This is a genomic window from Pseudoalteromonas sp. SIMBA_162 (assembly GCF_046535955.1).
In the GTDB taxonomy this organism is placed as follows: domain Bacteria; phylum Pseudomonadota; class Gammaproteobacteria; order Enterobacterales; family Alteromonadaceae; genus Pseudoalteromonas; species Pseudoalteromonas marina.
Genome location: NZ_JAWJBQ010000002.1, coordinates 173014 through 266718 on the forward strand (window position 1 = coordinate 173014; position 93705 = coordinate 266718).

84 protein-coding genes, 1 rRNA gene and 1 pseudogene (1 of these 86 only partly in view) are annotated in these 93705 nt (G+C 40.3%); 47 read left to right on the top strand and 39 right to left on the bottom strand.

Annotated elements, in window-relative coordinates; translation table 11 throughout:
- The 6 genes from R0J88_RS02410 to R0J88_RS02435 form a co-directional block, all read left to right on the top strand.
- Positions 1-1507, top strand: partial view of an ABC transporter permease gene (locus R0J88_RS02410; protein ID WP_410898958.1) — the 3' portion only. Its footprint begins 248 nt before the window's first position; 1507 of the gene's 1755 nt are visible here — the last part of the coding sequence; the start codon falls outside the window, past its left edge; its stop codon occupies positions 1505-1507.
- Positions 1508-1529: 22 nt separating this feature from the next.
- Positions 1530-2168 (top strand): ATP-binding cassette domain-containing protein, encoded by a 639-nt coding sequence (locus R0J88_RS02415; protein WP_410898959.1) that lies wholly within the window; start codon positions 1530-1532, stop codon positions 2166-2168.
- Between the two features lie 31 nt (positions 2169-2199).
- Complete coding sequence (locus R0J88_RS02420; RefSeq protein ID WP_410898960.1) at positions 2200-2844, top strand: CDP-alcohol phosphatidyltransferase family protein; 645 nt, start codon at positions 2200-2202, stop codon at positions 2842-2844.
- The gene (locus R0J88_RS02425; protein WP_410898961.1) at positions 2837-3628 is read left to right on the top strand and encodes a sterol desaturase family protein; all 792 of its coding nucleotides are present in this window, start codon (positions 2837-2839) and stop codon (positions 3626-3628) included. Before R0J88_RS02420 ends, R0J88_RS02425 begins: the two co-directional genes overlap by 8 nt.
- A gap of 262 nt (positions 3629-3890) precedes the next feature.
- Positions 3891-6554 (top strand): family 16 glycosylhydrolase, encoded by a 2664-nt coding sequence (locus R0J88_RS02430; RefSeq protein WP_410898962.1) that lies wholly within the window; start codon positions 3891-3893, stop codon positions 6552-6554.
- Positions 6555-6628: 74 nt separating this feature from the next.
- Entirely contained in the window at positions 6629-9622 is a 2994-nt protein-coding gene (locus R0J88_RS02435) for a TonB-dependent receptor (protein ID WP_276754835.1), read from the top strand.
- A gap of 92 nt (positions 9623-9714) precedes the next feature.
- Here the strand turns inward: R0J88_RS02435 and R0J88_RS02440 are convergent.
- Positions 9715-10176, bottom strand: a pseudogene (locus tag R0J88_RS02440) (peptidase); the annotation flags it as partial.
- Positions 10177-10229: 53 nt separating this feature from the next.
- On the bottom strand, positions 10230-10529 hold the full coding sequence (locus tag R0J88_RS02445) for a hypothetical protein (RefSeq protein ID WP_410898963.1): 300 nt from the start codon (positions 10527-10529) through the stop codon (positions 10230-10232).
- A 203-nt stretch (positions 10530-10732) separates the two neighbouring features.
- Between R0J88_RS02445 and R0J88_RS02450 the strand changes: the two genes are divergently transcribed.
- On the top strand, positions 10733-12394 hold the full coding sequence (locus R0J88_RS02450; RefSeq protein WP_410898964.1) for an asparagine synthase-related protein: 1662 nt from the start codon (positions 10733-10735) through the stop codon (positions 12392-12394).
- A gap of 54 nt (positions 12395-12448) precedes the next feature.
- Here R0J88_RS02450 and R0J88_RS02455 read toward each other — a convergent pair whose 3' ends face one another.
- Positions 12449-12775 (bottom strand): nuclear transport factor 2 family protein, encoded by a 327-nt coding sequence (locus R0J88_RS02455; RefSeq protein WP_410898965.1) that lies wholly within the window; start codon positions 12773-12775, stop codon positions 12449-12451.
- Positions 12776-13067: 292 nt separating this feature from the next.
- The gene (locus R0J88_RS02460) at positions 13068-13973 is read right to left on the bottom strand and encodes a tetratricopeptide repeat protein (RefSeq protein WP_058429898.1); all 906 of its coding nucleotides are present in this window, start codon (positions 13971-13973) and stop codon (positions 13068-13070) included.
- 393 nt (positions 13974-14366) lie between these two features.
- Between R0J88_RS02460 and R0J88_RS02465 the strand changes: the two genes are divergently transcribed.
- Positions 14367-15398 carry a LacI family DNA-binding transcriptional regulator gene (locus tag R0J88_RS02465; protein WP_006792638.1) on the top strand — a complete coding sequence of 344 codons (1032 nt, stop codon included), beginning with the start codon at positions 14367-14369 and terminating at the stop codon, positions 15396-15398.
- 51 nt (positions 15399-15449) lie between these two features.
- On the opposite strand, the gene gtfA is transcribed toward R0J88_RS02465, so the two are convergent.
- Positions 15450-16919 carry a sucrose phosphorylase gene (gtfA, locus tag R0J88_RS02470; RefSeq protein WP_410898966.1) on the bottom strand — a complete coding sequence of 490 codons (1470 nt, stop codon included), beginning with the start codon at positions 16917-16919 and terminating at the stop codon, positions 15450-15452.
- A 176-nt stretch (positions 16920-17095) separates the two neighbouring features.
- Between gtfA and R0J88_RS02475 the strand changes: the two genes are divergently transcribed.
- The 3 genes from R0J88_RS02475 (at position 17096) to R0J88_RS02485 (ending at position 21964) form a co-directional block, all read left to right on the top strand.
- Positions 17096-18325 (top strand): MFS transporter, encoded by a 1230-nt coding sequence (locus R0J88_RS02475; RefSeq protein WP_006792636.1) that lies wholly within the window; start codon positions 17096-17098, stop codon positions 18323-18325.
- A gap of 167 nt (positions 18326-18492) precedes the next feature.
- A complete protein-coding gene (locus R0J88_RS02480; protein ID WP_008127784.1) occupies positions 18493-20889 on the top strand; it encodes a TonB-dependent siderophore receptor in 2397 nt (798 codons plus the stop codon).
- A 127-nt stretch (positions 20890-21016) separates the two neighbouring features.
- A complete protein-coding gene (locus tag R0J88_RS02485) occupies positions 21017-21964 on the top strand; it encodes a carbohydrate kinase family protein (protein ID WP_410898967.1) in 948 nt (315 codons plus the stop codon).
- Between the two features lie 95 nt (positions 21965-22059).
- Here the strand turns inward: R0J88_RS02485 and R0J88_RS02490 are convergent, their stop codons facing one another.
- From R0J88_RS02490 to R0J88_RS02505, 4 genes are all read right to left on the bottom strand, one after another.
- A complete protein-coding gene (locus R0J88_RS02490) occupies positions 22060-22464 on the bottom strand; it encodes a hypothetical protein (RefSeq protein ID WP_006792633.1) in 405 nt (134 codons plus the stop codon).
- 170 nt (positions 22465-22634) lie between these two features.
- Positions 22635-23015 (bottom strand): STAS/SEC14 domain-containing protein, encoded by a 381-nt coding sequence (locus R0J88_RS02495; protein WP_410898968.1) that lies wholly within the window; start codon positions 23013-23015, stop codon positions 22635-22637.
- 103 nt (positions 23016-23118) lie between these two features.
- The gene (locus R0J88_RS02500) at positions 23119-23811 is read right to left on the bottom strand and encodes a cupin domain-containing protein (RefSeq protein ID WP_410898969.1); all 693 of its coding nucleotides are present in this window, start codon (positions 23809-23811) and stop codon (positions 23119-23121) included.
- Between the two features lie 77 nt (positions 23812-23888).
- Positions 23889-24512 (bottom strand): glutathione S-transferase family protein, encoded by a 624-nt coding sequence (locus R0J88_RS02505; RefSeq protein ID WP_410898970.1) that lies wholly within the window; start codon positions 24510-24512, stop codon positions 23889-23891.
- A gap of 204 nt (positions 24513-24716) precedes the next feature.
- Here R0J88_RS02505 and R0J88_RS02510 point away from each other — a divergent pair, with 204 nt between their 5' ends.
- Positions 24717-25244 (top strand): TetR/AcrR family transcriptional regulator, encoded by a 528-nt coding sequence (locus R0J88_RS02510; RefSeq protein WP_248518795.1) that lies wholly within the window; start codon positions 24717-24719, stop codon positions 25242-25244.
- 68 nt (positions 25245-25312) lie between these two features.
- Here R0J88_RS02510 and R0J88_RS02515 read toward each other — a convergent pair whose 3' ends face one another.
- From R0J88_RS02515 to R0J88_RS02535, 5 genes are all read right to left on the bottom strand, one after another.
- The gene (locus R0J88_RS02515) at positions 25313-26779 is read right to left on the bottom strand and encodes a carbon starvation protein A (RefSeq protein ID WP_305397979.1); all 1467 of its coding nucleotides are present in this window, start codon (positions 26777-26779) and stop codon (positions 25313-25315) included.
- Between the two features lie 301 nt (positions 26780-27080).
- Entirely contained in the window at positions 27081-27998 is a 918-nt protein-coding gene (locus tag R0J88_RS02520; RefSeq protein WP_010556846.1) for a carbohydrate kinase family protein, read from the bottom strand.
- A 2-nt stretch (positions 27999-28000) separates the two neighbouring features.
- Positions 28001-29521: a mannitol dehydrogenase family protein gene (locus R0J88_RS02525; RefSeq protein WP_410898971.1), complete on the bottom strand. Its 1521-nt coding sequence runs from the start codon at positions 29519-29521 to the stop codon at positions 28001-28003.
- A 40-nt stretch (positions 29522-29561) separates the two neighbouring features.
- Positions 29562-31283 carry a purine-cytosine permease family protein gene (locus R0J88_RS02530; protein ID WP_410898972.1) on the bottom strand — a complete coding sequence of 574 codons (1722 nt, stop codon included), beginning with the start codon at positions 31281-31283 and terminating at the stop codon, positions 29562-29564.
- 134 nt (positions 31284-31417) lie between these two features.
- On the bottom strand, positions 31418-32086 hold the full coding sequence (locus tag R0J88_RS02535) for an HAD family hydrolase (protein ID WP_010556849.1): 669 nt from the start codon (positions 32084-32086) through the stop codon (positions 31418-31420).
- Between the two features lie 364 nt (positions 32087-32450).
- On the opposite strand from R0J88_RS02535, the gene R0J88_RS02540 reads away from it, so the two are divergent.
- The 11 genes from R0J88_RS02540 to R0J88_RS02590 all read left to right on the top strand — a co-directional run bounded on the left by R0J88_RS02540 (position 32451) and on the right by R0J88_RS02590 (position 45915).
- Positions 32451-33983, top strand: a complete 1533-nt coding sequence (locus R0J88_RS02540) for a catalase (protein WP_410898973.1) — start codon at positions 32451-32453, stop codon at positions 33981-33983.
- A gap of 96 nt (positions 33984-34079) precedes the next feature.
- On the top strand, positions 34080-34541 hold the full coding sequence (locus R0J88_RS02545) for an ankyrin repeat domain-containing protein (protein ID WP_410899020.1): 462 nt from the start codon (positions 34080-34082) through the stop codon (positions 34539-34541).
- A gap of 119 nt (positions 34542-34660) precedes the next feature.
- Complete coding sequence (locus tag R0J88_RS02550; protein ID WP_410898974.1) at positions 34661-35530, top strand: alpha/beta fold hydrolase; 870 nt, start codon at positions 34661-34663, stop codon at positions 35528-35530.
- 171 nt (positions 35531-35701) lie between these two features.
- Positions 35702-36355, top strand: coding sequence for a TetR/AcrR family transcriptional regulator (locus tag R0J88_RS02555; RefSeq protein ID WP_039037529.1), 654 nt, complete (start codon positions 35702-35704; stop codon positions 36353-36355).
- Positions 36356-36358: 3 nt separating this feature from the next.
- Positions 36359-36841, top strand: a complete 483-nt coding sequence (locus tag R0J88_RS02560) for a putative 4-hydroxy-4-methyl-2-oxoglutarate aldolase (RefSeq protein ID WP_410898975.1) — start codon at positions 36359-36361, stop codon at positions 36839-36841.
- Between the two features lie 340 nt (positions 36842-37181).
- Positions 37182-38390 carry an amidase family protein gene (locus R0J88_RS02565; RefSeq protein WP_410898976.1) on the top strand — a complete coding sequence of 403 codons (1209 nt, stop codon included), beginning with the start codon at positions 37182-37184 and terminating at the stop codon, positions 38388-38390.
- The gene (locus tag R0J88_RS02570) at positions 38387-39952 is read left to right on the top strand and encodes a gamma-glutamyltransferase family protein (protein ID WP_410898977.1); all 1566 of its coding nucleotides are present in this window, start codon (positions 38387-38389) and stop codon (positions 39950-39952) included. The genes R0J88_RS02565 and R0J88_RS02570 overlap by 4 nt, the downstream gene beginning before the upstream one ends.
- Before the next feature lie 11 nt (positions 39953-39963).
- A complete protein-coding gene (locus R0J88_RS02575; protein ID WP_410898978.1) occupies positions 39964-40788 on the top strand; it encodes a sulfite exporter TauE/SafE family protein in 825 nt (274 codons plus the stop codon).
- Between the two features lie 3 nt (positions 40789-40791).
- Positions 40792-42021 carry a pyridoxal-phosphate-dependent aminotransferase family protein gene (locus tag R0J88_RS02580; protein WP_410898979.1) on the top strand — a complete coding sequence of 410 codons (1230 nt, stop codon included), beginning with the start codon at positions 40792-40794 and terminating at the stop codon, positions 42019-42021.
- A gap of 15 nt (positions 42022-42036) precedes the next feature.
- Entirely contained in the window at positions 42037-43323 is a 1287-nt protein-coding gene (locus R0J88_RS02585; RefSeq protein ID WP_410898980.1) for an allantoate amidohydrolase, read from the top strand.
- 1518 nt (positions 43324-44841) lie between these two features.
- Entirely contained in the window at positions 44842-45915 is a 1074-nt protein-coding gene (locus R0J88_RS02590; protein ID WP_410898981.1) for a hypothetical protein, read from the top strand.
- Positions 45916-46256: 341 nt separating this feature from the next.
- Here the strand turns inward: R0J88_RS02590 and R0J88_RS02595 are convergent, their stop codons facing one another.
- Both R0J88_RS02595 and R0J88_RS02600 read right to left on the bottom strand, forming a co-directional pair.
- Complete coding sequence (locus R0J88_RS02595; protein ID WP_410898982.1) at positions 46257-46502, bottom strand: Rho-binding antiterminator; 246 nt, start codon at positions 46500-46502, stop codon at positions 46257-46259.
- Between the two features lie 15 nt (positions 46503-46517).
- Positions 46518-47357, bottom strand: coding sequence for a DUF417 family protein (locus R0J88_RS02600; RefSeq protein WP_410898983.1), 840 nt, complete (start codon positions 47355-47357; stop codon positions 46518-46520).
- Between the two features lie 473 nt (positions 47358-47830).
- On the opposite strand from R0J88_RS02600, the gene xdhA reads away from it, so the two are divergent.
- Genes xdhA through puuE form a run of 8 tightly spaced genes read left to right on the top strand, consistent with a single transcriptional unit; the run spans position 47831 to position 56923 of the window.
- A complete protein-coding gene (gene xdhA / locus R0J88_RS02605) occupies positions 47831-49336 on the top strand; it encodes a xanthine dehydrogenase small subunit (protein WP_410898984.1) in 1506 nt (501 codons plus the stop codon).
- Positions 49323-51662, top strand: a complete 2340-nt coding sequence (gene xdhB, locus R0J88_RS02610; RefSeq protein ID WP_410898985.1) for a xanthine dehydrogenase molybdopterin binding subunit — start codon at positions 49323-49325, stop codon at positions 51660-51662. The genes xdhA and xdhB overlap by 14 nt, the downstream gene beginning before the upstream one ends.
- Positions 51655-52545, top strand: coding sequence for a xanthine dehydrogenase accessory protein XdhC (gene xdhC, locus R0J88_RS02615; RefSeq protein ID WP_410898986.1), 891 nt, complete (start codon positions 51655-51657; stop codon positions 52543-52545). The genes xdhB and xdhC overlap by 8 nt, the downstream gene beginning before the upstream one ends.
- On the top strand, positions 52542-53042 hold the full coding sequence (gene uraD / locus R0J88_RS02620; RefSeq protein ID WP_410898987.1) for a 2-oxo-4-hydroxy-4-carboxy-5-ureidoimidazoline decarboxylase: 501 nt from the start codon (positions 52542-52544) through the stop codon (positions 53040-53042). Before xdhC ends, uraD begins: the two co-directional genes overlap by 4 nt.
- Entirely contained in the window at positions 53039-53389 is a 351-nt protein-coding gene (gene uraH, locus R0J88_RS02625) for a hydroxyisourate hydrolase (protein WP_008128513.1), read from the top strand. The genes uraD and uraH overlap by 4 nt, the downstream gene beginning before the upstream one ends.
- A 2-nt stretch (positions 53390-53391) precedes the next feature.
- The gene (gene guaD, locus R0J88_RS02630; RefSeq protein WP_410898988.1) at positions 53392-54756 is read left to right on the top strand and encodes a guanine deaminase; all 1365 of its coding nucleotides are present in this window, start codon (positions 53392-53394) and stop codon (positions 54754-54756) included.
- A 3-nt stretch (positions 54757-54759) separates the two neighbouring features.
- A complete protein-coding gene (locus R0J88_RS02635; protein ID WP_410898989.1) occupies positions 54760-55971 on the top strand; it encodes a urate hydroxylase PuuD in 1212 nt (403 codons plus the stop codon).
- 1 nt (position 55972) lies between these two features.
- Positions 55973-56923, top strand: coding sequence for an allantoinase PuuE (puuE, locus tag R0J88_RS02640; protein ID WP_410898990.1), 951 nt, complete (start codon positions 55973-55975; stop codon positions 56921-56923).
- A gap of 45 nt (positions 56924-56968) precedes the next feature.
- On the opposite strand, the gene R0J88_RS02645 is transcribed toward puuE, so the two are convergent.
- The 6 genes from R0J88_RS02645 to R0J88_RS02670 all read right to left on the bottom strand — a co-directional run bounded on the left by R0J88_RS02645 (position 56969) and on the right by R0J88_RS02670 (position 61875).
- Positions 56969-57658, bottom strand: coding sequence for a response regulator transcription factor (locus tag R0J88_RS02645; protein ID WP_410898991.1), 690 nt, complete (start codon positions 57656-57658; stop codon positions 56969-56971).
- A gap of 274 nt (positions 57659-57932) precedes the next feature.
- Positions 57933-58451, bottom strand: a complete 519-nt coding sequence (locus R0J88_RS02650) for a hypothetical protein (RefSeq protein WP_410898992.1) — start codon at positions 58449-58451, stop codon at positions 57933-57935.
- Between the two features lie 67 nt (positions 58452-58518).
- Positions 58519-60075, bottom strand: a complete 1557-nt coding sequence (locus R0J88_RS02655) for an EAL domain-containing protein (RefSeq protein ID WP_410898993.1) — start codon at positions 60073-60075, stop codon at positions 58519-58521.
- Between the two features lie 130 nt (positions 60076-60205).
- The gene (locus R0J88_RS02660; RefSeq protein WP_410898994.1) at positions 60206-60826 is read right to left on the bottom strand and encodes an SGNH/GDSL hydrolase family protein; all 621 of its coding nucleotides are present in this window, start codon (positions 60824-60826) and stop codon (positions 60206-60208) included.
- Positions 60826-61335 (bottom strand): DsrE family protein, encoded by a 510-nt coding sequence (locus R0J88_RS02665; protein ID WP_410898995.1) that lies wholly within the window; start codon positions 61333-61335, stop codon positions 60826-60828. The genes R0J88_RS02660 and R0J88_RS02665 overlap by 1 nt, the downstream gene beginning before the upstream one ends.
- Before the next feature lie 66 nt (positions 61336-61401).
- Entirely contained in the window at positions 61402-61875 is a 474-nt protein-coding gene (locus R0J88_RS02670; RefSeq protein WP_039037509.1) for a flavodoxin family protein, read from the bottom strand.
- 78 nt (positions 61876-61953) lie between these two features.
- Here R0J88_RS02670 and soxR point away from each other — a divergent pair, with 78 nt between their 5' ends.
- From soxR to R0J88_RS02690, 4 genes are all read left to right on the top strand, one after another.
- Entirely contained in the window at positions 61954-62415 is a 462-nt protein-coding gene (soxR, locus tag R0J88_RS02675; protein WP_058429932.1) for a redox-sensitive transcriptional activator SoxR, read from the top strand.
- Between the two features lie 118 nt (positions 62416-62533).
- Positions 62534-63175, top strand: a complete 642-nt coding sequence (locus R0J88_RS02680; protein WP_039037507.1) for a hypothetical protein — start codon at positions 62534-62536, stop codon at positions 63173-63175.
- On the top strand, positions 63165-63356 hold the full coding sequence (locus tag R0J88_RS02685; protein WP_410898996.1) for a zf-TFIIB domain-containing protein: 192 nt from the start codon (positions 63165-63167) through the stop codon (positions 63354-63356). The genes R0J88_RS02680 and R0J88_RS02685 overlap by 11 nt, the downstream gene beginning before the upstream one ends.
- A gap of 38 nt (positions 63357-63394) precedes the next feature.
- Entirely contained in the window at positions 63395-64249 is an 855-nt protein-coding gene (locus R0J88_RS02690) for a rhomboid family intramembrane serine protease (RefSeq protein ID WP_410898997.1), read from the top strand.
- Positions 64250-64305: 56 nt separating this feature from the next.
- On the opposite strand, the gene R0J88_RS02695 is transcribed toward R0J88_RS02690, so the two are convergent.
- Positions 64306-64692: a DUF1294 domain-containing protein gene (locus R0J88_RS02695; protein ID WP_410898998.1), complete on the bottom strand. Its 387-nt coding sequence runs from the start codon at positions 64690-64692 to the stop codon at positions 64306-64308.
- A 52-nt stretch (positions 64693-64744) separates the two neighbouring features.
- Here R0J88_RS02695 and R0J88_RS02700 point away from each other — a divergent pair, with 52 nt between their 5' ends.
- Positions 64745-65275 carry a hypothetical protein gene (locus R0J88_RS02700; RefSeq protein WP_006794431.1) on the top strand — a complete coding sequence of 177 codons (531 nt, stop codon included), beginning with the start codon at positions 64745-64747 and terminating at the stop codon, positions 65273-65275.
- 63 nt (positions 65276-65338) lie between these two features.
- Here R0J88_RS02700 and R0J88_RS02705 read toward each other — a convergent pair whose 3' ends face one another.
- Positions 65339-65881, bottom strand: coding sequence for a carboxymuconolactone decarboxylase family protein (locus tag R0J88_RS02705; RefSeq protein WP_410898999.1), 543 nt, complete (start codon positions 65879-65881; stop codon positions 65339-65341).
- Positions 65882-65992: 111 nt separating this feature from the next.
- Here R0J88_RS02705 and R0J88_RS02710 point away from each other — a divergent pair, with 111 nt between their 5' ends.
- Positions 65993-66580: a TetR/AcrR family transcriptional regulator gene (locus tag R0J88_RS02710; protein ID WP_410899000.1), complete on the top strand. Its 588-nt coding sequence runs from the start codon at positions 65993-65995 to the stop codon at positions 66578-66580.
- Positions 66581-66659: 79 nt separating this feature from the next.
- On the opposite strand, the gene R0J88_RS02715 is transcribed toward R0J88_RS02710, so the two are convergent.
- The 5 genes from R0J88_RS02715 to R0J88_RS02735 all read right to left on the bottom strand — a co-directional run bounded on the left by R0J88_RS02715 (position 66660) and on the right by R0J88_RS02735 (position 72149).
- Positions 66660-68780, bottom strand: a complete 2121-nt coding sequence (locus R0J88_RS02715; RefSeq protein WP_410899001.1) for a methyl-accepting chemotaxis protein — start codon at positions 68778-68780, stop codon at positions 66660-66662.
- A 103-nt stretch (positions 68781-68883) separates the two neighbouring features.
- Entirely contained in the window at positions 68884-70101 is a 1218-nt protein-coding gene (arsJ, locus tag R0J88_RS02720; RefSeq protein WP_410899002.1) for an organoarsenical effux MFS transporter ArsJ, read from the bottom strand.
- Positions 70102-70130: 29 nt separating this feature from the next.
- On the bottom strand, positions 70131-71141 hold the full coding sequence (locus tag R0J88_RS02725; RefSeq protein ID WP_410899003.1) for an ArsJ-associated glyceraldehyde-3-phosphate dehydrogenase: 1011 nt from the start codon (positions 71139-71141) through the stop codon (positions 70131-70133).
- A 38-nt stretch (positions 71142-71179) separates the two neighbouring features.
- The gene (locus tag R0J88_RS02730) at positions 71180-71533 is read right to left on the bottom strand and encodes a metalloregulator ArsR/SmtB family transcription factor (RefSeq protein ID WP_006794425.1); all 354 of its coding nucleotides are present in this window, start codon (positions 71531-71533) and stop codon (positions 71180-71182) included.
- Between the two features lie 187 nt (positions 71534-71720).
- Positions 71721-72149 carry an organic hydroperoxide resistance protein gene (locus tag R0J88_RS02735; RefSeq protein ID WP_004587024.1) on the bottom strand — a complete coding sequence of 143 codons (429 nt, stop codon included), beginning with the start codon at positions 72147-72149 and terminating at the stop codon, positions 71721-71723.
- Positions 72150-72284: 135 nt separating this feature from the next.
- On the opposite strand from R0J88_RS02735, the gene R0J88_RS02740 reads away from it, so the two are divergent.
- Positions 72285-72743, top strand: coding sequence for a MarR family winged helix-turn-helix transcriptional regulator (locus R0J88_RS02740; protein ID WP_410899004.1), 459 nt, complete (start codon positions 72285-72287; stop codon positions 72741-72743).
- Here R0J88_RS02740 and R0J88_RS02745 read toward each other — a convergent pair.
- The gene (locus R0J88_RS02745) at positions 72732-73631 is read right to left on the bottom strand and encodes a LysR family transcriptional regulator (RefSeq protein WP_410899005.1); all 900 of its coding nucleotides are present in this window, start codon (positions 73629-73631) and stop codon (positions 72732-72734) included. The two genes, R0J88_RS02740 and R0J88_RS02745, sit on opposite strands and share 12 nt — an antisense overlap.
- Before the next feature lie 110 nt (positions 73632-73741).
- Between R0J88_RS02745 and R0J88_RS02750 the strand changes: the two genes are divergently transcribed.
- The 3 genes from R0J88_RS02750 to astB all read left to right on the top strand — a co-directional run bounded on the left by R0J88_RS02750 (position 73742) and on the right by astB (position 77617).
- Positions 73742-74758 (top strand): zinc-binding alcohol dehydrogenase family protein, encoded by a 1017-nt coding sequence (locus tag R0J88_RS02750; RefSeq protein WP_410899006.1) that lies wholly within the window; start codon positions 73742-73744, stop codon positions 74756-74758.
- Positions 74755-75858: an L-dopachrome tautomerase-related protein gene (locus R0J88_RS02755; protein ID WP_410899007.1), complete on the top strand. Its 1104-nt coding sequence runs from the start codon at positions 74755-74757 to the stop codon at positions 75856-75858. Before R0J88_RS02750 ends, R0J88_RS02755 begins: the two co-directional genes overlap by 4 nt.
- 412 nt (positions 75859-76270) lie before the next feature.
- Positions 76271-77617 carry an N-succinylarginine dihydrolase gene (gene astB, locus R0J88_RS02760; RefSeq protein WP_410899008.1) on the top strand — a complete coding sequence of 449 codons (1347 nt, stop codon included), beginning with the start codon at positions 76271-76273 and terminating at the stop codon, positions 77615-77617.
- Positions 77618-77694: 77 nt separating this feature from the next.
- Here the strand turns inward: astB and R0J88_RS02765 are convergent, their stop codons facing one another.
- Positions 77695-78549 carry a mechanosensitive ion channel family protein gene (locus R0J88_RS02765; RefSeq protein ID WP_006794419.1) on the bottom strand — a complete coding sequence of 285 codons (855 nt, stop codon included), beginning with the start codon at positions 78547-78549 and terminating at the stop codon, positions 77695-77697.
- Positions 78550-78894: 345 nt separating this feature from the next.
- On the opposite strand from R0J88_RS02765, the gene R0J88_RS02770 reads away from it, so the two are divergent.
- Both R0J88_RS02770 and R0J88_RS02775 read left to right on the top strand, forming a co-directional pair.
- Positions 78895-79893, top strand: a complete 999-nt coding sequence (locus R0J88_RS02770) for a DUF4382 domain-containing protein (protein WP_410899009.1) — start codon at positions 78895-78897, stop codon at positions 79891-79893.
- A 228-nt stretch (positions 79894-80121) separates the two neighbouring features.
- Positions 80122-80802, top strand: coding sequence for an SDR family oxidoreductase (locus tag R0J88_RS02775; protein ID WP_410899010.1), 681 nt, complete (start codon positions 80122-80124; stop codon positions 80800-80802).
- 125 nt (positions 80803-80927) lie between these two features.
- Here R0J88_RS02775 and R0J88_RS02780 read toward each other — a convergent pair whose 3' ends face one another.
- The 3 genes from R0J88_RS02780 to R0J88_RS02790 all read right to left on the bottom strand — a co-directional run bounded on the left by R0J88_RS02780 (position 80928) and on the right by R0J88_RS02790 (position 82437).
- Positions 80928-81308: a VOC family protein gene (locus R0J88_RS02780; RefSeq protein WP_248518755.1), complete on the bottom strand. Its 381-nt coding sequence runs from the start codon at positions 81306-81308 to the stop codon at positions 80928-80930.
- Positions 81309-81627: 319 nt separating this feature from the next.
- Positions 81628-81963, bottom strand: coding sequence for a hypothetical protein (locus R0J88_RS02785; RefSeq protein ID WP_410899011.1), 336 nt, complete (start codon positions 81961-81963; stop codon positions 81628-81630).
- A gap of 105 nt (positions 81964-82068) precedes the next feature.
- Complete coding sequence (locus R0J88_RS02790; protein WP_010556918.1) at positions 82069-82437, bottom strand: hypothetical protein; 369 nt, start codon at positions 82435-82437, stop codon at positions 82069-82071.
- 400 nt (positions 82438-82837) lie between these two features.
- Between R0J88_RS02790 and R0J88_RS02795 the strand changes: the two genes are divergently transcribed.
- Complete coding sequence (locus R0J88_RS02795; RefSeq protein ID WP_410899012.1) at positions 82838-84151, top strand: M20/M25/M40 family metallo-hydrolase; 1314 nt, start codon at positions 82838-82840, stop codon at positions 84149-84151.
- 65 nt (positions 84152-84216) lie between these two features.
- Here R0J88_RS02795 and R0J88_RS02800 read toward each other — a convergent pair whose 3' ends face one another.
- The 3 genes from R0J88_RS02800 to R0J88_RS02810 all read right to left on the bottom strand — a co-directional run bounded on the left by R0J88_RS02800 (position 84217) and on the right by R0J88_RS02810 (position 86876).
- Complete coding sequence (locus R0J88_RS02800) at positions 84217-85014, bottom strand: response regulator (protein WP_039037483.1); 798 nt, start codon at positions 85012-85014, stop codon at positions 84217-84219.
- A gap of 132 nt (positions 85015-85146) precedes the next feature.
- Positions 85147-85863: an SIR2 family NAD-dependent protein deacylase gene (locus tag R0J88_RS02805; RefSeq protein ID WP_410899013.1), complete on the bottom strand. Its 717-nt coding sequence runs from the start codon at positions 85861-85863 to the stop codon at positions 85147-85149.
- Positions 85863-86876 carry a Kelch repeat-containing protein gene (locus R0J88_RS02810; protein ID WP_410899014.1) on the bottom strand — a complete coding sequence of 338 codons (1014 nt, stop codon included), beginning with the start codon at positions 86874-86876 and terminating at the stop codon, positions 85863-85865. The genes R0J88_RS02805 and R0J88_RS02810 overlap by 1 nt, the downstream gene beginning before the upstream one ends.
- 481 nt (positions 86877-87357) lie before the next feature.
- On the opposite strand from R0J88_RS02810, the gene R0J88_RS02815 reads away from it, so the two are divergent.
- Genes R0J88_RS02815 through R0J88_RS02825 form a run of 3 tightly spaced genes read left to right on the top strand, consistent with a single transcriptional unit; the run spans position 87358 to position 91969 of the window.
- On the top strand, positions 87358-89418 hold the full coding sequence (locus R0J88_RS02815) for a TonB-dependent receptor plug domain-containing protein (protein WP_286889515.1): 2061 nt from the start codon (positions 87358-87360) through the stop codon (positions 89416-89418).
- Positions 89419-89427: 9 nt separating this feature from the next.
- Entirely contained in the window at positions 89428-89958 is a 531-nt protein-coding gene (locus R0J88_RS02820) for a YfiR family protein (protein WP_286889513.1), read from the top strand.
- A 1-nt stretch (position 89959) separates the two neighbouring features.
- Entirely contained in the window at positions 89960-91969 is a 2010-nt protein-coding gene (locus R0J88_RS02825; protein ID WP_410899015.1) for a putative bifunctional diguanylate cyclase/phosphodiesterase, read from the top strand.
- Positions 91970-91976: 7 nt separating this feature from the next.
- On the opposite strand, the gene R0J88_RS02830 is transcribed toward R0J88_RS02825, so the two are convergent.
- Both R0J88_RS02830 and rrf read right to left on the bottom strand, forming a co-directional pair.
- The gene (locus R0J88_RS02830) at positions 91977-92612 is read right to left on the bottom strand and encodes a methyltransferase family protein (protein WP_410899016.1); all 636 of its coding nucleotides are present in this window, start codon (positions 92610-92612) and stop codon (positions 91977-91979) included.
- Positions 92613-93387: 775 nt separating this feature from the next.
- Positions 93388-93502, bottom strand: a 5S ribosomal RNA gene (gene rrf / locus R0J88_RS02835).
- Between the last annotated feature and the right edge of the window lie 203 nt (positions 93503-93705).

A 93705-nucleotide genomic window follows, 5' to 3' on the forward strand; every position in this document is an offset into this window, starting at 1 on the left:
TATGCTAAGTGTTGGCACCGGATTAATAAGTACCTTGCTTGCCTTTATCATTACGTTAATGATTTTAGCGGCATTTTTTAATAGCCCGTGGCTTAACCGTATTCAGCGTTTACTGAGCCCAATACTGGTAATTCCCCACGCAGCAGCTGCTATTGCGGTTGGTTTTTTAATTGCTCCTTCGGGCATGATCTCGCGTTTAGTATCGCCTTGGTTTAGTGGGTGGGAACTTGCGCCTAACGGCATGTTTCCGCATGACGCGTTTGGTATTAGTATAATTTTAGGCTTAACCCTTAAAGAGCTGCCTTTTTTACTGTTAATGGCGCTAGGTGTGCTTGCCCAACCTGAGCTTGGCAAAAAACTGCGCCAACAACATAAAGTAGCGCTTAATTTAGGCTACTGCCCTATGACTGCTTTTTTTAAAGTGGTACTACCAAGCCTTTACCCATTACTGCGCCTACCCATTTTAGCCGTATTGGCTTATGCCAGTGCAAGTGTAGAAATGCCACTTATTTTGGGTCCAAATACACCACCCACATTGGCTGTAGCTATTATGCACTGGTTTAACGATGTAGATTTAAACCTGCGTATTAAAGCCTCTGCGGGGGCGTTATTGCAGCTTGTACTTACTGGCGGTTTGCTAGCGCTTTGGCTTGGCGGCGAAAAAGTGATAAAAGCATTATTTAGTGACTTACTCACCAATGGCGAGCGAGAATATGGCGGCGTTTATTGGCAAAAAATAACAACCGTATTAACAGTATTTGTGATTGGCTTTATTTTGCTCTCGTTAATTGGCTTAATTATGTGGTCGGTTGCCGGATTTTGGCGTTTTCCGTCGGCTTTGCCCGAGCAGCTCACGCTACTTCACTTTAAAAGTGCGCTAATGCAAATGCAAAGCCCGCTTTTTAATACCCTTGCTATAGGGCTAATTACTTCGTTATTTGCCATTATTATTACCCTTTTGTGCTTAGAGTCAGAGCAATTAAGTGCAAAACCCATGTCGCGCTTTACCAGCTTAATTATTTATTTACCGTTGCTTGTACCAAGTGTTGCGTTTTTATTTGGCCTAGTGTGGCTGCAACAACTAGTAAATAACCAAGCCGCGTTTTTTAATGTGGTATTTACCCATTTATTGTTTGTACTGCCGTATGTGTTTTTATCGCTTGCGAGCAGTTATAGGCGATTAGACCCTCGCTTTGCTCATGTAGCAGCAAGCCTTGGCGCAACACCCTGCAAAGTGTTTTTACAAGTAAAATTACCCCAGTTATTTGCCCCTATTTTAATTGCGGCCGCACTTGGTTTGGCCATTAGTTTTGGCCAATATTTACCGACTCTTTTAGCCGGTGGCGGGCGCATTGCAACAATTACAACCGAAGCGGTTACCCTTGCAAATGGCGCAAGTAGGCGCACCAGTGCAGTGTATGCCATTATGCAAATGGCATTACCACTCATTGGCTTTATACTGGCGTGGGTTTTACCTAAGTACTTTTTTAAAAGCGCACATCGCTAACCCATAAATTAAAAGGTTTTTAATGCAGTCATCTTTAGAGATTAAAAATTGTGAGCTTTATCGTCAACACGAGCAATTACTAAGCTTAAACGAGCAGGTAAAAGGCGGCGAAATACTTACTATTATGGGGCCATCAGGCAGTGGTAAATCAAGTTTATTAAATTGGCTTACCGGCACATTACCCAGTGGTTTTAGAGCAAATGGCGAAGTGTGGCTTAACGGCGAAAATATTAATAACTTACCCGCACATTTACGCCACATAGGCGTGCTTTATCAAGATGCGTTATTATTTTCGCATTTGTCGGTAAGCGGTAACATTGCCTTTGCCATGCCTAAAGGCAATAAAAAACAGCGCCTTGAAAAAATAGAGCACGCCCTTGAACAAGTTGGATTAAAAGGCATGGCTAATCGCCACCCCGACAACCTCTCTGGGGGGCAACAAGCCCGCGTTGCTTTATTGCGTATGCTATTAAGCGAGCCAAAAGCGATTTTACTTGATGAGCCCTTTAGCAAGCTCGACACCCAATTAAGAGTAGATACCCGCGAGCTGGTATTTAGCCAAATACGTGAGCATAAACTGCCCGCTATTATGGTCACCCACGATCATAGCGATGCAGAAGCCGCAAACGGCAAACTGATCACCTTAAATTTAGCCAAATAAATACACGCACAAAAAGCACAAGGCACTAAGCATGTTAGACAAATACATAACCCCGGTAATAAAGCCACTGTTAACCCCTGTTGTGGCGTTAATGCACAAGCGTGGTATAACGCCCGACCAACTCACTGTGGTTGGTTTTTTAATAGGGCTATTAGCTGTACCATTAATTGCGTTTGAAATGTGGTACGCAGCGTTAACAGCTATTGCTTTAAATCGTATTTTAGATGGGCTAGATGGCGCATTGGCACGCCATGCAAATTTAAGTTCAAGCGCTGGCGGTTTTTTAGATATTACCCTCGATTTTTTATTTTACGCGGCAATTCCGCTAGGTTTTATTTTGGCAAACCCCGAGCAAAACGCCATTGCAGGTAGCATATTACTGGCCACCTTTATAGGCACAGGGTCAAGCTTTTTAGCCTTCGCCATAGCCGCTGAAAAATTTAAGCTCGAAAAACCTCAATTCAAATACAAAAGCTTTTACTATTTAAATGGTTTAACCGAAGGCACAGAAACCATAGCGCTGTTTATTGCCTTTTGTATTTGGCCGCAGCACTTTGCCATAATGGCGAGTATTTTTGCCACTGCGTGCGCTATTACTATTTTTACACGTATACATGGTGGTTATAACACGCTTAAACGCCAAGAAGCCGATGAGGTTAAACAAGCCAATGAGTAATGAAATTTGGTGGCGATTAGGGTTCTTTTTTAGCATTTTGGCTATTATGATGCTGCTAGAATCGCGTATGCCTGCCCGTAAATCGCCGATAAAAAGTACCACCCGGTGGTTGGCTAATTTTGGACTGGTGTTTGCTTCATCATTAATTGCGCGCTTAAGTGTGCCAATAGGTTTAACTGCCGTAGCGCTTTATAATCAAGAGCACGGTATCGGTTTATTTAATCAAATAGCCACACCAAGTAGTGTTGCTATTATTTTAAGCATATTACTACTTGATATACTTATTTATTGGCAGCACCGGCTGTTTCATCAAGTGCCTATTTTGTGGCGCTTGCACCGTGTGCACCACGCCGATGCCCATGTAGATACCAGCACAGGTTTGCGTTTTCACCCTATCGAAATTGTACTCAGCATAGTTATAAAATTGATTGCCGTTACCGCTTTAGGGGTACCCGCTATTGCAGTATTAATATTTGAAATAGCACTTAATGGATTAGCTCTGTTTAACCATGCGAATATTCGCTTGCCAAATGCAATAGAAAAGCCACTTCGGCTCATATTAATGACCCAAATACTGCACCGTATTCACCATAGCCAACGCGTGAACGAAACCAATTCAAACTATGGATTTAGCGTTATTTGGTGGGATAAACTGTTTGGTAGTTACAAAAATGAAGCGCAAAAAACCGATAACGACATAGATATAGGCTTAAAAGAATACCCAAGCCAAAAACAAAATGCGTCTCTTTGGGCATTGTTAATCATGCCATTTAAAAATAAGTAACAACTATTCTTTTAAAAAATAAAATCATTAAACAAAATTATGCAGTTTAATGATTTTAGAACTACTATTTATTCGTTAAACAGTAAATTAATTGTAAATAATTTAGACAAATATGTTGACCAAATCACAACTGGACAATACTATTTGTAAGCGCTTACAATTACACACGCAAATGTAAGCGCTTACAGAAAGTATAAAAGCTATAAAATCAACTAAACTTAAACACATATTCTGACAATTATCAGTTGAACGGGGTTCAGTTATGAACATTGAAACAACACGCATTACACGCCTTCTGGCAGCTATTTCATTAGCGTCTTTGGCCGGCTGTGGTGGTGACGCTGCAACAACAAACACAAATACAGAAGTCGTTAATTCTTCAGAGCCAGTCTCAGACTGGCGCATGGTATGGAATGACGAATTTGACGGCACTAGCATTGATACAAACAAATGGAACTTTGAATTAAACTGTGTTGGTGGTGGTAACAACGAAAAGCAATGTTATACCGATAACGAAGAAAATGCCTTTATCAAAGACGGCATGCTGAACATAGTCGCACTCCCTGCAGAAGAAGGCGCAGCTAAACCTTACACATCAGCCCGCTTAAATACCCGTTACAACGCAGACTTTACATACGGCCGCTTTGAAATGCGCGCAAAATTACCGTCTGGTCAGGGTAGCTGGCCTGCATTTTGGATGATGCCAACTGATGAAGAGTATGGCACTTGGCCACGTTCTGGTGAAATTGATATTTTAGAAGCTGTAAATCTAAAAGTAGCCGCTGAAGATGGCACTATTGAATCTTACGTGCACGGTACTCTTCATTACGGTCGTGAGTGGCCAAATAACGCTAGCTCAGGTAAGGCTTATTTGTTACCTGAAGATATGAACCCAGCTGATGATTTTCATACTTACGCTATTGAGTGGCAAGAAGGTGAAATCCGCTGGTATGTAGATGATTACCTTTACGCTACACAACGTCGTTCTGAAGTTCGTTACAATTCAAAAGACGAAGCTGTTGGCCTTAAGCACAAAGGCTGGTTTGCGGAATACTTTGAACAAGGAAGCGGCGAACTTACAACACATTGGGATAACGCCCCTTTCGATAAAGATTTCTACCTTATATTAAACCATGCAGTGGGTGGAGATTGGCCTGAAAACGTTAACAACCTAGGTATTGATGCAGACGCATTTGCACAAGGCCAAAGCTTTGAAATTGATTACGTTCGAGTATACGAATGTGCATCAGACCCAAGCACAGGCAAAGGCTGTGAAACAGTTCGCCCAGGTTACGACAGCCTAGACGACGCACTTGTAGAAGGTGCAGCACCTGTACCTACTCCACCAAGCGACGGCGTAGCCCGAAACCTTGATGTATTTAACGGTAGCCTAGACGCTAACTGGATTGCATGGGATTGTTGTGGCGGCACTGTACCAGAGATTATTACTGATGCAGACAAAGGTGACGCAGTTAAATTTAATATAAACGATAACAACGGAACTGTGCTTGGCTTCTCTACGCGCGGCGGTCACTTTCCAGACGACTTTACAGGAACATCGTCTCCATTTGATGCATCTCCATTACTTGAAGTAAACGGCCGTTTAACGTTTGACATGAAAGTGGTAACGCCTCCAACGTCGGATACTACATGGATACTTAAAGCAGAAGCAGGTGACGGTGGCCCAAATACAGGCGACGTACCATTAAGTGAAAGCAATGAAGGTGTAACACCTGTAACTGGTCAATGGCAAACATATACCTTCCCATTATCACTACTTCAAGAAAAAGGCTTAGATTTAAGCGCAATTGATGTGCTTATGGTATTCCCGGCATGGCAAACAGGTGAAGGTGCTGAGTACCTTATTACTAATGTAGCAATTGAAGGTGACTTGGGTGCTTCTCCTGAGGTTGTATTATTCGACAACGGACAAAGTTTAGATTGGCCAATGTGGGATTGCTGTGGTGGTTCAACACCAGTTGAAGCATTAGACGACGAAGAACACGGTTTAACTGCAGAGTTTAGCATTGGTGAAGCACCTACAGTAATGGGCTTTAACACACGCACTTCTGCAGGCGGAAGCGGCACACCATTCGATGCGACTAGTATTTTAGAAAATGGCGTTCTGCAGTTTGAACTAAAAGTAATGTCAAACCCTAACAACCCTGACTCAACTTGGTTAATGAAAATTGAATCTAATGAGGGTGACTCAGCGGTAGAGCTTCCGTTAACAGACGCAGGTGACGCGCCAGTTGCAGGTGAATGGAAAACTTACACTTACACCTTAGCCGACCTAGCAGGTGCAGGTTTAGATGTTAGCGCGATAGATGTTGTTATGATTTTCCCAGCATGGGGAACCGGTGAAGGCGCAGTTTACCGTGTAGATAACGCTAAAATTTATGACCCAAGTGCAGCATCTACTGCAGGAAGTGAAATTACAATATTCCAAGATACTGCTGCAGAGCAATGGAGCATATGGGATTGTTGTGGTGGTTCAACACCTACTGAGGAAACAGACGATAGCGATCACGGTACCGTTGCTGAATTTGTAATTGGCTCAGCGCCAACTGTTATGGGCTTTTTAGCCGATGAAGGTGTTTCTTTTGATGCCTCGTCTATCCTTGCAAATGGGGTTGTACAATTTGAAATGAAAATGGTAACTCCACCTAACGCAACAGACGCTCAATGGTTATTTAAAATTGAATCAACTGGCGCTGCGTCTGCAGTGGAGCTTCCTCTTGCAGAAAGTGTTGAAGGTCAAGTACCGGTTATTGGTCAATGGCAAACGTACACATTTACATTGCAATCACTTTTTGACGCCGGTTTAGACATCAGTGATATCAACGTGTTAATGGTTTTCCCAGCATGGAGTACGGGTGAAGGCGCGGTTTATCGTATCGATAACGTAATTATCGCAAACCCGTAGAACAACCATTGAATGGTAGGTGCCTTTAAATAGGCACCCACTAACTGTAATAAATTTAGAAAAGCAGAGCAATTATGAACACATTCACTTTTAAAAAGAGCCAGTTAGCAGCTTCTGTGTCACTTATCATCGCTGCAAGTACATTTAATTTAGCCTATGCAGCAGAAGAAAATACTGCTGAACCTGAACTAGAAATCATTGAAGTAAAAGGTATTCGCGGATCATTAATCCGTTCAATGGATGTAAAACGAGATGCTTCTGGTGTAGTTGACGCCATCTCAGCTGAAGAAATGGGTAAGTTCCCAGATACAAACTTAGCAGAATCATTACAACGAATTACTGGCGTATCTGTCAGCCGATCAAACGGTGAAGGTAGCCAAATTACTGTTCGTGGTTTTGGTCCATCGTTTAACTTGGTAACACTTAATGGTCGCCAAATGGCGGGAACAGGTTTTACACGCTCATTTAACTTTGAAAACTTATCATCAGAAGGTGTAAGTTCACTTGAAGTAATGAAAACTGCACGCGCTGATTCACCAACCGGTGGATTGGGTGCAACTGTAAATATTGTTACCGCAAAACCATTACAAAAGCCTGGTGAGCGCTTTTCTTTTATGGCTAAAGGTATTCACGATACATCTGTAGAAGAAGGCGATAAAGTAACACCTGAAATTGCAGGTATCTACAGTAATACCTTTGATGACGAGCGTTTTGGTGTGTCGGCTAACTTTTCATATCATCGTCGTGATTTTCAACGACAAGCAGCAAATGTTCGCTCTTGGTTAGTTAATCCAAATCTCTCGGTTGATGCAGCTAATATTATTGATAACCGCCCAATGGATGCTGAAGGTAACCCGGCTAAACAATTCTTTGACCCAAACGCTGGGGAAAATGGTGAATTTGTTTCAGCCGCTTTCTTTCCGCAAGAAGTTAGTTTTGCAAAAGATGACATTCAACGTGAGCGCTTAAATGCGCAAGCAACATTTCAGTTTGCACCAACAGATAACCTAACTTTTACGCTTGATCATACGATTTCACAAGCAACGACCGGGAATAACTCATTGTCTTGGGGTATTTGGAACGGATCGTTTGGTGGTAATGCCAATGCTTATGAACTTGATGAAAATGGTACAGCTGTTTATTACAACTCTGCAGGTGACGATGCATCCTTTACTGCATTTCGTGAAACATCAGAAGTAGATTCAAAAGCAACAGGTATTAACGTTGAGTGGTTAGCAACCGAAAACCTGAGCTTTAACTTTGATGCTCACACATCTAAAACAACGACCGATAATGGTAAAGATCCTGGCTTAGGCGCTAACGCACGAATCATTTTAGGCTCGGCAGACATTTCAACTAAAGAGTACTCTTTCCGTGAAGGTGACGTACCTGGTTTTAATGTAAATTGGAATAACGGCACGCAAGAAGTTGACCCAAACCAAATTGGCTCTAACTTTAGTATATTTACAAGAACACCCGGTGAATCAGAAGTATCTCAAGTACAACTAGACGGTAAACTATTTACTTACACTGACATTGGCTTAGAAACAGTAAAGTTTGGTGCTGCATACACTAAGCAAACACTTAGTGGCTGGGGTGGCTCTAATAATGCCAATGCACCAGGCTTTAATAACGGTACATTTGCTGAGATATTCCCAGATAGTATGTTCGAGCGAGTTGATTTAAGTGGCTTTCTTGACGAGTTTTCATTTGGTCCTAACGGTGTAGCGCCAGGCTATGCTTACACTTATGATCTTGATGAAGCATTTGCTCGCCAAAGCGCTTTTTTAACTGAAGACGTAATAGGCAGTGATGTTTACCAAATAGGCACCTTTGATGGCTTCCCAACCAACAAAGTAGAAGAAGAAACAATCAGTGTTTACCTGTCTACAAATTGGGTGTTTAACGTTAGCGACTACGATGTTTTTGTAAATTTAGGCCTTCGCTACGAAGAAACTGACATCGTAAGCCCAGCTAAAAGCCGTGTTGCTCAGCAAGTATATTGGGCAGGTGGTTCTGAGTGGCTAACTGAATTTGCCAGTGGCGGCGAATTAGTTGAGGTTGATTACAAAGGTAATTACGATCTTCTTCTACCTATGATAGATGTAAAAGTCGACCTTTCTGATAACTTAGTGTCACGTGTATCTTGGGGCCAAACAATCACACGCCCTACCCTTGGCGACATGCTTGGCAACTTAAGCTTAACACCGTCACCTAAGTTAAATTCAAGAAGCGGTAGCCGTGGTAACCCAAATTTACAACCGTTTAAATCAACAAACTTCGATCTTAGCCTTGAATATTACTACAATGAAGGTAGCTACGCTGCAGTGGGTATGTTCTGGAAAGATGTAGATAATTGGATTGATAACACGCAAGTAACAACCACGTTTGAAGGCCTGCATGATGTTTATTTAGGTCAACGCTGGAATAATGCAGTAACCGCAATTGAAGGACGTGGCGAGCAGGCAACTGACTCTGCTATCTATAATGAGATTGTGGCAAATGGCGTAGGAATTGGCGAAAACAACCGTGTACTTCCTGACTCAGCAACTGATCCATTAATAGAGTGGACAATCAACTCACCAGAAAACGTAGGTTCTCGTAAAGTAAATGGTGTTGAGTTTGCGATACAGCACTTATTCGGCGAGTCAGGTTTTGGCGCTGGTTTTAATGCCACTATTGTTGACGGTGATGTAGAGTACGACAACTATTACCTTGCATCTCAAGCTGTATTAGCTGGTCTGAGTGATTCTGCCAATCTACAAGGTTTTTACGAAAAAGATGGCTTATCAGTTAAAATTACTGGTGCATGGCGTGATGAATACCTAATTGCGCAAGGCCTACCAGATTCGGGTGCTACGGCTCCTCCACAATATGCAGAAGAATATTTACAGTGGGACATTAGCGTTAACTACGAAGTGAATGAAAGCACTACCGTATTCTTTGAAGGCGTTAATTTAACAAACGAGACAGAGCGTTCGTTCAGTCGTTTTGAAAGCCAGTTCTTAAGTGCTGCACAATACGGACCGCGTTATGCATTTGGTTTTAGATACTCAATGGGTAACTAAACTTAAATAAATACCAAATAAAAACCGATCTAAAGTGGAGTGACCCCCAATAGTTGGACAATCCAATGCCTGGGGGTCTTTTTATTTTTAAGCTATGGGATGCGCTTAATCTGCTCTAATAGTATATTCGTTGTCCAATCAACGCCGTTATACACAATATCTGGCTTGTAAAAATCACCTGCCCCTCGCGCTCTATTTACATATACTTTATTTGGCACTACAACTTTACCTAAGCCTGAAGGTAAATCGGCTAAACGTACCTCCATATACATCGAGTCAGCGCTACTGGGTGCACCAAACAACGTGGTATTTTCAAAAAGCTTAAACTTATCAAGCGCATCTAAACAAGCACTAGCGCATTGCGGCGGCACTATAACAAACACCTTGGTTTTAAAGTCACTCACTAACGGCTCTTCTGGTAGGATATTTAGCGTATTAGTCTCTCGTTCTAAATAAAATGAATCACCACTTTTAAGTGATAAAGCCATGCCCGCAGCTACAGCTTTAAATATTTCGGGTTGCTCTTTTATTATGTCCAATAGAGACATTGCATGATACCAAACAGACTGATGCAAATTTAACCTAAAGGTCAACAGACCCTAATCATTTAATGCTTGAGTAAATGAATCCATTCATCAGGGTTTGCTATAATAAAATCATAAGTATCTTCATTTTCTAATGTGATTGTTATTGCATCGCTTGTTAGTGGTAAAATGCCAGCACCTGTACCTACTGACTTTTCAATTTTTACGATTGCGCTGCGTGTCAAAGTATAAGGTCCTAAACCAGCACTTTCATTGTATGGCTCAAAACGAACCTCACCTTGCGTTACATAAAGTTTACCATCGGCTTTTACCACACCACTTTGGTACGTAGCAGTAGATGATTTGAGTATTTTATTGTTCATCCGGCTTTCCTGCTGATTGATAAATTTACTTTTATAAAATGTATTCACTTTAATAAGTTATATAGTTTTTTGTTTTGAGGCAATTAATTTGTACCTAAAAAGTCAAATTCAATTAGTACTGCGAATCTCTAGCAAAGTATTAATTAATCTTGGTACAAACCTTGATACCTAATTAATAACAAAACGACTTACAGGTACGGGTTATGGCGAAATTTTTTGGAATTTATTGTGCATCTGGGCTAACTCAACATCATGATTTTATTATTAATAAATTTAAAGCCGAAGATGCTAAAGTAAACAGTGGCACAATAAACGAAGTACATGAACAGGCTCTTTACTTAGCTAGTTTAGATTATGAAACCTTTGGCCCACATGCTTTTTTGCAAACAGATTCGCATATTGCAACACTGGTTGGTCACCCACTTTTAAGCGCGAACCGAAATAATGATTTAAACACCCTAAACTCACATTATACCAATGCAATGCTTACAGAATGTGAAGGTGTTTTTTGTATGGCACGGTATAACAAGGTTACGAATGTATTAAACTTAGTTACCGATTCCCTTGGGGTTCGCCCTTTTTACTATATGTATTATGAAGGTGCTTTTATTTTTAGTACCCAATATAGCTTACTCAAAAACTTAGGGTTACCACTTACCTGTAATTACGAAGGAATGATGGAATATGCAACACTTGGGTATTACCTATTTGAGCATACCCATTACAACGAAATTTCGTGTATTCGCCCAGGAACTCGCCTAGAAGCATCATCTAACGGGGTTACTAAAACACAGTATTTTGACTGGAGCAGCCTTACTAAAAATAATGATAATTACGAAAAAACACTGCATAGCTTAAAGCAAGACCTATCTAACAATGTAAACAAATATATTGATAACGATAATCACGTGCTCACTACGCTATCGGGTGGATTAGACTCAAGGTTGATTGCGTGTTTACTTAAAAGACAAAATGTAAACATCACCGCCCTTAATTTTTCACAGCACCAAACACAAGACTTATACTGCGCAACAGCGTTCGCAAAAAGCCAGAAAATTGAGCTTGATGTTATTCGTGTTAACGATACGCAGGCAAAAACAATTGAAGACAGACTAGGCGAGCATTGGTTAAACGGCAAACATCCAGACCACCCTAAAGTAACACGTCCTCGTTTAGCATGGTCTGGCAATGGTGGAAGTGTTGGGCTGGGTGTTATTTACTACTCAGATGAAGTTTACGAAGCGGCTTTAACACAAGAACCTGAGCACCTTGCTGACGCTTATTTATCGCAACAATTTGCTTATATCCCCAAATCAATAATCCATAACGCTGATAAAATGCAAGCCAGACTAAAAGCTAATATCGTAACGTCATTAAAAGAGTTTGGAGATATTCCTCTTGAAAAAGCTTACTATCTGTTTTTATTACTTAACGATCAGCATCACCATTTAGCCATTCCATTCGATAAAGTGGACGAGTATCAAATGGATTTTTGCCTGCCCTTTTATTCCTGGAAAGTACTTCGACATGTTTTGTCGCAACCAACGTCACAAGTAAGAAAGCATCGCTTTTATCATGATTTTTTACGCTATGCATTCCCCGAAGCCCTAGATTCGCCTTGGCAAGCATATCCTGGCCATGTTCCATGTTTATTACCAAAAGAAGGTATTGATCAATGGCAAATTAAACGCCCCAAGCAGTTTAAACCCACTAAGGTGTACCAAATTTTCAGTCAGTTAATGACAAGCCAACATAAGCAGTTAGTTAACCTAGCCTCGTTTAGTGCGGTTGCGTTACTACATGCTTCTGGCATTAAAAGCTATAACGATAAGCTAAAGGTTATTGAAAATATGCTTAAGTGGTAACATTAAAACACCTTGCTGTAGGCCTCTACTCAAGGTGTTTTAAGCAAGCTGTTTTTATTTAGTTGGTGGGAACCATACGCTAACAATTTTGCCATTACGCACTTCATACACCGTAACGGCAAACATATCATCTCTACCGTCACCAAGCCTAATTAACCGCTCATAATCAACAACCACAGGCCCATTCACAATTCGATTTTCAAGAATCACTTTAAATGATTTTGGCGCTGTTTTTAAAAACTGATACGCTTTGATTAAGCTTTCTTGCCCAATAATGTCAGGAGCGCCTTCTTGGCTATTTTTAATTTTTATATCGGCCGAGTGACAGCTTACAAATAGCGCTATATTTCGTGCGTTATAAGCCTCTAATTGCGCTTGCACTACTTGCTCAGGATTGGTACTTGCCGAGCACGCTAACGCATCACTCGCATAAAAAGGCTAAACTGCGCAAGCATTGAGACAACTTCCATAACAATAAACATCCTTGAAAATAAACTGGGCAGTAAGAAGTTAGTTGGGAAAATAACTAAAAAGATGACTACAAAAACTTAAAAAATACAACACTAGCAATAAGCAAATATAACCTAAAGCAGATTGCAAAATAGAATTAAGTAAAATTACTTAAATACAAAAAAAGGAGAGCATACGCTCTCCTTTTTCAAACGGTCAAGGCCTATTGACCTAAAAAGCGACCTTTAATTGTCCCTGTAACAACATTAGGTATCATACCTGGAGAGTTTCTATTAAATTGTATATAACAACCATTGCCCGCATCTGAACATACCTGACCTTGTATTCTAGAAACAGTGCTTCTACCGTCATAATCCGTAGTCTTTAGTTTGGCAATCAAATCTTTAATTTCTGAATGGACGTCCAATAATACAGGATCTAAACGCTCAATGTCTTGACTTACCTTTAAACCGTCAATGTTTATATTTTGCTGTTCAATTATTGCAACTAATTTATCTAATTTTTCTTGCGCACCTTCATGACCACGAATAGCAAGCGTTTTATGCATTTTAGCTGACTGATACAAACTAGCTTCAGTACCTATACCATGTTCATAAAAAACAGCTAACAGCTCATAAGCTGGCAAATAAGTTGACTCTTTTGCCTTAATTAGCAGATCGAATGCTAATTTGTCTGAATTTTTATTATTTTCAGCAAACAACTGTTTCGCCCTATCAACCAAAGCTGGCGGAAAACCTCTATCAACAACTCGGTTTAATAACTCATCAGCTCTTGCTACATTTTTATCAAAAATGTGCCCTGTTCTATACCAACGCGAAGCCTGATGGATAGCAAAAGGGTCTTTCCACTTAATAGCTCTTAACATAAACTTTCTGGCATATGCGTCGTCTTGGCTTACGCCTTCACCGTTTGCATAAGCAATGGCAAGTAAGCTAGCAGCTTCGCTACTACCGTTAATGGCAAAATTTCTGAGCTTTTTGAAATCCGATGTACATTCAGCAGTTTCACACAAAGGAAGTGCGTCTGTATCCTGGTCTGTATTTGCATAAGCCAAATTAGCTGATAAGGCCGACGCTATAATTAAAGGTAAAATTTTAGCTATTCTCATTGTTCTCTCCATGGTAATGATTTTGGTGTACCTGATTTAGATTACAACAGTTTGTTTAAAAATCAAGCTTATTATTACAAGAGCATACTGAAGTTATTTATAACCTAAAACCATAATATATAACAAAATTTCATCACATAGTTATAAATTAGTAACTTTTTTAACATTATTATCGGGTAAAAATAATTTAACCCGTTCATGTACTGGCGCCGCAAATATTATAAAAATACTTTTTTTGCATAGGTATAAATTAATTGCGTTACTAATCGTTTTTAATTTAAATACAGCAATCTCATAACTAAAAAAATTAACGATAAAACCCAAATTTTTTATTATGTTAAACAGCTCAATATGTTAATTTGTGTAATGTAGTTTTACGGCAAAGAGTAGTTAATGAGTAAACAAATTCGATGGACCCTAAAAAGTATTGCTAAAGAGTTAGGTGTGTCTAATGCAACGGTATCTAATGCATTTAATCGACCAGATCAGCTCTCAGAAAAACGCCGAGAAGCGATACTCAAAGCCTGCAAAGAGCTTGGTTACTTTGGCCCAAATAAAGCAGCGCAATCATTAAGAAACGGTACATTTAACATTGTCGCCTTGGTGCTGCCCGACAGCGTTGAATACATGGTATCAGACCCAGTTGCCAGCAGCTTTATGCGTGGCGTGACTTCTGTACTCGAAAAAAACAATATTAACGTTTTATTGTTCTCTGGTAGTAACAATAACCTCAATAGTGTTGTTGATTTTGTAGATGGCTTTATTTGCTACGGTCGTCCTCGTAACCACGCATTAGTAGAGCAACTTAAAACAACGCCAAAACATGTCGTCACAGTCGATTTTGACATTAATCGCAATGCGTCGGTTAACATTAATAACGAACAAGCTAGCTACGAAATTGCCAAGCATGTTTTGCACAATATAAACGATAAAGTCGCCATTCTAGGGCTAAGACTTCTCGATGAAAACGTATTATGCCGCGTTTATGAACATCACGAGTTTCAAACCGGAGAGTCAATTTCTCATCAGCGTTTACGTGGCTATCAACGTGCATTAGTTGAGGCAAATATCAGTGTTGCTGACGATCGTATTTGGAACATACCTGAAAGCAGTGAGCGCTTTGCTAATATAGCTGCAAAAGAAGTATTATCAGCTTCACCTCGCCCTAACGTTATTATCTGTATGAGTGATTTAATTGCACTCGCCACAATGCGAGAGGCAATCAAGCAAGGTATAAAAATTGGAAAAGACCTACGTATTGTTGGATTTGATGGGATTGATGAAGCAGCACGGTTCGTGCCTAGGTTAAGTACTATTCATCAAAACAGTGAAGAAAAAGGCGTAATTGCTGCAAACTTATTTATTTCTAAAGAAAACAAAATACAAGAAGTCAGCTACGAACTCGACATTGGTGCCAGCAGTTAATAAAAAAGCCAAGCTAACTAGCTTGGCTTTTTGTTAAGCAAAACTCTATTCTTACAATAAAGAATCTAAACTTATCGATGTTTCTTCATCACCATTTACTTGCGTTATAAGGGCGGTTCTTGCTTCAAAATCAACACTTAATGAAATAGATTGCTCACCAAGTTGCCATGTTAAACAACACATACTGCCTTCACCTTGCGCTGAAAACTCCCCAGAAAACGCTGGGTGTTCATTTCGGATTTTAATCAGTTCAATTAAACCTTTTACAACGGGCTTATCAAGTGATTTGCTTATTTTATCTGCATTTAAATATGGGCGGTTAATATCACGGCCAACATTTGTTTTAGCTAAAAGCTCCATGTCGTTTTCGCATGCAAATAAACCACCGTAGTAAACTTGTGGAACACCTGGTGCAAAAAACTGAATGGCGCGAGACAATAAATAATCAAAATCTTTAGCCCCCAATGCGTTGTAATAAGTACAGTTAACTTGGTACAAATCAACATTACTGGCTGCAGCCCCAGTTGCTTGTCGGCTTTCGTTATTACTGTTTGCATGCATTGTTTCAACAAGGTTATCAATTTGCTCAGCGTTTAATAAACCTGGTTTGTCGCCCATTGGCCCAGCATCAATAATACCAATGCCGTCATGTGTATCGAGTACAGTTAAACAGTTACGTGGTGATATTTTTAGCCACTTTAAAAGTGCATCAACGTCGTTATTAAACAAGCTATGTAAAATAAGCGGCGGCAGTGCAAAGTCATAAACCATGTTTACGCGTTTAGCCACTTCAACCTGAGTTTGATAATGGCTGTGTATTTCAGCAATTGTTTCCATACCTAATTCATTTGCTTGCTTAGATAAGTTATCTAAGTAACCAAACGTTTCATCTAGCATAAAACAGTTAGTGCCCGCTTGCTTAATAGCATAACCCGCTGCATCTAAGCGAATAATATTTACATTGTTAGCAGAGAACTTGGTGAGTACATTATTTAAATACGCAACGCCAGCCTCTACCTTTACATTAATGTCAATTTGGTTATCGGTAAACGTAGTCCAAAAATCGTACGTTTCGCCATCACCACATTTCATTGGTGTAAAACAACTACCAGGGCGAGGACGATAAATTGCTTTTTGCTCTGCGTCGCTCATGCCATTTGGAAATACGTCTTCTTTGGTTAAAAACAAATCCCAAAATTCAGAGGCTTTACCTTTAGCAAGCACATCCTGAAACTGAAAAGATTGCGCCGAAACATGGTTAACAATTAAGTCAGCCATTAAATCATGGTTGTTACCAAGCGCTTTGATGTCCTCCCAAGAACCTATTCTTGAATCTACTTCACTATGGTCTATTGGGTCAAAGCCAGCATCACTGCCGTCAATTGGGTTATAAAATGGCAACAAATGCACACCGCCAAATACGCCTTTTAAAGATCCATTTAAAAGTGTAGTGAGTGCATTAATGTCTTGGCCAGTGATTCGATCAGCATATGTGATCAATTGAACTTTGTTTTGCATCATTGTGTGATTACCATGTTGAATCTTAATCGATTAAGATATATCTTTAACTAGAGAGTGAGAATTTACAAGTAATTTTTAAAAATTTTACATACAAATATCGTTGCATGAATAATACTTCACTAAGTAACTAACTGACTTAGCGCGTATTAGTCTGCATTTAACGAGGATTAAATAAAATGACAAAACCACACACACAAGTAAGCAGCGATCCGTTGCGACAAATACGCTGGCTCACATACATGATGTTTTTTATGTTTGCCATGACCTCTGATGCAGTCGGCATGATCATCCCTGAGCTTATAAAAGACTTTGGCTTAAGTATGACCCAAGCCAGTGCCTTTCATTATGCGCCAATGGCTTTAATTGCTTTTAGTGGACTATTTTTAGGCTTTTTAGCCGACAGCCTTGGACGAAAGCAAACCATTATGCTGGGGTTACTCATTTTTTCTGCGAGTTGTTTTTTATTTGCAGTAAGTTCTAGTTTTAATTTTTTCTTGGTACTTCTTTGCTGTATTGGTTTGGCAATCGGTTTATTTAAAACAGGTGCATTAGCTTTATTGGGTGATATTTCACACAGTAACGAAGAACACACCAAAACAATGAACAAGGTAGAAGGCTTTTTTGGAATAGGTGCTATTGTTGGTCCTGCACTGGTAGGTGTTTTACTCGTTCAAAATGTTAGCTGGACATACCTTTACATTATTGCTGGTGTTATGTGTTTGATCCTTGCGCTTCTGGCGTGGCGCGCAGATTATCCGCCAGTTGTAAAAACAACCGAAAAACCCGCTTCACTTGCCACCACCATGAAAATGATTAAAAACCCTTATGCACTGGGCTTTTCAATGGCTATCGCACTATACGTTGCAACCGAAGTGGCTATTTATGTATGGATGCCAACACTATTACAAGATTACACTGGTTCATGGCCATTACTTGCAACCTACGCATTAACCATATTCTTTATACTTCGCGCGGCGGGTCGTTTTATAGCGGTATGGTTACTAAATCGCTTTAGCTGGCAAGGCGTAATGACCTACCTAAGCCTTGGCATAGCACTATGTTATGTAGGCACATTAATTGGCGGTGTAGATTGGGCTGTGGGATTGCTTCCACTTTCAGGTTTATTTATGTCAATGGTTTACCCTACTTTAAACTCTAAGGGCATTTCCTGTTTCCCTGTTCAACAACATGGTGCTGTAGCCGGCGTTATATTATTTTTTACCGCATTGTCAGCAGCATTAGCCCCACTTTTAATGGGCATGATCAGTGATTACTTTGGTCATGTGCGTTACGGTTTTTACTTAGCAACTGGTTTTGCAGTTATTCTATTTTTGGCTATGCTATTTAATTATTTACGTGACCCATCAGCATCAGCTTTAGAGCAAAATAACGTAGTTACTAATTAATTTGATAATTATTTAACAAAAAAATTACCCTATAAATCAATGGGTGAGTAAAAAAAGAGCAAATTAATAATAAAATAATTTGCATCTTGTAAAAATTTTGTTATTTTTACTTAATCGATTAAGTAAAAATAAATAACCATTTAGGTTCAACATAACGAGGCGTTCACATGACAACACACAACACTCCTTTATATTTAATCAGTGCATTAGCACTTGCAGTAAGCCAAGGCATTAATGCTCAAGAAGCAGAAACAACTCAGCCAGAAGCATCACAAAACAAAGGACTTGAAACAATCGTTGTAACCGGTGTTCCACGCCGTACAACAATTATGGCTTCAAGCGTATCTGTAAGCAGTGTTTCGCTTGAACAAGTTCAAGTTTCAACACCTCGCTCTACCGCTGAAGCATTTAGGATCATTCCGGGTATCCGTTCAGAATCTACTGGCGGTGAAGGTAATGCAAACATTGCAGTTCGTGGTCTACCGGTTGCATCAGGTGGCGCTAAATTTTTACAGTTACAAGAAGACGGTTTACCTGTACTGCAATACGGTGACATCGCTTTTGGTAATGCTGATATTTTTATGCGCCTTGACAACACGGTACAAACGGTTGAGTCAATTCGTGGTGGTTCAGCGTCTACAGCAGCAAGTAATGCACCGGGCGGTATCATCAACTTTATCTCTAAAAACGGCGAAAACGAATCGGGCAGCGTTGCAACCACTGTTGGCCTAGATTTTGACAGTGTACGTACTGATTTTGAATACGGTACTTATTTAACCGACAGCGTTCGCTTTCATGTAGGTGGCTTTGTACGCCAAGGTGAAGGCCCACGTGAAACAGGTTACACTTCAAATAAAGGTGGTCAAATAAAAGCTAATTTGACTAAAGATTTCGAAAACGGCTATGTGCGTCTTTACTACAAACACTTAGACGACAAAAGCGTTGGTTACCTTCCAATGCCAATGTACTCAAATGGTGATTCAGTTCCAGGGTTTGATTCTCAGTCAGATACACCGCATTCAGCCTTATTTACTAAAACAGTTCGCTTAAATGGTCAAAACCAAATTAGCAATGGTGACATTCGCGATGGTATGAACCCAAATGTTGATTCTATTGGCTTTGAAGCTGTATTTGACTTAGACAACGATTGGCGTATTGAAAACCGTTTTCGTAAATCGTCAGTTGGCGGAAACTTTAATTCTATTATTCCAGCTGAAGTAGGCGATGCATCGGCAATGGCTGCAAGCATTGGCGGAGCAGGCGCAACACTGAGCAATGCAAACACAGGTGACGCATTCAATGGCGATTTAGCTATGCGTATCCATACGTTTGACGTAACAATGAATGACTTTGACTCTATTGTTAACGACTTTAAACTAACAAAATCGTTTGACGATGACACAAGCCTTACGTTTGGTTACTACGCATCAACGCAAAACATAGCGATGTCGTGGTTGTGGAACTCTTACGTTATGGAGCTTAAAGGTGACAATGCCGCACTGTTAAATGTAACGGCTGCCGACGGCACTGAGTTTTCAGAAAATGGTTTATACGCATACGGCACGCCATTTTGGGGTAACTGTTGTCAGCGCGACTACGACACTGAATACGACACACGTGCACCCTATGTTGCTTTCTCAACTAAACTTGGTGACTTGAGTATCGATGCAAGTGCGCGTTACGACAGCGGTGAAGCACGCGGTAATTACGCAGGAGCAGTAACATCTACTGTTGATATGAACCGTGATGGTGTTATTTCAGTACCCGAGCAGAATGTTGTCGGTATTGATCATGCTAACTCAAGCCCAGTAAATTACGACTGGAGCTACTCGTCTTACTCAATTGGTGCCAACTACCAAATAGACCCTAGCCTTGCAACATTTGCGCGTATCAGTAAAGGCGGACGTGCAAACGCTGATCGTCTTTTATTTGGTAAAGTACGCTCAGATGGCTCAGTAGCTGATGAAGATGCAGTTGATGAAGTAAATCAATTTGAGTTTGGTGTTAAAAAACGTTTTGACTCACTATCGGTATTTGCAACAGCGTTCTACGCAGAAACTGAAGAGCAAAACTTTGAAGCAACATCACAAAAGTTCTTCGACCGTGAATACGAAGCCAAAGGTATTGAGATTGAATCAACGTACTTCATGGATGCGTGGGATTTTCGTGGTAACTTGACGTGGACTGATGCTGAAATTGCTAAAGATGCACTATCTCCTGACGTTGTAGGTAACACACCACGCCGTCAAGCGGATTTAATTTACTCACTAATGGCTCGCTACAGCTATGAAAAAGGGGCGGCAGGTCTGAGCTTTATTGGTACAACTGACGCTTACGCTCAAGATAATAACGACCTTAAATTCGATGGTTACACACAGGTAAATGGCTTTGTAAGCTACGACCTATCTGAAAACCTTAGCCTAGCACTTAATGTTAATAACCTATTTGATACAGTAGGTATTACAGAAGCAGAGGAAGGCTCTGTACCAGCAAACGATATTATACGCGCACGTACAATTAATGGCCGTACAACATCACTAACGCTTAAATACGCGTTTAACTAACCGAGTCTGAGTGTGTTGAGCGCTGAAATGCAGTTTTATTTCAGCGCTTTATTCCCTACTCAACTTAAATTTTATTACTCTCCCTTACATTTAACCTAGCCTTGCTAGGTTTTTTAGGATTTATAACATGACCAAATTACTAAGCCTTGGCGAGCTGCTTATTGATATGTTGCCACAAGACTCACACAACACAGCGTATTTACCTATTCCTGGTGGCGCACCTGCAAACGTAGCAGTAGGCTATGCAAAGTTAGGTGGTAGCGCTGCATTCTGTGGTGGTATGGGTGATGATTACTTTGCCAAACAACTTACCGACGCGTTAAAGCAGTATAATGTCGGCACCGAGTATTTATTTACTATAAAAAATGCGCAAACAGCGATGGTTATTGTCAGCTTAGATGAAACTGGCGAACGCAGCTTTAATTTTTACCGCCATAACACCGCCGACCTACTCCTTGCTCCTGAACATTTACAGCAAATTCAGTGGGATGAAATAAGTACTCTACACTTTTGCTCAAATACGCTAACCAGTATTGCCATTGCAAACACAACATTGAGCGCTTTAAAACAAGCAAAAATTCATAATAAGCTTGTTAGCTTTGACGTAAATTTACGATACAGCCTTTGGCATAATATTCGTGATGTTGAGCCTAATGTGCGTGCCTGCTACGCCCATTGCGACATTATAAAACTATCACGTGATGAGTTAAATTTTTTAGCAGAACAAACCCGTCAATCAGGTGATGAATATCTACAATCGCTATTAGAGTTAGGCGTTAGTTTAATTTTCTTAACCGATGGACCCGAGCCTGCCACTGTTTACCATAAAACGTTTAACGTAAGTGAAGCTGCACCGATTATTAATGCAATAGATACAACCAGTGCCGGAGACGCGTTTATTGCAGGTGTGTTATATCATTTAAATCATTATAACGAGACGCTATTACCAATCGACAAACTCAATAATAAACAAGTAATTAAAGACGCATTAAGTTTTGGCCTTCGCTGTGGCTCAAAAGCCTGTTTATCAAAGGGTGCTTTTCCTGCATTGCCCGTTTTAGACGATGTACTTTGAGCTAACACACCCAGCAACATTTTAAAAATTAATCTAAAAAAGCCCCTGTAGATAAATACCTACAGGGGCTTTTTTAACTATTGTTAATCTGGATGTTATAAAGCAAGCTCTTCTTTAGCGCGCGTTAAGTTATGCGATACCATATCGTTGTTAGATAGTTGTTTTGCTTCGTATAGGTCAGCAAGGCCGGCCGTTTCGTTTTTAGCTTTTAGGCGCGCTACACCGCGATTGCTTAATGCAAATGATGTAAGCTGACGAACTTTAAATTTAGGGGCATCGGCATCTTGTAATAGTGCAATTGCTTTAGTACAAATTTGTTCTGCTTCAGCATAGTTTTTTGACTTAACATTAAGTGCACAGCTATTAAAAGATTGCTCAAGTGGCTGCGGCGCGGTTTGCGCTTCAATAACCATTAATTTGTAATCACTTTGATCAGCCATTGCAGCAGCTGAACATGTTAATAGTGAGCCAAGAGCGATAGTTTTGATAAGTGTTTTCATGGTCATAATCCTGTTAAGTTAAGTCGTGCTTGTTGCCGACAACTGAACTTTAGAGGATCCCTATAAAACCGACAAACGATAAAAACAAAACTAATAAGTGAAGAAATCTAACCTATAGACTTTAGTCTAATAACACTAGCCAAAACCCAAAATAACAGGCCCATTTAAAACTAGTGTTCAAGCCAATCAATTGCCGCAGTGGCATTCTCAAAGTAAGCCATTTCACCACAAATAATACGATTCCCCATGTTTGCAGCGGTTGCTTGCCATTTTTTATTACCGTAAATAGCCACTTTACTTAGCGCTTTATTATGCTTTATCCCTAAATTCAAATCGTCAAATATCGATTTAAAACCCACGCCCTTTAACTCAATGCCATCTATAAATAAATTAATAATCGGGTTGTTTACCTTTAAAAGCGCGGCTTCAATTTTAGGGGTGATTGCATTGTAATCAGCGTGCTTTAAATTACCCACGGCTTTTAACGTTATAAAAATTTCGCGTCCAGCGCCTTCTATATCAAGTGTTAAACTAGGAGTTAAATTTGCCATTACATTTGCTCATTCTTATAGTAAGTTTTGAGCATAAAGCACTTTATATTAATCAATGATGAAGCAAATCAACAAAACCGTATTTAAGCTGAGCTTAAGTTAATTAAGCTTGCTGCACTCGCGCAATTTGGTTATCTACATCGTTTAAATGCCCTTCTTTAACCCATAACTTAGCACCCAGCTTGCCTGCTTTTGCTAAAACATTAGAATTTACAGGCGTACGCAACCAGCTACTTTTTTCAAGCAAATCTTGCCCTTCTGTTACGGTGCCTTCAATTACTAACAACTCAGCTCCGCACTCAGCATCTAAAACAAACTGCGCATTAGGCGCTAAATGAATTAAGCTAACTTTCTCAAACTCATCTTTGTATAAAGGTGTTACCGCAACCCCTTGTTGTGTTGAGTGTTCAACGCTGCCCATAAAGTGAGTTTGCAACCGAACGTGTGTTCTATCCTGTGGCTGAAACTGCCAAAGCTTAACAAAAATTACACATCCCTCTTTTGAACCCGGCTTATGTTGTGATTGCGGTGGATTTCTGATGTACGAGCCCGCAGGAAAATCGCCATGTTCATCCTGAAAAACACCTTCTAACACAACAAACTCTTCCCCGCCGGTATGAACATGTTGCGAAAACTCACTACCTGGTGCATAACGAACAATACTCGTTGCACGCGCAACCTCATCGCCTATGCGATCAAGAGGTCGCCTATCAACGCCTGCCATAGGCGATTTTACCCAAGGTAATGTATTACTGTTCACCACTATACGCTGACTAAAATCGGCTGCTATTTTCATGCTTGCCCCTTAAATTTTTGTTTTGCCAATTAAACTCAATATACCGAGTTTAATTGACCTATTGAACCCACTTTTACTTATAAGCCCGCGACGCTTGGTCGAGCTGCAACTACTTTTTGCCACGCTAGCAAATGAGTTAAATGACTCGGTAGCGCAATATTGGCAAACCCAGCAAACACTAATCCAGCATAAAGAGTTACATCGGCAATACTAAAATTATCGCCCGCAACAAACCTTGATTTAGCGAGTATATCGTTAAAATAATTTAAGTTAGTACGCGCCTTTTCACCTTGCTTCTCGCCCCATGCAATATTTTGATATGTTTCAAGCTCTGGGCCTAACCCATCAGTAGCATGATGAAAATATGTTGCAACAGCATCAAGTACCATAGACTCAGCACGTTTTTGCATCATATTTATTACTGCGCGCTCTTTTGCCGAAATGCCCATCAATGATGGACCTGTAAAAGCAGCATCAATATATTCAGTAATTGCTGTGCATTCTGATATAAATGTTCCGTCATCAAGCTCTAATACTGGCACACCAGCCAATGGATTTTTAGCTAAAAAAGCCTCTGTCCGGTGTTCACCATTAAGCAAGTCTACTGGAATAAATTCAACTTCAGTTGTCGCATTTTTTTCTGCTAGCGCAATACGAATGCGAAGCGGGTTTGGAAAGTTTTCTACATCATAAATTTTCATTGAGTGTGACCTTTTTCAATTCACCTACCTACTGATAGATATTTATATTCTTTATACCAAACTAAGTCAAACTTTAAAATAACTACATAAGCAGAGTATTTGCTAACCGCATGAAACTTATTATTTTATTTATAAAAATAATAAGGCTTGAAAATAACTACCTACTGGTCGATAATTTTATGGTCAACAATAGGATGAAGATGTATGAGCAAAAAAGAGGCACTACTCAAAGCGGCAGAGAATAAAGTACGCCTAGGCGGATACAGCAATTTTAGCTTTAGAGAACTTGCTAACGAAGTAGGTATAAAAAGCGCCAGTGTACATTATCACTTCCCTACTAAAGCCGACTTAGGCGCAGAGCTTGCACATCAATACACTGATGCGTTTTTGCTTTCATTAGGGGAGCCCGCTGAGCTAAAAGCGCAAGGTAAAAACCCTATCGACTTTTATACGTCGCTATTTAGAGGCGCATTGGTGACCGATAAAAAAATGTGCTTATGCGGTTTACTTGGCGCCGAGAGTGACAGCTTACCTGAAAAAGTACGTGAAGAAGTAAAGCGCTTTTTCACTCAAAATTTAACCTGGCTAAGCGCAGCGCATTCGGTCAACGGTGAACAAAACCCACAAAAAGCAGCTATTCAAACGGTAAGTATGCTTGAGGGTGCGATGATGATCAGTAAAACACTCGACGATCACAGCTACTTTGATTTAGCAACGCGAGACAGTAATTAACCACACGTTTTAGCGCATAAAAAAAGCGAGCTTAAATAGCTCGCTTTTTAGTTTTACACGGAAATTATTTAAACTGCTGGGCTCGCTTTATGCTTAGCATGCACGATGGCAAGTATGATCAGGCCAACCACCGCGACCCCTGCACCTATGGGTTTACCTAAATCGCTCGATAAGTTAAAACCAATTGCAGCTGTTGTGATATACGACAAAGTCACAGCCGTTGCAATAACCGCAGGTATACTTGCAATCCAGTGAAAGGTGCCACGGTCAAACAAATATTTAGTAGCAAGCCATAGTACACTGGTAGAAAGCAACATATTTGAAAACGCAAAGTAACGCCAAATTAATGAAAAATCCAACTTGGTCATAAAGTAAGCAATAGTTAGAATAGGTAAAGCCAACAACAGACGATTACGTATACTTTGCGGAATATTAAAGGCATCAACTACCGTTAAGCGCAGTGAACGAAATGCGGTGTCGCCTGAGGTAATAGGGAAAACAGCAACCGCAATAATTGCCATAATACCGCCAAATACACCTAAGTAACTATTTGCAATATGGTTTACAACTAAGCCTGGACCACCTTGATCAAGCATTGCTTTTAAACCAGCATAACCTTCAGGGAAAGCCGCAATACCAGCCAATGCCCAAACACAACCAACAATGCCTTCACACATCATGGCACCGTAATACACCGGGCGTACGTATTTTTCGTTTGTTAAGCAACGAGCAATAATAGGTGCTTGCGTTGAATGGAAACCACTAATTGCACCACAGGTAATGGTTATGAATAATAAGGGCCAAGTTGGTAACCCGTCGGGGTTTGGTGATAAAAAGTCATGCGCGTGATCGGCTTCAAAATACGCCAAAAAGTCGCCAGCAACCGGTAAATGTGGCGCGTTAATTAGTAACGACACGGCAACAGCGACTGTCATAACAATCATTAACAAACCAAAAATAGGGTAAAAACGTGTAATGATCTTATCAATTGGTAACAGCGTCGCTAAAAAGTAATAAGCCAAAATAGCCAATACCCAAAAAGTATTATTGGCTAAAAATGTACCTTCAAATAAATTTAAGTTACTAAGTAAACCCGCTGGGCTCATTATGAATACTACACCAACAAAAAATAACAGCATTGCGGTGAAAATAAGCATAAAGCCTTTAAATACAACATTGTAATAGTGACCAGCTATTTCAGGTAAGCTTTTACCGTCTTCTTTTATACTCATTACACCTGAGAAAAAGTCGTGAACAGCGCCACCTAATACATTTCCTAACACAATCCATACAAGCGCAACCGGACCATATAAAGCGCCCAGTATAGGGCCAAAAATTGGACCCACACCCGCAATATTTAAAAATTGAATTAAAAAAGCACGAACAGGGTGAATAGCCACGTAATCAACACCTTCACTAAAGCGTTTTTGTGGTGTATCAACCGTTGAATCCATGCCTGCTTGTTTTTCTACAAATGGGCTATAAAACTTATATCCCAAAATTAATATAGTGAGGCAAATAAAAAAGATAATCATAAAGCACGTTTCTCTTTTGTATGTGTATTTAGAAGCGCAGTGTGTATCGCTTCGCATAAAGGTGACTTAATAACTTTGGAACAATATCAAAGCTATTTTTTACAGACAATTAGACGTTTAGCTAATACCTTAGTCGCAATCGTTCATGACTTGTTCAATTTATAAAGTAATTTGATAACTCGTTTAGAAACCTGACGAATACCGCTGTTTAAACGTTCAAAATGTATGCTTACCACACTATTTTTAGGCAAAAAAAAGCGGCTAAGCATATTGCTTAAGCCGCTTTCAACACACAATTTTTTTAAAGAGGGCGCATAAATTCGTTAATTTTTTCATGAGTCAATGTAGGTGTAGCACCTGCGCTTTCTGCAACCATAGCCCCTACCGCACAGGCAAAATCAACCGCATGCTGAGCACAATCGCTGCTACATAATTGATATATCAATGAACCTAAGAATGAATCCCCAGCGCCCACTGTGTCTACAACACTAATTAAATAGCCTGAATTGTAATAATTTTGGCCCTTAACAGTTAACAGTGCGCCGTGACTGCCTTTGGTTACACATAAATATTCAGTGTTAGTTTGCTCTGCAATAAATGCTAGGTTTTGCTCAAGCGAATGGAACTTACACCCCATTGCTTTGGCAATTTCGTAAAGCTCTTCATCGTTTAACTTGATAAAATCTGCTTTATTCATTAAATCTACTAGCGTGTCTAATGTGTAATGCGGGGCGCGTAAATTTACGTCAAACACTTTAAAGTTAGCTACATCAACTAGCTGGTTTAGCGTAGCAAGTGAAGCTTCACTGCGGCCAATTAGGCTGCCAAATACAAATACATCACTGGCTTTTACTTTTTCAATAAGTGAATCAGTAAGAGTAATGTTGTCCCATGCCGTATCAGCGACTATTTCGTAGCTGGCTGAACCGCTTTTGTCTAAAGTAACTTGTACGGTGCTGGTCTTTTTGTCGTTATTAACGGCAATATAATCACAACTAACGCCTTTTGCTTTAATTTCGCCAAGAAGCTCAGTACCTAATTCATCGTTACCTACTGCGCTTATCATGTCGGCTTTAATACCTAATGAGTTAATGCGCACACACATGTTTAATGGTGCACCACCTAAGCGTTTACCTGTTGCAAAACAATCCCATAGCACTTCGCCAAAACAACTTACGCTTACGTCTTTACCTTGTTTAGAATCAATTAAAATGCTCATTATTAGTTACCTTTAGGCTCAAGCACGTTTTTCATAATTGCTTTAATTTTGCTTGCTGGTGCGTATAACGCGTCTACATTGTTTTTGTAGTGAGACGTAAAGGCGCTTTGCATGTTTAAATCGCCAAATAAGCTTGTTAGCGATAAAAATGCAAGGTTATCAGTAGTCGTTTTAGCAGCAGCTTCATGAAGCTCGCTTTGCATTGCATCAATGACTTCAAGCGTATTGCCTTGCTCATCTTCCCCTCTGTCGCTATAAAAACACCATGCAGCAATAACGAGTGTAGCTAGTGATACATCTCGCCCTTGCGCTAGGTTTTCGTTAATAGTGGCAATTAAAAACTTAGGTAGTTTAGCTGCACTCTCCGAACAAATACGCGATAAGCTGTCTTTAATATTAGGGTTTGCAAAACGCTCAATAAGTGTGTCTTTGTAGATTTCAAGATCAATGCCTTCTAATTGCTCTAGGTTAGGCGTCACTTCTTTATCCATAAACGCACGTAAGTACTTAGCAAATAAAGGATCTGATACTGTTTCGTCAATTGTGCCATAGCCATGTACAGACCCCAGTAAACCCAGTACTGAGTGGCCTGCATTTAATAAGCGAATTTTCATGGTTTCAAAAGGGGTTACATCTTTTACAAATTGAGCACCAGCGTTATCCCAATTTGGCCGCCCGTCACAAAATGAATCTTCAATTACCCATTGTGTAAACGATTCACACGTTATTGGCCATTCATCGCTAACACCGTAAGCATCAACAACGTAGTCAATATCACTTTGTTTAGATACTGGCGTAATTCGGTCTACCATAGCATTGGGAAACATTACATTAGCAGCAATCCATTCACTTAATGCTGCATCTTGCTCTGCGGCAAAAGCGAGTAACATTTTGCGCGTTACATTACCATTATGTTGAATGTTATCGCACGACTGTACTGTAAACGCATTAAGGCCTTGTTCTTTACGTAGCTTCAACGCAGCTGCTATATATCCAAATGCAGTAATAGGATCGTTTGGATTATTAATGTCGTTAATTATGTCTGGGTTTGCATAATCAAACTCACCCGTTACTGGGTTAAAGTTGTATCCGCCTTCAGTAATAGTTAAAGACACAATTTTAGTATCAGGGTGTGCGAGCTTATTAATAACAGCTTGTTTGTTCTCAGGCGCAAACAAAAAATCAATCATAGAACCTATAACGGTATTGTCTATTGTCCCATTTGGGTGTCTTACCGTTAATGTGTAAAGGTAGTCTTGCTGCTTTAATACATCGCGAAGTCCACGATTTGCTTCAAGCAAGCCTACACCACAAATACCCCATTGCTCAGAACCTGGCGTTTTTAATAACTCATTAATATACATGGCTTGGTGAGCACGGTGAAAACCGCCAACGCCAATGTGAACTATACCTGCTTTTACTTTACTGCGGTCGTAGCTAGGGGTGTCTACATGGCTTGGCATATATGCCAAGCTTTGTTGGTTTAGCCCTTTAACAAGGGCATTAGTGTGATGTTGTGTCATGGTGCGGCCTTACTAAAACAAAAATTAAAAAACGTGTAAATTACAATGCAGCATTGAGCGCTTTATGGCGTTTTAAGGACCAATAAGCAGTAACAAAATAGATAACCGTACAGATGAAACACGCTATCTCAAACTGCAATTTGTTTGCGCTATATGTGCTCATTGTGTCGCTAAAAAACATGACTTGGCTTGCAAATATACAAATAATGACAAGTGAAATAGTCGAAACCGCATTAAGCACTTTAGTAAACATAGAACCATCAACTACAGGTTTTGGAATGTCTTTCGCCTGCGCTGCTTGATACGCTTTAATATCACGTTGCTCTTGTTCCTCGGCAGCTATATGTTGTTTGTAGTCTTCACCAGCGCCATACTTTTTCGCTAACAGCGTGTAAACAACAATGGTAAAAAACCAGGTAGGTATAAATAAGTAATAAAACGACATAACATCTAGCGCATTTAAACCAAAGCCAAACACTAACGCTAACGCCCAAGACGCAATGGCCGGCACACTTCGAGTTATGTTTTTGTATTTAGCCCAGTAGCGCGTTAAGCCAATTTTAGGAAATAATACATGCTCGGCAAATACAATCGCACCAACAGGCACAACCAATAAGCCAGCATAAGTAAGTAAAGGTAGCATTTGAGAAAATACGAACGGGAAACATGCAATAACTACGGTCACAATCCCTACAATAGCGGTTGTGCGCTCACGAGAGTGGTTTACAAAAATAGATTGCGCCGCAAGCCCCGCACGATAAAGGTTTGCGTTAGCAGTAGTCCAACCGGCAATAATTACAATAACAAACCCAGTCCAACCTAATGCATGGTAAGCCACATCGCCCGGATCGAGTGATGAAATAGTTGTTTTAAGTAATACCGCAACACCTGCACCCATAATACCGGCAGAGATCCACGCTAAGTAATGACCAAAAAACATGCCTACGCCCGAGAACAAACCATAGCTTTTGCGCTTGGCGAATCTAAAAATCGCCATATCAATTAAACCAAAGTGAGTAATAGAGTTAGCAGCCCACGCAAAACCAATTACCTCAAGTAGGCCAATTCCCTGCTCCCCTTCTGCGTTCGTACCGGTCCATATGGATGAGTCGCCAATGGTCATAAAGTCACTAAAGCTGGTTAACGTGGTTGACCCAATTACATGATTTGAAAGTTCAGGGAAAAGTGCAAACGAGCCCGCAATAAAAATAACAAATAGCCAAGGTGCACAAATTTTAGAAAAGTCAGCTACAGTAGAAAAGCCATACATAGCCACAAATACAACAATAGAGCCAACGGCTAAAACAATACCCACAAACGCTAAACTATTTGGGTACCAATCTAACTGTGCAGGAATATCAAATAAAAATCTAACCGCAGTGGACGATACCGTAATCATCGCAGCCGATATAACACTAAAAATAATGACGTTAGCCCAGTTATAGAGCTTAGTCATTGAGTTACCTGCAATTTTGTTCAAATAATTATATAAACTTAAACGCGTCTCTACTGCAATTGGCGCTGTAATTAGCCACCAAGAACACATTGCTAATAAATTACCAATTAATAAACCTAGTAAAATGTCGATTGTTGATGCACCCAGTGCAACAAATGTTGCACCAATAACAAACTCAGTGGCTGCAACATGCTCACCCGCGTATAAACCGGCAAAATGCTTCCAACCATGAAGCTTATTATTAGCAACGGGAAGTTGCTCTTCGTTTACATCTTTAAATGTGTGTGTGTGTGGACTCGTTGCCATGGTACTTCCTATTGTTTTAACACGATAAAAATCACAAAAACGTGCATTTAGTTGTGTGTGCGGCTAAGCACACAACCTCGAAAATTCTTAAACAACGTCATTCATGTCAGTGTGGGACTAAATCAACGCTATTTTTATATTTTTAGGGTTGGATACATTTCATAAAACGCTTTCCAATCTGTTAAATGAGCAACCTCGGGGTATGCCTTGTGAACAAAATTAACAGCTCCTTGCATATGCCCTCCACCGCTGTAATGAAGTACTTGCATGTTTGCGGCAAGCGCCGCACTCACGCCCGCTATAGAGTCTTCTATTACCAAGCAATGGGCTGGGTTAACCCCCATTTTTTTAGCGGCGTGTAAAAATAAATCCGGCGCAGGTTTGCCATTTTTTACCTCACTTGAAGTAAACACCTCATCAAAATAATGACTCAATTTAACGACGCTTAATGCTTTTTCTGTTCGTGCAGGGCTACTACTAGTTGCTATACAGCTAGGTGTAGCTAAATTAGCCAATACCTCTTTAATGCCATCTGTAGGCATTAGGGCTGTTTCAAACTCATGTAAAAGTGCATTTCTATAATCAGCTTCAAATCGCTCTGGCAATTCAACATTAAAAGCATCAGCTATCTTTTGAGTAACCGCTTTAAAATTGCACCCTAAAAAATGTTCTTGTACATAAGCACGGTCAATAAACACCGCTTTATCAACAAGCATATCGATGAGCACTTGCGCACTTAAAACTTCGCTGTCAATTACAACGCCATCACAGTCAAAAATAACCAGTTCAATTTTAGGGTTCATTTTTTTACCTTATTGCATTTAGTTTTATGCAAACACAGACCTGAGCATAAGCCCAGAGGGTGAGCATATTCTCTTTATTATTATAATATGTCAACACGTTGTGAACTTAAAAACCCGCCACATAGTTCAAATAATCAACACCTCAATAAAAAAGCTGTTGATTTTCATTAGTTTTGATTTTAGCTGTTACGACTAAAATCGCATGCCGTATTCACAACAAGTGTATTTACTGCAGATGCCAATCTACTTTTTTGATTGTTGCAATCTAAACAATCAATTTTACCGAAATAAATTTAACCCATACACTCGTTAACAGTTAAACAGCCAGCAACACTGCCGGCACTTTTAAATAATGAGGTCGACAATGAAAACTCAAATAAACACAACAAAAACTAAATTAACTTTAAGCGCATTAGCCCTTGCAGTGGCATTACCTGCAAGTGCGGTTACCACTCTTACAAAAGACAACGGCGCAGCTGTTGGCGATAATCAAAACTCAATGACCGCCGGTGAGCGCGGCAGTGTATTGCTTGAAGACGTACACCTAATTCAAAAGCTGCAACGTTTTGCACGCGAGCGTATCCCTGAACGTGTAGTGCATGCGCGAGGAACTGGCGCACACGGCGTGTTTGTAGCCTCAAAAGAACTAGACGATTTAACAATTGCGGCGCCATTTGCAGAAGCAGGTAAAGAAACAGACGTATTTGTTCGTTTTTCATCAGTAATTCACTCAAAAGGTAGCCCTGAAACGCTGCGTGATCCTCGTGGTTTTGCTACAAAATTTTACACAGACCAAGGTAACTGGGATTTAGTAGGTAACAACTTACCTGTGTTCTTTATTCGCGATGCGATTAAATTCCCAGATATGGTTCACTCGTTAAAGCCATCTCCGGTAGATAACATTCAAGATCCTAACCGTTTATTTGAGTTTTTCTCGTACGAGCCGGGCTCTACTCACATGTTAACGTGGGTATACAGCGACTACGGTACACCAGCAAGCTTACGTAAAATGGATGGTTGGGGCGTGCATGCATATAAAATGATTAATAAATCAGGCGATGTTAAATACGTTAAGTTTCATTGGGTAAGCCAACAAGGTATCGACAACCTAGATTCAAAAGAAGTAGCCGAAGTACAAGGAAAAGATTTTCAACACTTAACACGCGACCTGTACACCGAAATTGGTAAAGGCAACTTCCCTAAGTGGGACCTATACATTAAAACACTTGACCCATCGCAGTTAAATGACTTTGATTACAACCCATTAGATGCAACAAAAATGTGGTTAGACGTTAAAGAAACAAAAGTGGGTACAATGACCTTAAACCGTATGCCAACTAACTTCTTTCAATCTACAGAACAAGTTGCAATGGCACCGGCAAATATAATCCCGGGTATTGAGCCATCTGAAGACAGACTATTACAAGGGCGTGTGTTTTCATACTCAGATACACAAATGTACCGCTTAGGTGCTAACCACCAACAATTGCCAATTAACCGCGCAAAAGTTGATGTTGTTAACTACAACCAAGACGGCGCAATGAACTACGGTAATACAACAAGTAATGTGAACTACCAACCAAGTCACGAAAACGTAGCAGAAAACCCGATTGCACGCAGAAGTAACACTGAACTTAAAGGTTTTGTACAACAAGCCGCGATTAAAAAGCAGCAAAACTTCGCACAAGCTGGCGTACTTTACCGTGGCTTTAGTAAGCAAGAGCGTACTAACTTAGTTGACAACTTAGCTGGCGATTTAGGCAAAGTGAAAGACAGCAAAGTAAAGCACAAAATGCTCAGCTACTTCTACAAAGCCGACAGCGAGTACGGTACACGTTTAACTAAAGCCGTAAATGGCGATATTAAAATGGTTAAACAATTAGCCGCTAAACTTTAATAATTTTACCCAACCAAGAGGAAGGATCGACTCTCCTTCCTCTTTTTTTAAAAGGTAAACCGTATGCGTAAATTCCTTATTATATTTACTTTAGTAATGAGCTTTTCATGCCTTGGTAATGAACAACAAAATACTGTGAATGAGCCAACAACCGCACAAGCACAATACGACAGCTTACTTGCTTATTACTTTGCAGCCGCACGTACTGACGACACCGCCGTAATAACGCAGTTTGTTGATGCTGGCATTCCTATTAATAGTTACAACAACAAAGGTTACACCGCGCTAATGATTGCCACTTATCACGGTAATAAAAGCACAGTTAACACGCTTTTACAGTTAGGCGCTAATGCCTGCCTTGAAGATAAGCGTGGTAATACGGCCCTTATGGCCGCTATATTTAGAGGCGAATTTAGCATAGCTAAAACACTTGTCAGCCTTGATTGCGATAACGCCCATCAAAACAAAGCCGGCCAAACAGCAGAGCAATTTGCACAAACTTTTGGGCAACAAAAAGTACTCGACTTATTAGCGCAGGTTAATAGTGACGCAAAATAGCTTGTTTTTGATTTTTTGCCATTAGGACATGAACACGGGAAAAATAGTATTATTGCCTCTACTGGTCTAACCAGCTATTCTTTTCACCTGTGTACTTTATATGGAAAATAATAACTCTAATGGCCACACCACACTTTGATCACATCACTATTACCTGTAATAACAGGCAAACATTAAGCGCGCATGTATTTAAACCAGAAGGCACCATAAAAGGCGCAGTAATGATTGCACCTGCAACGGGGATTAAGCAGCAGTTTTATGCAAACTTTGCTACTTACTTGCAGCAAAATGGATTTGCCGTTATTACGTTTGACAACAGCGGGATAGGCCAATCACTTAAAGGCAGCATTAAAAATAGTAAAGCGAATTTGCAATCGTGGGGCGAGCAGGATATGCCCGCAGTGCTAGAACAACTTCAAAAAACATTTCCGAATACCCACTACCATTTGATAGGTCACAGTGCCGGCGGGCAGCTAGTAGGTTTAATGCACAATGCCACTCAACTCAGCTCACTGTTCAACTTTGCGTGTTCGTCGGGCAAGTTAACCAATATGCGCTTAGCGTATCAGGTAAAAGCACACTTTTTTATGAATGGGGTTATTCCGGTGAGTAATGCACTATTTGGCCATACTAAATCACAATGGTTTGGTATGGGCGAGCCTTTACCTAAAGGCGTAGCTCAACAGTGGCAAAAATGGTGTAACGCACAAGGGTATGTTAAATCAGCATTTGGCAATACAGTATTTCAACATTTTTATAATGAACTAGTCATGCCTTCGCTTTGGATTAATGCCAGCGATGATGATATAGCAAATAACGATAATGTTGCTGATATGCTTTCTGTTTTTCCAAAACTTAACGCACAAACGCTACATTTAACGCCCAGTGAATATAACCTGAAAGATATTGGCCACATGAAGTTTTTTAGTAAAAGGTCTGCCGCTTTATGGCCTTTAGCACTAGACTGGCTAAGCAAACATAGTATTTAACACCATGGTGTGTTTAGCTCCCTATACGCTAAACACACACCTGCTAACTCCATCTAACCTCTGCATACCTAAGCATATTTACGTGCTGTTAAATTTAAAGCCACTTTAGTAATTGACCTTTCGGTCAGTAAAGCTACAATCAATCAACACGTTAAACACGCACAATCAATAATGACCACACAAATAAAACCAAATAAAAAAGAAGTCACTCGGGAAAAAAACCAACTGCTTATATTAAATGCCGCCGAGCAATTATTTTCTCTTAATGGGTATGACGGCGCAAGCATGAGCATGGTTGCAAAAGAGGCTAACGTTCCAAAAGCTAACATACTGTATTACTTTAAAAGCAAAGATGGCCTTTACGAAGCGGTAATAGACAGAATAATAGCAAATTGGAACTTAGGCCTTGATAACGTCACCGTTGAAGACGACCCCGCAGCAGTGCTTTATAACTACATAAAAAGTAAAGTAATACTTGCCGTAAACCAACCTCTTCAGTCTCGTTTATTTGCCAATGAAATTTTGCGTGGCGCCCCCTATTTACAAAACTACTTTAGAACAAATACACGGCCTTGGGTTAAACAAAAAATTGATGTGTTTCAATCCTGGATGGACGCAAAAAAAATAGACCAAGTGGACCCCCATCACCTTTTATTTACTATTTGGTCAACAACACAATACTACGCCGACTTTCAAGCTGAAGTACTGCTAGTTATGAACAAATTAGAATATGACGAAACCGACGTGGCACAAATAACACAATCAATTGCCCACATAATTTTAAAAGGTATTGGCTTAAAAATACCCGCCCCAAACGAGGCCTAACACATGGAAAACTTTACAACCCCCGACCTATTCGACGATCACCGCAACTCGGTTCAAGTTGCAGATAGTGGACTGCGCCACTTTGGTAAAAAAACCACCTTTAGTGGCCAAGCAGTAACGGTAACCTGCCCAGAAGACAACTCGTTTGCCGCCGATGTTCTCCATCAAGATGGTAAAGGGAAAGTGTTAGTAATTGATGGGTTTGCTAGCAAACGTTTTGCTTTTATTGGCGACATCATGGCCGAACGCGCGCTACAAAATGGCTGGGAAGGTGTTGTAATAAATGGTTGTTGCCGCGATATAGAAATACTTGCTACTATGAATTTACCCGTAATGGCAATTGGTTCAACCCCTCGTAGCACACTTAAGCGCGGTTTTGGCGATCAAGACCAAGTTATTAATATGCTGGGTACCGCAATAGCACCAAACGATTGGCTGTATGGCGACGTTAATGGCCTAATAATTAGTAAAGCCCCCCTTATTTAATAAATTCGTGTAAATAATAACAACCAGTTTGGTGCAACAATGCACCAAGTTGGTTTGTTTTGCGGTTAAAAACACCCACTTTATAACTTAAAAATTATAAATCCCCCTCTGCAACGCCCAAAAACCTGACCAATCGGACAGGAATTTACTTTTGGCATTTGTTTTGCTTGTATTAAGTTCGCTAAAACCACAACCACCGATGCAAAGTACAATTAGTGCTCAGTTAATAAAAATAAGATATTACGTAGAGAGCTAAAAAAAATAACAACACTATTCTCTTTTACTCAATTTAAAATTAGTAAATAACCATTTGGTCAGTTTTATGTAGATGGGTTACAAAATGAACACGCAATTAAAAAATAAAAACACAGGTATATTTTGTGACCATGGACCCAGTAATTGGCAATCAAGTCAAACGGGCATACTAAGCACTAAGCGCCTAGCCGTAAAAGATGTATTTGCCGTTAAAAAGCAAAAAAACAGTGCAGGTAATCCCTGCTGGTTTAAAACACATCCACCAGCCCAGCAAACAGCAAGTAGTGTAAACAAATTAATGGATGCAGGCTGTATTTTTAAAGGTTTTACCCATACCGACGAGCTTGCCTATAGCTTAGAAGGCAATAACACTCACTATGGCGCAGCACAAAACCCCAAAATAAAAGGGCATGCATGCGGTGGTTCTAGTATGGGATCAGCCGCCGCAGTAGCCGGCAATTTAGCTGACATCGGGTTGGGCACCGATACCGGAGGCTCTATTAGAATACCCGCAAGTTATTGCGGTTTATTTGGTATTAGGCCAAGCCATAACGTAATTGAAAAAGACGGCCTGATCCCGCTAGCACCGCCTTTTGATACCGTTGGTTGGCTTACCCAAAGCGCAGAACTATTAGAAAAAGTAGGTGACGCATTGTTACCAAGCCAAGCTATTAATAGTGTAAATACCTTGGTTATTTGTGAGCCCTTATTTGAGTTAGTCAGCCCAGCTTTACAAGCACCACTTAAACAATTGCTTAAAAAAACCAAACCTTATTTTAAACACCACAAAAATTTTGAACTACCTAACATCAGCTTATTAAGCGAACTCGCTGATAGTTTTAGAATATTGCAAGGACGTGCTATTGCTAAAGCGCACAAAGATTGGCTTCAGTTGCCGGAGCACTCTCCCCAGTTTGCTCCGGCAATTGCGGCCCGTTTTAAAATGGCATTGGCACTAACCGCCCAAGAAGAAAAAGAAGCACTTAACGTTCAAACCCAATGGCAAACATTAATTGCTAAAAACCTAAATTCAACTAGCTGCTTATTTTTGCCAACAACCCCAACAACCGCACCTAAATTGGGCGCCGACACAAGTGCCTTACGCAGGCAAATAATTACGCTATCGGCTATTGCGGGCTTGAGCCGCTCGGCGCAAGTTCACTTACCATTGGCTAATCTAGCAAATGGCCATCCATATGGGTTTTCACTCATGATGAGCCACAATAACGATAAAAGCTTACTTGCCTGCGCAACACAACTAGCTGCATATTTTAAACAGGAAACTCTCACATGAACGCACACAACATTGCCTTTACGGCCCCGCACTTTTCAGCGACCGAGGCAGGCACCTCAATATTAAAGCAAGGCGGCACAGCCACCGAGGCTATGGTTGCAGCAGCCGCTGCTATTAGCGTGGTTTACCCACATATGAACTCAATTGGTGGCGACAGTTTTTGGCTTATTGACAACCCAAACCAAAGCACACCCACCGCAATTGATGCATGCGGCCGTGCACCAAACGACATCAGCGCCTACAGCAATGAGCAACAAATACCAGAGCGTGGAGGTTTAAGCGCATTGACTCAAGCGGCTACACTTCGTGGCTGGCAAAAAGCCCTTAAATTAGATGAGCACGCAGCCCTTTCGCTAAGTACTATTTTAGCCCCAGCTATCAAACTTGCCCGCGAAGGGTTTACTGTTACCAAAAGTTTGCAAGCAGGCTGTGAAAAACTCGCGACGGTTACCAGTACAAACGATGCCTTTAAAGCGCTATACATACCCAACGGTAAACCGTTACAAGCAGGCCAACATTTTAAAAACCCACAACTGGCCAATACTTTTGAGCATTTGGCAAAGCACGGCTTAAACGCTTTTTATGAAGGCGAACTTGCCGACTCGTTTGCAGCCGATTTAGCCAAAGCTGGCAGCATTATTACCCCAAATGATATTGCCAACACGCAAGCCGATGTAGTAAGCCCGCTAAATGCTAATTTGTCGGGTATTAATTGTTATAACTTACCTGCACCTACTCAAGGCGTACATTCGCTACAAATAATTGGTACCGTTAATAAGCTAAAACACAAAGCTAACACCGAGGCCGATTGGACCCACTTAATTGTAGAAGCCACCAAGCAAAGCTTTACGCACCGCCCAACGCTTTGGGCCGACCCTAAAGCGCTTGGCGATGATTATAAAAACGCATTAACTGATGAGCGTTTAACCGAGCTTGCCAACAATATTGATATGAATACCGCCAAAAAATGGCCGTTTGATGCCCAGCCCGGCGATACCGTCTGGATGGGAGCACGTGATAAGAACGGCCAACTAGTGAGCTTTATTCAAAGTATTTACTGGGAATTTGGTAGCGGCATACTCATGAGCGAAGGCGGGTTTGTATGGAATAACCGCGGTTTAAGCTTTAGCTTAAACACTAAAGATACCAATGCACTAGCGCCAAATAAACGCCCTGCACATACCCTTAACCCAGCTATGGCTAAGTTTGACGATGGCAGACGCCTTGCCTACGGCACTATGGGTGGTGAAGGCCAACCACAAACTCAAGCCGCTGTATTTGCCGGATACGCGTGGCGAAATAAATCAATTAACCAAGCGGTAAGCGATCCGCGCTGGTTACTGGGCCGCACATGGGGCGACACCAGCACAAATTTAAAAATAGAACACAGCCTCGCTGCCCAAATAGACAATGAATTAAATAAACGTGGCCACGACTGGGTAAGTGTCGAAGACAACAACGAAATGATGGGTCACGCGGGTGCTATTTTAGATACACCTACAACCCTTGAAGCTGCAACGGATCCTCGCTCTGATGGCCGTGCAACTGTTTCATCAACGTAGTAGGAACACACATGACAGAAATAATGAATCAATGGCCAATTATTGCGGCCTTAATAGCAACCGGTATTTTTGCCGGAATTTTAGCAGGACTTTTTGGTGTAGGCGGCGGTATTGTTATCGTACCTGTGCTGTATTTTTTACTACAAGGTTTTGGCGTAAGCCCTGAGTCGGCCATGATGATAGCCACCGCGACATCGCTTGCCACCATAGTGCCTACGTCTATTTCGTCTATTCGCTCGCACCATGCAAAGGGCAACATTGACCTTGCTTTAATTAAATACTGGGCGCCGTTTATTTTAGTAATGGCCGTTGTAGGCAGCTACTTAGCGCACTCAATACGCGGTAATGCACTAGTACTTATGTTTGCGTGTATTGCTATTTTAGTCAGCCTTAACATGTTATTTAGAGCCGGCGCCCCTGCCCTTGTAAGTAAGTTACCGGGTAAATTTGGCCAAGGCATAATGGCAAGTATTGTCGGTGGCTTATCGGTAATGATAGGCATTGGCGGCGGCACAATTGGTGTGCCCATGCTTAACGCATTTAACGTACGTGCCCATGTTGCCGTTGGCACAGCAGCTGTATTTGGCTTATTGATTGCGCTACCGGGCGTAATTACCTTATTAAGTATTGGCACCACGCCAACCGATGCTCCCCTAGGTACGTGGGGGTTAGTTAACCTCCCTGCCTTTTTACTTATTATTCCACTCACTATTTTGTTTGCGCCTATTGGCGTAAAAATTGGTAGTAAGCTGGATCAAAAACAATTAAAACGCGCTTTTGCCATTGTCTTAATGATAACGGGTATTCGCATGCTTATTCAGACTCTCGGAGCCTAAAACATGTTTAGCAACACGCAAATTCAAACTTTAAACCCGCCGCAGCGTTTACTCATGGGGCCTGGGCCAATTAACGCAGATCCACGCGTACTGCGTGCTATGTCGGCGCAGCTAATTGGGCAATACGACCCAGTAATGACCGGTTTTATGAACGAAACCATGGCCCGCTATCGTGAAATATTTAAAACCAAAAACGAATGGACCATGTTAGTTGATGGCACATCACGCGCAGGCATAGAAGCCGTATTGTGCTCTATTTTACGCCCTGGCGATAAAGTACTGGTGCCCATTATGGGCCGCTTTGGCCACTTGCTTGCTGAAATAGCCGAGCGCGTAGGCGCTAAAGTACACACCATAGACGTACCGTGGGGCGAAGTATTTACCCCCGAGCAAATAGAAAAAGCCATTGTTGATGTAAAACCCCATGTACTTGCCATGGTGCAAGGTGATACTTCAACAACCATGAACCAGCCGCTTGAATACATTGGTGATATTTGTCAAAAGCACGATGTATTATTTTACTGCGATGCCACCGCCTCAATTGTGGGTAACGATTTACCCGCCGATGAATGGAAACTCGACGCGCTGTCGGTTGGTTTGCAAAAATGTTTAGGTGGCCCGTCTGGTTCTGCGCCATTAACACTAAGCGATAAATGCGCTAATTGGATCCAAAAGCGTAAAAAAGTAGAAGCGGGGATCCGCACCGCGGAGCATACCGACGGCACCGAGCCATTTGTACGCTCTAACTACTTTGATTTAGGCATGATCATGAATTACTGGGGGGAGGAGCGCCTTAACCACCACACCGAAGCCACCAGCATGCTGTATTGCGCATCAGAATGTGCTCGCATTGTTATTGAAGAAGGCGTAGATAACTGCGTTGCCCGCCACAAATTACACGGCGATGCCATGCTAACGGGTATTCAAGCGCTGGGCTTAAACGTATTTGGCGACGTTAGTCATAAAATGAACAACGTAGTGGGTGTGTATATTCCCGAAGGAATTAACGCCGACCATGTACGCGGACAAATGCTAACCGACTTTGGTATTGAAATTGGCACCTCGTTTGGGCCGCTGCATGGCAAAATTTGGCGTATTGGCACCATGGGCTACAACGCCCGTAAAGATGCCGTATTACAAACATTGGCAAGCCTAGATGCCTGCCTGCATGCCAACGGTTACAAAGGCCCTAAAGGCGAAGCCGCTATTGCCGCCCTTTCCCATTACAAATAATAAAAAGGATTTAGCATGACGATTGCAAGCCCACTCCATGAGCCATTATTAAACAGCGAGCTGGCTAATAAATTTGCCGCGCGCGCCTTAATGCGTTGTAAAACACTTAGTAGCCTATCGCAAATGCAAGGCGGCATTCACCGTGTGTATTTATCTAAAGAGCACAAAGAGTGTAATAGCGTTACTGCCGAGTGGATGGCAGAGGCGGGCATGCAATCGTGGCAAGACGAAGTAGGCAATTTGTGGGGGCGCTTAGCATCATCAAACCCAAACGCTAAACGCTTAATTATAGGCTCACACCTTGACACCGTACCCAATGCCGGCGCATTTGATGGCATTTTAGGGGTGTTACTCGGTATTGAAATAGCCGCCCTTGCACATGAATTAGAGCTAGATCTACCCTTTCATTTAGATGTTGTGGGTTTTTGTGATGAAGAAGGCACCCGCTTTGCCACCACTTTAATTGGCTCAAAAGCACTGGCAAACGAGTTTGACCCGCAGTGGTTAAATATAGAAGATACAAACGGCATTACTATGCGCCAAGCCATGTTGGATTTTGGTTTAAACCCAGATGATTACGCTAAAGCAGCACTAAATAAAAACGAGTTACTCGGTTACTGGGAAACTCATATAGAGCAAGGCCCTGTGCTTGAATCGGTAAATCAGGCGCTAGGCGTAGTAACCGCTATTGCTGGCGCCAAACGCGCTATGATCACTTTAACAGGTCAAAGCGGCCACGCGGGTACAACCCCAATGAACTTGAGGCAGGATTCGTTAGTTGGGTGTGCCGAGCTTACACTTGCCATAGAGCAACTAGCAAAAAACGCGATTAATGGCGAAGTTGCCACCGTAGGGCAAATTCATGCTCGCCCAGGCGCTACAAATGTTATTGCTGGTAAAACCACCATTAGCCTAGATGCACGTGCACAGAGCGACACCGATCTCGCTAACTTACTAAGCGCCATACAAAGCAGCGCTCAATCTATAGCAAACAAACGCAATTTAACGCTTGATTGGCAGTGGACTCATGCCGCCGAAGCCGTAGCGTGCGACACTCAAATTCAGCATTTATTTACTAGCGCATGCAAACTTAACAACCAAGCATCGCCTTCACTTGCCTCTGGCGCTGGGCACGATGCAATGGCAATCGCTCCAATTTGCCCCGTTGGCATGCTATTTATACGCAGCCCTGGCGGCATAAGCCATCACCCCGCAGAAGCTGTTATCGACAGCGATGTAACAAAAGCACTCAGCATAATGTACAGCGCGCTTGTACTGTATACACAAACGTTAAAAGAATAGTGAAGCTAATAAGTAATCCAGAGGTTAAAATGTAAGTATTGCTCTATTTAACGATTAACTTTGCGAGGTTATACTCGCATATCACCAAGATGAGTTACAGCTACAGCTACAGCTACAGCTACAGCTACAGCTACAGCAGTAATAGTAAATACCTGCTTTTTATATTCAATTGTAATATTACTGATGTTTAAACGGCGTATTTACGTCAATTATTTCTCTTTTGTAATTACCAATAGTAATTATAAGCCACTACCTTTTTTGGTGTTTTTAATCCAACGATAAATAACCTACAGTGTTATTACAAATAAAAGGTAGAAACTTGATTGCATTAAATAATAAATGGCCGTTTTCGGACAGCCCAAAATTCAGATTGATATAGTAAAACTTAGGGCTATAGCTGTAGAAAGTAATAAGAGTAAAAGTAAAATACCAAATTTAATATGTATCATGCCATTTGACACTTAAAGAGAATTTAAAGTCAAAATCACCTATTTTTGATACATCAATATAAAGCATAGTTAACATGACAAAGAACAGCTGCGCTTGCTCTCCTTTGCTATTTGTCAAGTTGCGTTCACATCCAACTTTATTTTATAACGTAATTTAATACTAAGTAGAGTCCCTAATAAAACAGCAAGAACATGCAGCAAAGCTGAAATGAAATACACTAAAGGCTCAATTGGTAATTCTAACAATATATATAGCAAAGCACCGACACATAAGTTAATAAACCAATAAACAGTCGCGACTAAACCAGCTTGTTTATAGGGGTTCACTGTTTGCGTATACCCTAGGTAACAATAAACGATAAAAGAGGTTACAGACTCGATGGCGTAATGGGAAAAAGTGTATGATGTACTTTGAATGATCTCATCAAAGCCAACTATCGACGTCACTATTGTTGATAAAGCAACTAGTAATAGATACAAGTCGACTGAAAAGAGTAAAAACCTAAGTATTTCACGATAATCCTTTAGCAACATAATTAGGCTGTAGATTTGAATGCTAACACTTACGGTAAACGGCACAAAATAGAAGGCTAAAACTGGTGCAAAAGAAACGCAGCCTGCTGTTTTTTGTCCTTTGTTTTACACCCAAACCAGAATCATCTTAATTTACATTCGCTAATTGAAGCAGCTTATTTTCAACCCGCACTCGTCGATGCTCATAAGATCGATCAGTAAAACTAGTCTTGGGCACATAAAAATGCTCGACGAAATCCCCATGAAATACAGTAATAGTATTGTATATTACCCAAACTTTCTTCACGCTTTCTAGCAATAATCATAAAGCACTCTGCTTGTTTTCTTTAATAACTGAAACGTAATTTAAAAAAAGAAAAATTCAAGATGGGTGTCTAGTTAATTATTTATTGGCAGCGAGATTTAAATACGAACTTTAATAGATTACTACAGCTGTAAAGCTCAGTGTTGTTAATGTTTCATCTTTTCAAATTCCCCACATTCAATTAAAATTAAATAATAACAATATTAAAATCATAAACATAAAGGTTATATAGTGAACAAAAAAAGAATAACTACATTATTTATAGCTATCGCATTAACAGGCTGTGCATCCTCACCAGAAAATACTGCTCAAGAACTTAATCATATAGAGAATAAACTGGCATCTTACCATAATGGTCTACCAGTATTAAAAGCTTCTGGTATAAAAATTAACTTTAGACGATTTGCATACTCACCAAATATGCTCTTTGATAAAGCTTTTGGAGATATTCGAGTTTCTGGTAATAATATTCATGGATATAAAGATATGTTAAACCTAAAACTATGGGGAATGCTTTACACGAAATGTACAACTACAAAACCTATTGATATTACTACCTTAGAAGAGGCTACTAAGTGTAACATTACAACCAGCAAATTTTCATATGTATCATTATACGATATTAAAGAAGCATTTGATAATTATGAAGAAAATTTTAAAAGTATATATTTCGAATTATCTAAAATTGAGTCTATGCTTATTAAACTAAATAAAGAACAAGTTAAACTCTGGGCTAAAAGTTTTCAAGATACTTTGAAATCAAGGTATACCTTTTCAGAGTTCCCCGCAGTACTAAAAGAATTTTCTGATGCACCAATTCAAGACTATTTAGTACGAGTTAATATAGAAAACGAAAAAGTTATAAAACATAATGCTTTAATAATGAAACAAAAAGAATTAGAAATTGCTCGTAAAGAAGCTTTGAGATTGGAAAGAATCAAAAACGAAAATGCTAAAAATAAATTTTTGAATGCCCAAAAAGCACAACTGAAAGAAATCAATAATCTCAAAAAGCGTTTGTGGGGTCTTCAAGAGTCCCTCTTAAAAACGGCTTCAAATGGTGACCCAATTTGTAGTTACAAAAAAAATAGAATGGGCTTTATTGAAGCAAAATCAGGTGATAATTTAAAAGTCTTATGGAAAGGTGAAGTTCTCTATCATAGTTCTGGATTCTTCTTTGGTGGCATGCCATTAAAAGCAATGAGTAAAACTAAATTAGGTGAGTACAACTTTGAATATAAAATAATAGATGAATTAACCTGGGTCAAGAAGAAAGAAGTCAGTTCCTGCTCGTTTGATTTATAGTAAATTCCGAATTAGCCATAGTAGAGTCAAGTATTTAAGCTTGGCTTTTTTATGCCCAGAGTATCATTTTATTTGGAGAAGAGTAGTACAATTTATGAAAAGCTCTTCAGCCCTTTGAATCATGCGTTCATTAAACGCCATCTATTATTCATGCAATAGTTTGCTCTTTAGTTGCAATAGCAACTACTGCTGTAAAAATATCAAACGTAGCATTATCTTTTAAATTAAAGATTTAGCGAGGACAAATTAAGGTATTATCATGTGTAAAAACAGATTTCAAAGTAAAGGAAAACAGCTAAGCATTATTCGCTTAGCTTAAACAAAAACATCCTACTTTTCATTCAAATAAAGTTCACGTGGTAAAAGTATGGGGTTTTCTCACGCGCTTTGAGTAGACTAATTGTAGTGAGCACAATAAGCTTTAGCTCGCCACTTGCATTTATGGCAATGCACTCTTGTTTGAGTGCATTGCGTTTTGTATCAGCGGCTACACCACACACAACATCGCCATTTTTTAAAATAAGCTCAATATTTAAATGGTGCATACAAGCAATTTCGATGTAATCGTAATGGTTGCAACGGATCATAAAGTTCTCTTTACATTATTTAGCTGGCTTAAGCAGCATTAAAGTGGCAATAACAATTAAGTTGCCCACATACCATAAATCTTTAATTACAAATTGGCCTAATCGATCTAATAACGCGCCTGAACTTAATGCGCCGGTGGCGGTAATTAAAAATGTTTGGGTCATTAAAAATACACTTAAACACGTTAAACCACTAACAATAATGAGCTTTTTATTGTTAATTAAAATGCCCGCACCGAGTAACACTGCAAATAATACATCAAACCCACCAATTACGTTTGATGCGCCTTGTACACTAAATACCGTGTATAACCACGACATAAACGGTGAAGTTTCTACTAGGCTTACAATGGCTTTGGCTTCAAACTCATAAAATTTCATGCCGTCAATCCACAGTAAAACCATCGCAACCGGTATAAAGTTTAAAAAAACATGTTGTTTGTCGGTGAGCTTATTTTTATAAAACAAAAATAAATACAAAGGAATAACAGCAAAGTATTTAATAATGCCTTGCCCACTGCCAATAATTGGAAAGCCTCCTAACTGTGCCATCCAACGGTTACTAGCCAATAAAGTAAGTAAAGACACAATGCAAACAATTAACGCTAAAACAGCTACTGGCATAGGCTTTAGTAATTTTAAATGTGCGGCTAGAGTGGCGAGTGCCAATGCAATCATAGCGGTGCCTGTGAGCAAACCTAACGTATTTACACTGAGTAAGTTATCATGTTCATAAAAGCTAAAGGTCGCTGTAAGTGTGTTTGGGTTTGCACCTAAAGCAAACGATACACCAAGCAACGCAAAGCTGAGTGTAAGTATGAAGATGAGTGCGTTATTTGTGTGTGTTAGGTTCATTGTGTGCTCATTAAATTTGTCATGCCTAATAAAGACCTTGTTATTTATAAAAAGCATTCAACCTAGCCAATCAAATATTCACACATCTGTAACTTAAAAAGTTATGTAAACGCACTTTTCAAAAGCAAAAAGCTCACAAAAATAAACATATCCTTTTGGTCAGGTTTATATATAAAAGCTATTTAAATTTCACCTAAAAGCTAACAAAAAAATTTAATCACCTCATATAAAAAAGAATAAAAACAAAATAAACCTCTGATATAAAATATAAAAATAAATACACCCCCTTGCTTTTAATGCTTGTTAAATTAACTAAACACAAAAAAGCTAACCGATCGGTCAGATATGGCATATTAACTGCAAAGTATTAATCATAATAAAACAGCTTTTTTCTTACTTGCGCAATAACAATACGAAAAAGCAAACAACAAACCTTATTAAAAACAGGGTGTTAAAAAGCTAAGGGGGTCTGTGTGATTCAGTTTCTATTAAATGACACGCCAATTGAAGAACAAGAATGCTCGCCAAGTCTCACCATTTTGGACTGGCTTCGCACCAAAAAAGGGAAAATGGGCACCAAAGAAGGGTGTGCTACAGGCGATTGCGGCGCGTGCACAATTTTAGTTGGCGAAGAAAAACTAAACTCAAACGGTAACCCAGTTTGGCACTACCAAACTATGAACAGCTGCCTGCTTTTATTAGGCAATGCACACGCAAAACACATAGTAACCGTAGAGGCTGTAACAACGGGGCTTTACCCAGCCCTTAATGACTTACACCCAGTACAACGCGCATTAGTAGAGTGCCATGGTTCGCAATGCGGTTTTTGTACCCCAGGTATAATAATGAGCATGTTGGCGCTTTATATTAATAACCCGAGTTACCCAGGTAAAAAAGCTGCTATTCATGCTCTAGGTGGTAACTTGTGCCGCTGTACTGGCTACAGCCCTATTTTACTCGCGGTAGAAAAATCCTACAGCTATGAGTGCAAGAATGAGCCTTACTCAGCCATGGCCGCTCAGTTTAAAGCCTCACTTAATACGCAATATGATGACGATGTTCCATTTTTAAAAAATGGCCCACGCAAATTCTACTTGCCACAAAATGCTAAGCAGCTAGTTGAACTAAAAGCGCTATATCCGCATGCACACTTGGTTGCTGGTGGCACCGACTTTGCCATTGAGCTTAGCCAAAATATGCTATTACCCGATGTAATAATATCCCTCAGCCAAACCAGTGAGCTGTGCACTTTAACCGATAACAGCGGCGAGCTACATATTGGTGCAGCACTACCTTACAGCCAATTTGTTGAAGCGTTTTACACTTACTACCCTGAGTCTAAAGAGCTGTTTGAACGCCTTGGCTCTAACCAAGTACGTAATAGTGGCACCTTAGGTGGCAGCATAGGAAATGCCTCTCCTATTGGCGATCCAGCCCCATTATTAATTGCACTTAATGCCACCATGGATTTATTAAGCGCAGCAGGCACACGTACCATAAACGTGGCTGACTACTTTGTTGATTACAAAAAAACAGTCATTAAAAGCGATGAAGTAATTAGCAAAATTACCGTACCAAAACGCCCAGACTCGTTAAAGCTTGCGTGTCATAAAATTTCAAAACGCTTTGAAGACGATATATCTACTGTGTGTTTAGTACTGGCTATTGAGCAAACACAAGGCGTAATTAGCAATGCCCGCTGCGCCATGGGCGGTATGGCAGCAATACCCAAACGCGCTGCGCACATAGAGCAAAAGCTTAATGCTCAGCCCTTACAAGTAAGTACGTTTATAGATGCCGCAGCCGCTATAAATGACGACTTTTCCCCCATGAGCGATGTACGCAGCAGCGCACATTATCGCACTACGGTAAGCAAAAACTTGCTACAGCGTATTGGTATTGAGTTTTCCGGTGCACAGCCTAGTAGTAATAAAAATAATAACATTGCCATTACGAGGATCTCACATGCGTCACTTTGAAATGGATAAACTAAAAGCCCAAGGCGGAAGCGTTGGCCAATCTAAGTATCACGAAAGCGCAATAAAACAAGTATGTGGCAATGCAAACTACGCCGACGATAACCCAGAGCCTCATGGCTGCTTACACGCCTACCCAGTACTTGCGCCCATTACCAGCGGCTTTATTAAATCAATTGATACAAGCAAAGCGCTTGAAGTGGCAGGTGTTAAGCGTATTTTATCGGCTGATGATGTACCCGGTAAGCTTGATATTGGCCCAATATTCCCAGGTGATGTGCTATTAACCAATCACGAAATTCAATACCACGGGCAACCTGTGCTGGTAGTCGTTGCCGACAGCTACGAAATGGCGCGCCGCGCTGCTCGTTTAGTGGTTATAGAGTGCGAGCAAACCACCCCCATACTTGATATTAAAGAAGCGATAAAAAAAGAGCACTGGGTAAGACCGCCACATTCACTCAAGCGCGGTAATAGCGAGCAAGCCATAAATAATGCAGCCCACCAACTTAAAGGTGAAATACACATAGGCGGGCAAGAACACTTTTACCTTGAGGGGCAAATAGCACTCGCTCAGCCCGACAACGATGGCGGGATTCATGTGCAATGTTCTACGCAGCACCCAACCGAGGTGCAGCACTTAGTTGCCAAAATTTTAAAAAAGCCATTTAGCTTTGTAAACGTAGAAACCCGCCGAATGGGCGGTGCTTTTGGCGGCAAAGAAACTCAAGGCGCGCCGTGGGCTTGCCTTGCAGCGCTTGCGGTTTATTACCTTGGCTGCGCCGTTAAAATGCGGCTAGCCCGCAGCGACGACTTTAAACTTACCGGTAAACGCCACCCATTTTATAATCAATACCATGTAGGGTTTGACCAAAATGGCCTAATTGAAGGCGCTGATGTAACCGTAAATGGGTTTTGTGGTTATTCGCCTGACTTATCCGATGCCATTGTAGACCGCGCCATGTTTCATGCCGATAACGCTTATTACTACCCAGCCGCCACAATTAAAGGGAATCGCTGTAAAGTTAATACTGTAAGCCACACCGCATTCAGAGGATTTGGTGGCCCGCAAGGCATGATCATGGGCGAGCTAATAATGGACGATATAGCCGCTAAATTGGGTAAAGATCCGCTTGAGATCCGAAAACTTAATTTATACAAAAAAGGCCGCGACACTACGCCGTATCATCAAACAGTAGAGCAGCATATTTTAAAAGATATGATAAGCCAGCTTGAGGAGTCGGGTGATTACTGGGCGCGAAAAAAGGCAATTAAAGCCTTTAATGCATCATCGCCCATTATCAAAAAAGGCCTTGCGATGACGCCGGTTAAATACGGTATATCGTTTACCGTACAGCACTTAAACCAGGCGGGTGCACTCGTGCATGTATATAGCGATGGATCAATTCATTTAAACCATGGCGGCACCGAAATGGGTCAAGGGCTTAATACAAAAATAGCGCAAATTGTAGCCCATGGCTTTGGCGTTGATTTTGACGCAGTAAGCATAAGCGCTACTCGTACCGACAAAGTACCAAACACCTCGCCAACTGCTGCATCAAGCGGGACTGACCTAAATGGCATGGCGGCGCTAAACGCGGTAAATACTATAAAAGAGCGTTTAATAAACTTCATAAGTGAGCACTTTGAAGTAGACAGCCAAAGTATTGTATTTAAAGATAACCTGATTACCTTTAGTAAAGGCGAAATTAGCTTTAGCGAACTTGCAAACCTTGCTTACATGAATCGAATATCGCTTTCATCAACCGGTTATTACGCCACGCCTAAAATTCATTACGACAGAGCGAAAGGCGAAGGCCGCCCATTTTTTTACTACGCGCACGGCGTAGCACTGAGCGAAGTAGAAGTAGATACGCTGACAGGCGAAAACACCGTAACCCGTGTTGATATTCTGCACGATGTGGGCAGCTCAATTAACCCAGCACTTGATATAGGGCAAGTTGAAGGGGCTTTTGTGCAAGGTATGGGCTGGCTTACCACCGAAGACCTACAATGGAACGAAAAAGGCCAGCTTGCCAGCTTTGGCCCAGCTAACTATAAAATTCCGGCTATAGGCGATACCCCAGCCGAATTTAACGTCAATTTATATAACTCTGCCAACCCAGAAACCACCGTTTTTAGATCAAAAGCAGTTGGCGAGCCGCCGTTTATGTTGGCCTTTAGTGTGTGGAGTGCGATTCGTAACGCCATAAGCAGTGTGGCTGATTACAAATACACCGCTCCACTTGATACGCCTGCTACACCTGAACGTGTATTAAATGCAATTGAGCAAACCGCTAGCTGGTTTAAGGAGCAGCAACATGGCTAATTTAAATGAGTCATTTCAGGGTTTTCATACTCAAAATTGGGCGCAGGCTATAAATGAGCACGAACAAAGCGGCACTAACTATGTTATTGCGACAGTGCTGGGAACCAATGGCTCAACCCCTCGTGGCACAGGCTCTAAAATGGTAATAAGCGGCGAGCATATTTACGACACCCTTGGCGGTGGCCACCTTGAATACGTAGTAATAGAAAAAGCCCGCGAGCTACTTGCCAAAGGTGAGACGGCGCAAGTGATAGAGCAATTTAACCTAGGCGCAAATTTAGGCCAATGCTGCGGGGGAGCTGCCACCGTTATGCTTGAGTGCATGCAATGCGAGCGCTTTACGCTTGATATTTATGGCGCAGGACATGTAGCACAGGCGCTTATTGGTATATTGGCGCAATTACCTATGCGTATACGTTGGATAGATAGCCGCGCCGATGTATTCCCGCAAGTTATTCCTAATAACGTAATAAAAGTGGTTGATGAGGAGCCAACTGAGCAAGTTAAACGCGCGCCAAAGGCTAATAATTACTTAATATTAACCCATAACCACCAGCTCGACTTTGCACTCACACAAGCCATTATTAAACGCGCTGATGCCAATTGGCTTGGTGTAATTGGCTCAGATACCAAAGCAAAACGCTTTAAACAACGCTTAGCTCATCGCAATTTTACCACCGAGCAAATAAACCAAATGACCTGCCCTGTTGGGCTTGAAAATGTAACGGGCAAGCTCCCTATGGAAGTAGCCATTTCGATTAGCGGGCAGTTAATTGGCCTTTATCAGGCTATGCAAACCCATGCGCCCAAACGCCAAGGCCTGCAATGGCGCGTACTTAAAAATGCATTAATTAGCACCACGCACGAGGAAGAAAGCGCATGAGTAGCTTAAAAATTAACGACCTAAATGCAGCGCAAGCGCATCAAGCATTAGAGCACTGCTGCGCCGCTCCTAACTGGGTAAGCGGTATGCTAAATATCATGCCATTTGAAAATAAAGATCACCTCTTTCACAGTGCGCAAACCGTATGGGATAGCCTAAGTGAGAGCGATTATTTGGCCGCTTTTGAAGGCCACCCGCAAATAGGCGATTTATCAACATTAAGTAAAAAGTACGCCGCTACCGCAAAAAAAGCGGGGCACGAACAATCGGGTATGAGTAAAGCAAACGAGCAAACCCTAAAAAAAATGATTGCGCTAAATAAACAATACCTCAGTAAATTTGGCTTTATTTTTATTGTGTGTGCCAGCGGTAAAAGTGCTGAGAAAATGCTTGAGCTAATAGAGCAGCGCGTACACAACACCCGCGAAAAAGAGCTAACAATTGCCGCGGGCGAACAAGCCAAAATAACAAAAATAAGATTGGAGTCATTGCTATGAATAAAAGTATGAATAAAAGCCCTATCACTACCCATATTCTCGATACCAGTACAGGCAAGCCGGCTGAAAATGTCACAGTAAAATTGTTTGTTCACACTAATAACGAGTGGCAATTAATTGCTCAAGGTAAAACAAACAGCGACGGGCGCATTACCGACTGGCTAAATACAGACGTAGCATTTGCAACCTATAAGTTGGTATTTGATTTAGATAGTTACTATAAAAACCAACCTACCCCAGCGTTTTACCCAGAAGCGCAAATTACCTTTAGATTACAAGATCAAAAACACCATCATATTCCATTATTGCTTAGCCCATTTGGCTACTCAACGTACAGAGGCAGCTAATTATGAGCACCCACAACAATAATAAACTAACCGTAATTTGTGCCAACATACTCGATTTTGTTGACGACCCTGCCATAGCAGGCGAAAGCGCCCATCGCTATTTTGAGAAAGGCGCGTTAGTTATTCAAAACGGTAAAGTGGTTAACCTTGGTCACGAGCAAGACATACTGCCAAGCTTAGATAAATCAGCCACTATTATTCGCCACGATGGCAAATTGGTTATGCCTGGCATGATAGACACGCACATACATTTGCCACAAACCGAAATGGTCGGCGCGTATGGCGAGCAACTTTTAAGCTGGCTTACAGAATACGCCTTCCCAACCGAAAAAAAGTTTGCCAGTGAAGTGTACTCAAGTGAGGTTTCAAACCGCTTTTTAGATGAGCTACTACGTAATGGCACCACCACCGCGCTAGTCTTTGGTACGGTACACCCACAATCGGTTGATGCGTTTTTTAACGAATCTCAAAAACGTAATTTACGCATGATTGCTGGTAAAGTGATGATGGACCGTAATTGCCCTGACGATTTATCAGATTGCGCGCAAACCAGTTACGATCAATCAAAAGCACTAATAAAAAAATGGCACAATGTTGATAGGTTGAGCTACGCGGTAACGCCACGTTTTGCGCCTACATCAACCCCCGAACAACTGCAAAAATGTACTCAATTATTAGAAGAATACCCTGACACGTACCTGCATACGCACTTATCTGAAAACAAAGACGAGTGTGAATGGGTAAAAGGGTTATTTCCCGATGCCGATGACTACTTAAGTGTTTACGAGCAAGCTAAAATGGTGCGTAAACGTTCGGTATTTGCTCATAGTATTCATTTATCTGAGCGTGAGCTTTGCTGCCTTGCAGATAACAACGCGGCTATTTCGCACTGCCCTACCTCTAACTTATTTTTAGGCTCAGGCTTATTAAACTTAAAAGCCTGTGAAGAGCACGGTATAAACGTAGGCATGGGTACAGATGTAGGGGCAGGAACAAGTTTTTCTATGCTGCAAACAGGTAACGAAGCGTACAAAATTCAGCAGCTTCAAGGTCAAAAATTCTCAGCTTTTAAGGGCCTATACTTAGCAACTCTTGGCGGTGCGCGAGCCCTTGATTTAGAGGGCACCATAGGTAATTTTGCAATAGGTTGCGAGGCTGACTTTATTGTAATGGATTACGCCGCCACCTCGTTTTTAAAATTCAGAATTGGCCATGCAAAAACCCTGCACGAGCAACTCTTTGCCATGATGATGTTAGGCGACGACCGCTGCATTGAACAAACCTACATCATGGGTACAAGCGTGTATAAGCGCGATGATAAAAAACAATTTACAGCCACCCAGACACCGCAATTAGAAGAGGCTTAGCCAATGGAAAATTATTTATTTGAGCTTGCTCACTTAGTACTGCGTTATTTTCATGTAATTGCGGGCATAGCCTGGATTGGGGCATCGTTTTATTTTGCATGGCTTGATAACAACTTACAAACACCACCCCAGTGGAAACAAAACAAAGGCATAAAAGGCGATTTATGGGCCGTGCACGGCGGTGGCTTTTACGAAGTGGCTAAGTATCAAAATGGCCCTGAACAAATGCCACACACCCTGCACTGGTTTAAATGGGAAGCCTACACAACGTGGATCACGGGTATTTTATTATTTAGCCTACTTTATTATGTTGGCGCCGATGTTTACCTAATCGATAACAGTAAAAGTGAGCTCAGTAAATTTGCTGCTATTGGCGCATCGCTTGGATTTATTGGCTTAGGTTATGGTGTTTATCGTTTGTTGTGTAAAACCCCGCTTGTTGAAAACGGCAAAGCGTTTATTGCTGTGGTTATTGGCATATTGGCCCTTTGGACTTACGGGGTCGATCAGCTATTTAGTGACCGCGCGGTTTATATTCATGTAGGTGCGCTTATTGGTACGTGTATGGTTGGCAATGTGTACCACATTATTATGCCAGGGCAACGCTACATGGTAAGCGAAGTAGAAGCTGGCCGCATTCCTGATTCAGCACCGGGTTTAAAAGCAAAGCTGTGCTCTATTCATAATAACTACGCCACGTTACCTGTGGTATTTATTATGCTGAGCAACCACTTTCCATATACCTACAGCCACAGCTTTGGCTGGCTTATATTAATTGCGCTATTTGGCATTGGCATGTGGATACGCCATTACTTTAACTTAAAGCACCAAGGCGTTAATAAACCCTCGGTACTTATAAGTGGTATTGCCGCCTTTTTTGCCTTAATGCTGGCTATAGCTCCGTGGCATAGCAGCCCAACAAATGCAGGCGAAAACGCACCTTTACAAGCAAGCATTACCGACACTCAAGCGTGGGATGTAATCAGCAAGCACTGTACACAGTGCCACAGTGAAACACCTACCTCTGAGCTTTTTCAAACAGCGCCGCTTGGCTTTAAGCTCGACTCACTTGCTGATGTAAAAAAAGCCAGCACGCTTATTCATACCCGCGCAGTTATAACAAAAGACATGCCATTGGCAAATATGACCAAAATGACTGATGCAGAACGCGAAATGCTAGGCTCTTGGCTCACAGCGCTTAAAAAGGAGCAATAACATGAGCGAGCAATTTAAACACTACCCGCGCGATTTAGTTGGTTATGGCTCACAGGTACCCCATGCAAATTGGCCCAATAAAGCCCGCATTGCTGTGCAAGTGGTATTAAATTACGAAGAAGGCGGCGAAAACTGTGTACTGCATGGTGATGCAGCGGCCGAAACGTTTTTATCTGAAATAGTCAGCGCCCCGCATGTAGAAGACCGCCACATAAGCATGGAGTCTATTTACGAATATGGCTCGCGCGCGGGTGTGTGGCGTTTACTTAAACTCTTTAAAAAATACGATATACCGGTCACCATTTTTGCTGTGGCAATGGCCCTTGAGCGCCATCCCGATGTAGCTAAAGCGTTTGTTGATGCAGGGCACGAAATAGCAAGCCATGGCCTGCGCTGGATTAATTATCAACATATAGATATGCAAACCGAGCGCGAGCACATGCAAAAGGCCATTGAGATCATTCAAGCACTTACCGGTAAAAAGCCCAAAGGCTGGTACACCGGGCGTACAAGCCCAAATACTGCTGCCCTTGTGGTAGAAAATGGCACATTTTTATATGACGCCGACGATTACAGCGACGACTTACCCTTTTACAGTATTAAAGAAGGTAAACCACAGTTAATAGTGCCCTACACGCTTGATGTAAATGACATGCGCTTTGCTGCAGTGCAAGGTTTTAATGCCGGCGATCAGTTTTATAATTATTTAAAAGATGCCTTTGATACGCTTTATGAAGAAGGCGACCCACAAGGTGAAAACGCCCCTAAAATGATGTCGATAGGGCTGCATTGTCGCTTAATTGGCCGCCCTGGACGCATTAAAGCCCTCGCACGGTTTTTAGAATATGCCCGCTCTCATGAACAAGTTTGGTTTGCCACGCGCGAGCAAATTGCGGAGCATTGGCTAAAAACCCATCCATACAAAAAGCATAAATGTAATCCAGTAAAATAAAAAAGGCTACTAATACTGGGCTAAGGTCACTTTAGATGTAGTGGTTTACTTAACCATAGGCAGCAAAACCGCTACATAACGCTGGGCCCAGTTTGCAAGCTCTATTCTATTTCGTGAATTTGTTTTTTTGAAGGCACTATACAAATGAGTTTTTACGGTGTGATCACTTATATTAAGTTTATCCGCGATCGTATTATTACTCGCGCCTTGAGCAATTAAATGAATAACCGACTTTTCGCGTTTGGTCAGGTGAGCATAATCGTCTTGCTTTAAAGTAATATCGTCTTTTAAAGAGTTAAAAGAAGAAGCAACTAATAAAATATCACTAAATGCTTTAGAAATTACTTTTCGGGTAAACCACAGTTCATCGGATGTGACCCTAACTAGCCCCTTAAAAATAACTTCTGGCGCATCCGATTTATAAAAAACGCCATTAACATGATTTAATAATAAGTTTTTTTCGCAAACAGCCTCTTGCTCAACATTAAATAAAACAACCTTATGCTTTTTTGCTAAACAAAGTAAATCAGCAGGTAATAAATCAAGCCAGTTATTTTTAGCACCATCAATTAAATATAAATCAAACTTGTCGCGTGCGTCAGGTTTAGGCAATGCATCATCCATTTTTATATCACCAAAAATAGCCTGCATAGTTTTTAGTATAATTGTGTAACTTTCACAGTGAAAAGAAGATTGAAAGGTGGTTTTAACAAATACGGTGTGCGGTTTTAGCATAGATTTCATCCTTGAAACTTTGATACTAGGTTAACTAAAATACCCGATGTTTACAATGCGATTTTAATATTAAGAATAAAGAGAAAAAAGCAGCGAAAAAATTAATACATATAAATAACAATAGCTTAAAAATTAATTTATACTATACCTCATATATTATACTGCTCTGATCTGTTGAGCATTACCTATTAGCTTTATCTCAATACTCAGTACTGAAAAATTATACTGAGCCGTTATTTAAATTTTCCATAAATAACGACCACACTTTAAAACGTTATATTTTTGACTTTAATTTATTGAGTGCATCAACAGAGAAACCACGGTCGTAAAAATATAATATTTTCCCTGTGCTATCTATAAGAATAACGCGCGAATTGTTAGGGCTTTGGTTACCAGTAAATTTTTGCACCGCTTCACCGTCTTTATAAATAGTAATAACACCACCCCATAACTCTTTAGGAATCCCTTTGCGCATACCATTATCAATAAACGTGCTAAACATTCGCGGTGCCATGCCGGCAATGGTAGGTAACTCATAGGTAGGGAGTGTTACACCTGCCATATCTAAACCGATTAACCAGCGATCAATATCAAACTGGCTATCTTGTTTATAGCCTATAAGCAGCAAGGTTTTTTCAGTGTTAAAATCACTCGGAATAACAAATTCTTTCTTCTCTAAGCTTTCGCCAGTAATCGTTGGAAATTGCTTTCCGACAACTTGCTGATTAGGGTATTGCGATGCGCAGCCAGTTATTAAGAGTAACAAAAGCATTGTAAATATTGATCTAATCATTCTAATTAGCCTGTTTTTATAATAAATTTAACTGCTTATACGCTTTAAATAAGATCGTCGATCTTTTTTAAAGCGTTTGCTGTGCTATATACCGTTTAAATTTATCGACCTTCATTGGCCGGCCATATTTCCAACCTTGCCCATAATGTACACCCGCGCTTTTTAACATAGCTTCTTGCTCAGTTGTTTCTATTCCTTCAGCTACACAGGTGTAATTAAACTTACGCACTAACTCCATTATATTAGGGATCATAGACGCCTTTAAACCTTGCGTGGCTATATCTTGTACAAAAGTTCGGTCTATTTTTAACTGGTGGAAACTTAAATTTTGTAAATTTCTTAAATTAGAATAGCCAGTACCAAAATCATCCAGCGACAAATTAAATCCAGAATCAACCAGCGTTCTAAAATGAGCATGTGCAATGCTAGTATCGAGGTACTCGTCTTCGGTTATTTCTAGGCAAATAATAAAGCGTGAATTAATAAGTGCAGGCTCTTGTGTCAACAGCGATACATTTCCAAGCTCTACATCGCAAGGAAATATATTAATAGACACCTTAAAACCCGTTGGTAAATCGTCCAACTCTGTAAGCTCTTTAAGCACTTTTGCTACCATTGCTTGAGTAAACGACCACGTTAAATTATTTTTTCGTATCACCGGAATAAACTCATCGGGGTACAGTGGCCCGTATTTGTCTTTAAACCGAGCTAGCACCTCACAACCAATTACTTTACCTGTGTGCAAACAAATAATAGGTTGGTAAGTCCAATAAAATGAGCCCTTTGCTAAGCCTTTACGCACTCTATTATTAGTAGAACGACTAGCGGCAATTTGATAATCCACTATTAGCGCGCTCGACACACCCGTTAGGCAGGTTAAAATAAGAGAAATGATCAGCAAAAATTGATTGTCAGCGAAAAACTCACTCCATGGTGTTCTAACCGCAACGCAATATCCTTTATTTTTATTGCTGCACATAAGTGCGGTTTCAAATGGTATTTGTTTGTGGCTTACAAGCTCTTTACTCAAGCCGCTTTTACCTGCCAAATGAAATGACTCAGAACCCGTTTTATACGTTATTTCCCAGTACGGTGCTGCAATATTACTGCGACTAATGGCTGCAGTATCCATAATTAAATTATAGTTACCCTGCCTTACAATCACGACCTGCATTATTCGCTCTTCAAAAAGTAAAATTCTTAAGTTTGGCTCAAACCGAACTCTGATGTTATTGTCGTTTTTACTTTCAAGATTGTTACGAATATAGTCGGGGGTTCTATCGTTTATTGGGTTTTTTAGTACACCCGAACCTGTGGTACAAACAAGCTGATTATTTTTAAAAAAGCCGATATCTACAACATACTTGGCATCAAAAAGTGCACGTCGCATTTCAAGCAGGTTTTCGTCGCTACACTCAGAGAAGTTTAATGCATTTAAAGGAAAAAGAATTTGGCGTCGCTCGCTTACAGCAGCGTCTATGTGGTTAACAATTTGCTTTGCATCTTTTTGTATTGCAGCCGCTAATTTGTGCCCAGCAAAATACAATAAAACTAGGCTACCCACTACAAAAACCAAAACACCGGTTAAAACTGCAATTAATGACTTTTGTTGGTATTTTTTCATTATGTCCTTATTGCCTATAAAGCATTCACTATCAGTGTGTTCTCCATCATTGCATAATCAGCCTTAAATGCAAATAAGCTCACAATATTCATAGTATATTGCGTACTTATAATTTAAACATTAGCGTTAATTACGCATCAGCTTCATTTATTAAATTACACACTAAAGCCGCTATTTTTGCATGGCTATTGGCCTCTATATGTACCCCATCAATGGGTGAAACAGAAACGATTTTTTGTAAATCATAAAAGTTGGCATTTTTAATACACGCTACATTTTCAAACTCTTTACTTAAAGCTAGGTTTTTACTCGGTGCGCCCTCGTAAACATGTTTATATTGCCCTAGACAACTAACATAGGGTGGGCTCAATATTATGAGCTTAGGTTGTTTATAACCCTCGTAAAACCCTTCAATACCGTCTATTAAATTTGCTAAGCCATTCCCTATTTGCTCGGCAGTCAATTTAAAGCGCTTTTTTAAATCGTTAGTACCAAGGGCTATCACTATAGCAGTCACAGAGTGTGCTTCTAAAAGCGGTTTTAGATAACTTACCCCCGATAAGTCCCCATTAAATGGTGGATTATTCACAAGCGTACGATTAGGCTGTCCTGCTTCTATAATAGCAAATTGGTCACCTAGCCTTTCTGCTAATACCGACGGCCACCTTACTTTTTCCTCAAAACGCTTTCCCGTTGCGGGGTTTAATCCCCACGTATTTGAGTCACCAAAACATAAAATAGATTTTTTCATTAAAATGGATTCAAAGTGTAACCTTGCTGCTGAAGTTGAGCATGCGCGGTCATAGCAGATAAAGACATGGTAACGCCTTGTATAAGCTGTTTAGGCGTTACTTTAAAGTGAGTAGCCGACTGCCCGCACACAAATACCTGCGTGTTATTTGCCAATAATTGTTTTATTAAGCTCGCGTTTTTATTATCAACGTTAAAGCGTTTTTTATATTCATCGTTCGATAGCACATCTACACTTGCACCACCATGTATAACTAATGCTAACTTAATATTCTCTGGTTTAATGCCATGTGCAACATGCATATTTATAAAGCGGGCAAGTGAGTTCATCGCATTATTTTGCTCGCCTTTTTTAGCGCCATCGGCCACATCAAACGCTATTTTAAATTGAGTCGAATCATTAATCGCTGCATGCTCTGGTACTTTATAGTAATAACCAAAACCGTTAATAGGTTGCTTATTAGCGAAAGATAATGGGCTTAACAACAAAAGTAATAGTAAATATTTCATAAACAACCCTTTGGCTTTTTTAGTGTATAAATAAAGTACCAGATGCTTTGTACAAAAGGCAGTTATTCACGATAAAGTGTGTGAACTTTTATGGTGATGCGTTAAAAAACGCATGCCTAAATAACTAAATGTGTTTTTAAACATCGCAACAAAAGCATCTGGTGCCTCACTCGACGACGCATTCGACAGCAACGAAAAATCTTTACTGCGCAGTAAACGCAACTTTGGTTTTAAATGTTCGTCATCCATGTAATCGGTAATTCTGTCTATGAATGTTTTCATTTGTGTTGTGGTGCTATACCAATACACTGGCGAAGCAAATACCCAATGGTCGTAATTTAAAAGTGATTCAAAAAGTGAGAAAAATTCATCATCAGTGTATTTTTTACTGTAACTGTAAGGCGGTATTTTAAATTCATCTAAACACACAACATGCAGCTCATTTTGCTCAGCAAAACTTTTAACATGTGCGGCTGTGTTACCATTTTTTCTTGCCGATGAATAAATAATAACGGTGTTACGACTAAGTTTTTGTTGCATTTTTCCAGCTCCTTTTTTAATGTTGAAGGGAGCTTAAAACCTCAAGTTATATTGAGGTCAATACATGGAATAAAATTAATGTCTGCTGAGCAAAAAAAGCTGATCGACGCCACTTTAACAGTAGGTTACGTAGCAAAAAGAAGTGGTGTAAAAGTGTCTACATTACACTTTTACGAAACTAAACATTTAATAAAAAGCTGGCGAAACAGCGGCAATCAACGCCGCTACAAACCCGACGTACTTCGCCGAGTGGCCGTTATAAAAGCAGCACAAGCCATGGGCATTTCGCTAGACGATATAAAACAAACACTTGCCTCACTCCCCGATAACCGCACGCCCACTAAAAAAGATTGGTCTGCGCTTTCAAAACGCTGGCAAGCTCAATTAGATGAACGCATAGCGTATATGCAACGCATACGCGACCGCGTAGATGGATGTATTGGCTGTGGGTGTTTATCACTTAAAAGCTGCCCTATTTATAATAAAGACGATCATTTAGGGAGTGAGCAAAGTGGAGCTGTATTGTTAAAAAGTGGTTAAATCACACAATGTGATTAGTGAAAAAACTAGTGACATGAATATTTAATAAATCATTGATTATTAAATGTTCATTCATTAATATATTTCGCTTCAAAGGAAGTAAAAAAAGGATTTTGCAGTGAACCCCACAACTCCGTCATCTCAAAGTGAGCCCAAAAACCCTGCGGCCACTCAAAAACTAGCTCAAGCACTTAAAACAGTTGATAACAAAGAGCTAAAAAGCACAGGCTTTTGGTTAAATCAACTTTTTATGGTTATCTCTACCATATTTGGCGTGTATTTAGCCGCTCAAAGTGGTTTAGAACAAGCTTTAAAATTTGATTCTTTTAGTAAAATGGAAGACAACTATTATCTACGGACTTCTTTATTTGATGAAGTTAACGATAACGTAAATGCCGTTGCGGAATATGCAGAGCGCTTAGCAAAAAGCCCACCAAAATCTGAAATGGAATTTTTTAAACCTACTTTAGAGAAGTACATATGGAAAACAATGCAGTTTTCACGTACTACACTTGAAACACCCAGTGAGTTTTTAACTAAAATTCGTCGGTTTTATTCTCGAGCAGACTTTGTAATCAATGCAGCAATATCAAGGAAAATGTCAGCTAAGCAAGCCGCAATTGAACTAAAAAAAATTACTCATTTAATAAAAGATGAAACATTACCCGCATTAAAACAAAATGCTGAACAGTTAAAAATGGAATTAAAACAAAATGATATTTCTGTTGGATCGCTAAAGGAGCTAAAAAATGCCAACTAAACACTGCCCACATTGTAAAACACACGCTTTAGAAGCTACAAATTACCAAGGTGAAGAAATAGACATCTGCCGTGAATGTGGCGGCCTTTGGTTTGAAAAAAATGAAGTTAATCGCATGATTGACGAAATCAACGATGGTCCTGTCGGTGAGAAATTTGAAACCAGCTTTGGGATTCATTAGGTATTTCAGAACTTGACTGTCCTGATTGCAATAAAAGCTTGGAACGTTTTCATCTTCTAGAAGATTTTCATACCGAAATTGATATTTGTAGGCATTGTGATGGTACCTGGATTGATAAAGATGAGCTTGAAAGCGTTGAAAAAAGTCCAGAATTAAAAGCTACTCTAAACGAGCTAAATCAAAGAACAAGCTGGAAAACGTATTTTTTTCAATTTTTAACTCAAATGCCTGTTGAATATAATATAAAACCTCAGCGAAAAGCATGGGTCACTTTCAGTTTAGTAGCACTCAACACATTAATTTTTGCTTTATACTTTTTCAATAGTGAAGCATTTGGCTTCGCCATTGAGTTTTTTGCCATGACACCGTCAGATATAAGTGAAGGCAATGAAGTATGGACACTACTCACTTGTATGTTTTTGCATGGCTCAATAATGCATTTGCTAGGGAATATGTATTTTTTATATGTGGTAGGTGACAACTTAGAAGATGTTTTAGGGCACAAGCGCTTTTTAATCTGGTATTTAGTGTGTGGGCTAATAGCTTCTCTCTCTAGTTACCTTGTTAGCCCAACATCAGCAATACCTAGTGTAGGTGCAAGTGGTGCAATTGCGGGCTTATTTGGTATGTACTTAATGTGGTTTAGGCATGCCAGCCTCACTTTTATGATTATTATCTACCAGAAAAAACTGTCAGCTGCTTGGTTTTTTGCAATTTGGTTGATTATAAATATATCTGGTGCGTTAAGCGGCCCTGATGGCATTGATTATGGCGCACATATTGGGGGCTTTGTTGCCGGGTTATTGATTGGCTATTTTTTAAAAAATAAAATATTAGAACAAAACCCTATTATTAGATTACTTAACCAAAGCGAAGCACAGTTAAAACGCTAATGTTGTTATTCAACCATCGCCCCACTGATTTAGTTGTTTTTCAGTGGGATCGTTTTTTAAAGGCTTATATTAGCTATTTCCAAATACCCAAAAAACTCTAAAGCAAAAAAATATAAAACTATATTTAATAAAATGCACACCCAAAGTACCGTTATAAAACGCTTTTTTTGTGATTTATGACGCAATAATTGCTGAGCTATTAACGCCCCTGGCCAGCCCCCACATAGTGCTAATAAATGAAGAGTTCGCTCGCTTGTACGAGTTACTTTTTTATTTACCGACTGCTTAGCTTTGTGTTTATCCCACGCATACATAATAAATGTTATGGCACTAATAGCAGTTATATAAGTAGGCGCCAAAATAGTTACGCCCCACTGAAAATGTACAAACCATACTATGGATATAAAAAGTAAGGATAGAATTATTAAGATTTTCTTTATCAAGTAATTATCGCCTATACTGGTCTGTATCAATTCAAATAATAAGAGAATAATTATGACATATTTTAAAGTGCTATTTTTTACTTTGTGCTTTTTAGCTTTTACAACTCACGCAAAAGAACAACCACTTAAACTTGATAAACACCTTAGTGTATTTCAGCCTTATTTAGGCTCGTGGCAAGCTGATTTTGATGTTGCACCAGGCACTAAACCAGTTCAAGACGTAGGCTTATGGGAGCGTGCGCTTAATGGTAAGGCAATAAGAACAAAACACTCTATTAATGAGGGTGAATATGGTGGCGAGTCGATGATTTTTTACGATAGCAAAAAAGACTCATTGGTTTTTTATTATTTTACAACAGCCGGTTTTTATACAAAAGGCACTATAAAAGTACTCAGCCCTACGCAGTTTGTTGCTTACGAAGAGGTTACAGGTAGTAAAGAAGGTATTACTAAAGTGAAGTCGACCAGCGATTTAAAAGATGGGAAATTGGTTGTGTCTACCTCCTATTTAAAAAAAGGTGAATGGACCAAACCAGAGTCACGCATTTATACGCGTAGCAATCAAGCCGTAAAATTCAAATAGCTCCCGGTGCTTACGGCACAAAAAAGGCAGCTTTCGCTGCCTTTTTTGTTAATTATAACGCGATTATTTTGCGAATTTTTTAAATGGTTCGTCCACTGGCGTATTTGCTATGTGGTTAGTGTAGTTGCTCATTACCTTTTGCGATAAACCTACAATAATCTCTAGTAGTTGCTGTTGACCGTAACCCGCTGCAAAAAACTTTTCTATTTGCTCGTCACTAATTACGCCACGTTCACGCGTCATAGCCAATGTTGTTTCACGTAATGTTTCGAGTTTTGCATCTGCAAGCGGTGTTTTATTCACTAAAGCATCGACAATACCTTGGTCAACTTTCATTGACGCTGCAATGGCACTGTGTGCTGGTACACAGTAATGACAGTCATGTTCAACGTTAATTGATTGCCATACCACTGTTAACTCTTCTGCGTTAAATGAAGTGTTTTGAAATAATTCGTGAAGTACTTGGTAACCTTTTAATAGCGTTGGTGCTTCAGCCATTACTGCGTGTAAATTAGGTAACATGCCAAATGCAGCAACTGAATCGGCTAATAAAGGTTTTGACTCTTCAGGTGCATTTTCTGCTGTATATAAAGTAAATTCTGCCATTGTTAGCTCCAAAAATAAGTTGTTTAAGTAACGTCGAAGCACATACTATTTGATTTTGAGCGACCGCTCAAGTTAAAATTGAGCAAATGTTCAAAATAATTGAGAAACAGCATGGTCAACAAAGTTAAATTTGAGCGCGAGACTGTTGTCCGCCTTGCCAGTCAGCTATTTTGGGAAAAGGGATTTAATGCCACTTCGACCCGCGATCTACAGGACGCAATTAATATGCGCCCAGGTAGTATCTATTCTGCGTTTGGCTCAAAGGAAGGGTTGTATATTGAGTCTTTAAAAAATTACACCATGCAAATAGAAGATCAAATAAAAACGTGTTTATTGGCTTCGCCTACTATTATTGGTGGTTTACAAACGTTTGTTGAAAACGTCATCATTAAAGATAAAAAAAATTCCCCGAGCGCCATTTGCATGCTAGTAAAAGCAAATTGTGAGTTTGCCGATGAAGACAGCTGTTTGTATTCATTAAGCCTTGATTTATCAGACAAATTTGAAGATTATTTAAGCGATTTATTTGCACAAGCCATTGCGCGTGAAGAGCTAAAAGGCGAGGTTAGCCCAAAAGACTATGCTCGCTTTTTTAAAGTGCAATTTACAGGGCTACGCGGCTACTTTAACCGCCCGGGTGTTGAAGAGCTTGCACAACCTATGATTGATCAAATGTTTAAAATTATGAGAGCGCTCTAAGCTAAACAACTCAATGAATGACAAAAAACGGCGGTAATACAATTACCGCCGTTTTTTATTTTTAGGAATGATGTACCTGTTAAGTTTTTAACTTATTGAGTTCGCTATCTTGTTGAGCAACTAGCTTATTAAGAACTTCGCTACTATCGCCTGCCTGCGAAGATAAACCAGACAACTGAGATGCCGCATCAGAAATAAGCGTTAAATTACGATTTATTTCTTCTGTTACTAAGCTTTGCTCTTCAGCAGCTGTTGCAATATGCGTTATTTGATTGGTTATTTCATCCACTTTTACAACCACACTGTGCAACGCGTCAAAGGCGACAGAGGTTTCGTCAACCGCATTTTGTGCTCTTACAACGCCTTTTTCTATTACGGTGGAAGCATTACCAACTTCATGCAGTAGGCTGTCTATTAGGTTGCTAATGTCATCAGTAGATGAACGGGTTTTAGAAGCAAGTGCTCGTACCTCATCAGCAACAACTGCAAAACCTCGGCCGTGTTCGCCAGCCCTTGCTGCCTCAATGGCTGCATTGAGTGCCAGTAAATTAGTTTGCTCTGAAATGGTTCTGATCACATCTAAAATTTGCGTTATGTCTTTACTACGCGTCGCTACTTTTTCAACGGCTTGGTTTGCCTCTTTTATTTCTTCAGACATGGTTTTTACTTGCGTCATAGCCGACGACAAGCTCGACTCACTGCTTACCACTAAGCCGTTTATTTCGTCAGCTTGCTGCGCTGATTGCTCTGAAGCTCTTGCTACTTCAAGCGCCGTTGCGCTCATTTCGTTCATAGCGGTAACAACGCTTTCTATTTCTTTAAACTGCGCCTGCACATTATGTTTTGTGTCGATGGCTATATGCTGAGCAATTTCGCCTTGTTGCTTAGTCTGATCTGATACGGCTTTAAGCTCAGCAATTAGGTCGCGTAATTTAGTTAAAAAGCGATTAAAGCCACCAGCCAGTGCAATTAGCTCGGCATGGCTGTCTACATGTAAGGTGTGTGTTAAGTCGCCTTCTGAACTGGCTAGGTTATCAACGCGTTCTTGTATTTGTTCAAGTGGGGCTATAACACCTGCTACAACAAATTTCATAACTACAAAAGCAACACCCGCAATAATTAAGCCGGTTACTAAAATAATAGTGCCCAATGCTGCTGCGGTACTTTGCATATTTTCACTCAAAGCCTGTGGGCCAGCCAGAGCTAAATTTGCAGGTACTTCAATAATGAGCGACCACTGAGTGTCTGCAAGCTTTATATTTATGGGGTAATTAACCAGGTAAGTGTCATCCGCTTTTAAAAGATTGTTTTCACCTCGTACCTTTTCAACTTTACTGGTAATAGTGGATGACATTGCTTCTTTATAAGGCCGGCCAAGCTTGGTTTTGTAGTGGCTACTGCCTACGATTAAACCAACATCACTTAATAAGGTAACCTTAGCTTGACCGTTATACAGCTCTTTTGAAAGCTGCTCTGTTAATTTTTGAAAAACCGGCAACGTTAAATCAACGCCAGATATACCAACAAACCGGCCGTCTCTGACAATAGGAACCGTAAGAGACGTCATCATTTCTGAGTTGCCTGGCGTAATTTCGTATAAGTAAGGTTCCATAATACACGGCTTTACGTTGTCTTTAGCACACAAATACCATTCAGACTCTCGCAGGCCAAATTCATTAAGCTTAGTGAAATATTTTTCGGCAGGGTCGTCTACAACTTGCTGCTCGACCACGCCTTCTTTACTGCGAGTAAAATAAATTTCGAGTGTACCAGCACCGTCAACAGAGTGACTGTAACCGTTTGTAAATTGAGTATCTTTTGAATCATACCCATTTACTTCAAACTGGGAATAGATGGAAGAAAGCGACTCATTATTATTTAAAATGGATTTATTAAGATTAACAACGGATTCGCGGCTAAGTGCGTCATTACCCGCCGTGCCACTTAATATGGCAGCTAGTGAAAAAGGGACACGGTATGCTTCGTTAATAAACCCTGCAATTCTTTCACCGTATACAGCCGCGTTCGCACTTAGTTTTTCTTCAACTTCTGCCACTATGTATTTTTCTGATTGGCTTGATAGCTCATCGTTACTCGACGACAGCTCCCACCACAGAATGCTCGATAGCAGTAACACGGTTATAAATATGCTACCTACTGTAAGCCATAATAGTTTTTTTGCTAACGATATTTCTCGCATTGACCTGCCCTTTGTTTAAACTACAAGTACAGTTTAGACGATTTTACTAATCAAGCTATCGATAACCGCGAACAAAATTTAATTTAATACAATACGTTGAGCTTTAACGCTTAGCCAAAATAGCTGTGGTTATTGAGGCACCTATGAGTAAAGCAACGCTCACCCATAAACATGCTACAAAACCATAAACCTGAAACACCCACCCCGAAAGCACCGTACCCAGTAAACGCCCCATGGCATTGGCCATATAATAAAAGCCAACATCAAGCGATACACCATCGCTTTTAGCAAAGCTGACAATTAAATAACTATGCACAGATGAATTAACTGCAAATACACCGCCAAATATAAGTAAACCTATAATCAAGGTGGCATGCACAGCAACATCAAATTGCATAAGTAGTGCTAAAAGTGCAGTTACACCACTTAATAGCAACACCCATAAATAGGCATGTTTAACGGTATCTACACTTGAATTGCTGGTGCCTGTAATACGCGGCGCTTGCGATTGCACACCACCGTAGCCAATCACCCAAAGTGCCATAAAGCCACTAACCCACCAAAAGTTCCAGTTAAACTGCTGGGCTAAATAAATAGGTAAAGCCACTACAAACCATACATCACGCGCGGCAAACAAGCATAATCGTGCTGCACTTAGTAAATTTATTGCACGGGATTTAGAAAATAACTCTTTAAACTTAGGCTTATTTTTAGCTTTACCCATGTCGCCTTTTAAAAATACAACGCTAATCATCCACGCAATAGTAAGTAGTATAATAAGTGCTTTTAAAGCCCCGACAAAGCCCAATACCGTAAGTAGTAACCCGCCTAAAAAGAAGCCGACCCCTTTTAACGCATTTTTAGAGCCCGTTAAAATAGCCACCCATTTATAAAGCTGGCCTTGGCCGCTTTCTCCCTCAGGCACTAAGTGTTTAATGGCGCTTTTGGCGCTCATTTTATTTAAATCTTTTGCTATGCCGCTAAGCGCTTGCGCCGCCATAATATAAGCCACGGTGAGCCATTCACTTGGCGCGCATAACATGGCAAGCGCCATTATTTGCAGCGCCAGGCCAAAGTTCATGGTTTTATTAAGGCCTAAATGAGCCCCTAGCCAACCGCCCACTAAATTGGTGATCACACCAAAAATTTCGTAAAACAAAAACAGCATGGCAATGGCCAGCGCGCCATACCCTAACTGATGAAAATGCAGCACTACCAGCATACGCAGTGCGCCATCAGTTAAGGTAAATGCCCAGTAATTACCGGTAATAATTAAATACTGTTTTATTGCTGTCGGTAAATTAGCAAGTTGCTCAAACATGGTTAAAGCCCTTTAAACCTTATAAATGGTTAAACCAAGTCGCTTTTAGCAACTTTAAGCATAAGCTCGGCAGTACGATTAGCGTAGCCCCATTCGTTATCGTACCAAGCGTATAATTTAAGCTGGGTATTATTAATAACCATGGTAGAAAGCGCATCAATAATGCTACTGCGTGGATCGGTTTTGTAATCAATCGATACAAGTGGTTTTTCTTCGTAACCTAATACGCCAGCAAGCTCGCTTTTAGACGCCTGAGCAAACCATTCATTCACCTCTGTTGCAATAACTCCACGCTCAAGCTCAAATACACAGTCGGTAATAGATGCGTTAGTTAAAGGTACGCGCACGGCATGGCCATTTAACTTACCTTTTAACTCAGGGAATATATGCGTAATGGCTGTTGCACTACCTGTTGTGGTGGGTATTAAACTAGTACCGCACGAACGAGCACGGCGTAAGTCTTTATGTGGCGCATCAATAATAGTTTGGGTATTGGTAATATCGTGAATAGTGGTCATTGAGCCGTGCTTAATGCCTACTTTTTCTTGTAGTACTTTTACAATAGGCGCTAAACAGTTAGTCGTACACGAAGCCGCTGTAACAATTTTGTGCTCATCTGGGTTATATAAATCATCGTTAACACCCATAACCACATTTAAAATGCCATCTTCTTTTACTGGTGCGGTTACTACAACGCGCTTAACACCTTGTGCTAAATATTGATTTAACAGCTCAGTGGTTTTCATTTTACCGCTGGCTTCTATTACTACATCGCAATCAGACCAATCGGTATCGCTAATGGTTTTGTTATTGGTAACGGCAATCGTGTGTTTAGCCACACTAAAGCTATTTTCGTTTGCTGTAACGCTGTGCGCTAAACGCCCGTGCACTGAGTCAAACTCTAATAAATGGGCATGTGTTTTAGCATCGCCCGCTACATCGTTTACTTTAATAAATTCTACTTCTGGCCACTCTAGTGCTGCGCGCAGTGTTAAACGTCCCATACGGCCAAAGCCGTTAATACCTACTTTAATTGTCATAATAAATACCTTTAGTAAAGTTATATCAATTTGCTTAATTAACAGCAGCTTGCTGCACGCTCTGGGCGATTACCCATTGCATTGAGTCGATTTAAATCGTCGTTATAAAACGCAGAATTTTCGTTTTTGGTTTGTGCTATTACGCTAAGAGCCCACTCTGGCAGGGCTTTATTAATGCTGTAGTACACCCATTGATTTTGCTTACGGTCGCTCAATAAGCCACATTGCCTAAGCTGTGCTAAATGGCGCGACACTTTAGGTTGGCTCAGTTCAAGCGCAGCAACAAGCTCACACACACATAGCTCTTGCTCATGGCTAATTAATAACATGGCTTTTAAGCGCGTATCGTCGGCTAAGCATTTGTAAAATTGAAGTGGGTTGAGTTGTTCCATAGCATCCTCGTTTAGTTAGTGTGCATACAATAAAACAAAATTAGAATATATGAAATAGTGAATATACGATTTTTCGTATGTTTATTTAAAAGCCCGCTTCAATTAATGTGATCTCTAGTAAATTGCAGCGCACAAAAAAGCCCAGTGGCAAACCACTGGGCTTTTACAATGCTAAGTAATCAGTTAATTAAATAACCGAAAGCTCCACTTCAATATTACCGCGTGTAGCATTTGAGTATGGGCATACTTGGTGTGCTTTATTTACCAACTCTTGCGCTGCTGTTTTATCCATATCACCGAGTGATACAGCTAATTTAACTGCAATGCCAAAACCGCCCTCAATCGCGCCAATAGATACTTCAGAGTTAATGTGTGTATCACTTGGTAGCGCAATTTTTTCGCTACCTGCTACAAATTTTAGTGCACCAATAAAGCACGCTGCATAACCAGCTGCAAATAATTGCTCTGGGTTTGTGCCTTGTCCATCGTCGCCACCTAGCCCTTTTGGGGTTGATAAGTTTACATTTAAACGGCCATCGTCTGATTTAGCTACACCTTCACGGCCACCGGTTGCAGTTGCTTTTGCTGTGTAGGCAACGTTTTGTAATACATTCATAGTGAACTCCAAAGTTTATCAATTAATTTATTTTGCGTGCAAAATAATAGACCAAGTAATTAGAGATTGCAAATACTTTGCATGCAAATTAAAATGTTTTTTGAGTTGAAGGTATTAACGCACTAGGAGTTGGGTATGTCATTTGAGCAACTAAAATTAAAAAATCAGCTTTGTCATAGGTTATATATGGCATCAAATAGCATTGCACGTGCTTACCGTGAGCCTTTAGCTGCACTTAATTTAACGTATCCGCAGTATGTAGTAATGATGGCACTGTGGGAGCAAGATGAAGTAACCATTGCGCAGCTAATAGATAAAACCGCTATTGATGGCGGCGCTATGACCCAAATACTCAAAAAAATGACCGAAAAGTCTCTGCTGGCCGTTATTAAAGACGAACACGACAAGCGTAAACGCCTAATTCAGCTTACCCAAAGTGGGCAAGCCCTTAAAAACGAAGCTGCTGATATTCCAAAAAATATTTTATGTAAGTTTGTAAGTGTAGACCCCACACAAGCTAAACAGCTTATGCAGCTACTTGATTTAGTAATAAGCGATTTAACAACTAAAAACGATGATGGGTTAGCCAACTAACGCGGTTATTTTTTGTTGAATAAACGCCCTAAATGCGCTGATCACCGGGGTCATTTGGCGCCGGTCGGCGTACATCATATAAAGCGGTAGCGGATCGCTTTGCCACTCGGGGCATAAATGAACGAGCTGCCCGCATGCTAAATCATCAATAACATCTAAGTACGACTTATACGCAATGCCTTTGCCCTCTAGCGTCCATCGCCTAACCATTTCGCCATCGTTAACTATGTGTTGGCAATTTAGCTGCACTTTTTGCACTGCGCCATTTTTATAAAATCGCCACTCTTTAAACACTTCGCCAAAGCGCATAAAGGTAATGGTGGTGTGCTGCGTTAAGTTAAGTGGATGTGTAAGCAATCCATTGTTTGCTACATATTCAGGAGAGGCAACTAAAATACGCGCATTATTTAAAAAAAGCGGCGCTGCAATTAACTGCGAATCTTTTGGTACACCAAAGCGCAGTGCAATATCAATTGATTGGCTGTAAATGTCGCTTACTTCGTCACTTAAGTGCAGTTTAAGTTTTACATGCGGGTATTGCGCTAAAAACTCATTAAGCCATTCACTTAGTTTATTACGCCCTAAATCGCATGGGGCCGATACCTGTAGTGTCCCTGTTACTTCGCCCACAGCGGTTTGTACTGCAGCTACCCCTTGTTGAATAAGCGAAAGTGAATCTTTGGCGTAACTTAAAAACTGCTCCCCTGCCACACTTAATCGTAAGCTGCGGGTAGAGCGAATAAACAGCACGTTTCCTAAATCTTTTTCTAGGCGCTTAATAGCTGCACTTACCGCCGCTGGGGTTTGCGCGTTTTGCCGTGCGGCTTCAGAAATACTGGCGCAACTAGCTACATCTATAAAAGTTTGAATATCGTTAAATGATCGCATATTTTCAATTAAAATTTGAAAGTGCTTTAGTTTTTCATGTCTTTTTCTATTTTTCAACTGAGCTATAGTGTTTGCATATTAAAAAGTACTTAAAATCATCAGGAACCCACATGAAAGCACTTGGCTACACCAAAAACTCTAAAACACTCACACCCAACTCTATACAAGCAATTGAGCTTGATACCCCAACCGCTACAGGGCACGACCTACTTATTGAAGTAAATGCTATTTCGGTAAACCCTGTAGATACAAAAATACGTGCAAATGTAGCGCCAGAGCAAGGCTACAAAGTATTAGGTTGGGACGGCGTAGGCGTTGTAAAAGCCGTTGGCGAGTCGGTTTCGTTATTTAATGTGGGGGATCGTGTATTTTACGCCGGCGATTTATCGCGCCAAGGCAGTAATGCGCAATTTCAATTAGTTGACGAGCGTATTGTAGGGCGTGCGCCTAAAACATTAACCGACGCACAAGCCGCAGCGCTGCCGCTAACCAGCATTACCGCCTACGAAATGCTGTTTGATCGCCTGCAAGTGCCAAAAAATAAGCAAAATACTCAGCAATCTATTTTAGTTATTGGCGCCGCAGGTGGCGTTGGCTCTATTTTGGTACAGCTTGCCAAGCAGCTTACTGGGCTAAAGGTGGTAGGTACTGCATCACGCGAGCAAAGCGTAACTTGGCTTAAAGAGTTAGGAGCCGATCACGTGCTCGATCATTCTAAAAACTTAAACGAGCAGCGCAAAGAGCTAGGTTTAGCTGAATTTGATTACGTTATTGGCTTAACTCATACCGACCAATACCAAGACCAAATAGTGGAGTGTATTAAACCCCAAGGTAAATTTGCGCTAATAGATGACCCTACATCGTTCGATATTTTAAAATTTAAGCGTAAGTGTATATCGGTGCATTGGGAGTTTATGTTTACTCGCTCGCTATTTACTACAACCGATATAACAGCGCAGCACACCTTACTTAATGAAATTAGTGAGCTGATAGACGCAGGTACACTTAAAACCACTCTTGGGCAAAATTTAGGCCCAATTAACGCCGCTAATTTATATAAAGCACACCAAATTTTAGAATCGCACACCTCACGCGGTAAACTTGTTTTAGAAGGCTTTGAAGCATGAACCAGATTAAAAAAATACTTTTAGTTGCAGCCTGTAGCACTGCGTTTTTAACCAGCAGTGTGTTTGCTAATACCGCTAATCAAAATGCTGATTTAAAAACAGTAGCCACATTCGACGCGCAGCACCCACCGGGTAATATTGCTATTACGCCCTCGGGTCGTAAGTTTTTATCGGTACATGGTTTTTACGGCCAAAAACAAAAAATTATGGAGCTATTAAGCGATGGCACCACCAAACCCTACCCTAATGAAGAATGGGCATACGCGTATAAAAACGGCAAAGGCTTTTACGACGTACTTGGCATAAATGTATCTGCCGATGGCGTATTATGGATGCTTGATACATCAGGCCCTGATCATGCTGGGCGTTTAGTCGGTTGGGATACCAACAAAGAGCAGCTGCATAAAATAATTTATTTAGCTAAACCCACCATTACCGACACCTCGTTTTTAAACGATTTAGTTATCGATAATAAACACGGCGTTGTATACATTGCCGACACCGCACAAGGCAGCCAAGCCGCTATTATTACCGTAAATTTAAAAACAGGTGAGGCGCGCAGAGTATTACAAAATAGCCCATACACCACAGCCGAAAATATCGATATGGTCATTGAAGGGCGCACCATGAAACTAGGCGGCCAACCAGCACGTTTAGGGATAAACCCAATCACACTCGACCCAAGCGAACAGTGGCTTTACTTTGGCTCCATGTCGGGCACATCGGTTTACCGTATTGCCACAAGCGATATTAACAATAAAAGCCTGAGCGCAAGCGCCCTTGAAAGTAAAGTAACGCGTTACGGCACTAAACCCATTTCCGACGGCATTATTGTTGATGGCGGCGGCAATGTGTATGTTACCGACATAACCAACGGCGCAATTGGCGTGGTAAAACCAAGCGGTAAATACCAGGTATTATTTAAAGACGAGCGCTTAAGCTGGCCTGATGGCTTTAGTTATGGCGCCGATCATAAAATATATTTTACCGTAGATGAACTTCATCGCTCGCCAGTATTAAATAACGGTAAAAATGCCAGCCAAGGGAAATTTAGTGTGCTGTCGTTCGAGCCGCTAGTAAAGGGTAAAGTAGGGCGCTAAATACAGCGTATAAACCATACGCCACGCACCCGCTGCGTGGCTTTTTGGTGCAACTTTTAAGCCTTTCAGCCCCAAAATGGTGCTAAGCGCTCAAAAGTTATTTTTAGTGTTTTAATAAATATCTGATTTGTATTCATAAAATATTCAATTAACAGTTGGCATAATTCTTTCAAAGTACAGATGTGTTCAGTGAAACTTTCAAGGAAAATACCATGGCTAACCTATACCACACCCTTTACCTACTATGGCGTTTAGACATTAGCGTATGGCAGGTAAACGATCCGAGTAATACCCATACTACGTGCGACAAAGAGCGAGTTTATAGCCGATAAATTTAGTATTTATAGGCTTTGCAAGCGCGGCCATTGCGTTGTATTGTTAAGTAACTAAAAACAATATGATTGGAACGTGTATGCACGCCTTAGAAGTAAATTTTGATGGCTTAGTTGGCCCTACTCACAACTACGCGGGTTTATCGTATGGTAACGTTGCCTCGTTAAATAATGCGGCAAGTTTTTCAAACCCTCAAGAAGCTGTGTTACAGGGCCTTGAAAAAATGAAAGCCATGCACGACAAAGGCCTAACACAAGGTGTGTTTGCGCCCCATGCACGCCCCGATTTAAACGTACTACGTCGCCTAGGTTTTACCGGCAACGACTCGCAAGTTATTCATAAAGCATTTAAAGCCGACCCTATTTTATTGCGCGCGTGTTATTCGGCCTCTGCAATGTGGACCGCCAATGCCGCTACTGTTTCTCCATCGCCAGACACCCTCGATGGCAAAGTGCATTTTACGTCAGCTAATTTAAACAATAAGTTTCATCGCTCCCTAGAGCCTGCTACAACTACCCGCTTACTAAAAGCCATGTTTAATAACGATAGCTACTTTGCACACCACACGCATTTACCCGATCAGGGCTTTTTTGGCGACGAAGGCGCGGCTAACCATACCCGACTTTGCGACAGCCACGGCGAGCAAGGCCTAGAAATGTTTGTATTTGGTGCAAGTGCCTTTAACAGCCAATTACCAAAACCGGCTAAGTTTCCTGCAAGGCAAACACTAGAAGCTTCAGAAGCCATTTGCCGATTACATAACTTAAAAGAATCGAGCCAAATTTTACTGCAGCAAAACCCAGATGTTATAGACCAGGGCGTGTTTCATAACGATGTAATTGCAGTAGGTAACGCAAACGTATTGCTTTGCCACCAGCAAGCATTTTTAAACCAACAAGATGCCCTGCAAGAAATTCGCGATGCCTACACCGGCAGCAAACAGCTATACATAATTGAAGTACCTACCGATAAAGTAAGCATTAGCGATGCAGTAAGCAGTTACTTATTTAATAGCCAATTAGTAAGCCTAGATGATGGCTCAATGCTATTAGTAGCGCCACAAGAGTGCCAACGTAATAGCGCAGTAAACGCCTACATTGAAGAAATGATTTTAGCCGATAACCCAGTCAACCAAGTGCAGTTTTTTGACCTGCGCCAAAGTATGCAAAATGGCGGCGGCCCTGCCTGCTTACGTTTACGCGTAGCCCTTAACCAACAAGAGCTAAGCGCAGTAAACCCAGAGGTTATTTTAACCGATACTAAATACACTCAGCTTTGTGACTGGGCAAAACGAAACTACCGCGATAAGTTAGGTGCAAGCGACTTTGCCGACTCAGCCCTACTTACCGAAAGCTACCAAGCACTGGATGAACTAACCCAGCTGCTTAATTTAGGCTCAGTGTACGACTTTCAATTAGAAGGTTAATACTCGTCAGCAAAAAGCTAATACAAAAATAGCGAGCCAAGGCTCGCTATTTTTATTTGTGTTTGTGCTAATAGAGTTTAAATACCTTTATTAACCGTTACTGCCGATGCCATCGACTCAGATATATGCAACGTACGCTGCGGAAACGGAATGCTCAGCCCCGCACCTTCTATAGCCTCTTTAACGCGTTTATTTAAATCCCACACGGTTTGCCAGTAATCGCCATTTACAGCCCATGCACGTAATTGAATATTTACTGCGCTTTCGCCTATTGAGGTAACCATTACTTTAGGCGCTGGCTCGGCGAGTAATCGGCTTTCTGATTCGGCAACTTCTTTAAGTACATTTAAGCCAACATCAATAGAGTCGGCGTACGAAATTCCCACCACTATATCCATGCGCCTTTTACCGTTGCGGGTAAAGTTTTTAATGTTGCCGCCCCACACTTTACCGTTAGGCGATGCGATATAAAGGCCGTCGGTGGTTTTAAAAATGGTCGTAAATAAGTTTATTTCGTTCACTGTGCCAAGCGTGCCGCTCGCATCTACAAAATCGCCTATTTTAAATGGCCTAAGTATTAATAACATAATGCCGGCTGCAATATTACTTAAGGTGTTTTTAAGCGCCAAACCAATCGCTAAACCCGCCGCGCCCATTAGCGCTATTAAACTTGCCGTATTAACGCCAAAAATATCTAAAATAAACAGCCCAGCAATTATGTAAACTAAATACCCCGCAATGCTCGATAAAAGCGGCAGTAACGTTTCGTCTACTTTTTTTAATGGCGACTTAGAATTTTTAATCGCTTTTTTAACCGAACGCGCAATAAGTGCACTCGCAACTAAAATAGCCAAGGCTAATACCACTTTGTAACCTAAAGTGATGATTGTTTCTGAATGGCTTTGCCAAAACACAATAAGTTTATCTTTCATACATATTCCAACTATGGGCTGATTATCAGCAAGAATTAAATCTATACACTTCAAAAGAAGTGGCGGGAGTATATAGTAAAAATTTTAAAGCGATAGCATTAAAATAAGGGGAAGGTGTGCCTACATCAGCAAATTAATTGGGCAAAGTTTTTCTTTTTTTCGCTTAAATTTTCACACTTAAAAACTTAGTGCTCACAAACTAGTTAACCTATGGCGTGCATACTTTTGTTCAAAAATACGCAAAGTAAAATAAAGATTAATTTCAAGTAACTATTCTAAAACCTGTTCAATCTAAATTCAGCTTAGCTCCTCTACAATCCGCTTTATAAACTAAAGGAGTAAATCATGAATTTTAAATCAACATTAGTCAGCAGCGCCGTTCTTTTTGCATTAGCCGGGTGTGGCTCTTCAAGTGATGACAATGACACAACACCGCCACAATCTAGCGACAAATCAACCTTTAGCCTTGGTGTGTCAGATGCGCCGGTTAGTGGTTTAAAAGCGGTTAACGTCGTGTTTGACTCAATCACTATTAAAACACAAGGCGATGAAGAATTTAGTTTTGAAACCCGAAGTGAAGCTGACGCATCTCAACCACAAATGGTTAATTTGCTCGATTACACCGGGGACGATGTTTTTGAGCTGCTTGACGATCAAGAAGTGCCAGCAGGCGAATACTCGTGGATCCGCGCTCAAGTTATAAATGGCGATACTAATAACCTTAGTTTTACATCTCACGTAGTATACGAAGACGACAGCATTGCTCCGCTCGTGGTAAAAAGAAAAGGGAATGATGGTGTAGGCGAAATACAACTCGATGGCTTTACACTCAACCAAACTGATAACGACTTTGTTTTAGAATTTGACCTAAAAAAATCGCTGGTCGATCCCCAAAATAATGAGGAGATCTTTTTAAAACCTAGAGGCGTACGATTACAAAATATTTCTGAGTCACAAGAAATTGAAGGCACAGTAAGCCAAGCGCTTATTAATAACTGTGAAACAGACAATATCGCCACTGCTGCTGCAGATTCAACGTTTGGACACGCCGTATATTTATATTCATCAGATGCTCAAACACCCAAAGATATATACGAAATAGATGAGCAAACCCCAGAAGATGCCCCACTTGCGACCGCAAATGTTGTATTTGATCAAGACGATAACCAATATGAGTTTGAGCTTGCTTTCATTACACCGGGAGACTACCAACTAGGCTATACGTGCACCGCACATATAGACGATGCAGAGCTAGAAGATACTGATTTCACTGTTTATCAACTTAAGCAAATTAGTGTACCGCAAACTGAGGACCTTTCAGTTAGCTTTGACATAACACAATAAACGTATAGCGCACTTTAAGGTGCGCTTTTTTTATAAAAAGTATAACAAAAACGAACACTCTACCTTTGCAAAAACCCATTAAAGCCACTCACCTAACATCATCCAAATAATTCATTCGTAAAGTGACCTGCATTCAAGCCCCGTTAACCCAGAACTGGTACAGTTAATAGCACGTATTAGTTAAACCGTTCTTATCATTTTGAATATGTAAACATAGGAGAAATAATCATGGCGAAAGAAAAAGTAGTTCTAATTACAGGTGCCTCTAGTGGCATAGGTGAAGCGAGTGCAAAAACATTGGTTAATAACGGCCATAAAGTCATTCTTACCGCCAGAAGTGAAGATAAATTAGCTGAACTAGTTGAGTCGTTAGGTGAAGATAACGCACTGAGTGTACCCGCAGATGCCACCGACTTTACCGAACTTGAAAACGTAGTAACAAAAGGGCTTAAAAAATTTGGCCGACTAGATGCCGCATTTGCCAACGCAGGTATGGGCGTTTCAACCGCAGGCACTGAAAAAGGCGACCCCGATGAATGGTCAACCATGATAGACATAAACATTAAAGCCCTGCTGTGGACGGCAAAAGCAACCCTGCCCCATTTACGCCAAAACAAAGGCCACTTTATATTAACCAGCTCAGCCGCTGGGCGTAAGCCTATTAAAGGCTCTATTTACGGTGCAACTAAATGGTTTGCTTACGGGTTTGGGCAAAACTTAGCTGAGGAAATGAGCGAGTGGAACGGCCGCTGCACCACCATAGCTCCTGGCATGGTAAACACCCCATTTTTTGATGAAGCTAAGCCCGATAAGCTCGACCCACAAGATGTAGCCGAAGCGGTATTGTTTGCAATAGAAGCAAACCAGCGCAACAGCGTACGCGAAATTTATTTAATGCCGACTAATTAACGCTGATTGGTTAAATTTGAGCTGTCAGGTTTAATGCTAATGAGTTAAACCTGATGGTTTTTTATACTTAAATGAGGTTGGATTTTAATAGCGTAAGTTTGAACACTGCATAATTAAAAATCTGATTAGCTGCGTATTTCTACACGCCAAGGTGGATTAACTCTATTAACACCCGCCCAATATAGCTTAATTTTATGTCCTGACGGATCATGCAGTACGGCCTCTCGCCATAAATAGCTCTGGTCTGTAGGTTCTTTTATAAATACAAAACCTTTAACTTTTAAAGCCTCAACCAGTTCATCTAATTGTTCATGTTCAAAATATATTACCGTGCCACAATCAAACTCACCTCGATCTAAAGACAAGGAGAAAGTTGAATCCCCATCTGGGCATTCAAAGCGAGCATAATGCGGGGTGTCTACAATTTGAGTAAAACCTAAGTCGCGATAAAATTTAGTCGAAATTTCCATGTCTGTAACAGGTAATGTAATTTGATTTAAGTTCATTTAACTTCCCTGTGAAAAAATTAAAGTAGGTGAGCACTTAATTAATTTACGATTGTTATGTAATACTTTACTTATTTCTTCACTAATTAAAGCCTGATACGTAGCTCATCAAAGTGCGAAAATAAAAGTATCTGTCTAGTTTATTATGTTTTTGTACTGTTTCACATTCGAAACCTTCGTCGCTATTTTTGAAACTCATACTTTACGAAACACATAACGCCGCCATATGGGGCATTGTTTATAGAGTGGTGCTTTGGTGTAAAGTGGCGCAGCCACACCAAAGCGCCGCGGAGTAAACAATGTCCCTATGATGGCCTTGTTATAACTCATTGTTAGTACCGTACGTTTTGACTGCCTCTTTGCATTTAGGCAAGCCGCAGTAAGTGCTTAATATATACAAATGCGTATCTTTAGTTTTTTGTAGTTTGGCTGATGCTGCCTGTAGATCGCCGGCTTTTATTAACTGCTGAACCTCTGAGATAAGCTTTAATTGGGTGATGGTATTGCTGGAAAGTGTTTGCTCTACCGCTTCATCCGCAGCCAAATCGATAGCTTCGTTTGCCGCCTTAAAACCCCAAATGCTCGCAACTCCAATGACCAAAATAATTACCAAACCTATAGTCCATTTTTTCATCGTTACTTCCGGGTCATTCAAAGTTATAACGCCCTAATAATGGGCAAAAAGTTGTTGGCTAAAATGTTGAGGAACGAAAACAGTCAACTGATTTTTGTCCTTATTTATTAGCTTGTTATAAAGCATTTATACCAAACTTATTACTGGCTTATCTGTGCTTAGAACATTTAAACACTCATTGCTGCCTTTAATCAAATACTCACTTAACATAGTGTCTTTGGATAAGAAGCCAGCGCGATTACTTTCTTGAGCCAACCAACCAAAATCATGTATTTGTAAAAGCCAATTACTCGTTATTTTATTGCTTGCCCAAAACTCTAATAAATCACCTTCATCAAGACACCTAAATCCGATTGGCTGTTGAAAACATACTTCAATTCGTAAATTAGAATCAGCGACAACTACTACTTTTAAATAGTCTAAATCGTAGTTGATTGATTCAATATGTGTTTGATTACCACTATAACTTGTGAACTCAATAGTTGAGGCTTTCATCAAAACTTCCGTGCTTTATAACAATTTAGTCTACGACATTTGTCGTTTTACAAACCGACAAATGTCCATATATTACAGTGATTTTATCCTAGCTATAAAATAAACACCTGTAAACAAATAGTTAGCTTCGCCTTAGCTTTCTTAAATGCAGCAAAACCCCAAAATGGTGGAGATCAGTAATATCAGACATATAGCTGTGTAGTTGTACTAGTTGATTATCAATTAACAAATCATATTTTAAATATTAGGATTTAAATCAATAACACATACAGCCCACAACCCTTATCCTTGTAACTCGTTACTGCTTATAAAATTAGTTAAAAATCACAATCTACTTCTATTGAACCCTTTGTATTTTTACTTCATATTAGCTGAACTACTTTTCAATTATTAGGCTGTTATGTCACTTTTAAAATTTAGCCAAGCACTTATATTTATCCTTGCAAGTACCCTGTCGCTTACAAGCCATGCGGCGCTTAATAAAAATGAGCGTGAAATAGTAAAACAGGTTGAGCAAAATATGCCGCAAGCGCTTGAAGAGATAAAACAAGCGGTAAACATTAATAGCGGTTCGCTTAATATTGAAGGCGTAAAAAAGGTGGGCGCGCTTGCAAGCGAGCAACTAAAAGCCATTGGTTTTGAGGTTGAGTGGTTAGATGGCAGCGCGTTTAACCGCGCAGGGCATGTATTAGCAACCCATGAGAGTAATGATCCCGATGCAATAAAAATACTGATGATCGGCCATCTTGATACGGTATTTGCCAAACACGATGACTTTACCACCTATAAACAAATTGATGAACACACCGCCAGCGGCCCAGGTGTTGCCGATATGAAAGGTGGTAACACTATTATAATTACCGCACTTAAAAGCCTGCAAGCGCTTAATTTACTTGAAAATGTAAGCATAAAAGTACTGCTTACGGGCGATGAAGAAAGCAGCGGTCGCCCACTTAGCTTATCTAAAAAGGCGATTGTTGATGGCGCAATTTGGGCTGACGTAGCGCTAGGTTTTGAGAACGGCGATAACAATATTAAAACCGCTATGGCGGCGCGCCGTGGCTATACCGGCTGGACGTTAAATGTTACGGCCAATGCGGCCCATTCGTCGCAAATATTTAGTGACAATGTGGGCTATGGTGCTATTTACGAGGCGTCGCGTATTTTAAATGACTTTAGAGAGCAACTAGCTACACAACCTAATTTAACCTTTAACCCTGGGCTTATTGTCGGTGGCACTGATGCACAGTACGACAACGCTAATTCGTCAGCCACGGCGTTTGGTAAAAGCAATGTAATTGCACAAACCGTGCATGTGGCGGGTGATTTACGTGCGCTTTCGCCAAAGCAGGTAGAAGGCGCGAAGAAAGTGATGCAGCAAATAGTGGCTAAAAGCTTAAATGGCAGCCAAGCTGAGCTTATTTTTGAAAACGGCTACCCACCAATGGGACTCACCGAGGGTAATAAAAAGCTGCTTGCACTGTATAGCCAAGCAAGCCAAGACTTAGGTTATAACAAAGTGGTGGCTGCAAACCCTCGTAATGCCGGCGCTGCTGATATTTCGTTTGCTGCAAACCATGTTGATATGGCGCTTGATGGCTTAGGACTAATGGGCAGTGGCGCACACACTAAAAACGAAACCGCCGATTTAACCTCGCTTAATAAAAACACCGCTAAAACAGCGCTGCTTGTATATAGATTAGGCCAAATGTAAAAGTATTTAAAACGAGTGCTGTTACTTTTGCACTCGTTCAAATATATGTGATGAAAAAATGTCTATCACGACATTATTTTGAAAAGCAAATCTCGCACTGTTGCCGGTTCAAACGGTTTATCGCAAATGGCATCAACGCCCGCTTGCGCAATATTGGCTAGATGGGTGTCGTTTGCCTCTGAGCTCACCATTAAAATAGGAATATGCGAGTAAGCATTTGAGCCACGTACAGTTTCGGTTAGTTCGCGACCATCCATTTCTGGCATGTTGTAATCGGTAACAATCAAGTCGAATGACTGTTCGTTAAGTTTTTCAATTGCTTGTTTACCATCTTGCGCCTCAACCGGGGCTGGTATTCCCATACCAGCAAGCACACGAATAATATGCTTGCGCGCAAAACGGCTATCGTCAACAACAAGAACACGTAATAAAGTAACATCAAAATGCTCTAGTTCGACCTCTTCTTCTGTAATTATGTCGAGCGTCGCTTTTAATGCGCGTGTAATTGCATCTGCACTGAATGGTTTAGGTAAAATGGCTAATACGCCCGACTGCCTTAATTGCTCAAGGTATTTTTTATTGCGTTCGCTCGAGATCAACATAAACGCTTGGCTTTCTGTGCGCGGGTTCGAACGAATGCTTTGTAACAAAGAGTCTGCAGTACCATCTGCTAAGTACATGCTGCTAATGACTAAATCGGGCTGATATTTTTCTAAAAGGGCTAACGTTTGCGCTTGATTACTTGCGGTTTCTACTTGGGTTACACCACATTGAGTTAGTGATTTGATTATCAGTTTTTGCTGAACCTCTGAAGGCTCTACTAATAATATTGATAAATTGGCTATTGCAGTTAAATCACTCATGTAACTCTCTTGGGTTATGTTATTGCTAAACGATTGTGGTTTTACATTTCATTATAAAACAACATGTATCACTGGGGTTAACAAAACGCTTATTTATATGCATTTATTTGTAAGTTTTAAATTACAAATAAATCAAAACTTTTGAATGTACTCAAGCGCGGTCATTTTTTTATAACTTACATTTGGGTGTAGTATGTGAGCAGGATTAGGATCGACCACCTCGATAGGTATGTTATAAGTACGGGCTATTTCTAATGCCATTTGGGTGATATTTACACTAAACGAGGTGCCTATAAATACAATTTTATCAGCGTTGAGCATTCGCTGCTGTGCTTGGGTTATTCTGTAAAGCTCGGTGTAAAATTCATCAAACAACAACACAAAAGGCTTAAACGAATGGTTAAGCTCAGGTGTTTGGTTTTGAATGTTAAACAGCTCAAAAAGAGATTCATGCAGGCGGCTTTCATCTACACTATCCCACGGGGTCATCAGCGGTTCAACAGCTTCGCCTTGCTCATGAAATAGCGTCATTTGATCGAGCCTGCCGTGTATAGCAATGTAATTTTTGTTACCGGCTTTGCCATCAAGCCCATCTATATTTTGGGTTATTAAGTTTTTATCACTCAACCAATGATGCACGTCATTAGGGCCATGGTTACGATACGTTGCAAAGCGGTTGTAATACCAGGCTAAAAACTCGCGCGGATTGTTTTGATACATGACACGCGTCGCCATTTCCATAGGTGTATAGTTTTTACTGCCTATAGTCCAAAAGCCATCTTCGTCCCTAAAAGTAGGTATACCGCTAGCAGCACTTACTCCTGCACCGGTAATATAAAGCGTATTCATTATTTGACCTCGTAACCTAGCACATCATTGATAACTTGCTGTTGGTTATTCATTCCACCAATACGATATAAAATACCGTTATGCTCTAGTAAGCCTCGGTGATCCATCGTTGCAGTTTTAAGTGGCTGCATTACTTGCCATGTATTATTTTTAATATTAAAGCGCCATACATGACGACTTGCTGGAGCTGGCTGTTTGTTATAACCAATGCCATCGTAATTATAGGGGTTGCTTGAGCCAGCTAGCATGTAAATATGGCCATTATAGCTTGTAGCAGCCATACGATAATGTGCTTCGCCTGTTGGGTGTGGCAGCGTTCGCCAATCTATTTTTTGTGGGTTGTTGGCATTTATTGTGCCTTTTAAACATTGTGCAACCCCTGAAAACGAGCGGCGTGAACTTGGGTTTGCTTGGGTTTTTACGCCATCGCAAATAACAATAGTATTACCACTAATTGCAGCCGCTTGGCCAAATACAGGCTCACCTAAAAAAGGCGACGCCTGCTGCCATGTATTGTTTTTAGTATCGTATACTTGCACTAAATTTACGTTGCCATCGTTATGCCAACCGCTAATAAGGTATATGTAACGCTCTTTGTAGCTTAGCGCTACGCTGTCATCTACTGGGACTGGCATAGACTTGAGTTTCGTATAGCTATTTGTGGTTATATTGTATTTATACACGTCTGGGCTCGATATTTCCGTGTGATCTGCAGCAACAGTGTAGCCACCAAATACATAAGCGTATTTGCCTATACCAACCGCTGTACTTGCTAAACGCCCCTTAATTGGCAAGCTAGAAGGTACTGCCAATTTAGCCTGCCATTGGCTTTCTCCCAGCTTTAATGCCCACACTTTATTATGTACATCACTAAATTGTTTATTTGAAGCTAAGCCCATAAAGCTTAAGAAATAGGTGTTATTTTGCGCTGTAACTTTAGCTACTGCGTTGTTTGCAACAGGCTCAGGTAAAGCAGGAATGCTAGCTAGCAGTGCAGAAAAAATAAAACTCATATAAAAATAATCTTATTAAAGGTTAATAAAGTAAGGTTAATTTATTTTTCAACGCTGAACCAGTTTTGATAAGCCTTGTGATGCACTTACTGCTTTCAACACCTCAAAATATAAAATAAGTCAAAGCTACTTTTTTGTTAAATTAACTTTATGAACTTACGTTAAGTGTAAAAATCATCCGCTTTTGGTTGATAAAAAAACAATTAAACATGGACTTAATACTTTTGTTTAAAGATAATATATATTATTAATCATTTAAAATTAATTTTAATGAAGCCGTGTATACGTTAGCTATGGTATTTTTTTAGTTATGGTTACTTTATAAGCTAATGATATATTGAAAAAAGTTAAAGGCTCACATAAAAAGTAGCAGCGTATTTTTGCTATATTTACACCATTCATAATGTTAATGTAATGTTCTTCAAATGTTTAAGAAAAGCAATTTCGCTTATATAACTTATGACTAGGTAGGAGTTCCTTAGTGAAAATTTCGCATCAATCACTATGGCCATTATTGTTTTTATCACCGCTTGTAATTGCAGACCCTTTTGAAGATGCTGAGCTCGATCTTAGCGCATTAATGGAAATGGATGTTCAAGTAACGTCTGCAATGAAGCGAGCTCAATCTGCATTTGATACTGCCTCGTCTATTTATGTTTTAAGTAAAGAGCAAATTAATAAATCTGGCGCAAACTCAGTACCAGAAGCATTAAAAATGGTACCTGGACTTATTGTTAGGCAACTTGATAATAATCAATGGGCAATCTCTTCGCGCGGTGTTGCGTCTCGATTTTCAAGTAAGCTTTTAGTTATGGTTGATGGGCAAAGCTTATATACACCTAAATTTGCTGCTGTTTATTGGGAAACACTGAATGTCCCACTTTATGATATTGAACGAATAGAAGTTATTCGCGGTCAAGGCGGCCTATTGTGGGGCACAAATGCAAATAATGGTGTGATCAATATTATTACTAAAAACAGTATTGATACTCGTGGTGCCTACGCGAATGCGACTACCGGTAATCAAATAAATATTGATGCTAACGCGCGATATGGCGGCGACTTAAGTAATAAAGGCAGTTACCGTATTTATGGTCATGTAAAAGATGCTAATGAGTCAAAAAAAGGGATTTCACTCACGCCTAGCGACACAGCCAAACAACATTCTTTGGGTTTGCGTGCTGACTTTACACCAAGTGACGAATGGTCTGCTTTAATCCAAGGAGATGTTACACACTCTAACTTAGGCCAAAACTACCGTGGAGTTATTGACGAGACCAATAGAAACGTTTCATTTTCTGGGGACTTATCACGTACTGATTCTCGTGTTATGGCGCGCCTAGAAAATAGAATATCTCCCGACGCAAACCAAATGTTGCAAGTGTCATGGCTAAAACAAAGTGGCAACCAAACATATATAAAAGAAAACTTTGAATCTATAGATATAGACTACCAAATGAACTTTTTATATGACTCTTTGCAGCTAGATTGGGGCTTGAATTACAGATATAACAAAATATCTTTCGAGGAAAGTGTATTTTTAGACAGTGATAAAGACCTAGACAATCTTCAACAATATGGTGGATTAATCCAAGCCCAATATAATGTTATACCCAATTATCTTGATTTAGTTGTCGGCACTAGGCTCGATCACAATGATTTAACTGGCTGGGAAAACCAACCATCGGCTAGGGTTATCTATAAGCCACAAGAGCGCCATCTAATATGGGGTGCTATATCCAGAAGTGTACGTACACCTACCCTGATAGAGTTTAATGATGACTACAAAGTGAATGGGACAGTTGTAGAAGAGGCGCTTGGTGGAAGTACTGGCATTAAAGCTATTGATGAATATGCGATTGCCACTTACCTCAATGGCAACGACAAAGTTGAATCAGAAAACTACGTTTCATACGAGTTAGGCTACCGCTTTGAAGGTGATAGCACATCATTAGATTTGTCCGTATTCCATACAGATGCCGATAATATAGCAGCGATTAGATTTAACACCGATCCCAATCAGTTTCTGCCTGCTATACGTTCTTTTCAGCTCGGTCAATTTGAACAAGCCGCATTTGCGCTTACTCAAACTCGTGTCGATCTTGATATTGTTTCGCAGGGTGAAACAACAACTAACGGGTTTGATATAGTTGCAACCTGGCAACCGCTGAATAACCTAAGTACAGAACTAGGGTATAGCTATACAAAAATTGATTATGATTTACCCGAGGGAGCAACACCAACTATAGGTTTTGATTCAACTAATAGACAAGTATTTGGCAAAGTAAACTATACGCTTTTTAATAAACATAATATTTTTGCAACGCTTAGAGTTGAAAACTCAGACGCTTATAATACCAACCGTTACACTACAATGGATATAACCTGGAATTATCAAATTAACCAAACATGGTCTACGGCTTTGTCGGGTAAAAACTTATTTGCAGGCTCTCACATTGAGTATAACAACACTCGTGAAACCTACACACTGCCTAACTACATTGATGAATGTATAACATTTTCAATTAAAGCCAGCTTTTAAGATTATTTAATGCAGCTATTAAAACTTTTACTCAACGGCCTATTAATTACATTAACACTATTTTTTAGTGCTAATAGTGCTGCGACAGAGAAAGAGTATATGCTCAAGGCTGGTTTTTTGTATAACTTTGCTCGCTTTGCAAACTGGGTAACACCGACGTATCATAATGATAACTTTACATTATGTAGCCCAGACGAAACATTCATCAACATTGCTGATGTTGCACTCACTAAGCGCAGTATTAAAAAGCGCCCATTAGTAAATAAACACATATCGCTTAATAGTAGCTCACTAACACAATGCAACATGGTATTCATTACATCAAAAACATACCAAGATTGGGTAAATACTCCTGGTTTAACTTATCAAAATATTTTATTAGTGGGAGAAAGTGACGGGTTTATAGAAAACAATGGTCACATCAGATTTTTTCTATCAAGCGGTAAGGTCCGTTTCGAAATATCACCTAATAACCTTAAATCAAATGGCTTAACAATAAGCTCTAAAGTATTACGCCTTGCGCGAATTGTGGATAGTTAGAATGAAAAGACTATTCACCTTAGACACTATTAGTAAAAAGCTGCTTTTTATACTGATGAGCGTAGCATTTATATCAAGTAGTATTGTAACTGTAGCATTTGGTACATACGAATTAAGCAGTGCAAAAGGCGAACAAATAGAAAGTCTGAACTCTCTATCAAACATGATGTCGCCAAATATAGCCACCGCACTTATCTTTGAAGATTTAGAAGCAATTCAAGAACTAATAAAGCCTATTCTTACTCGTACAGATGTAATCTCTGCTATTGTTACTAATCGAACTGGAGATATTGTAGCAAAAACTAATTCGCACATGTTATCCGATAATGTTGAGCATGCTGTTGAAGTAAAAAAACAACTGACTATAGATGGTAACAACGTTGGCGAATTAGTAATCTATGCTAACAATAGCTATATCAATAATCGAATAGATTTTTATGTAAAGTTTATAATTAGTCTCACGCTACTATCCTTTGCTGTCAGCCTAATTATTTCATTGTTACTGAGGCGTCGTTTTTTAAGCCCCATTTTATATTTAGCTCAAACAGCTAACGACATCACTAAATCAAATGACTATAGTTTACGTGCCGAGCAACTCTCTAATGATGAGGTTGGCGAATTAACCGTATGTTTTAACGATATGCTCTATACAATAGAGCAACGTGAACACGCTTTAGAAAATCAAGTTAAAACACGTACCCAAGAGCTTGAAAATGCTAACAGCGAACTTCACCGCTACGCATATCAAGATGGTTTAACCGACTTACCTAATCGTCGTTTTTTCTACGAAGAAATACAAACGCTTATCAGTAATGACAATACAAGCTTTGCATTGATATTTTTAGATCTTGATGGCTTTAAAGACGTTAATGATAGCCTAGGCCATGACTACGGAGATTTACTGTTACATCATGTAGCCAATAGACTCAAAACATGCATAAAAGATGAGGATATAATTGCAAGATTAGGCGGAGACGAATTTACATTAATTTTAAAAAACGCTAACCAAACAATCGCTGTTAAAGTTGCTGATAAAATCAAACAAGCATTATTAAAACCGATACAATTAAAAGAAGAAACTGTATGTGTTACCGCAAGTATTGGGATTACTCTTTATCCTGAGCATGGTAGTACAGTAGAAAAGCTTGTAAAACGTGCAGACCAAGCAATGTATTTGTCTAAAAAGAAAGGTAGAAATAGGTACGAATTTTTCTCTTACTCAATTGAAGAAAAAGCAACTGAGAAAAGAAAACTCATTGAAGAAATAAAACTTGGTTTAAAAGAAAATCAGTTTGAGTTGTACTATCAGCCTATTTTTTCTGTTGATGGTAAGAGCATTACTAAAGCCGAAGCATTGATCCGCTGGAATCATCCACAAAAAGGATTAATAGGGCCTAATGAATTTATCCCTATGGCAGAAAAAAATGGCTTAATAAGCAACATAGGCCGCTGGGTGAAATCGCAAGCAATACAAGACTGTACTTTATTCAATAAATTATCTAAACGCCTTATACAAGTTAGCGTTAATACCTCACCACTTGAGATTGATCGCTCTGGTGAGTGGGTTGAGCAATGGATACAGGCAAGCGAACAATTCAATTTACCCGAACACTCTGTCTTAATAGAAGTAACAGAGAACACCCTAATGGGAACTGATTCAGAAATAAAGCGACAGCTAAAGCGACTAAGTGAATTTCAAATAGATGTTGCTATTGATGATTTTGGCGTGGGTTACTCATCATTGGCATATTTGCAACGATTAGATATCGACATCCTTAAAATAGATCGTTCATTTATAAAGGATATAGAAAAAAATGATAATAGCATTGCACTAGTAAGGGCTATTATCACAATGGCCCATAACTTAAATGTAGAAGTAGTTGCTGAGGGAGTAGAAAAACAAGAGCAGTACATGTTACTAAAACAGATGCAATGTGATTATATTCAAGGCTATTACTTTTCTAAACCAGTTTCAAAAAAGGTGTTTGTCAGCGAGTTCATTGAAGAATAACGCGCAATTAAAACCAGCGAGGCACTACCTGTGAATATTGTTTATATTCAACAGTAAAGCTCTCGGTTAAATGCTTTTCTTCTACCAGAGTTTGCCTGTATATAGCTGCGACCCCAATGACTAAGCATATTAAACTAAATAAGCTTGGCAACGCTAAGAAAAATCCAATTTGAGCGGCTATCACGCCCAAATACATTGGGTTTCTAGAAAACTGATATAACCCTTTTGTTTTTAATTCCCGTGGACCGTTTGGATCAACTCCTGAACGCCATAATGAAGCCATATTAAAATGAACAAGCATCGATAAAGCAAAACCTGCTGTCAAAAGTACATTGCCAAACATAACACCGGGCCAATCATTCAAACCAGCAAATAGCCCTAAGTAATTATCAAGTGAAGGAACAAACACTCGCAATACACATACAAACCATATCAAGGCTCTAAAGAACTTAAACGCAGTATGGTTCCACCAACTTGCACAATACTTAACTCCAGGAAAAACAATGTTTTCTTTCTCAGTACGTGACATATAAATAATTCTATAGGTATAAAAGCCTGCTACAAATGTATAAAACAAAGCAAGGTAGATACGAGTAAACTCTATTAAAGAAGGTGAGTCATCGATAAATAAAGGGAAAGACATAGAGGACCCTAAATGAGTAAAAACGTTAATAAAAGGAGAGCATAAAGCCCCTAAGGACTTTTAACAAGTAAAGTTAAACAAAACCAATAATAACTTATCTCTATAAAAGTATTAGCCAATACGCTTATTTAAATCGCTAGTATTTTTTATATTGTTATAAATCTTAAATCAATACATAGAGAAGTAAATCTGTAAAAGTCACCACGAAATAGAAATTATTATTATGTAAAGGCTGACTTGTGCGGATCTCGCTTTGACATTGTTATGCATAATGTATGGGAATTAAAATACCGTTGAGCACAGGATATGCATCAGCAGCCGCTACTGAGTTCGGCATAGGGTCTTGGCTATTTACTAAACCCCAGACAGAAAAAAAACGACTATCGCTAGTCGGGCTCTCTACAATTTTAAGCCTGCGTAATGTCGTGGTGCCCACAGCTGTAGAGAGTCACAGTGAAATGTTACCTATCATAGGTCAGTGTATTGAATAACCAAAACACTGTCCACAAAGAGGCGCTTCGCTCAGGAGACGCTTCGCTTTAGAGAAGGAAATACTGAATATTACTTTTCTATAAACGTAAAAAAATTTAGCGAATTGAGCTTTGTTGTATTTGAAGCCTGCGGCCTGCGTAATTTCTTGGTGTCCACAGCGGTGGAAAGCCAAAACACTGTCCACAAAGAGGCGCTTCGCTTTAGAGAAGGGAATGCTGAATATTACTTTTCTGCAGACGTAAAAAAGCCCGACTATTGCTAGTCGGGCTTTCTACAATTTGAAGCCTGGTAATGTCCTACTTTCACATAGCAAATGCTACACTATCATCGGCGCTGTTTCGTTTCACTACTGAGTTCGGCATGGAGTCAGGTGGGTCCAAAACGCTATTGTCACCAAGCAAATTTGGTCGTTAATCCGTATCTCTACGCACTAACTGAATTTGGAAAATATCTGATAATATTTTTTAAGTCTTTCTGTCAGTAATATCTACTTTAGTCATTAACTTCTGTCTTAACTGTCACACAAAACGCGTTTGGCGTTGTATGGTTAAGCCTCACGGGTAATTAGTACAAGTTAGCTTAATGGCTCACACCACTTCCA

What these genes read in the sequence shown, in the direction of transcription:
- R0J88_RS02750 (WP_410899006.1), top strand. Translation starts at nt 73,742, where the DNA reads ATGAAAGCACTTGGCTACACCAAAAACTCTAAAACACTCACACCCAAC.
- xdhC (WP_410898986.1), top strand. Translation starts at nt 51,655, where the DNA reads ATGGCTAATTTAAATGAGTCATTTCAGGGTTTTCATACTCAAAATTGG.
- R0J88_RS02565 (WP_410898976.1), top strand. Translation starts at nt 37,182, where the DNA reads ATGAACACGCAATTAAAAAATAAAAACACAGGTATATTTTGTGACCAT.
- R0J88_RS02650 (WP_410898992.1), bottom strand. Translation starts at nt 58,451, where the DNA reads ATGATTAGATCAATATTTACAATGCTTTTGTTACTCTTAATAACTGGC.
- R0J88_RS02490 (WP_006792633.1), bottom strand. Translation starts at nt 22,464, where the DNA reads ATGAAAACACTTATCAAAACTATCGCTCTTGGCTCACTATTAACATGT.
- puuE (WP_410898990.1), top strand. Translation starts at nt 55,973, where the DNA reads ATGAGCGAGCAATTTAAACACTACCCGCGCGATTTAGTTGGTTATGGC.
- R0J88_RS02525 (WP_410898971.1), bottom strand. Translation starts at nt 29,521, where the DNA reads ATGACACAACATCACACTAATGCCCTTGTTAAAGGGCTAAACCAACAA.
- R0J88_RS02515 (WP_305397979.1), bottom strand. Translation starts at nt 26,779, where the DNA reads ATGATTATCTTTTTTATTTGCCTCACTATATTAATTTTGGGATATAAG.
- R0J88_RS02770 (WP_410899009.1), top strand. Translation starts at nt 78,895, where the DNA reads ATGAATTTTAAATCAACATTAGTCAGCAGCGCCGTTCTTTTTGCATTA.
- R0J88_RS02510 (WP_248518795.1), top strand. Translation starts at nt 24,717, where the DNA reads ATGAGCAAAAAAGAGGCACTACTCAAAGCGGCAGAGAATAAAGTACGC.
- astB (WP_410899008.1), top strand. Translation starts at nt 76,271, where the DNA reads ATGCACGCCTTAGAAGTAAATTTTGATGGCTTAGTTGGCCCTACTCAC.
- R0J88_RS02765 (WP_006794419.1), bottom strand. Translation starts at nt 78,549, where the DNA reads ATGAAAGATAAACTTATTGTGTTTTGGCAAAGCCATTCAGAAACAATC.
- R0J88_RS02585 (WP_410898980.1), top strand. Translation starts at nt 42,037, where the DNA reads ATGACGATTGCAAGCCCACTCCATGAGCCATTATTAAACAGCGAGCTG.
- R0J88_RS02425 (WP_410898961.1), top strand. Translation starts at nt 2,837, where the DNA reads ATGAGTAATGAAATTTGGTGGCGATTAGGGTTCTTTTTTAGCATTTTG.
- R0J88_RS02535 (WP_010556849.1), bottom strand. Translation starts at nt 32,086, where the DNA reads ATGAACCCTAAAATTGAACTGGTTATTTTTGACTGTGATGGCGTTGTA.
- R0J88_RS02520 (WP_010556846.1), bottom strand. Translation starts at nt 27,998, where the DNA reads ATGAGCATTTTAATTGATTCTAAACAAGGTAAAGACGTAAGCGTAAGT.
- gtfA (WP_410898966.1), bottom strand. Translation starts at nt 16,919, where the DNA reads ATGATGCAAAACAAAGTTCAATTGATCACATATGCTGATCGAATCACT.
- R0J88_RS02645 (WP_410898991.1), bottom strand. Translation starts at nt 57,658, where the DNA reads ATGCTAAAACCGCACACCGTATTTGTTAAAACCACCTTTCAATCTTCT.
- R0J88_RS02495 (WP_410898968.1), bottom strand. Translation starts at nt 23,015, where the DNA reads ATGGCAAATTTAACTCCTAGTTTAACACTTGATATAGAAGGCGCTGGA.
- R0J88_RS02595 (WP_410898982.1), bottom strand. Translation starts at nt 46,502, where the DNA reads ATGATCCGTTGCAACCATTACGATTACATCGAAATTGCTTGTATGCAC.
- R0J88_RS02810 (WP_410899014.1), bottom strand. Translation starts at nt 86,876, where the DNA reads ATGAGTTTTATTTTTTCTGCACTGCTAGCTAGCATTCCTGCTTTACCT.
- xdhB (WP_410898985.1), top strand. Translation starts at nt 49,323, where the DNA reads ATGCGTCACTTTGAAATGGATAAACTAAAAGCCCAAGGCGGAAGCGTT.
- R0J88_RS02780 (WP_248518755.1), bottom strand. Translation starts at nt 81,308, where the DNA reads ATGAACTTAAATCAAATTACATTACCTGTTACAGACATGGAAATTTCG.
- R0J88_RS02600 (WP_410898983.1), bottom strand. Translation starts at nt 47,357, where the DNA reads ATGAACCTAACACACACAAATAACGCACTCATCTTCATACTTACACTC.
- R0J88_RS02540 (WP_410898973.1), top strand. Translation starts at nt 32,451, where the DNA reads ATGAAAACTCAAATAAACACAACAAAAACTAAATTAACTTTAAGCGCA.
- R0J88_RS02420 (WP_410898960.1), top strand. Translation starts at nt 2,200, where the DNA reads ATGTTAGACAAATACATAACCCCGGTAATAAAGCCACTGTTAACCCCT.
- R0J88_RS02560 (WP_410898975.1), top strand. Translation starts at nt 36,359, where the DNA reads ATGGAAAACTTTACAACCCCCGACCTATTCGACGATCACCGCAACTCG.
- R0J88_RS02665 (WP_410898995.1), bottom strand. Translation starts at nt 61,335, where the DNA reads ATGAAATATTTACTATTACTTTTGTTGTTAAGCCCATTATCTTTCGCT.
- R0J88_RS02485 (WP_410898967.1), top strand. Translation starts at nt 21,017, where the DNA reads ATGACCAAATTACTAAGCCTTGGCGAGCTGCTTATTGATATGTTGCCA.
- R0J88_RS02795 (WP_410899012.1), top strand. Translation starts at nt 82,838, where the DNA reads ATGTCACTTTTAAAATTTAGCCAAGCACTTATATTTATCCTTGCAAGT.
- R0J88_RS02700 (WP_006794431.1), top strand. Translation starts at nt 64,745, where the DNA reads ATGACATATTTTAAAGTGCTATTTTTTACTTTGTGCTTTTTAGCTTTT.
- R0J88_RS02500 (WP_410898969.1), bottom strand. Translation starts at nt 23,811, where the DNA reads ATGAAAATAGCAGCCGATTTTAGTCAGCGTATAGTGGTGAACAGTAAT.
- R0J88_RS02580 (WP_410898979.1), top strand. Translation starts at nt 40,792, where the DNA reads ATGTTTAGCAACACGCAAATTCAAACTTTAAACCCGCCGCAGCGTTTA.
- R0J88_RS02740 (WP_410899004.1), top strand. Translation starts at nt 72,285, where the DNA reads ATGTCATTTGAGCAACTAAAATTAAAAAATCAGCTTTGTCATAGGTTA.
- R0J88_RS02635 (WP_410898989.1), top strand. Translation starts at nt 54,760, where the DNA reads ATGGAAAATTATTTATTTGAGCTTGCTCACTTAGTACTGCGTTATTTT.
- R0J88_RS02715 (WP_410899001.1), bottom strand. Translation starts at nt 68,780, where the DNA reads ATGCGAGAAATATCGTTAGCAAAAAAACTATTATGGCTTACAGTAGGT.
- R0J88_RS02800 (WP_039037483.1), bottom strand. Translation starts at nt 85,014, where the DNA reads ATGAGTGATTTAACTGCAATAGCCAATTTATCAATATTATTAGTAGAG.
- R0J88_RS02445 (WP_410898963.1), bottom strand. Translation starts at nt 10,529, where the DNA reads ATGAACAATAAAATACTCAAATCATCTACTGCTACGTACCAAAGTGGT.
- R0J88_RS02550 (WP_410898974.1), top strand. Translation starts at nt 34,661, where the DNA reads ATGGCCACACCACACTTTGATCACATCACTATTACCTGTAATAACAGG.
- R0J88_RS02475 (WP_006792636.1), top strand. Translation starts at nt 17,096, where the DNA reads ATGACAAAACCACACACACAAGTAAGCAGCGATCCGTTGCGACAAATA.
- R0J88_RS02435 (WP_276754835.1), top strand. Translation starts at nt 6,629, where the DNA reads ATGAACACATTCACTTTTAAAAAGAGCCAGTTAGCAGCTTCTGTGTCA.
- R0J88_RS02730 (WP_006794425.1), bottom strand. Translation starts at nt 71,533, where the DNA reads ATGGAACAACTCAACCCACTTCAATTTTACAAATGCTTAGCCGACGAT.
- uraD (WP_410898987.1), top strand. Translation starts at nt 52,542, where the DNA reads ATGAGTAGCTTAAAAATTAACGACCTAAATGCAGCGCAAGCGCATCAA.
- R0J88_RS02655 (WP_410898993.1), bottom strand. Translation starts at nt 60,075, where the DNA reads ATGAAAAAATACCAACAAAAGTCATTAATTGCAGTTTTAACCGGTGTT.
- R0J88_RS02775 (WP_410899010.1), top strand. Translation starts at nt 80,122, where the DNA reads ATGGCGAAAGAAAAAGTAGTTCTAATTACAGGTGCCTCTAGTGGCATA.
- R0J88_RS02735 (WP_004587024.1), bottom strand. Translation starts at nt 72,149, where the DNA reads ATGAATGTATTACAAAACGTTGCCTACACAGCAAAAGCAACTGCAACC.
- uraH (WP_008128513.1), top strand. Translation starts at nt 53,039, where the DNA reads ATGAATAAAAGTATGAATAAAAGCCCTATCACTACCCATATTCTCGAT.
- R0J88_RS02575 (WP_410898978.1), top strand. Translation starts at nt 39,964, where the DNA reads ATGACAGAAATAATGAATCAATGGCCAATTATTGCGGCCTTAATAGCA.
- R0J88_RS02755 (WP_410899007.1), top strand. Translation starts at nt 74,755, where the DNA reads ATGAACCAGATTAAAAAAATACTTTTAGTTGCAGCCTGTAGCACTGCG.
- guaD (WP_410898988.1), top strand. Translation starts at nt 53,392, where the DNA reads ATGAGCACCCACAACAATAATAAACTAACCGTAATTTGTGCCAACATA.
- R0J88_RS02530 (WP_410898972.1), bottom strand. Translation starts at nt 31,283, where the DNA reads ATGGCAACGAGTCCACACACACACACATTTAAAGATGTAAACGAAGAG.
- R0J88_RS02415 (WP_410898959.1), top strand. Translation starts at nt 1,530, where the DNA reads ATGCAGTCATCTTTAGAGATTAAAAATTGTGAGCTTTATCGTCAACAC.
- R0J88_RS02710 (WP_410899000.1), top strand. Translation starts at nt 65,993, where the DNA reads ATGGTCAACAAAGTTAAATTTGAGCGCGAGACTGTTGTCCGCCTTGCC.
- R0J88_RS02670 (WP_039037509.1), bottom strand. Translation starts at nt 61,875, where the DNA reads ATGCAACAAAAACTTAGTCGTAACACCGTTATTATTTATTCATCGGCA.
- R0J88_RS02460 (WP_058429898.1), bottom strand. Translation starts at nt 13,973, where the DNA reads ATGAGAATAGCTAAAATTTTACCTTTAATTATAGCGTCGGCCTTATCA.
- R0J88_RS02430 (WP_410898962.1), top strand. Translation starts at nt 3,891, where the DNA reads ATGAACATTGAAACAACACGCATTACACGCCTTCTGGCAGCTATTTCA.
- soxR (WP_058429932.1), top strand. Translation starts at nt 61,954, where the DNA reads ATGTCTGCTGAGCAAAAAAAGCTGATCGACGCCACTTTAACAGTAGGT.
- R0J88_RS02555 (WP_039037529.1), top strand. Translation starts at nt 35,702, where the DNA reads ATGACCACACAAATAAAACCAAATAAAAAAGAAGTCACTCGGGAAAAA.
- R0J88_RS02480 (WP_008127784.1), top strand. Translation starts at nt 18,493, where the DNA reads ATGACAACACACAACACTCCTTTATATTTAATCAGTGCATTAGCACTT.
- R0J88_RS02790 (WP_010556918.1), bottom strand. Translation starts at nt 82,437, where the DNA reads ATGAAAGCCTCAACTATTGAGTTCACAAGTTATAGTGGTAATCAAACA.
- R0J88_RS02820 (WP_286889513.1), top strand. Translation starts at nt 89,428, where the DNA reads ATGCAGCTATTAAAACTTTTACTCAACGGCCTATTAATTACATTAACA.
- arsJ (WP_410899002.1), bottom strand. Translation starts at nt 70,101, where the DNA reads ATGTTTGAGCAACTTGCTAATTTACCGACAGCAATAAAACAGTATTTA.
- R0J88_RS02660 (WP_410898994.1), bottom strand. Translation starts at nt 60,826, where the DNA reads ATGAAAAAATCTATTTTATGTTTTGGTGACTCAAATACGTGGGGATTA.
- R0J88_RS02505 (WP_410898970.1), bottom strand. Translation starts at nt 24,512, where the DNA reads ATGAAAATTTATGATGTAGAAAACTTTCCAAACCCGCTTCGCATTCGT.
- R0J88_RS02805 (WP_410899013.1), bottom strand. Translation starts at nt 85,863, where the DNA reads ATGAATACGCTTTATATTACCGGTGCAGGAGTAAGTGCTGCTAGCGGT.
- R0J88_RS02825 (WP_410899015.1), top strand. Translation starts at nt 89,960, where the DNA reads ATGAAAAGACTATTCACCTTAGACACTATTAGTAAAAAGCTGCTTTTT.
- R0J88_RS02465 (WP_006792638.1), top strand. Translation starts at nt 14,367, where the DNA reads ATGAGTAAACAAATTCGATGGACCCTAAAAAGTATTGCTAAAGAGTTA.
- R0J88_RS02685 (WP_410898996.1), top strand. Translation starts at nt 63,165, where the DNA reads ATGCCAACTAAACACTGCCCACATTGTAAAACACACGCTTTAGAAGCT.
- R0J88_RS02545 (WP_410899020.1), top strand. Translation starts at nt 34,080, where the DNA reads ATGAGCTTTTCATGCCTTGGTAATGAACAACAAAATACTGTGAATGAG.
- R0J88_RS02725 (WP_410899003.1), bottom strand. Translation starts at nt 71,141, where the DNA reads ATGACAATTAAAGTAGGTATTAACGGCTTTGGCCGTATGGGACGTTTA.
- R0J88_RS02450 (WP_410898964.1), top strand. Translation starts at nt 10,733, where the DNA reads ATGGCGAAATTTTTTGGAATTTATTGTGCATCTGGGCTAACTCAACAT.
- R0J88_RS02570 (WP_410898977.1), top strand. Translation starts at nt 38,387, where the DNA reads ATGAACGCACACAACATTGCCTTTACGGCCCCGCACTTTTCAGCGACC.
- R0J88_RS02745 (WP_410899005.1), bottom strand. Translation starts at nt 73,631, where the DNA reads ATGCGATCATTTAACGATATTCAAACTTTTATAGATGTAGCTAGTTGC.
- R0J88_RS02705 (WP_410898999.1), bottom strand. Translation starts at nt 65,881, where the DNA reads ATGGCAGAATTTACTTTATATACAGCAGAAAATGCACCTGAAGAGTCA.
- R0J88_RS02830 (WP_410899016.1), bottom strand. Translation starts at nt 92,612, where the DNA reads ATGTCTTTCCCTTTATTTATCGATGACTCACCTTCTTTAATAGAGTTT.